Source organism: Bradyrhizobium guangxiense, assembly GCF_004114915.1.
In the GTDB taxonomy this organism is placed as follows: domain Bacteria; phylum Pseudomonadota; class Alphaproteobacteria; order Rhizobiales; family Xanthobacteraceae; genus Bradyrhizobium; species Bradyrhizobium guangxiense.
In genome coordinates this window covers 461,372-576,714 of record NZ_CP022220.1, presented here as the reverse complement: position 1 = coordinate 576,714, position 115,343 = coordinate 461,372, and the positions used below count along the sequence as shown (strand labels likewise).

The following is a 115,343-nucleotide window of genomic DNA, read 5'->3' as shown; positions in this document are numbered from 1 at the left end:
GGACCTGCAGCGTTCGCGTCCGTCAAACAAGACGGCCCGCAACGGAGGAATACCACAGAGTCACCTGCTCTCCTTCTTCAGATGAACTGAAGGGCCACCGCCGCCAGAGGTGCGATAAATGGCTTGCGCCCAGTCGAAGGGCGAGAAGATCTCTCCGCTCGCGTTTGCCAGCACCTTCCGCACCACCATTGGGTCGTTAGGGCGCGCGACCTGCCCCATTCGGACGTAGTTCCTAGGATTGACAAAGTCCGTGTAACTGGGCATTTGCCGCGGCGGCCCGGTGCTACTTGAGTTAGCTCAGAACGGATCGGGTCGCCTCACGGTGAGGATGACCTTCACTCATGAAGCGCGCCCGATGTGCGACACGTGCCGGGCGTGGAATGCGGAGTTTCTAAACGCTTGCGGGCTCCCTGGCGAGTTCGTCAATGACTTGCCTGGTTGCCTGATAGGCAAGCTCGACAATCTCATCAATCTCGCCTTCCGAGACGACAAGAGGCGGAGCAAAACCCAGAATATCGCCATGCGGCATTGCCCGAGCAATAAGTCCCCGCTCGCGAGCAGCCTTCGAGATGCGGGCGCCGACTTTGAGCTGGGCGTCGAACCGTCGCTTCGTGTGACGGTCCGCGACAAACTCGATAGCGCCGAGCAAGCCGACGCCGCGAACTTCGCCAGCGATCTCCAATTGAGCGAACCTTTCCTTAAGCCGCTTTTGAAAGTGCGCGCCGACCACCCTGGCGCGATTGCTGAGCTGCTCCTTTTCAACGATATCGAGCACTGCGTTGGCGGCGGCGGCAGCGATCGGATGACCCGAGTAGGTGTAACCGTGTGAGAATGCGCCAACGCGATCGGCGGCCCCCTCCATAACAGAGTAAACCTTCTCCCCCACGATGGCTGCCGAGAGCGGCATGTAGCCCGAGGTGAGCCCCTTGGCGACCGTTACGAGATCCGGCTCCATCCCGTATAGAGTACTGCCAAAGTCGGCCCCGGTTCGCCCGAATCCACAGATCACCTCATCGGCGATGAGAAGAACGTCATACCGCCTGAGTACGGCCTGAATCTCCCGCCAATACCCGCTGGGCGGCGGTGTGATGCCTCCGGTACCAAGGACAGGCTCGGCAATAAACGCGCCGACCGTTTCCGCGCCCTCCCGCACAATTAGCTCTTCGAGTTCGGCCGCACGCCGACGAGAAAAGGCCTCCTCCGATTCCCCGTGCTCAGCGCCCCAATAATGGTGGGGAGTGCCTGTGTGCAGAATACCCGGAAACGGAAGGTCCATTTGATCGTGATAGAACGACATTCCCGTCATTGATCCAGAAATGACCGAGCACCCGTGATAACCGCGCTCGCGAGAGATGATCTTCTTCTTCTTCGGCTGACCACGCAGATTGTTGTAATACCAGACGAGCTTGGCCTGAGTTTCGTTGGCATCCGATCCGGAAAGTCCGTAGAAGACTTTGCTGGCGTTTCCCGGTGCCATTTGCACGAGGCGATGCGAAAGCTTTGCGAGCTCTTCGGTCGTGTGAGCAGCGTACGTGTGGTAATATGCGAGCTGATAGGCCTGCCTTGCGATGGCCTCGGCAACTTCGGTACGCCCATAGCCGATATTGACACAGTAGAGACCGGCAAAGCCATCGATGTATGTTCGGCCCTCCGCATCCCGAATGGATATCCCTTTACCACCTGTGACGATTGTGGGATCGCCAAGCTTGCCGCTCGCGAAATCCTTCAGCTGCGTGAAGGGATGCAGAACACTGGAACGATCTCGCTCAGCGATGGTCTTGATATCAATCATATAGTTCTCCTATGCCGCCAAATCGCCGAAACAGACGTATTTGTGTTCCATGTACTCTGCTAAACCGTGCTTCGACCCTTCTCGTCCGAGTCCGGACTGCTTCCAGCCTCCGAACGGAATGGGCGGTCCAGTAAAGGAAGCTGTATTGATTCCGAGCATGCCGCACTCGATCTGCTCAGAAAGGCGGAGCGCCCGGCGAAGGTTGTTTGTGTAGATGTATCCAGCCAGCCCCATTTCGCTGGCGTTCGCCCTGGATACAACCTCCGCCTCAGAATCGAACGGGAGCACGGCAGCAACCGGCCCGAAGGTTTCTTCATGCGTGATCAGCATGTGGTCGGTGACATCGCTGAGCAACGTCGGAGGAACGAAGTTTGCACCCAAACTTGCGCCCTTGTCGGCGCAAAACACCCGCGCCCCCTTTTTTGCGGCGTCGTCGATGTGGGCCCTGCATTTGTTGGCAACCGACAGCTTTGTCATCGGCCCTATATCAGTTGTCGTTTCCAGGCCGTGCCCGACTCTGAGCTGAGAAATAGGGGTGGCAAACGCCTCGACGAAGGCGCGGTAGATCTTTCTATGCACGTAGATGCGATTGGCGGCGAGACAGTCCTGGCCCGAAGTGGTGAACTTTGCGTCCATCGCTCCCTTAACCGCCTTGTCGACATCGACGTCGTCAAAGATGATGCACGGAGCGTGGCCCCCCAGCTCAAGCGACACTTTCTTCACGGTTTGTGCCGCCTCTGCCAGAAGCAGGCGCCCAACTTCGGTAGAACCAGTAAACGAAAGAGCTCGCACCCTCGTATCGCGCAACAGTGGTTTCGAAAGCTCGATTGAATCACCGACAAGCACCTGAAATACGCCACGCGGAATACCAGCTTCTTCGGCCAACCTAGCCAGGGCAAGGGCCGACAATGGCGTCTCGGGAGCCGGCTTCACGACGATCGGGCAGCCCGCGGCAAGAGCAGCTCCCGCCTTTCTCGTGATCATCGCGATTGGAAAATTCCATGGCGTGATCGCCGCCGCAACACCGATTGGCTGCATTCGCACATGAAGCAGGCTTCCCGCTTTGTGACTCGGAATGGTCTCGCCATAGGTGCGCTCGCCTTCAGCGGCAAACCATTCCAGAAAGCCCGCGCCATATGTGATCTCGTAGCGTGCCTCCGCCAGAGGCTTTCCTTGCTCGCTGGTCATAAGAACGGCGAGATCCTCTGAATGGCCGCGGATCAGGGACGCCCAAGATTTGAGGATCACTCCTCGCTCGGTGGGCAGCAGACGCCTCCATGCAACAAACGACTTCTCTGCTGCTCCGATTGCCAGCTCCATGTCGGCCGCCGAGCAACGGGCAGCTTCCGCGATTTCCTCCCCCGTCGCGGGGTCGACAACCGCGTCCTTCTGCCCGCCGTCCGTCCACTTGCCGTCGATGAACGCTGCCCCCGCTAAAAAGTCTCGTCGTCTGAGAGTTCGAAGGTGCCGCATAGCGAGGCCACCCCACTCCGGGCGTCTGTGCCGAAAGCCTTGAACACCCATTTTGAAACTCCCGCGCCGTCACTTATTGAAATTGCTGGAGTAATCAGGATACTAGTGACGCAAACAGATTTGCGTCGCATTTTCGGTGCGCGGGATGAATTCCTGCAAAGCATTGATGCCTTGCGACGAAACGCAGCTTAGGGCTGGAGACAACCGCTATGCGTTACGATCGGATAGATGCACGCATCCTGGAGATCGTGCAAAAAAACAATCGCCTCACGTCCGAGGTCATTGGCGAAATGGCGGGGCTTTCCCCCACGGCGTGTCAGAGAAGGTTGAAGAGGCTCCGTTCGGAAGGAATCATTGAGTCGGATGTGTCCATCGTCTCGGCAAGAGCAGTGGGAAGGCCGATTCAGATGCTTGTCCTCGTGAATCTCGAGCGGGAGCGCTCCGATATCATCGACAAATTCAAGAAGGCCATCAAAACGTCGAGTGAAGTCGTAAATGGCTTCTATGTCACGGGCGATGCAGACTTCGTTCTGTACATAACGGCTCGCACGATGGAGGACTACGAGCTTTTCACCAGACGCTTCTTTTACGAGAACCCCGATATTAAGGGGTTCAAAACCATGGTCATCATGGACCGCGTAAAATCGGGGTTTGCAGTTCCAATCGAAATGCCACCGGACAGATAAGCGATCTTTGATCGCGACGTCCCGACGGTCCAGCTGTTTTGAGCACTCGTGAAAGAATGAGAACCATACCGAAAGCTCTGACAATTCTGACTTCTCACAATCCTCTTCAACCCAAAACAGGCCTAACGAACTCGCCCCAGTGGGCTTGGTCGAATTACGTGCCAGAATGGTGCTTGAAAGCAAAAAAAGGAGGGGCCACTCCAAGGGTGGCCCCTTCAAGTTAGGGAGGAAACGCCCCTAGGGGGCCTGGGAGATCAGGCCGCAGCCTGTTCGATCGGTGAAAATGGTAGGCCGAGACTCTCTGCCACTGCCTTGTAGGTCAACCGGCCCCGATAGACGTTCAGGCCAGCGCGCAAGTGCGGATTTTCAAGCACGGCCGCAAAGCCCTTGTTTGCCAAAGCCAAGCCAAAAGGCAAAGTTGCGTTGTTGAGGGCCTGACTTGAGGTAAGCGGGACTGCACCGGGCATGTTGGCAACGCAATAGTGGATCACGCCGTCGACTTCGTAGGTTGGATCAGCATGGGTGGTGGCACGCGACGTCTCAAAGCAACCGCCTTGATCGATCGCGACGTCAACGACCACAGAGCCTTGCTTCATCGAGCTCAGCATCTTGCGCGACACCAGCTTCGGTGCACTGGCTCCTGGGACGAGCACGGCGCCAATAACGACGTCTGCGGCAGAGACTTCCTCTTCAACGCTGTCGATGGTCGAGTACCTGGTGCGGACGCGGCCCTCGAATAGCTCGTCCAGTTCGCGAAGGCGGTTGATCGAACGGTCGATGACGGTGACTTCCGCACCCAAACCGGCTGCCATTCGGGCGGCATGCGTACCGACGACACCGCCACCGATGACAACGATACGAGCGGGCTGAACGCCAGGCACGCCGCCGATCAATAACCCCCGCCCGCCGCTGTACCGTTTTAGGGCCGCGCCGGCAGCCTCGATCGTGAGCCGGCCCGCGACTTCGCTCATTGGCGCAAGCAACGGCAAGCCCCCGTTCGAGTCGGTGACGGTTTCATAGGCGATCGCTGTGCAACCCGATTTCAGCAGTCCTTTTGCCTGCTCCGGATCGGGCGCCAGATGCAGATAGGTGAAGAGGATCTGATTCTCTCGGAGCTGGACCCATTCGGACGGCTGCGGCTCCTTGACCTTGACTACCATCTCGCTCGATGCAAACACCTCCCGAGCAGCCGCGGCGATTGTTGCACCGGCCTTCCGGTATTCCTCGTCGCTTGCCCCGATGCCAGCGCCGGCATTGGCCTCCACCAATACTTGGTGGCCGGCAGCCACATATTCCCGGACAGCTCCAGGGGTCAGGCCCACGCGATATTCGTGTGTTTTGATTTCCTTGGGAACACCGACTTGCATCTTGCAATCTCCGCTTTTGCTGAACCACTTCTAATCGGAACCACGCGGTGAAATTGAGAAGGGACCGGCGAACGACGCAGAAATTCAGCAACCTCGGCGTTCTTGCGCACAATTCCAGCAGAGTGCGCGAGATGGTGATGGTTTGCTATTCCTGGCGCCGCAATCGGCACAGTGGCAGCCGACACATCGATCCAAAGGAAGTTTCGCACAGCGATTTTCACGTATTTAACGGCCTTCGGTTCCTCCACGGGGCTCTGGGCGAAACATCCCCTCTGTCCCGCTCCACGCAAAAGCTGCATGAATCCCGGCGGATATTTATGGCGGAACAGTTGCCCAGCAACGCGCGCATGCCGCCAGGGCTCGCCGATCGAATGGCAACGATACGCTCAGAGATTGTGAGCATCATGGAGCGGCTGTCAATGATCGCTCGAAAGCGGCCTTTCCGATTGTGACGATCGCGTCCACCTTCGGTCTTGGTGATGACGAGCGCAGGCGCGAGCCCGGGATATTGCGATGGACTACGGCTCGGCGCAATCAGCACCGCGACCGGGCCACCTATCTGCGGACGCCTAGTGTTGAAAACCGGTGTCCTCGTGCAAGAAGGCGAGTGCTGCGAGCGAGAGTGGCCCATTGTTCTCCTTTGAGAGACCTTAACGCACTAGCGGCAGGCCTGGAATCGCTGAGGCCGCAGCGGATTGCGCGTCAGAGTTCGAATAGCTCGCGCGGCAACTTCGTGAATGGTTCACCTGCAACGTCGGTATGCGGAAGGTTTCGCTGATCACATAACCACGTCTTCATCGATCCAGTTTTCAAGCATGAGGTGAAATGTCGTATTCGGCTTGAGGACCGTGTTATCGCCGTCCTTCAAGCTAGCTGTAGGTTCCGTCCAATCTATCGCGACGGCGTAGCCGCACCGAGACTCCTTCACCAAGCCATCGCGTTTTCAAGTTGGAGTTGAAAGCTATGGCGACGTCGCTGCAGGTCCTGCCGGGTTTGGCGGCGGCAAGTGCAGCTTCCAACCTGGCAACGTTCCCTTCATGCAACCGGCGTATGTGATCCGACGGCTTACCGATCGCGACATCGTGCGCATCAGCGGAGAGGTCTAGCCATGACGCCCGCCGCTGAACTCGAAATTGCTCTGCGAGCCCGTCTGGAAGACGTCTTCGGTCCAGCGAATGTGACACGTGGAGATGCGTGCGCAGCGCAAAGAAGAGGCCCGCAAAATCCGTGCTGGGCTTGCCGTTAGCGCTGCGCACCAATGTTGCAATGACCTCGGCGGATTCATTGGCCTCGCGCGCGCCTGAGCGGATAACGTCTCTCGCTTTGAGCATGCCGGCGTCGGAAATAGCGGTAGCTTCCCGCATCATCGCGAATTCCGAGTCCGATTTCACGCCGCGGATCCGGGTCACGGCGTTAGTGCAGTAGACGATGTTCGCGCCTGTCGAGCGAGATTTGAACTTCTTAACTGTCAGCGGGCAAGAGCCGTTCTTCCAGACCGGTCCATTTGCGGCCGACGCCATCGTCCAAGATGAAGTCGATGGTCTCCTCCCGTTCGGGGTAGCGATGAGCGCCTCCGAATAACCAGTGACACGACTGCGATCGACAAACATCTGATGGATCGCCGCCGGCCAGACCATTCTGCGCGTCAGGAAGGTCGGCTACTCATCCGTTAAAGTCACGACCAGCCCCCGCGGAACATAGCCCGACCTCGAAGTGTATCCGGAGAGATATATGATGTTAGCCGGAGCCGTGACCACCGCTTCGACCTTCGCCGCTCTATCTCCGACTTGACGGCGGATAATCTCCGCAGATACCCGCCGCGGGCGAATGCTTGCGAAGCCTTAGGCATTGCCATGTGCAAACTCCTTCTGGAAAGAGTGGGTCGTTCTCTCGCGTGGATCGAGGGCGGGCCGGCGGATCTTTTCGTGTCATTTGTGGCGGGATCGTACATCGGCGCCGCTACGAATTCAGCATCTCCAAGCAGTACCTGATCGCGAGCTCAGCTGTCGGAACGAGCAGATCGTCCGAGGCTCCGAAAGTTGGCGTGTGCACGCCGGACTCGTTGCCTTGCTCCTTGCTGCCAAACCAGAAGTAGATCGAGGGCACGCACGCGGAGTAGAATCCGAAATCGTCGCTGCCGCCGCCTGCGCTCGACGACTTCAGGTCGGAAAACTTGTCTTTGCCCACGGTCTCGACCACCAGCCGCCGAAACCTGTCAACCATCACGTCGTTGTTAATGACCGGCGGTTCACCGAATTTGTGGGAGAACTCCGCTTTCCCGCGGTGCATCGTCGCGACCCCTTCAGCTATTTCTCGCACGCGCTGAACCAGGAGCTCTCTCCGCTCACAACGGCTTGTTCTGATAGTTCCGGTCATCGTAACTGACGGGCAAATGATATTTGTGGCTTCGCCACCTGCAATCGTCCCGATTGTGACGATCGCCCCGTCATCGAAGGGCATTTCCCGCGACACGACCTTTTGGACCTCATTGATGAATGCCCCGGCCATCGCAATTGCATCCACGCCCGCATGCGGCCTCGCGCCGTGGGCCATGGTCCCGATAAGTGTGATCGCGAACTGATCGGCGGATTGTGTCACAGCGCCTGGGCGTGCGCCGAACATCCCCGCGGGCAAATCAGTTTTGACGTGGAACCCAACAGCAGCGTGGAAGCCGCTAAGCAGGCCCTGCTCAGCCACTGATCGTCCGCCGAGTGGCTCCGCCTCCTCGGCGGGCTGGAAAAACACGCGAAGCTTGCCAGAAAAGCTCTCTCGCATCCGATGAAACGCAAGTGCGGTACCCATAGCGATCGACGCATGCAGGTCATGACCGCACGCATGCATATGACCTGGGACCCGGGACTGATAGGACAAGTCGTCCCGGGTTTCCTGGATCGGCAAGGCATCGATGTCGCCCCGTATGGCGACGGAGCGCTGCGGCCCGGAGGCTAAACCGTGGATGTCGACGTAAAGGCCGGTTTTGTGAAAGGTCTTCGCATCGAACAGCCCAAACCGTTCAAGCGTTTCGCGGATCCGCTGTTGAGTTTTCCACTCGTTGTTGGAAAGCTCCGGCTCGCGATGCATAGCATGCCGCATTTCGATCACCACGTCCTTTTCGGAACTGGAAAGCAGATTGTTTGCGCTTGTGTTTGTAGTCCTCTTCATCTTCGCGGCCTTCCAGTTGACGCTTGAGTCAATGTAGCAGGTCGGGTAGGCGGGGAGCAGCGACTAGCGTGGCTATCGCGCAGCAATGCTGCAAGGTTGTCGTCCGATGCGCACAATCTGAGAGCATCTGATCCTGGCGGGCGCCGGATCGCAGGGCCTCGGAAGAGGCCCTGCACAACCAAAACAAGCTAACGGCGCGCCTGTCGATCGGGACTACCATCACGGCCCCGGAGCCGTCAGCTTCTCAGCTCTTTGGTCATCCTCTATCCGAGGCCTGCGCCCTGCTCCCTGAATGCTCTCCAGTCGATCGGCCGCTCCAGCGCTGCTCGTTCGCGCCTCTGCCGAAGGAAATGGTGGGTCTTTGGGCAAATATGGCGCCGGCCTTCAAAATAATTGCGGCTGCAAATGACAATATCATTGCGACACGTCGCAGCTCCGTACCCCAGCTCCAGGCTTTCACGCAAGGCGAGGCATCGGCCGGTATTGTGGACAGCCGAGCACATGAGGCGCGGAAATCCGGGACGCCATTGGAACGGTCGTCGCGTGCGAGGGCATCTACGCGGTGACCTCGTTTACCCTCATCGTGCGGGATGTCGCAATAGGAGGTGCGCTAGCCTACATCGATCCGCTGCTTTCCGCTCAGGGTATGCTGGCTGTACCAAAAGCGCTCCGCTACGGCCCACGACTGACGTGGCGCTCGGCGAGCTGGCTGCGGAGATTCTCATGAATTCGTAGCGAGCAGAACGAGTCAGCCAGTATAACTGTTGGCGGGCATGGTTAAGATCTTTCGCTTCAGGTCCTCGATGATCCGGTCGACTAGCGCAGTATCGGGCCGGACCGGCCTCCCTCCCTGCAGATCTTTGCCGGCGTCCACTCGCATAGCGCCGGTGGCTGGAGGGCATGTGGCGCTGATCGTCGTGTGCCGCCCGTTGCCACTGCCACGCATATGCACGCTCGCCTCCAAGGAGGGTTCAATCGTTCGTGCGCTGATCCGCGCTTCTAGTCTAACTCAGCGGCGGGCGAAGCGATAGGGCACCGAATATGGTGTTGTTCGATCTCGACGTGATAGTCGAGCCCGACCCGCCATTCGGCATGGACCCACGGCTGGCCCGGAAGCGGTTTGAGAATTGGCGCATCAATTTCCTCGAAAGCTGGCGCCGTATGCGGCCATACTGACGCAGTACCCGTTCGTCATTGAGCTTGCCCAGCCACTAGGCGATCGCGCGGTTGAGTTCGGCCAGGCTGTAAAAAGTTCGGTTGCGCAACCGCCGCAGCAGCCAACGCTCGATGATTCCCACCGCAGGCCTCGACCTTTGCCTTATCTCTCGGGCGAGGCGGCCGTGCCGGAATGCTGCGCCATATCGCTGTAGCTGCGGTCGACTATGGGGTCACAGAGGCAGGCCTCGATCACCGCGATCTTGGCGTTGTGGGCACCAGCAGTTGCGTCGCGTCACCAAAAAAGCTGTAGGCCGCGTCGTTTCCCGCGATCCAGTCGCCGAGCTGCTCGGTCCACGTCGCTAGCGGGAATGACAAGCTGGATGCGCCCATGACCGCAACGAAGCGCGCGATCATTTCGGAACTCCGCGCGCCATCAAATCGGTACGGTGCGCGCGATGACCTCGGAATCGACAGACCACGGCGGTGAGCGCCTTCTCGGCCATCCGGCGCGGCTCCAGGAAACCCGGGAAGTAGGAGCCCTTGCGCAGCTTGGGATGCGAAGCTCGACCGTGCCGGCCAGGTCTCCCAGGTCCGGTCGAAGCTCACCGTTGCGCTGGGCCAGACGCTCGGGGTTCTTCTCGCCGTAGGCTGCACCGACCTGGCCTTCGACTTCCAGCTCCATCAGCCGCTGGGCAGCAAAGCCGATCATCTCGCGCAAGAGATGGCCGGAGTTCGAGACCCTGACGGCTCGCTTCCGTCTTTCCGTTCCACGCATCACTCGAGGGCGCAGGCGCGCATATGACGCGGGTTACGCTCGGGAAGAGCCGGGTGCGGGAAGTCTGCCCGCCCGGATCTGTGAGGGCGAAGCCGAATGGCTGAGTTACTCGACCACGACCCCGGTACAGGACCACGATGTCAAAAACCGGAAGTTTGCTCATTCGGCGGATTGCGGGTGCGACAATGGAAATTTAGCCCACTCGAGTAGGATCACAGCGATTTCTCGCACGCCGAGCGCAGGCGCTCAAGCACTTAGCGACGTCTGCATCGATGCTCGCAACGGCTGCGCCAGCTCCCCCGTCTGCAAAGGTGGCGGTGCTGACTTATGAGTCGACGCATTGCAGTGAGGATTTGCTCGGCATCGACGACGTCGCGCAGCGCGCACGAATTGGGATTGGCGGCAAGGGTGCTCATAGTGGAGACCATTCGGACGACATAAGAGGACCATTGTCGCCGCGTATCGAAGTGTATGCTGGCGGAGGCTCCGCAGCCGCCGGTGGCGACGATTCCGACACCAAAGGCACGAACGATATTGCATCTGCCGAAGCCGGCAGCACCAGTTGTTGAACGCGCCCGGCGTCGCCAGTCATGTACCTGCTGTGTCCGGCAGCCATGGCGGCGGGCGATATCGATTGCAATCGCACCCGGCTCAAGGCTTTCCGCGGCGATCTGACCCTTCAGGCGTGCGGACGTCCGCTGCCAGGCGCTGGTGAGGCGTTGCCGGCGCGCTGTATGTCTTGCGTACACGAGCACTGTCGCGCTGCTTGGCTAACAGTTTGAACGAGGGTTGGAAGAAGTTTACGAACAGCCGCGCTGATCGACAGAGTGCGGCCAGCAGCTCGGCCGCTTCCAGGCGAGTTCGTCGACATCACCGGATTCCATCGCAAACATGCGATGCGTCTACTTCGAGGCCAGGAAGACGTAAGCGCAGGCCGACGGGCGCGACGTCGGATCTATAATGAGGCGGAACACAACGCGCTCTTGCTGCTTTGGGAGGCGTCAGACCGGATCTGCGGGAAGCGGCTGAAGGCGTTAATGCCTGCGCTGATTGAAGCGATGGAACGGCACGGCCACCTCGACCTTGCTCCCGAGATCCGCGACAAACTTTTGGCAATGAGTGCTGCGACGATCGACCGCGCGTTGGCACGGGTCCGAGAAGGATTAGGTCGCAAGCGCCGACGGCACGCGACGCACTCGTTGCGTCGCAGTATTCCAATACGGACGTCGGCAGATTGGAACGATCCGGCGCCGGGGTTCGTCGAGGCTGACCTTGTAGCGCATAGCGGTCTATCGGCGCGCGGCAGCTTCATCCAGACCCTCGTGCTCACCGACATTGCTACCGGCTGGACGGAGTGCGCTCCTCTGATCGTGCGCGAACAAACACTGTTGAGCACGGTGTTGACGGAATTGCGCAAACAATTGCCTTTTGCGCTGGTCGGCCTCGATACGGACAATGATACGGTGTTCATGAATGAGACGCTGAAAGCCTACTGCGATGCGGCCAACATCGTCTTCACGCGTTGCCGGCCCTACCGGAAGAACGACCAGGCGTTCGTCGAGCAGAAGAACGGTGCCGTCGTGCGCAGGATGGTCGGCTATCGTCGGCTCGAGGGCCTGGAAGCGGCCAAGCTGCTGGCTGAACTCTATCGATCGGCGCGGCTGTTCGTGAACTTCTTCCAACCCTCATTCAAACTGATGGCCAAGCAGCGCGACGGTGCTCGTGTGCGTAAGACATACAGCGCACCGGCAACGCCACACCAGCGCTTGGCCGCCGACGCCCGCACGCCCGATGCGATTCGTCACCATCTCCAAGAAATCTATGCCGCTCTCGACCCGGTCGCGTTGTTGCGCGACATCCGCGGCGCGCAGGAACGCCTCGCGGCGCTCGCTGATACGCAGCCAATCGCCCATCCTGCTGCGGCATCGCAACCGATCGATCTCTTCCTGGCAAGCCTACGAACCGCCTGGAAAGACGGAGCTATGCGACCGACGGATCGGCCAATCGTGAAAGCGAAAAGAGGCCGGCGGCGTCCCGACCCGCTCATCCGGCAACGCTAGATTTGCGAAAATGGTTTGAAGCCGAGCCTTGGCGGACTGGTAGCGAACTGCTCTCCGGTTGCAGGCGGAATATCCTGGAGCCTATCCGAACAAGCTTCTTCGAACGCTTCAGCGTAGGCTTAAATCCTGGCGCAGCGAGCAAGCGAACGCGTTGTTGTTCGTTCCTACGGAGGAAACGCTGCTGGGGCATGAGGTCACAACAACCCAATGATGTGGCAGACGCCAGCGGAGGAGGCCGGGCGCTCCGAAACCCCGGCCATCTCCGCACCCGGCCTCCTCCTCAACCCAAGCCGGGAGCAAAATAAATGAGGCAACCGATCGCACCCGGGAGCATCAATACATGAGGCAATACGCGCTCTCATCCTGATTGTCGCGCTATAAGTGCGGCGCGGCGATCAAAGTGAGAGTGCAGCGTCAATCCAGATGAGAATGCCGCCACTGGACGGGAACGTCGGGAGGGCGTAGCCCGACCGGAGTTTCCGTCCAGCGGCGGCGGCCTTTTCGAGGCCTCAGGTGGTCGCGGTCGGCCGGTATGCCGGTGGTTTTTCCGATTCGGAGGAATCACTTTTGTGCCCGGCCGCCACATAACCGTCCATCAATTGAGATGGGATGGTTGCCGCCCTCCCCAGACGGCATCGTAATGTGCCAAGAACGCAGTGTTTGAACCCCGAAGCGAAGAGGACGGCAAATTGATGGATACGGTGATCGGAGTGGATCTAGCCAAGAATGTGTTTCAGCTCCACGGGGCGTCAATGGCGGGACACTTGAAATTTCGAAAGAAACTGTCGCGGCTTCAGTTTCGGAAGTTCATGGCGGGCCACCCATCGGCAGTGGTGGTGATGGAAGCCTGTGGCAGCGCCCACTATTGGGCACGGGAGATGGTCAAGCTCGGCCATGAAGTGAAACTGATCGCTCCGCAATATGTGAAGCCTTTTGTGAAACGCCAAAAGAACGACGCGGCTGATGCCGAAGCAATCGTGATCGCGGCACAGCGCCCCGAGATGCGCTTCGTCGAGCCGAAATCGGAAGAACAGCAGGCCAGGGCAGTGCTCTTTCGGGCTCGGAAGCGCCTTGTTCATCAGCGCACCGATCTGGTGAATGCGCTGCGTTCTGTTCTCTACGAATTCGGCCATATCATCCCGCAAGGAATCGAACAACTTAAACGCATTGACGCAATCCTCGAAGATCCGAACAGCGATCTACCAGAACTGGTCCGCGAGGAATGTCGGAGTCTCATTGATCAGATCGCCTACAAGACGGAGCGGATCGATGCCAAGGCAGAGCAGCTCAAGAAGTTGGCGACGCGGACGGTCACGGCGCAGCGGCTGCAGACAATGCCGGGGGTCGGCCCGCTGACCGCACTCGCGATCGAGGCTTTCGCGCCCGACATGGCGGCCTTTCGACGTGGCCGAGACTTCGCGGCTTGGCTCGGCTTGGTCCCACGGCAACATTCCTCAGGGGGAAAGGAAAGGCTCGGACGCGTTTCGAAGGAAGGACAGGCGGACATTCGCCAGTTGCTCATCGTTGGGGCGATGTCGCGGCTGAACTGGCTCGGGCGCAAGTCGATCCCTAGCGGATCCTGGCTGGCGCAGATGCTGGCGAGGAAGCCGCGCATGCTTGTGGCGATCGCCTTGGCGAACAAGATGGCTCGGACGATTTGGGCCATGCTCACCCGGAAGGAGGATTATCGGAACCCAGCGCAGGCAGTGACGGCATGACTGCATGCAGCACGAAATAGCCTGACGTTGGCGAAGGGGGTGTGAGAAGGCGACGACCCGAATGGGCGCAACGATCGAACAGATCTGGATCAGGAAACCAGCTAGAGCCAAAGAGCCGACGTGCTCGGAGATGAGAATTGGACCTGGTCCGCGGATCACCATACCGGCCAGCGGCTTCTGAAAATGCCGTAAAGGAAGGCCTGACAGAAGACCGCACTCGATCACACGCCAAAGGGTCAGAAACTTCTTGCATTGCGGGCGGCAACCACAGAAGGCTCTACATGAAGCTCAGGAAGACCCATCCGACGCCTGTCGCCGCGGCGAAGGCGTCGATCAGCGTGGCAACGGCCTACCGCATCGAGAAGGATCCAGTACTACCTTCGCAGAAGAAGGAGCCGCGCGCACGACGGCGTCCCGATCCAATCGCCGACATTTTCGACTCTGAAGTCGTGCCGCTGCTGCGGGCAGCGCCCGGCATCCGGCCCGTGGCCATTTTCGAGGAGATGATGCTGCGCCATTCCGAGTTGGGCGAGGGCGTGCGCCGGACGCTGGAGCGGCGCATCCGAGGCTGGCGTGCCATCCACGGTGAGGAGCAGGAGGTCATCTTCCGCCAGGCGCACGAACCCGGCAGGCTCGGTCTGTCGGACTTCACCGAGGTGGCCTCGTTCGGCATCACCATCGCCGGTCAGCCGCTCGACCACCGACTCTATCATTTCCGGCTCGCCTATTCCGGCTTCGAGCACGCCCATGTCGTGCTCGGCGGCGAGAGCTTCGTGGCGCTGGCGGAAGGCCTACAGAACGCACTCTGGTCCCTCGGTGGGGTGCCGCGCGAGCACCGCTCGGACAGCCTGTCCGCCGCCTTCCGCAACCTGGACAAGGACGCGCGCGAGGACCTGACCCGCCGCTATAACGAGCTGTGCAGCCATTACGGCATGACACCGTCACGCAACAATGCCGGCATCGCCCACGAGAACGGCTCGATCGAGGGGCCGCACGGCCATCTCAAGCGGGCGATCGAGGATGCACTGTTGCTGCGTGGCACCGTCGACTTCGATGATCTCGCCTCCTATCGCCGCTTCGTCGACGAGATCGTCGGCCGCCGCAATGCCCGCAACGCCAAGCGCATCGATGCCGAGCGCGCCCAGCTTCGGGAGCTACCTGAGCGGCGCACCACCGACTATGAGGAACTCAGCGTGCGCGTCACTTCCTCAGGCGGCTTCACGCTGCGCAAGGTCTTCTATACGGTGCCCTCGCGCCTGATCGGCCATCGCTTGCGCGTGCGCCTCTACGACGATCGGCTCGATGTCTTCATCGGCGGCACGCATCTCATGACGCTGCCGCGCGGGCGTGCTTCCCCGTCCGGCAAGCATGACCAGGTCGTCAACTACCGGCACGTCATCCATTCGCTCAGAAGGAAGCCGATGGCATTGCTCAATCTGGTCTATCGCGATCGGCTCTTCCCGCGCGAGGCCTACCGGCGGACTTTCGATCTCCTCGTCGAGCGTCTGCCCGAGCGCCAGGCCTGCCGCATCATGGTCGAGCTTCTTGGCCTCGCCCACGAGCGCGGCTGCGAGAGCGAACTGGCCGAGGAGCTGTCCATCTGCCTCGACAATCACCGGCTCCCCGACATGGCCGCGCTGCGTGCCCGCTTCGCGCCCGATCCCGCGCGCCTACCCAACGTAGTCGTCCGCCTGGCGCCGCTTCAGGCCTACGAAGCGCTCATCGGCGCCAGCCTGGGAGACGCAGCATGAAGAGCGCCTCGATTGACCCCGCCAAGCTCAGCCTGCTCCTTAACGAGCTGCGACTGCCCGCCAGCAAGGTGATCTGGCCACAGTTCGCCGAGCAGGCCGACAAGGAGGGCTGGCCCGCCGCGCGCTTCCTCACTGTGCTCGCCGAGCACGAACTGGCCGAGCGCGATCGCCGCCGCATCGAGCGGCACCTCACAGAGGGCCGCCTTCTGCCCGGAAAGACCCTCGAGAGCTTCGAGTTCGACGCCGTGCCGATGGTCTCCAAAGCTCAGGTCATGGCCATCGTCGCCGGCGACACCTGGTTGGAGAAAGGCGCAAACCTGCTCCTGTTCGGCCCGCCCGGCACCGGCAAGAGCCATCTCGCCTCGGCGATCGGTCTCGCCCTCATCGAGAACGGCTACAGGGTGCTGTTCACCCGCACCACAGATCTCGTCCAGAAGCTGCAGCAGGCCCGCCGCGACCTCGTCCTCGAGAGCGTGCTGGCCAAGCTCGACAAGTTCGACCTGCTCATCCTCGATGATCTCGCATACGTCACCAAGGACCAGGCCGAGACCAGTGTGCTCTTCGAGCTGATCAGCGCCCGTTACGAACGGCGCTCCATGCTGATCACAGCCAACCAACCCTTTGGCGAGTGGGGGAAGATCTTCCCGGACCCCGCTATGACGCTCGCCGCGGTCGACCGGCTCGTTCATCACGCCACCATCTTCGAGATGAATGTCGAAAGCTACCGACGCCGCGAGGCCGCTGAGCGCAAAAAGGGACCTGGACGCCCAGCGTCATACGCCACACCCGCCAATATCGCCCCTGATTGACGCGCCGCGACAATCAACCTGACAAAGCACTTGCGCGCGTCAATCAAACCCGCGGATCATCACATCCGCCGCGACACCAGATTCTCATCCAGATTGTCGCGCACCTCTCTCCCAGATCGCCGCGCTACAGTCGAGAGCTATCGCAGGCGCACCGCGCTCGACGGAAAACGCGGTCCGGGACGGCCGACCTCGCACGCGACACCCAAAGCCATCGCTGATTGGGGCTATCGCGGTATCATCTATTGCGAAGGCTATCAGGCCTACAAGACCATGACCCGGGAGACGCGTGCGGGCGCCCTGTCTGGGCCGCTCGCCTTCTGCTGATCGCATCTACGGCGCTAGTTTGTGAAGATCGCGCGTGAGGCTGCTCCGGCGCCAGCTCCAGTTTGCCGCGAGGCCCTTAAGCGCATCGCCCAGCTCAACGCGGTCGAGAAGGCACTTCGGGGCCACTCTGCTGCCGAGCGCTGCGCGGGTCGACAAGCTCATGCCAGACCTCTGGCAGCAGCCTTGAAGCAGTGGTTTGAGGCAACTCTTGATCATCTTGCGGGGAAGAGCGACACGGCGAAGGCTCTGCGCTATTCGCTGCGCCATTGGGACGGCCTGACGCTCTACCTTGATGACGGGCGCATCGAGATGGACACGAATGCGGTCGAGCGTGCGATGCGGCCAATCAAACTCGATGCCAAGAATGCCCTGTTCGCTGGGTGCGACGAGGGTGCCGATAATTGGGCATTGCTGGCCTCGCTCATTGAAACGTGTAGGCTCAATGTCGTCAGCGCCTAGCCCTGGCTCTCCGGCGTGCTCGCAAAACTCATCAATGGCTGGCCTGCGGCGCGACTGGACAAACTGCCTCCCTGGGCATCGACCTACAGGATGCATGCGCACGATCCGAGGCTGGCAGCATGAGCCTGAACACGACCGCCGTCCGGATCAGGATAACCCTCAAGGACGTGAATGACCTTGCCCCACAGGCTTAATCCAGATTGAAGTTCGCGCTGGCCCAAACAAGGACCAGAGCATGAAGCGTAGCCGCTTTTCGGCAGAGCAGATCATCGGGATTTTGAAGGAGCATGAGGCCGGGGTTTCGGTTGCCGATCTGTGCCGCAAGCGCGGCGTCAGCGACCCCAGCATCTACAAATGGAAGGCCACTGGAGTGTCGGAGGCCAAGCGGCTGAAGACGCTGGAGGACGAGAACACACGGCTGAAGCGGTTGGTGGCTGATGCCGTGCTGGACAATGCGGCGCCCAAGGATCTCGTGGGAAAGAATGTATGGTCCGCCCCGGTCCGTGCAAGGGTTCGTAACAGCAAAAATGACGCTTCCAATTGCATAAATGTATCCGGCCTCTCGCGAGTGGACTGCTGTTGCAGCCAGGCCATGACGAGATCCGCGCACGCCGTTCGCGATAAATGGTTCGGGCACGAAGCCCGCTTTTTGCCCGCGGGCAAGCGGAAAGCTGTCGCGTATCTCATGGTTGCCCACGGGATGAGCGAACGGCGGGCGTATAAAGCCATCGGCTGCTGCCGCATGACCATCAGATATCTGACAACCCGGGCGGACGCGTCCGGGGCTAGCAGATGGACTGTGATGGGATCTCAGACGGCTTGACGATCCACTCTGGGGTCTGCATCTTCGGTATCATGGACAAGAGCGATGCTGTGTAAGAGTGCTTCGGCGCTTTGAACAACTGTTCCGTCTCGCTGCTTTCGCAAATTTGCCCATTCTGTAGTACTGTAACTCTGTCGCAAATCTGACGCACGACAGGGAGATCGTGACTGATAAATAACATCGTCAGCGATAGATTCTCTTGAAGGTCTTTCAGAAGATTTAGGATCTGCGCCTGGATCGAGACATCGAGTGCCGAGGTAGGTTCATCGCAGATGAGGAACCGCGGGCGACTTGCCAAGGTTCGTGCGATTGAAATACGTTGTCGCTGACCGCCTGAGAAGGCGTGCGGATAACGGCGGGCGACGGTGGGCTCCAGACCAACGGCCTTCAGCAGCTCTAACATTATCGGTTCGGCCTCTCGCTTATCCTTTACTAGTCCAAAGTGAATCATTGGCTCCATGATAATCTCGCCCACGCGCATCTGTGGATTCAGAGACGAGTACGGGTCTTGAAACACCATTTGAGTTTGACGCCGAATATCTTGACGATCTTCAAGGCTGGCTGCATAAACATCTTTTCCGCCATAAATCAGTTGGCCGCTGCTCGGGCGGGCAAGCCCAGCAACGACTCTTGCGATCGTGCTTTTTCCAGAGCCGGATTCGCCAACAAGGCCCATGACTTCTCCGGGGCGGATACTCAGGTTCACATCGTGCAGGGCCTTAAAGGCTCGCCGAGCGGAACCACCGAACATGCCTGTCGCCCCATATACGCGCTCCACACCCCGGAGTTCTACAAGTGCCTCCGGCTGGCTTGAACTTTGCGGCATGTCTCTTTCCAGCAGCCACTGCATGGCCGCATCGATATTTCGAGCGGCGCCAGACACGGGAAAGCGATGCAGCTTAATGTCGCCGCGCGGCACAACCGAAATCAATGCTTGGCTGTACTCGTGGCATGGATTTCCAAGAACAGCCGCAGTGTCGTTTAGTTCGACGATTTCGCCTGCCCTCATCACCGCGACGCGATCAGTGACCTGGGAAATCACGCCCATGTTGTGGGTGATGAGCATCACACCCACTTGACGTTCACGAGCCAAGTTCTTGATTAGCTTCAAGATCTGTGCCTGAACGGTCACGTCGAGCGCAGTTGTTGGTTCGTCCGCGACAATGAGTTCGGGTTGTGAGCAGAGAGCAAGCGCGATAACTGCGCGCTGTCGCATGCCACCCGAGAATTCATGTGGCCAGTTCTTCACGCGCCGGGCTGGCTCTGGAATCCCTACCGCCTCCAACTGACGCACCGCCTCGATCCTTGCGTCGCTGCGTGATAAGGCGAGATGAGTTCGGATCGTGTCGACCAGTTGTCTCTCAATTGTGAAAAGTGGATTTAAGCTGGTCAGTGGATCTTGGAAAATAGTCGAGACGCGTTTGCCGCGTAACGCCCGCATCGCCTTAACGTCGCGCGCATCGATGATATCTCCGGAAAGCCGAACTTCGCCCGCACTAATATGGCCGGGAGCCTGTAGTAAGCCCGTGATGGCAGCTCCAACGGTCGATTTGCCCGCGCCCGATTCGCCGACGATGCCGAGTATTTCGCCTGGCGCGATGTCTAGGCTGACGTTGCATACGGCTTGCAAGGCGCCATGCCGGCTAGGAAAGTCGACGCTAAGTCCCCGAATGGAAAGAACGCAAGGCTGGGCAGTTGTTGTCATCAGATGCCCCTTGGGTTGATTACATCCCGGAACCAGTCGCCCAAGACGTTAATGGCCAGCGCGAGTGTAAGAAGGGTGGCGGCAGGAAACAGCAGGATCCACCACTGCCCAGCAAAAAGAAAGTCTTGCCCACTGCGGATCAATGTTCCAAGAGATGGTTGGGTGGGGGGCAGACCTGCGCCCAAGTAGGACAGCGTGGCTTCGGTAATAATTGAAAGCGCAAGTGAGATTGTCGCGATCACGAGGATCGGTCGACGCACGTTTGGCAATATGTGCCGTACCAGCACTGTGCCCGTCGGAAGGCCTATCATTAGGGCTGCCTGCACATACTCTCGCTGTTTCTCCCCCATCACGGCGCCGCGCACCGTGCGGGCATATGTGACCCATCCGGAAATTCCAATCGCCAATATTACCATGTAGACAGCAAGGGCTTCGCGCGCGCTCGGTGGCAGTAGCGACCGCGTTAAGCCGGAAATAAGGAGCGCAATAAAAATGGCGGGGATGGACAACTGGATGTCTGCGATACGCATGATCGCTGCGTCAATGTGTCCCCCGAAATAACCGGATATCAGGCCTAAGCTGACGCCGATCGACATTGAAACCAAAACAGAGGCAAGGCCCACTAGGAGTGAAACCCGTGTTCCATAAAGGGTCGCTGAAAGCACGTCACGTCCCTGATCGTCTGTGCCGAAAGCGTAGAAGCGGTTCGTGAACTCATTGATGCTCCAGGCCGGTGTATTTGACGAAAGCAGATCGAACGTGCTGGCGTCGAGAGTGTTCTGTGGTGCCCATAAAGGAGCTCCCAGGGCCGCGACAATGAGAGTTAGCAGTGCGAGCGTAGACAGAACTGCTCTGGGGGAACGGATGTAAGAGTGCCCGATATCAGAGTTAAACAATGCGGAAAGCTTGTGAATGGTCATCTGACTACTCCTCCCGTCCGCAGGCGAGGATCTAGAAGGTAGTAGACGCAATCCACGACCATGTTGATGGTAACGAAAATGATCGACACGATGAGAAGGTATGCGGCCATGATTGGGACGTCGGAAAATCTAATGGAATTAATAAAGAGCAGCCCAACGCCTGGCCATTGGAATACTGTCTCAGTAACGACGGCGAATGCGATGATGGATCCCAACTGCAAACCTGCAACCGTGACGACCGGAATCATCGTGTTCTTCAAAGCGTAAGAAAAATAGATGAGCCGGTCTGGCAGCCCTCGCGCGCGTGCGAACCGGATATGATCGGAATGCATGACCTCAAGCATTTCAGTGCGGACTAAACGCAAGATCAGCGTGAGTTGATAGGTGGCCAGTGAAATCGCGGGAAGGATGATAGCCTGCCAGCCGGTCTTAGTCAGTACCCCGGTGGTCCACCAGCCGATCTTCACCGTGTCGCCCCGTCCGAAGGACGGCAACCAGCCAAGTTTGACCGCGAACACGTAGATGAGGCCGATGCCGATTAAGAAGTTAGGCAGGGATACTGCGATCAGCGAGACCGTCAAGCTGAAGCCCGATAATATGGAGCGCGGCCGCAATGCTGTCACGACGCCAAGGGCGACTCCCGCTATCATTGCAAATATAAACGATAATATAGCTAGTTCCAGAGTCGCAGGCAGCCGCTCCAGGATCAAATCCAACACCGGCCTTCCAACGCGAGTGGAAATGCCGAAGTCCCCATGGAGTGCCGAACTGATAAAACGAAAGAACTGGATGTAAAAGGGGCGGTCGAACCCGAGTTCCGCCGCTAGCCGCGCGCGGTCCTGCGCGGTCGCCTCCGGTCCGACCATATTCTGGAGCGGATCGCCGATAAAATGAAAGGCGGCGAACGACAGAAACGCCGTCATCAGCATCACCGGCAACACGGACAGCAATCTGCGCAGAAAGAAACCTGTCACTTGTCCACCTTGATGGTTTTCACGGAGATCTGATTACCAACGTTTGGCGTAACGTGAATCTTCTTCTGCGTTGCACGCGCCAACACCTGCGCGTGAATCGGTAGATAGAAACACTCGTCCTGAACGGTCTTCCAAATTTCGGCGATTATGGTTTTACGTCTTTGAGGATCGGCTTCCGACCGGAGTAATTCAATTTTGGCATCAATCTCCGGGTTTTTGTAATTCGCTGCAGCCCAGGCGCCCCGAGAGTGGACGAGATTATCGAAGATTAATTGAGAATCGTATGAGCCCCACGTCATCAGGTAAAAGTCGGTCTTCCTATTGAGAACTAGAGGCCAGACGACTGCGCTGGGTTGGACATCGAGATGCACGGTGACACCGATCTTGGCGAGCATTGCCACCACGGCCTGACAGATGCGCTCGTCGTTCACCATGCCGTCATTTGGACAGTTTAGAGTGACCGAAAATCCGTTGGGGTAACCTGCCTCGGCCATAAGCTGCTTGGCTTGGTCAATATTGAGCTTTGGGAACTTACCCAATTCTTCCGTATAGCCGTCGGCGATCGGCGAAATGATTGTACCGAGCGGAACCGACTCCCCTCGCATGATTGCCGACTTGATCGCTAGACGATCAATGGACATGTTCATTGCGTGGCGCACCCGCTTGTCGGCGAAAGGATTTCCCTTTGCTTCCCCGCTGGCAAGTGTGTTCGCGCTTGTATTGACGCCTAAAAAAACCGTGCGAATCTCTGGGCCGCGAACCACCCGAAGGCTTTCATTCTGCTCCAACCGTGAAATGTCTTGGGGGGGGACGTCTTGGAGAAAATTAACTTCTCCGCTGATCAATGCGGATACACGCGTCGCGGCCGACTGGATAGGGGTATAGATGATCCGATCGATATCGATTGGGAACTGGCCGATACCCCAGTATTTATCGTAAGCTTCCAACTCCGAACGGCGATCCGATTCTCGGCTTACAAGGCGATAGGCGCCAGTGCCGTTCTCATGGCGAGCAGCATAGTTTTCTTTCCCGCCTTTAAAATCCTGCGGAACAACGGAGTCGTTCTTCTCGGCCCATGCTCTATTCATTATGAAGATGCTTGCCAAGTTTTCGGGCAGAAGAGGGCTGGGTCCCTTTGTCTTGACCTGCACGGTGTAGTCGTCCTTCGCGATGGCTTCCTCAACCGCGGCGGCAGCCAGATAGGTCCGCACATTCGAGGTTGGTGCCATAGCTCGCTGGATTGAAAATGCGGCGTCGTCGGCCTTAAATGGTGCGCCGTCGTGGAACGTAACGTTCCGGCGAAGCTTGAACTCCCAAACGTCGGGGTGATCAGGCAACATCCGCCATTCGGTCGCTAGTACTCCAATGAGCTTTCCGTCGTCGGAGCGCTCCACAAGGCCTTCGTACATCTGCCGATTGAACGCAAAGGTCACGTTCTCATTATAGGCGTGAGGGTCTAGAGTCTGAACGTCCAAGCTCCGAGCCCATTTCAGCGTTTCCGCGCCCCCGGGTGAGACGGTCATTAGTAGTGCCGCCACGCTTGCTATGGCGGCAAAACGCCGCTTGAGACGGGCTGGTCTGTGAATGAAACAGCGCGCAGTGGATTTCGGCATTTGGGACATTCCTCTCTTGATCGCAGGGTAAACTGCGCCGCTAGATGTGGGCTATCACATCGGACAGGCTTCGGCCGTTTTTTGCTGCAGTTTGCCGGCCGAGGGCTGCCGTGGGCTGCGAATTCAGGGCGTCCTCTGCAGCAATTACGCGTATTCCCAGCGATTGCGCAGGATTGCGACAGTCGGCTGAATATTCCCTGCTCCTGGTCTAGGTCTCGTTATAGGTCCTGTGACCGTTGGGTTAGGAACGTCCGATCCCACTGAACTGCGGGCCTTTTATCACATTATCTCATCATGTGCCGACAGCCGGTTTACGTCTGGCGTGAGTTTCCGGTTTGGGATCGAGCTTTGAGCAAGCGAGTGTCTGATGGCCGGCCCTTTGGGGATACCGTCCGCGGCCGGCTTCCGCTTCTGAACGGGAACGTCTTAGCAAGCTGTTTGGCGCACTAGTCACGTGAATCGTAGGCGCTGTTCAGCGGCCACCTACCGGATGAAGGGGCGATCTCCGACTCTGCGGTTCGGTTTCCCGGGTGGTTGCGTGTACTCCGCACGATCCCTCCCAAATATGCCTGCCGCGCCTGTGAGGGCCCGATCGTCCAGGCCTCGGCACCAGCGCGGCTCGTCGAGGGCGGCATGGCGACGACGGCGCTGATCGCGCATATCGCCGCGGCCAAATATGCCTGGCAATCGACGCTCTACCGCCAGACGCAGATCCTGGCGGGCCAAGGTGTTGTCGTCGATCGTCAGACGCTGGCGCGCTGGATGGGCAGCGCGGCGTGGCTGGGCAGGGGCCTCTACGACCTGCAACTGAAGACCATGCACGGCTTTGAGCGGTTGTTCTGCGATGAGACGCCGATGCCGGTGCTCGACCCGGTACGCGGCCGCACGAGGATCTGCCAGTTCTGGGCGCATGCGACGGACGATCGGGCGTGGAAGGGTCCGGCGCCGCCGGCGGTCGCCTACGTGTTCGCAGACGGTCGCGGCAAGAAGGAGATCGTGGCGCAGTTGGCCGGCTTCGAAGGCGTGCTGCAAGTCGACGGCTATGCCGCCTACGCCTCGCTGGTGGGCGATGCGAAGGTGCCGGGCAGATCCAGCTGGCGTATTGTCTCGTTCACGCGCGCCGCAACTTCGTGAGGGTGCACAAGACGACGAACTCACCCTTCGCCGCGGAGGTCATCGAGCGCATCGCAGCCGTCTACGCGATCGAGGAGAGGATCCGCGGTCTCGGCGCCGGGGAACGCCGCGCGGCGCGACAGGCCGAGACGAAGCCGCTCATGGAGGCGTTGAAGGCTCGACTGATCGCGGTGAAGGACGGGATCTCCCGCCGCTCGACGCTCATCAAGGCGATCGATTATATGCTCGAACGCTGGCAGGGCCTGACGGCATTCCTGGACGACGGGCGGCTCGAGGCGGACACCAACACGGTCGAACGATCAATCAGGCCGATTGCGATCGGAAAAAAGAACTCGTTGTTCAGTGGTGACGAAGGCGGAGGCGAGACTTGGTCGATACTTTCTTCGCTTCTTAACACGGCCAAATTGAATGGCCTCGACCCCGAGGCCTATCTCGTCGACGTTCTCGAGCGCATGGTGAGCGGCGCCGCGAAGGCCAACCAGCTGCACGAACTTCTGGCCTGGAACTGGAAGGCCGCACGCGAAGCCGAAAAGCGAGCCGTGGCATGACGAAGCCGAAGCAACGGCGGGGAACGCGAAAAGCACGCAAGACGACGATGGCGAACTATGCCATGTCATTCGAGCGGCTCGGGCAATGGATGAGCGAGCGCGCCAGGTCGCCGACGCTTCGGCATCCGCGGGCGACGTCGCTCTCCATGCTCGACGGCGCAGTGGCCGCTGTCGTCGCCGGGCCGGTCTCGATGGCCTCCGAGGAATGGGTGTGCCCGCTCCTTGGCGTAGATCCCGACGCCTTCAATCACGACACCGAGGAGTTCTCGGCGATCGCTGCCACGCTGATGCGCCACAACGCGATCAGCGAGACGCTGTCGACGAGACCGGAGAGCTTCGAGCCGCTGTTCCTGCGATCGCCGGACGGCGACGTCGACCCGCAGCCCTGGTGCATGGGCTTCCACGCCGTCATGAAGCTTCGGCTTCTCGTCTGGTCGCGGCTTCTCTCCCCGAACGGAACCGAACACCTTATGCTGCGGCCGATCCTGGTCCATTGCATCGATGACGCCGGTCGACCCTTGCTACCCCCGGCCCGCCATACGCTGGCAACGCTGCCCGTCGCTCAAAACGCCTGGCGCGACATTCCAATAGCCGTTGAGGCCCTGCGGCAGTTCTGGATGCCTATGCGCTTCCAGCGGCGCGCGTAGGCCGTCCACGCCAGGTCCGTGGTCTGCTCGTACCGCTTACGGTTGTTCAGTGATACCGTGGACGGAGCCGAGGCCAGCGCCGTCGTCTATAGCCTGATGCTGACCTGCCGCGCCTCACGTGTCGTGCCGTTAGCGTGGTTGCGCCACGTCCTCACCGAATCGCCTCAGCGCGCCGGCGACGCCGATATTGCAGACCTGCTGCCCTTCAACTTCCACAAAGCCGCCACCGCCTGAACGGCCCCGCATCGCCCGATTCAAGGCAGTCCATCAAAACCGCCGGCGTGCGGAGAAAATCGCGCTTACAGATGATCCGCTATCGCTCCAGCCGCCCGCCGGACGCAATTCTGCGTGGCCGATTGCGCGATTTCGCCAACGAGCGGCGGCGCTTCAGCTACCGCTGACCTGAGGCCGGCAAACTGGACCAATTTTGGCTAGAGTCTTGCGCTGCCGAATCCCCTCGGCTGGGAGGAGCGGACGACGATGAAGGCCTCGAAGTTTTCGGACGCCCAGAAGGCGTTTATCCTGAAGCAGGGCAACGACGGGGTCCCGGTTGCGGAGATCTGCCGCAAATCCGGGATCAGCCAGGCGACCTATTTCAACTGGAAGAAAAAGTACGACGGACTGCTGCCGACCGAGATGCGCCGGTTGAAGCAGCTCGAGGACGAGAACGCCAAGCTGAAGAAGCTGGTGGCGGACCTATCGCTCGACAAGGAGATGCTGCAGGACGTGATCCGCCGAAAGCTGTGAAGCCTGGTCGGAAGCGCAAGCTCGTCGATGAGGTTTGCGGGGAGTGGCAGGTCTCGATCCGCAAGGCTTGTAAGGCCCTCGAGTTCGATCGATCGACCTATCACTACAAATCTCGTCGCTCCGGCCAGGCGGCCCTCGAAGCTCGGATCAAGGAGATCTGCCATGTTCGCATCCGCTACGGCTATCGCCGCGTCCATGTGCTGTTGCGCCGCGAGGGATGGCGTCACGGCCAGAACAAGACCCGTCGCATCTATCGCGAATTGGGCCTGCAATTGCGCAACAAATCGCCCAAGCGCCGGGTCAAGGCCAAGTTGCGCGACGACCGACGGCCCGCGACGCGGGTCAACGAGATCTGGGCGATGGACTTCGTTCATGACCAGCTGGCCACCGGCGGCAATCTCCGGGTGCTCACGATCGTCGATATCTTCTCCCGCTTCTCGCCCGCACTGGAGCCGCGGCTCACCTTCCGCGGCACCGATGTCGTGGAGGTACTGGAAAGGGTTTGCAATGAAGTGGGACTCCCGGCGACGATCCGGGTCGATCAAGGCAGCGAGTTCGTGTCGCGCGATCTTGACCTCTGGGCCTACCAGCGCGGCGTCACGCTGGACTTCTCACGACCCGGCAAGCCGACCGACAACGCCTTCATCGAAGCCTTCAACGGCCGCTTCCGGGCCGAATGCCTCAACACCCATTGGTTCCTGTCCCTTGCGGATGCCCGGCAAAAGGTGGAGACTTGGCGAAGATACTATAACGAAGAACGGCCCCACGGGGCGATCGGCAATCGGCCGCCGATTTTGCTGCAAAATCACGTCGGCGACACCAGCCCGCCAACGTGATCAGAGGCGCAAAACTCTAGTTCCGGGTGGTCCAAAGTTCGGTCTCGCTGCACAAAACTCCGAGACTCTAACTGCCGCTGGATGAACATTCAGTGGCAGGTCACTCCGCTTACACATTCACGGTCGCACCTGATGGCGGAGAGCATTTGGATGAGAGGCTGTCGCGAGCTCGTCAAACCGGGGCTCCGCGGCCCGAAATCAAGTCTACGTATTGTTGCATTTGTTCTAAGTGACCGAAGTCGGCATTTTTCGCATCCAGGTGGTCTCTAAGTTGTTCAATGCGCATCACTTTGTTATCGCCCCTGTAGAAGATATTTCTAAACAAAGGAGTAGCGGTGACACTTTCGATGTAAGTACGGCTTCCTGCACTTGTATCACCTTTTGCGAACTGAAAGTTCAGCATCAAGCTCAAAATTAAATGTGGAGCCGTATACCAGTCCCAAGTTAGGCTACCCAAGGAGTAAGCGATGACCGCAACTCGGTTGGGATCACGTGTAGTGCGGTAGTACTCGATCGGCTGAACTACGTGAGGATGATGGCCCAAAATTATGTCGGCGCCTTCCTCCACAAGCGCATGAGCGAGCTCAATTTGCTTTCGTCTTGGAAAAAACTCGAATTCGAAGCCCCAATGGATTGAGGCGATGATGACATCGGCATTCTGATGTTTACAGCTCCTTATTTGCGATTTGAGTAGCTCAAGATCGGCCACGACACGTTTGGACATGAGCGGTGACGCGTGCACACAATAATGTTCACCGTCGGGTAGGGGTCGCCCATTGAGACCGAATGTGACCGACACGAACCCGAACCTGATGCCCCTCTTCGTGAAAACCGTGCCCCGGCCGTACTCCTCGGCGCATCGAGGGGCGCCGATTTCAATGATCCCATTCGCTCTGCAGAGCTCTTGAGTGGTTCGAAGACCCTGAACGCCCAAGTCCAATGAGTGATTGTTCGCGAGGTTAAGAATCGTGAAACGTCTACCCTGGTGTTCTGTTAATGCGGAATATTGGGCCGATGAGCAACACATCATCGAAGAGCGGCCGTCGCCTATAGCCTCGCTCACGACATGATCGTCTGCCACCACAGATTCATAATTCGCGAAAGAGATATCGGCATTGAAGACAGCGGCTTCGATGCTCTCGAACAAAAGATCCTTAGAGTGTTCTAGCCCGCGCGCCTGGATCAGATCCCCCAGTGCACTCAGAGTCGCAGTCTGCTGCTTTCGAAATGCAGTCGGTAATTCCACAATAGACTTGTCGTTCAAGAACAACGCATCAGAAACATCCCGTGATGTTCTCGTAATTGGGCGCGCGCTTTTATAGAACCAGTACGCGCGGTCAATTCCATCCATTTCTGCCGAATCTGTTGCAGCGCTTTCGAGCGGAAAATCCCACCAGCCAAATCGCTTGGCGTTTTCCGCCAGGTCCAACGTTTCCGGAGTTGTGCGCCAGACATCAACAGGCGTGTTGGGAAGTTTACGCGGCACGGCTTGCATCTCCTCGTCGCATGGCTTTTGATCTACGGTTTATAGTCTGCGCAGCACGCAAACCAGGCTCTTTCGCATCCGAAGTCTCCGCAATGCACAAGCGCCACAGGTGTTAACGTTGACGCGCGTGTCATACGCTTCAACGCAGCTCTTCGAGATTCCCTCTCAGGGGTAAGACGTTAGGATCTCGTTTTGCATCTCTTGCTCAGCGGAAAAGAGACAGAAAACAAACCGCTCGGCTTACTGAGGGAATCTCAAGAAGGGAAATCTCAGCTGTTTCGGGCGAATAACTTGCCTGAGAGTTCCGATACAATCTCCTCCGTCGTCACTTTCCGGACAGCGCCATATTGCATACGAAGAGAGTAATTGTGTCTCTCTTCAGTATAGGCGGCGCAGCAGTCGGTGACGCAAATCATATGGAAGCTGCGATCTACACCGTCGCGCAGCGCCATATCGATGCATTGATCCGTTAAAACGCCAACAACAATTACCTCCTCAATGCCCATGTTACGAAGAACCCGCTCCAGGATGGTCGAACTGAATACCCCAGAAGCTGTCTTTGGTAAGACGATGTCGTCTTCGCCAGGCGCTATCTCGGGAATTACCTGAGCTCCCCATGACCCCTTTGGGATGACTAGCTTACGGTGGCAAAGCGAACGATCGCGCCCATCCTTGGTGAGGCTTTCGATTACCGTGTACATCACTTCCACGCCGCACGACCTCGCGGCTTGCAGTAGCCGCTGGACGTTCGGCACGATCTGATGTTTCACGCGGTCCACGTACTCCGGATATTTGCGCTGTTCTTCCTCAGAAATCTCGTGGTTCTGCAGGTCGACAACTAGCAATGCTGTTTTTTGAGGGTCAATGGGGCCGTCATAATTCTTCATGTATCGCTCCTGGGTTTGATCTACCCTTCCGATCAATCTAGCAAGGATCGTTCCATCGGGCCTGGGCCTATCATGTGACGGCGACTCGCGCTTCTTGAGACCGACCTTCGGTCGGCCTATGAGCCAAGTTTCGTTGGAAAGCCTTGATCAAGAGCGGGCTGCCTGTTGCTCGTTCACAAGAGTGTTTTCTTATCGCGGGTTCATCCATAACTGGCCCTGTTCGCTCGCGACCAGAAGCGCCAGCTCTTCCGCATTAGTCCGGCCCACGACCTCAGAATTGCTGCGCTTTTGCAGGCAAGAATTCGGCGGACCGGAAATGAGCGCTCAGCCGCGGTGATTGCCGCCTTTGTGTCGCCGGCGCTACGGCGAGCAACATCGGCGGTTGGCCCGTCTCTGTGCGTGCCCGCTTCCTACGGGCCAACAAGAAGAGCCGCCCGGCACGAAAATCGCGGCGATGGAAATGGTAGAGATGCTCGTGTACTGGAGTAGCGCCAATCGCTTGCGGGCTGTTGTGACTGTTCGATTGGAGCGTCATTTGTCGGTCCCCGCGAGGTCGTCTCCGATATATTCCATGCGCTTAGGATACTAGTATCGTACAGAGATTTGCGTCGCATTTTCTTGCCGACTTGAAGAATTCCTGCAGCCCTTGTGGGATTTGCGAGGGATGGCGCCTGGAAGGTGAAGCAGATGATGTAATACGATCCGATCGATGTGTCATCGGCAAGCGAGAAAATCATCAATTCGTCGGTTGAGTTGATCAGTAGGTTTTATGTGACCGGTGATAGTTCGTGCTCCACATTGCTGCTCGCGCCATATCGCGCCACGCGGGTTAGAAGACGAGAAGAGTTGCCGAGTAGGTGGAGGCAATTGGGCGGGGTTATCCCGCCGCCTTATCAGGTGTATTCGCAAAACGAGCGGCTTCCGCCACGAGATCTGCGAAAACGCGTCCGCCAGTCGTGAGATGATCGTGCATAGCCTGAGCAGCCGCCATGGCATCTCCTCGGGTGATCGCTGCCACAATTGAGCAATGATCTTGATAGGACTGTTGAATGCGACCTGGTTTTTGGAATGGGTACCGACGATAGAGACGCAGGCGAGCGCGGGTCTCTTTTATCGACTGTTCCAAATATGAGTTTTGCGCACCCTCGTAGATAGTTTCATGGAGCTCTTTATTAATTGCATCGTACAGCTGCGCATTGTGAAGCGCGCTTTCGCTGCGAGAGTGTATGTCGCGGAGGCGCGCCTGTAGGTCCGTCGGCATTCGCGCCGCGGCCAGCCTTGCAGACATTCCCTCAAGCTCCGTCATAACTTCGAACATAGCGACAATTTGCTCCGCACTCAGAACCGAGACGGTCGCACCCCTCCGCTGCTTCAGATCTACCAAGCCACGCGATGCCAGCTGTATCAGGGCTTCCCGGACAGGGGTCTTCGAAACGTTAAACCTGTCGGAGAGTTGCTTTTCATCAAGCTTGGATCCTGGCTGCAAAGCACCGGAATCAATTTCGGTCTTGATCCAGTTGGCGATTTCGCTAGTTCGGTTGAATTTGAGCACGGTCCTGCCCGCGGGTATGGGAGTTCATACCACGATCCGCGAGTAGATAGCGAAAAGTTTCGCAATTGTATCGCGACGAGAGGCGGACCGGTTCGTCAACCGGTAGCTCAAAGGCTCGAACCTTTAGCCCAACAATACTCGAAGGAGCACGCGATTTGCCGGCCCGGCGCTCAACCTAGGCGCTACTTCCCCTACCTATGGTGAGACGATCGACGAACATACGGGCCCGAGATCAGATGCTGCCGAATTTACCTCGCCAAGGGCCCATGCCGGTCGAACTCAGAATGAGCCAGCAGAGATTAGACCGATCGCGCCGGAATAGTCTCGCTGATCCAACGCCCTAAACCTACAAGGTGCTGATCGGTATGCTGCTGGCCAATAACCTGAATTCCGAGAGGCATTCCCCTCACCGCAAGAAGCGGAAGCGTGATAGTTGGCGCCCCTAAGACGGAGGTAACAGCATTGTAACTCGGCAGGCCTGTTGTATGTGAGATGCCCGAGTCAAGTCCTTGATTGTCTAATTTTGGAGCTGGTCCAACGGAGGACGGAGCAACGATAGCGTCGGCGATATGAGCAATTGCGGCGTGGGCTGCTCTTGCCTTATCGCGCTGGGCGAGTAGTTGACGATAGTCATCTATGCTCATCTTTCTCGCGAGTTCCAGACGAGAGGTCAAGCTGTCACTCAGCCCTCCGCCAAACCTTTCTACAAGGTTCTCCAGTGACCAGCGCATCTCGTAGGCACAAACGTCACGAGTAATTTCAAGACTTTCGTCGATGGCACGTTCGAACGAGTCGACCAGCGAGTGGTTGGTTCTGTCGATGGTGTGGACGCCGGCGTGGCGAAGCTGAGTGAGGAACCGTTCAAATGCGTCTCTGGAATCGTCGTCCAATTCTGCCGCACCTTGGGCCTCCATCACAATCACTCGTAGTGGCCGGGTTGCCGGATGAAGAGTTGTCTCACCGTAAAGGCCGGGATAGCCGGGATCGCCGCCTGATCTCTTTGCGACTTCAATCGACACATGCCACATGTCACGAAGGTCGCCAGCATGGATCCCCACGTGGCTTTGGCTAAGTGCCAGACGCTCCCCACGATGGATGGCGCCCATTGTCGGCTTGATCGCATAGTTCGCGCAAAAGCTCGCTGGTCGAATCCCCGAGCCAGCCACTTGCGTTCCGATTGCCGCAGGTATCATCCGCGCGCCGACGGCCGCTGCCGATCCGCTCGACGATCCGCCGGGGGTATGGCGATGGCTGAACGGGTTGGTAGTCGGTCCAGGGTAGGACATGCCGAGTTCCGTCGTCACTGTCTTACCGAGCACGATGGCGCCCGCGGCTCTCAATGCCTGGACGCAAGCCGTATCTTGATGAGTGTGATTGTCTCTGAACAAGGGAGATCCCATACGCGTGGGCATATCCTTTGTCATAAAGAGGTCTTTGATCCCGACCGGCATGCCATCGATGGTCGAAAGCTCTCGTCCCGCGAGGTAACGCGCTGTGGATCGATCAGCCACGGACCTCGCCTCTCGCACGTTCATTTCGACCCAAGCTCGCACGGTGGGCTCGCGAGCGTCGATCGTTTCGAGACAGCGCTCAAGGTATTTGCGCGGGCTATCTCGTCCTTCTCTGAAGGCGGGTACCGCATCATGAAATGTCAGCGCTTGAAATTCAGCGGGATGGTATGCGCACAAGTGTGCAATCTCCAGTTAGCCTAGGGAGGCCGATTATCTATTGGCGTTATCCGAGCCAAGCGTGGGAAAGTCCGCTAGTGTCGTCCGGAGCTCCTTCTTCAAGACTTTTCCCATAGCATTCCGTGGAAAATCATCGACTACGATGACCTTCTTGGGGGTTTTGTAACTTGCCATGTTTCGCTTGACCTGCTGAATCACCTCGCTTTCGCTCGGTGGGTCGCTCTTATCGCTAGCAATTACGAAGGCAACGACGCACTCTCCGAAATCCGCGTGAGTTGCTCCGACAACGGCTGACTCCTTAACGGAAGTCAGTTCATCGATTACAGCCTCAACTTCTGCGGGATAGACGTTGTATCCGCCGCTGATGATGAGATCCTTGGCGCGGCCTGTAATCGAGACGTATCCCTTCTCGTCGACGAGACCCATGTCGCCGGTACGGAAGAACCCGTCTGCTGTGAGCTCGGCTTTGGTTTGCTCAGCATTGTTCCAGTAACCGGAGAAAAGCCCCGGTCCTCGCGCTTGAATGATACCTACTTGTCCGACAGGCAGAGCTTCATCTCGCTCGCCTGCAATACGCAAATCAACACCGGGAATCGGTAGCCCTACCGAACCTGGTCGACGATCACCTTCCAGGGGGTTCGAGCAGAGAATCATTGCCTCGGTCAAACCATAACGCTCCAGGATACGGTGCCCTGTCCGAGTTTCAAAATCGCGATGCATCGGAGCCGATAGTGGTGCCGAACCGGATATGAACAGTCGCATGTTTCGGCAAAGAGAGCTGGCCAGCGAAGGGCAGGTCAATAGACGATGATAGTAAGTTGGCACTCCCATAAAAAAGGTTGAGCGAGGAATTGCGTCGAGCACTGGACTTACATCGAATTTATTTTGCAGGAGAATTCGCGCTCCGCCTGCCAGCGCGACGTTGAATGAGATGAATAGACCATGGCTGTGGAAGATCGGCAGCGCATGTAGCAGAACATCCGAAGACGAGAAGCCCCACAATCGACTCAGCGTTTGAGCGGTGTACGAGAGCGCAGCATGGCTGATCAGAGCACCCTTGGGCCGGCCGGTTGTGCCTGAGGTGTAGAGGAGAGCTGCGGGAGCCGCACCATTGAGTTCGACGGTGCTAAACGAGGTCTCTCCTGCTTTGACAAGTGATGCGAATGTTCCTTCACCCCGGATGCCAAACGTTAAGACCTTGGTTGACCGAGGCACCGTCATGTCGGGAAGAGCTTCCGTATTTGGTCCTCTGAGAAGGAAGGAAGGCTGCGCGTCCTTTAGAAGGTAGGCCAACTCAGCTGAGCGATAAGCTGTGTTGATGGGCAAATAGCAGAGCCCAGCACGGAGGCAGGCAAGATAGAGCGCGAAAGCATGTGCGGACTTCTCGACCTGGACGGCCACGCGATCACCGACCGCACATCCGAGCCGCCGGAAGACGCTGGCATAGCTACCACAGAGCTTGTGCAGCCACTGAGCGGATAGCGTTTCGCCGCTCTCAAGCTCTAGGAGCACGTCTGTCGGGTTTGCCTCGGCCCTCCCCTCAACCAGGACATAGAAATTGCGGTTGGACATGACTTACGCCTCTCCTCGCCGCGCTGCCGGCAGGGCCAGTTTCCGAGATATTCTATTGAATGTAAAAAAAATATCTGTCAACGTAAAAAGAATACGGAGGGGCTGAGGGCATAGGGCCGAAGCTTCTGTGCTTCATCGTTGACAACCGCGCCTCACCTACCCGTCCCTGCAGCGCAGGTTTCGCCAGTCGAGGGAATCGAATGAATAAATTTGGAAGTGAGGTCGCAGCAGGGAAACAAAGGAATGAAGAAGCATCTGAGCTCGGGAACTTGCCGACCTTGCATGTGTCAAAAGGGATCGCGAGAATTCAATTGAACCGGTCTCGGCAGCACAATCGGTTCGAGCCAACAGACATCGAGACTTTCTCTGAAATCGTCGCGACTTTGGCTCGGCAGTCGAGCGTGCGAGTACTAATGATAACGGCTCAAGGTCCAAGTTTTAGTTCAGGATTTGACCTGGATACATTGTCGAGTGATCGTGCGGCGGCATGTACAGCCCTGTTCGCCGCGATGTGCGATCTTGTCGAAGAATGCCCCTTTCCTACTATATGCGGCCTGAATGGAAACATTTACGGAGGCGCTACTGACCTCGCGCTTGCATGTGATTTTCGTATCGGAACGCGGGGATGTCTCTTGCAAATGTCTCCTTCTCGCCTCGGTATTCAGTACTACTATTCTGGTTTACGACGTTACGTGGAGCGGCTTGGCCTGTCGCAAACGAAACGCCTTTTTCTAACAGGCGAGCAAGTTGACAGCATCACGTTGTTACAGATGGGTTATCTTACCGAGGTGTGTACTTCGGATGCGCTTGAAGCGCGATTAGAGCATTTTGCCGGGATGCTCGCCCAGCGTTCGCCGGCTTCTCTCCGGGGCCTGAAGACGTCGCTCAATTCAATTCGTCGAGGCACTGCTGACCCGGTCGAGATCAATGCGAAGTTTTTCGAAAGCCTAACATCACCTGATGCCCGAGAGGGCCTAAAAGCGTGGTGTGAGCGCCGGCCTCCTTCATTTGCAGACGTGTGAGGCCAAGGCTCTTCGCACAGCAAAAATAAACTGCCTAAGCCTTGCCTCGTCCTCCGATCGGTTGGCTTTTGCGCGGCGGCGATCAGGGTGAGACTCCGCATTGTCTCGCCCTAATTGTTACCAAATGCTGAGCCGTTGCCTCACGTAAATTGCTCCCTTGGATCGGGAGCGAGCGGGGGCGAAGATGGGGTGGCTAAGCATGGCAACGCGGAAGGAACTGACGGCGGCAGCAGGCGCGCGCTATCGGCGTTCGGATCGCGCGAAGAAGACGCGGATATTGGACGAGTTCGTCGACATCACCGGATTCCATCGCAAGCAGGCGATGCGACTACTTCGAGGTGAGGAAGACGCGCGCCCAAGCCGAAGGGCGCGACGTCGAATGTATAATGAGGTAGAACACAACGCGCTCGTGCTCCTTTGGGAGGCGTCAGACCGGATCTGCGGGAAGCGGCTGAAGGCGTTAATGCCTGCGTTGATTGAGGCGATGGAACGGCATGGCCACCTCGACCTTACCCCCGAGATCCGCGACAAACTTTTGGCAATGAGCGCTGCGACGATCGACCGCGCATTGGTGGGGGTCCGAGAAGGATTAGGTCGCAAGCGTCGGCGGCTGTCAAGCGACGTCCGGATTTGACCCCGCAACGACATGAGGAAGCGACCCCCTTGTTGTTTGCAGGACTGAAGCAAGCCGCTCGCGAAGCGCGCCCTTCATAGCGCTGTAGCGAGCGAGCGGCTTGCGTCACGACTTCTTCTCCGATTTGGCTTCTGGTACAGCGGGCTTCTGCAGAAGTCCGCTGCGGCGCTTCTCCTTCAAGCGATAGCTGTCGCCGCGGATCGTGATTACGTGACTGTGGTGCAGCAGACGATCAAGGATCGCGGTGGCGACCACGGGGTCGCTGAAGACCGAGCCCCACTCGCCGACGCTGCGGTTGCTGGTCAGCAGGATCGCGCCTCTCTCGTAACGACGGCTAACGAGCTGGAAGAACAGATGCGCGGCATCGGGTTCAAAGGGCAGATACCCGAGCTCGTCGATGATCAGGAGCTTTGGCTTGGCAAATTGCGCGAGTCGCTCCTCGAGCCGGCCTTCGCTGTGACCTTTGGCAAGCTGCGCAACGACAGTCGTGGCTGCGACGAACTGAACGGAATGCCCAGCCAGGATCGCTTCGCGCCCAAGCGCGACCGCAAGGTGCGTCTTGCCAACGCCAGGTGGCCCAAGGAGCAGCACGTTCTCGCCATTGGCGATCCAGCGGGCGCTCGCAAGCTCGCGTATCTGCTTCGGATCCAGCGAGGGCTGGGCCGAGAAGTCGAAGCCCGACAGATCGCGAACGAACGGGAAGCGAGCAAGTTTGAGCGTCATCTCGATGCGCCGCTCATCCTTGCGGGCGATCTCGCGCTCGCACAGCAGCACCAGAGTCTCGCGTAGGCTCAGCTCTTGTCGACCGGCCTCATCCAACAACCCATCCAGTTGGTCGCGGACAGCCGTCAGCTTCAGGCGCGTCAGCATATCGCTCAGGCGGTCGGGGACAATGGCTCGCATCAGAAGCCCCCTCCCACAATCGCTTCGTACTCGCCGAGTGGCCGCAGCAGCGTCGGCGACGGCGGCGCGACAGGCGATAACGCGAGCTCGCCAGCACGGCTCGGTTTAAAGCCAGTCAGGCCCTCAAAGTGTTTAGGGTCAACGACGCGACGGCGCCGACCGACACAGATCGGATGAGCGGCCACCTCATGGATCCCGTGGTGGATGCGCACCACGCCATCGGCGATCGTCGCTCTCACCGTCTCGCCGATCAGCCGCCATGGCACAGAGTAGGCGTTGCCATCGATCTCGACCGCGCAGTCGGCCTGCACGCGCCGGATCAGTTCACGTGCGGCCTGGAAGGGCGGCCTCCCAGCGATGGGCTTCAGCGCGTGCGCCTCAGCGCGCCTGAAGCGCTCAATTGGTGCTTCGCCAGTCGTGCCATGCTGGCGTAGGTCGGCGATCTCCCGCGTCCAAGCTTCAAGATGCGCCTCAAAGGCTTCCCAGCTCGGGAAGGTGCGGCCGGCGACCGCGTTCCGTTTGACGTAGCCGACGCCATTCTCGGTCTTACCCTTGGTGCGGGCTCGATATGGCGCGCAGGCCCGTGGCCGGACCCCCCAGTGCTTGGCAAACGCGGTCAGCTTGTCATTGAACACGACGGTGCGCATCGCGGCATCGTGCTCCACGACCAACGCACGCGCATTATCGAACAGTACCTCCTCGGGCACGCCACCGAACTTCACGAAGGAGCTTTCCAGGCCATCGAACCAGCTCTCTTGCCGTTCGTTGCGGAATGCTCTGACATGGTGCCGGCGCGAGTAGCCCAACGTGGCGACGAACAGGTAGGCGCGAACCTTGCTGCCACCGATCTCGACCAGCCGCTCGCCAAAATCGATCTGCAGCTGTTTGCCGGGCGGTGTCTCGAACCGCACCGTCGCGCGCGCCTCGGCCGCAAGCTCCTGGCGATAGCGCTGTACCGCCCGCTCGACCGTGCGCAGGCTGACGATGATGCCTTTCTCGGCTGCCAGCTCCTGGCGAATCACATCGGCATTGCCGTGGTGCTGCCGCAGGCGCTCCTTGAGCCAGGTCTCCTGGCCATCGAGCGCCTTTTTGCGCTGCGGCTGCCGATAGGGTGTCCAGCCGCCGGCCGCCACGTAGTCCTTCACCGTGTTGCGACTAATCCCGAGCTCCCGGGCAATCCGTTTGCTACCCCACCCCAGCTCGTTGAGCCGGAGTATCGCCGAAACCTCGTCCGGCTCCAGCATGGCCTCCCTCCGCGGATCTTTGAACCGCAGAGGACCTGAACTGAGTCGCTGCATAAAAACCCCCGTTCTGACCGTGTCGCGAGGGGGGCAATTCCTCGTGTCGTCAGGGGGTCAATTTTCCATGTCGCCCGACAGCGGCACGCGACGCATTCCCTGCGTCGCAGGGCTCCAATAAGGACGTCGGCAGATTGGAATGATCCGGCGCCCCGATTCGTCGAGGCCGACCTTGTCGCGCATAGCGGTCCATCTGCGCGCGGCAGCTTCATCCAGACCCTCGTGCTCACCGGCATTGCTACCGGCTGGACGGAGTGCGCTCCTCTGATCGTGCGCGAACAAACGCTGTTGAGCACGGTGCTGACGGAATTGCGCAAACAATTGCCTTTTGCGCTGCTCGGCTTCGATACTGACAATGATACCGTGTTCATGAACGAGACGCTGAAAGCCTACTGCGAGGCGGCCAACATCGTCTTCACGCGTTGCCGGCCCTACCGAAAAAATGACCAGGCGTTCGTCGAGCAGAAGAACGGCGCCGTCGTGCGCAGGATAGTCGGCTATCGTCGGTTCGAGGGCGCCTGGAAGCGGCCAAGCTGCTGGCTGAACTCTATCGATCGGCGCGGCTGTTCGTGAACTTCTTCCAACCCTCGTTCAAATTGATAGCCAAGCAGCGCGACGGTGCCCGTGTACGCAAGACATACAGCGCGCCGGCTACACCACACCAGCGCCTGGCAGCGGACGCCCGCACGCCTGACGCTGTCCGCCATCATCTCCAAGAAATCTATGCCGCCCTCGATCCAGTCGCGTTGTTGCGCGACATCCGCGACGTGCAGGAGCGCCTCGCGGTCCTCGGGGACACCCAACCAATCGGCCATCCTGCTGCGGCATCGCAATCGATCGATCGCTTCCTGGCAAGCCTGCGCACGGCCTGGAAGGACGGAGCTATGCGACCGACGGATCGGCCACTCGTGAAGGCGGAGAGAGGCCGACGTCGTCCCGACCCGCACATCCGAGCAACGCCAGAGTTGCGAAAATGGTTTGAAACCGAGCCTTGGCGGACTGGCAGCGAACTGCTCTCGCGCTTGCAGGAGGAATATCCTGGAGCCTATCCGAACAAGCTTCTTCGAACGCTTCAACGTCGGCTGAAATCCTGGCGCAGCGAGCAAGCGAACGCGCTGCTGTTCGCTCCTAGCGAGAAAATGCCGCCAGGGTACGAGGTCACAACACTCCAATGACGTGCGAGGTACCAGCGGAGGAGGCCGGGCGCTCCGAAACCCCGGCCATCTCCGCACCCGGTCTCCTCCTCAACTCAAGCCAGGAGCAAAATAAATGAGGCAACCGATCGCACCCGGGAGCATCAGTACATGAGGCAATACGCGCTCTCATCCTGATTGGCGCGCTATAGGCTTTGTCAGTCCTAGATCAAGTGGCTCCGAAGGCGTCGCATGGATGAACAATCTGGCGTGTCTGTTGAGCGGCTCGTGCATTCTAAACAGAAACACGTGACTGAGCTGCTGCCGGTTTGATGGACACCCGGTCAAGCTAATCCCACCTTACGCCCGAACTCAACCGGGCTGAGATAGCCGATGGTCGAGTGCCTGCGCGTCGTGTTGTAAAATCGTTCGATGTAGTCGAACACATCGGCGCGTGCCTCGTCTCTGGTTCGATAAATCTTGTTGGCCGTACGCTCGGTCTTGCGCGAGGAGAAGAAGCTTTCCATCGCCGCGTTGTCCCAGACGTTGCCGGAGCGGCTCATGCTGCAAACGATGCCGTTGTCGGCCATCAGGCGCTGGAACTGCTCGCTTGTGTACTGGGCGGATTCAAGCGGTCGTCGCAACACCTGAACGAAGGAGGTTGCGATGGGATTCGAAAGCGACGATCACACCGTTCTGGACGGGCGCCGTTGCCGTCACGGGGACGACCGCCGGTAGCGGGGCGATCTGCACTCCAGCGATTTTGGTTGGGGATCGCGCAGGGGATGACCAGCGAGGATGCTGCATTGGCGGCTGGTATGTCGCAGCCTGTCGGAACCAGATTGTTCCGACGCGGGCGGCATGGCACCAGCGATGTTCAGTACTTCGACCAAGCCGCCGTCCGGGCGGTACCTCTCGTTTGCGGAACGTGAGGAGATTGCACTTCTTCGCGTTCAGGGCCTTTCGAGCCGCGAGATCGGGCGCCGACTTAGCCGATCCGTCTCGACTATCTCCCGTGAGCTACGACGCAATGCCGCGACGAGCAGCGGCGGCCTGGAGTATCGTGCGTCGACAGCCCAATGGCACGCCGAGCGATCGGCCCGTCGACCCAAACCGAGCAAGCTTGCGCTCAACACAACCTTGCGCACTTATGGGGAGCAGCGCTGGCTGGCGTCGTCACGACCCTGAGTGGCGCTGCCGTTCCTGGTCCCGCCGTTCCGTGGAAGGGCCGCCCGCCCGCGCAAGGATCGGCGATGGGCCAGGGCTTGGAGCCCAGAGCAGATTGCCCGACGCTTGCCGATCGACTTCCCGGACGACAAGACGATGCGCATCAGCCACGAAGCCATCTATCAAGCCCTCTTCGTTCAGGGGCGGGGAGCGCTACGCCGCGAACTGTCGGCCTGCTTGCGAACGGGGCGCGTGTTGCGGGTACCCAGGGCGCGCGTACGCAGGCGAGACAGGAGCTCTGTCTCGCCGGAGATCATGATCAGTCAACGCCCCGCCGAAGCGGCCGATCGCGCGGTGCCGGGTCACTGGGAGGGAGACCTCATCCTTGGTCTTGGCAGCTCGGCGATCGGCACGCTGGTTGAGCGTACGACGCGCTTCACGATGTTGCTGCATCTTCCCCGGCTTGCGGGGCATGGCGAAGCTCCGCGCATGAAGAATGGGCCTACTCTCGCAGGGCACGGAGCTGAAGCGGTGCGCGACGCGATTACGCGCACCATCATCAGCTTGCCCGAAGAGCTGCGTCGTTCGCTGACCTGGGATCAGGGAGCTGAAATGGCTCAGCACGATCGTCTTAAGATCGACGCGGGTGTCCAAATCTACTTCTGCGATCCGCACAGCCCATGGCAGCGTGGCACCAACGAGAACACAAATGGGCTGCTGCGTCAGTACTTCCCGAAAGGCACCGACCTTATCGTCCACGGCGCCGACGAGATCGCCGCTGTGGCCGCGGCCCTCAATGCTCGACCGAGAAAAACCCTGGGTTGGAAAACGCCGGCAGAGGCCCTTGACGAGTTGCTATCGTGAGTGAACACAATTGGTATTGCGACGACCGCTTGAATCCGCCTTGGCTGCCCCGGTCGGAGTGATGCAACAGCGCATCCGGCTTGCCGCGTCGCCAGACGACCATCAACAATGCGTCCGTCACGAGCTGTGCGGTCATGGCGGCACTCATCGACCAGCCCACCACGCGGCGCGAGAACAGGTCGATCACCGCTGCGACATAGAGCCAGCCTTCGGCCGTCCAGAGATAGATGAAGTCGGCGATCCATTTCTGGTTGGGACGCTCGGCGGCGAACTGCCGGTCAAGGAGGTTCGCCGGTACGGTCTCGAGCTGTCGATCGCCGCTGTCCTTCGGCAAGCGCCGACGTCGCGGCCGCGCCCGCAAGCCTTGCAGCCGCATCAGCCGCTCAATCCGGTGCAGGCCACAATCCGCCCCTTCGGCGAGCAGGTCGCGCCACACTCGGCGTGCGCCATAGGTGCGGTCGCTGGCGGCGAAGCTGGCCTTGACCTTGCCGCCGAGCTCCTCGTCGCTGCGGGATCTGGCGCTGGGCGAACGATTCAGCCAAGCATGGAAGCCCGACCGCGACACCCCCAGCGCATCGCATAGCCATGCCACCGGCCAGATCGTCCGGTGCTTCGCAACGAAGGGGAACTTCATGTCGCTTCCTTCGCGAAGTAGGCTGCGGCCTTCCTAAGAAACAGCCGGATTGGCGTCGCCCGGGATGGCCTGCAACACGAAGCCTAGCGATTTCGCCCGGCGCTGTAGGTTGGCGAGGACGCGGCTACGATATTGCTGCTCATATTGGTCGGCGCCAGGATCCTTGTAGCTCATGCCGTGCCGGAGTGTGTTGTAGAATAAAACCGCAATCTTGCGAGCCGTCGCCGTCACCGCCTTCGATTTACCCGCACGTGCTGACAACCGGCGATAGAATGCTCCCAGCGCTGTCTCGCTCCGCCCCACGGTTGTGGCTGCCAAACGCAACAACGCAGCTGCGCGACTTGAAGATCTCCGTGTGCGCGAAGACAGCACCTTGCCGCCGGAGATCTTGTTGCCGGGTGCGAGGCAGAGCCAGGAAGTGAAGTGTTTGGCGCTCGGCCATGCCGTTAGATCGATACCGCACTCGCCAATGAGCTTCAATGCGAGCGACGGACCCAACCCGTGGATCTCAGTCAAATCGACGCCCCGCACTCTGTACAGTGCGGTCCTGACATCGAAGGTGGGGGTGTTGACCTGCTTGGTCTTTACGCGCGGCTTGGCTAGGTTTCCGACCGGTCTTGCTCCTTTGGTGTTCAATGCACTGATCAGGACTTCGAGCTTGCGATCACAGTCGAGCATCTTTGCCTGATAAACGTCGTAGAGCTCCAGTGATTGAGCTAACGCGAAAACATGTTCGTGGCGGTCATTGCCTACGAGCGCTGCGCGGATCGTCTCGATCGATGAGTGGCAGCGCACGTCCCGATAGGTTGCCGGGACGTCGGGATTGCGTTCGCCTGCAACAATGGCTCGGATAATCCGCATGCCGGTCGCGCCGGTGATATCCGACACAACATGATGGAGCTGCAGGTTCATCTCCATCAGAGCCTTTTGCATATGTTGGATATGGGCGGCAGCATATTCCACGAGCCGCTCGCGCTGGCGTAGATAGGCTCGCAACGTTGCGATCTCGGCATCGGTCGGAAGCTGCCCCGTAACAGGCCATAGGAGTGGAGCTGGCGTAACCAAGCGGCATCGCTGAGATCGGTTTTACGGCCAGGTACATTCTTGGCGTACCGCGCGTTGACCAGAATGACCTCAAACCCGCGCTGTTCTAGATCTCGTAGACTGGGATCCAATAGACCCCAGTGGATTCCATCGCGACACTGGTCACGCCGCACATCTTGAACCAGTCCGCCAGTTCATGCAGGTCTTGCGTGAATGTGCCGAATGCACGCACTGGCTTGTCGGTGCAGGCCGGGTTTACCGCGGCCATGTGCATCTTTGATCCGATATCGATAGCGGCCGGCCGAGGTTGACCAGCTTTAGGTCCGGGCCGCGGTCGGTTGTCCTGTTAGGCATCGCAACTCCTCCGTCCGATGATGGGCTGGAGGGTCAGGGCTATGCCAATTTGTCATCTTCCTAATCGGGATCGCCGTCGAAACGGCGTCACCACTCTCAAGTCCGCATGCGCCCATGGACCACGTTTTTTAACGGGGACAGTGCCTCCAATAAGCTGACGGCCGCTACCCTCCGAGCTAAAGGATAGCACAAGGCTGTTTCTATCCCGCGCAGGCGCGCCACGACGCTGGACAGTTATTTAGGATATCCCGCTCGGCCTTCAGCTTGGCGACCTCACGGCGCAGCCGCTCGATCTCCTGCTGCTCCGGCTTCATCTGCCCGTGACCGGGAAAGGCCTGCACCGGGTCGGAGCCGAACTTGCTGATTCCAATGATCTCGCCGGGGTGTACCGATTTGATCTCGCCCAGGATTGAACGAACCCGCTACGCGGCAGTAGGGGGCAAACCTGCTGAACTGAGGTGTCCTGTCTGAGAGGATGTTGGTCTTCGCACCACCCCTCTCAAGACAGGAGACCCAGATGGCTACGATGAGCCCTCTTCGGCAGCGCATGATCGAGGACATGACGGTCCGCAATCTGTCGCCGTCGACTCAACAATCCTATATCTATGCGATCGCAAAGTTTAGCCGCCATTTCGGCTATGCCCGGACCGGTTGAGTTTCGAGCAGGTCCGCGCCTACCAACTACATCTCATCGGCCAAAAGCGCTCGTGGTCCCACATCAATCAGGTGGCCTGCGCGCTGCGGTTCTTCTACGGCGTCACACTCGGGCAGACGGAGGCATTCGAGCGGATCATTGGTGGCCAGAAGCCCGACAAGCTCCCGCTCGTGCTTAGTGCCGAAGAGATCGAGCGCTTCCTGGACGCGGTTACAGGGGTGCGCAATCGCGTCGTGCTGGCGACGGCTTATGCGGCTGGCTTACGGGTTAGTGAAGTCGTCCGCCTGAAGGTGAGCTCGATCGACAGCAAGCGAATGTTGATCCACATCGAGAACGGTAAGGGCGGCAGGGATCGTTACGCGATGCTTTCTCCGCGACTGCTGGAGATTCTGCGTACGTACTGGATGCGAGCCCGACCGGGGCTGTGGCTATTTCCAGGCCAAGACCCAAGTGAACATGTCAGCGTCCGCTGCGTCCAGGCGGCCTGCCGCGCCGCCCGCCGCCGCGCTCGGCTTGCCAAGCCGATTACTGTCCATACGCTCCGGCACTCGTTTGCGACCCATCTCCTGGAAAGCGGGATCGACATTCGCATCATTCAAGTTCTGCTCGGACATGCCGACCTGGGATCGACCGCGCGCTACGCTCAGGTTGCGACCAACCTGCTCGCCCGCACGACCAGCCCATTCGATGGACTCTCCGTCAGGGTGATCCCACCCGACTGAGCTGCGCATATGCGCCCCGTGCTCGAGGTGGCGGACATCCTCCGCCGCCACGGCGGCGCCTTCCGTGCCGCGCAGGGTCCTCGGCTGTCCTCCGATCAGCGCCGTGTGATGGCGGCCATCGAGGCGTGTCGCACAGCGACGCTCGGCGGCCACGTCGAGCGGTGCGACGACTGCGGCCTGGTCCGCGTCGCCTATAACAGCTGTCGCGATCGGCACTGTCCAAAGTGCCAAGCGCTCGCGCGCGCCCAATGGCTCGCCGAGCGCCAGGCCGACCTGCTGCCGGTCCCCTATTTCCATGTCGTCTTCACCGTGCCGGCGCCGGTGGCCGCCATCGCGCTGCAGAACAAGACGGCGGTCTACGACATCCTGCTCAAGGCAGCAGCCGAGACGATCCGTCTCATCAGCGCCGACCCGAAGCATCTCGGTGCCGAGACCGGGATGATCGCCATTCTCCATACCTGGGGCCAGACCCTGACGCATCATCCGCATGCCCATTGCCTCGTGCCAGGCGGCGGGATCGCCCCTGATGGAAGCTGGGTTCATTGTCGCCCCGGCTTCTTCCTTCCCGTTCGCGTCCTGTCACGATTGTATCGTCGGCTGTTCCTGGAGCGCCTGCAGGCGGCGTTCAATGGCACCAAGCTCCAGTTCTTCGGCCATCTCGCGCACCTCGTCGAGCCAGCGGCATTCGCCCGCCATCTAACCGCCCTCCGCAAGGTCGAGTGGGTCGTCTACGCCAAGCGTCCCTTCGGCGGACCAGAACAGGTTCTGGCCTATCTCGGGCGCTACACCCATCGCGTTGCAATCGCCAACGGCCGGCTCCTTACCTGTGACCAGGGCCACGTCCGCTTCCGGTGGAAGGATTATCGCGCTGGCAACAGATCCAAAGTGATGACGCTCGACACTGAGGAGTTCCTTCGTCGCTTTCTGCTCCACGTATTGCCGAAGGGGTTTCGCCGCATCCGTCATTTTGGCTTCCTGGCGAACGCCTGCCGCGTCGCCAAACTCGCGCGCATCCGAGCGGCGCTAAAGGCGCCAGAGCCGCCTCCGCCTGCCGAAGCTGTCGACTATCGTGAGCGCTGCGCCATCCTCATTGGTCACCGCCTCGACTTGTGCCCCATCTGCGGAGGCCGCATGGTCGAGATTGGGCCTGTGCCGCGTGCGCAAACGCCGCGACGCGCAGCACCTCGCTGCGATACATCATGACCGACTACCTCGACTTGTTCGCTCCCACTGCAGGCATCGCCATGCCGACGTTCTCCGTCGGAACGATCAAGCACGCTCACAACGCGCGGCGAACGGGCGATAGTCAGCCGCTTGGGCTTGACGCGCCGTTCGACGCTATCGACGCCGGCATCCTCTGCTGCCAATATCAACGGCAATCTGCGGCCACACTCGCTCGCGGGCCCGACATCGGGTCAATCGCGCCTACCGGCGCCTAGATCGAGCCCCCATAGGTCCTCGCTCACAAGACGCGGCTTCGTTCAATCCAGCTTCAAATAGGTCCCGCGCTGGACTTGCGGCGAGATCTGCGACGCGGGACCTATTTGAACCCTCCAGTATTCCGAGATGATCTCGCCCACCATTCCGATTTGATGTCGCCCGGGGCGCGAGGCGTTCTGGCTGTCTGGTTTCTGGCATCGGCGAAGCCGCGTGGTCAATCTTGAATCGCGGCTCGACGGGCGGGGTTTTCTGTTGTTCCTGCTGTGGGCATGTGGGCAACGCTCTTGCGTTGTCCAAGCGTAGCGGCATGTCCACAGCGCCACAGGCTCAGGCCTTTCGGTCAGGTTTGCGGGTTCGCCGCATGCTTTCGCCGTTCAGATCGATCCGGTGGGCGTTATGGACCAGGCGGTCGAGGACGGCGTCGGCGTAGGTGGGATCACCAAACACAACAGAGTGCCCCTATTTTGGAACGGGTCGTGTCTCACGTCACGATCACTGACCCGCATCATTTTCTTTTTGGGCACCGGCTTGAGGTGCTGAAGGAGCGGTCGGGGGCGGTCCCGCCTACGTCGTTGTCGCGCTGCCGGACGGCCGGCCGCGGGCAGTTCGGATCGCGTCGACGGATCTTGTCGAGACGCCGATCACGCCTCGCCCGAACGCCGCCGATCTGCCGCGCATCAGTGCCCGTACGCTGATCCCATTGATGCAACATTTGAGCGCGAGTCTGAGCCTTCTCGACGAGAAGGTGATTCGCGATGACCCACCGACCGCTTCCAGGTCGCGTTGCGTATCGCCCCCTGCCGATATTGGCAAATCCACCCCGCCGTCCGACGGCCGACATTCCGCGCCTGTGGCCGAATCTGTCGACCGCGACGCAAACCCAGATCGCTCAAATCCTCGCCACGCTGCTGCGGCGAATGCAAGCGGTTCCCGGCACGGCCGGAAGGAGACTGGGTCGTGCTGATCAGCTCGACCGTCGCTGACGAGCGGCTCACGACCGCACACCGAGCCAAGTTGGCCTACGTCTACGTGCGGCAGTCATCCGTGAACCAGGTGCGCCAGCACCAGGAGAGCACCGAGCTGCAGTACCGCCTCGTCGATCGGGCCATCGGTCTGGGCTGGCCGCCGGAGCGCGTCCAGGTCATTGACGAGGATCTGGGCAAGTCCGGAGCTGGCGCTGTGGATCGTCATGGTTTCCAGAAGCTCATTGCCGAGATCGGCCTTGGCAACGCCGGCCTTGTGGTGAGCCTCGACGCTTCTCGCTTGGCCCGTCGTCTGGCAGACCGCCACAACCAGCGAGCATCACGTACAACGGCGCGTTCATACCTACCGCAACTACATTGACATTGATCGGTTGCGGCGACGGATCGTCGAGTTGAATGCTGAACATAAAATGGATGCCGAGATCGCGGCAATCCTCAATCAGGAAGGCTTTGTCGCGGCCCGAGGCTGCGCTTTCAAAGGCGAGAACGTCCGGCTGTTGCGCACCCGCTGGGGCATTCCCACGGTCAAAATCAACGGCGTAGACAAGAATCCGATGCGCTGGCCCGACGGCAGCTTCTCGATTCAGGGCGCAGCGGCTGAGCTTGGAGTAACCCCGCAGACGGTATTCGACTATCTCGCGCGCGGAATGCTGGCAGGTCGTCAGTTAACCAAAGGCCAGCCATGGCAGATCGAGCTCTCAGACGAACAAATCAGTCAGCTTCGCAATCGAGTACAACACACCAAGCGTTCGAAGGAGGAGGCATCATGAAGTCATCGGCTCCCCGATCAGCGCGTGCCATTGATCGATCGGGAGCTGGCTGGTGACGATGGTGGAGCCGCGGCCGTAGCGGTCCTCGAGGATCTCCAGGAGGTCGTGGCGGGCCGCGGCGTCAAGCGGCTCGAGGCCCCAGTCGTCGTATGTGGACGGCCTCTGATGGCAAGCACAATTTGGCACTTCGAACGACTTGGACGGCTGCGATCGTATGTCCGGCGTTTTGCGCGGATCATATCTCCGCTGGCCCTGATGAAGTCCGACAACCAAGGGGTCACATCAAGGATGCGAGCTTTGAGGCTCACACGACTGGTCGGGTTTTCCTGGTTTTCGGTGGCGACCGTTGTCTTTCATCATGCCTTTCTTGCACTTACCAAGCTTATAACTCTTCGATGCGGCTGTCCGACACTCAAAGTTTGGCGAACATCTCGGTGCGGAAGCATTCTCCGGTTTTCATCATTGCCCAGATGATCCGAGCAAGCTTGTTGGCGAGGGCGACGGTCACAAGCCGCGCCGGCTTTTTTAGCCAAAAGCCCGACAATCCAGTCGCGCAAGCCGCCGCGGCGTTTTTCCACAACGTTTAGAAGCGATGTTGCTCCGAGAACGAGTAACTTCCTTATATATCGATTACCCGCCTTGGTGATGGTTCCGAGAGTTGGTTTACCCCCGCTTGAAATTTGCCTGGGCGTCAGACCCAGCCAGGCAGCAAAATCCCGTCCCGAATTGAATACGCTTGGGTCTGGTACACTGGCTGTAATTACCGAGGCAACAAGCTTGCCAACGCCGGAAATTTCTCCGAGCGAACGGCTCGTCTCGCTGAGCGCGTGAGCCTTGGCGATCTCCCTCTCCAAATCATCGAGTGCGCCTCCGAGCGCATCAATTTGCTGACCGAGAACCCTCGCGGCCAGGACAGCGGCGTCGGGAAGAGTCGCATCGCCTTCTGCGAGGCCTAAAGGCTCGTCGACGCGGCCGGTGCCCTTGGCGACGACAAGACCGAATTCGGCCAAATGGCCGCGTAGAGCGTTCACGCTCATCGTTCGCTGTTTGACCAGCAGCTCGCGCGTCTTGTGCCACATCAGGGTCGCTTGCTGATCAGCGCTCTTGATCGGCACAAAACGCATGGCAGGGCGCGAGACCGCTTCACAGATGGCTTCCGCATCGACGGCATCGTTCTTACCTCGCTTGACATAGGGTTTTGTGTAGGCCGGCGGCATCAGAGACACATCGTGTCCCATGGCCTTCAGTTCGCGCGCCCTATAGTGGGCTGAGCCGCAAGCCTCCATGCCAACGCGGCACGGCTCGATCCTCGAGAAGAACTCGCGCATCGTCCGGCGCGTCAGCTTGCGCTTTACGGCTGGGGCATCCTCACTAGACAGCGCATTAATCTGAAAATAGTTCTTGGCGAGATCAACGCCTATTCTAATAAACTTCATCTCGGACGGTCCCCCTTCTTTGTGGCGCTCTGGCGACCACGCCTTGGCACTATGATGCCGTTGAGGTGAGGCCGTCCACACCATCAAAGATGAGGAGATCGACGCGGCCAAGCGCGCGCAGCAGGCGGGAGTGGCGGCCGTCGCCGCGCGCCAAAGCGAGATCGCTAAACAGCCGTGGGACGCGCTGATAAAGCACGGAGCGATTGTCGCGGCAGGCCTTGTTGCCGAGCGCTGAGGCGAGCCAGCTCTTACCGACGCCGGAGGGCCCGCAGATCAAAAGGTGGCGTGGTCGTCGATCCATTGCCCTTCGACCAGCATCGTCAGCAGGCTGCGGTCGAGGCCGCGCGGGGTGCGATAGTCGATGTCCTCGACGCAGGCCTCCTGGCGCAGCTTGGCGTATTGCAGCCGCTTCGACAGCCGCTTGTCGCGTCGCAGCGACGCTTCGCGTTCGAGCAGGAGCGCGAGCCATTCGGCGTGGCCGAGGCTTGCGGCCTCGCCGCCGGCTTCGATGTCGGCGAAGGCGCCTTCGCCATGCCATGCAGGCCGAGCGTGTAGAGTTGATCGAGGGGCGGATGCGTGAGCAAGGCGTGATCTCCTAGTTGTAGTAGCGCGGCCCGCGGTTGTTGGGATGGAGGATCGGCGCGTCGTCCGCGGGCCGCTTGGGTGAAGGCCGCCGATCGAGATTGTTGGCGAGGATCGATTTGACTGAGCCGTAGGTGCGCGCCGATGTGCGAAAGCCCTGCTCGGGGTGCGTGCGTTCATCGAGGATCAGGTCGCACAGCGCGGCGGTGGCCGGCCCGATCGCGGCGGCCTCCTTGCGGATGCGCTCGATGGTCCAGCCGGCGTAGCGCCGATGACTGGACGCCATGTGTTCCGGCACGGTGGTGTGCTTGTGGTTGCCGCTCATGCGCTGATGCGCGGCGATCCGCTCGCCCTTGTGGAATATCTCCACGGTGCGGGCGGTGAAGCGCACCTCGACCTCGGCGCGGACGAAGCGATGCGGGACGCTGTAGTAATGCGCCTCGACCTCGACGTGGTAGTCGATGCTGGCCCGGCAGATCCGCCACTCGGCGAACACGTAAGGGCTCTCCGGCAAGACCCTGAGTGCCGGCCGGTCGATCTCCTCCAGCAGCTTGCGGCGGGGCACGCCGAGCCGCCGGATCGGTCGCTCCTCGTTGAGCCGGGTCATTAACTCGGCGATCGCCGCGTTGACCTCGGCGAGGCTGTGGAAGGTCCGATGGCGCAGCCGTCCGAGCAGCCAGCGCTCGACCATGAGGACCGCCTGCTCGACCTTGGCCTTGTCCCGTGGCCGCCGTGGGCCTGGCCGGCAGAATGGCGGTGCCGTATTGCGCCGCCATGTCGGCGTAGCTGCGGTTGATCTGCGGATCGTACAGGCAGGCCTTGATCACGGCGACCTTGGTGTTGTCCGGCACCAGCAGTGCCGGCACGCCGCCGATCGCCTCGAAGGCGCCGACGTGGCCATCGATCCAGTCGGCGAGCCCCTGCGTCCAGGTCGCCTGCGCGCAGGTGAAGCTCGATGCGCCGAGCACCGCGACGAAGATCTGCGCGGTGCGCCGCTCGCCGGTAAACCGGTCGATCACCACCGGCACGCCGTCGCCCGCATAATCGACGAACAGCTTGTCGCCGGCTGCATGCGACTGGCGCATCGTCGCCGACAGCCGGCCTTCCCAGGCCCGGTAGAGCTCGCAGAACCGCGAATAGCGATACCCGCCGGGTTCGCCCGCGATGTACTCCTCCCACAGGATCGACAGCGTCACGTGCGTGCGCCGGAGCTCGCGGTGCACCGCCGCCCAGTCCGGCTCCGCCTGCCGGCGATGGCCACGCCGGGTGCCGAGACCGGCTCCCGCGCTGGCGAACAACCGGGCTTCCAGCACAGCGTCGGTGATGCCGTCGGGCAATGGCCAGGTCAGCCCCGCCGCTTCAAACCGGCGGATCGTCAACCGCACCGTCGAAGGCACCGTCCCCAACCGCCGCGCAATCTCGCGGGTCGGCATCCCAGCCGACTTCAATCTGATCACATCGCGCACATGGCGCATCGCAAGCCTCTCCGTCGGCATCCAGGTCCCCCTTCGCAACGAAAGGCGGGACCGTATCGGAGCCAGAAGAGGCCTCGTCACCCCGGGTTCGCTCTTGCGATACCCCGGGCGACATCATCCCGGAATGGTGGGCGACATCAAGCGGAATCAGCAGCCGAACTCCTTGACCCATTTGCGCAGAACGTTCTCATGAACGTCCAGGTCGCGGCCGGCTTGTGCCACCGACACCCCGCGTTTCCGGACCAGCTTGACCGCCTAGATCTTGAACTTGCGACTAAACTTCCGTCTCTTCATCGCCCACCTCCGGCTTCATGAAACACCTAATCTCGGTGTCCATCAAACCGGCAGCAGCTCAGACTGAGGGAGCGTGCCACGCGCCGTCGGCGGCTTGGCAATGATGATTGTTTGGTGCAATTCACGCTTGATAGCGCCGTCAGGCAACAGCTTTGGCCAATGTCAACGGCGCGTCAGTCCTGCGAGCGCCGGCTCGGATGTACAGGTTGTCTTCCAATTGTCGCTGAAGTCAACCCACGCTGAGCTTGTCCATATGCTTAAATTGAACTCCGCGCGGCAAGGAGTCTCAAGAGTGCGCGATCACGTTCACCTTCTAATTCGGAAATCGATCTGCCATCCGCCTCTGCATGGACGCCAGCGACCAGACGGGTACAGACATCGGGAGTAAGCTGTGGCTGACCTAGCGTGGCCCATCGGCGTTCCTGGCTAGGCCCGAGATGTCGCAGGTAATGCTCAATTCCCCCAGGACCCCCACCAAGGTGGTAGGCCATATGTGCACCGACCACTGACCAGCGCAGCCCAGGTCCATGCACGAGCGCCGCGTCGACAGCGGCGACATCAGCAATATTCTCGGCGACTAAGTTGACCGCTTCACGCCAGAGTGCTGAAGCAAGCCGGTTGGCGATGTGCCCTACTACGTCGCGGGCTAAAAGAACTGGCTCGCGGCCGAGCCCGCGAAAGAACGACACAGCCGTCGTCCGAAGATCAGCATCGGCCCCATAAATCTCCACTAGCGGCATGATGTGTGGAGGATTGAAGGGATGAGCAGTAATGAATCGCGAGGTTCGTTTTAGGCTGGTGGCAAGCTGTGACCAAGTTAGAGAGGATGTACTGCTTGCGAGTACCGTATCGGGATGGGCTGCCGCCTCAACGCGGCCGTAGAGCTCTCCTTTTAACTCGAGCACTTCGGGTGCGTTTTCCTGAACCCAAAAGGCGTCGGAAACCGCCTGTTCCGGTGTCTCGACAAGGCGAAAGGAACCAAGGCCTGATTCAAGTTCCGAGGGACGAAAAACCTGCTTCTGACATCGAGAAATCGCTTCTTGCAACAGGGACTGCGATTTTGGCGCTGGATCCCAGCCGACGACGTCATAACCATAGGCAGTGAATAGCGCCGACCAGCTTTGGCCTATAAGCCCGCAGCCGAGAACCGCGATTGTGCCATTCATGTTGCGAGCCCCAGATCGATCGGCGTACTGCCGAGTAGCCCCAAACTATCTTCAAGCAGTTTAGCACCGGCCAATAACTGCCCGTCGGCTCGAGGGGGAGCGACCATTTGCAAGCCTACCGGAAGGCCGGAACTCGTGAAACCGCAGGGCAGAGACATCGCGGGGCAACAGACGAGGGTGATTGCAAAAGCGATGGCAACCCAATCCACGTAATTCTCAAATTGTCTGCCGTCGCACTCCATGACGTGGCTGTTGGCCACGGGGAAAGGCTCTACGATTGTTGCCGGCGTCAAGAGAAGATCGTACTTCTCGAAAAACTTAAGTACGCGCACCACCATGGCAACTCGCTGCTCCTCGGCGCGTTCGAGTTGCTCGATAGAAAGCTTCAGCCCTTCTTCGATGTTCCAAACGACGTCCGGCTTGAGCAGATCGCGATGGCTTCGAAGTAGAGCAGCTTTGCTAATAGCGAAATCGAATGCGCGGAGAACGTGGAAGCACTCTTGAGCTTCTCGAAGATCGGGGTGAGCTTCTTCGACGATTACACCAAGTTCGACGAAGCGCGCTGCAGCGCCGCGGGTAATTTCCACAATTTGAGGATCCACGGGTGTAATGCCCAGATCGGCCGAATAGGCAACCCGTCTTGGTCTCTTTGCCGTGCGCGTGGTCGTCAGGAACGATTCTGCGGGTGCCGGCAAGGACAGTGGATCGGCAGGATGCTCACCACTCATTGCGTCCAACAGGAGCGCAACGTCCTCGACATTGCGCGCCATTGGTCCGTGTATGCCGAGGTTGCGGTCGATTTTAGATTTGGGAGTTCGGGCCACTCGGCCCAAGCTCGGCCGAAGACCCACTACACCGCAAAAGCTCGCCGGATTTCGGAGTGAGCCCCCCATGTCAGAGCCATGCGCAACCCAAGCCATGCCGGCGGCGATCGCAACCGCGGCACCTCCGGACGAGCCAGCAGCAGAGCGAGCTGGATTCCACGGATTGAGCGTTGCTCCGAAGAGTTCATTGACCGTGTTGGCCCCCGCTCCGAACTCGGGGGTGTTCGATCTTGCATAAACAACACCACCATTCTGCTCGATGCGCTCGACCAAGATGTCCGACGTCTCAGCTATTTTGTTCCTGAAGATCGGGGAGCCCTGTGTGTTGCGAGTGCCGGCAACGTCAATCAGATCTTTGATGGGAACGGGAAGACCGGCCAGCAGCCCACGTGCGCCGGTAGGTCGCTCCATCAGCGTACGAGCATGTGTGCGCGCGCGATCAAAACAAAGGATGGGCAGCGCGTTAAGCTTGCCGTCGACTTGCCCGATCCGCTGCTCCAGCGCGTCCAGCAGCTCCGGGGGGCTTACTTCGCCATTCCGCAATTTTTCGACAACACTGCAGGCGGTCTGCCTGATCAATTCATGCACTTCAGAACCCCGTCTCTTGCCGTCGTCCCCTTAGTTGGCGATCGAGAGCAATGATCGCAAAAGTGTAGGCATTTTCGAAAGGCCGCTTCGACGACGCATAGAAAAGTCTCCAACTGGACGGCGAGCAGAACGCTGGGCGGCGCTTGACGCGCACGGCCCCGTCTGCCTACGAAAAATTATCTCTTAGCTTTTCCTCAGCCCCGCCTCGCCTGCCGTAGAGAACGTAGGACCACTTTGGGAGTAAATCCGCGAAGAATCCCGGCGTACGCGCATTTATCCTGCCAAATTCTGCGATGAGCGCAGGACTGCGGCCTCTAAGTGTAGTTGCGTGTGTGGAAGATGACCGCCAAACTATCAGGGCTTGTCGTCCTTGCGCTCTTTGGCGGTTCTCGCCTACAGAACCGCCCAGAACAGTGATGTCGGTTGCGCCGTGTCGAAAGTGGACGTGAGCTGAATAGGTGCAGCTCGATCGCTGGTCGGTTAACAGTGTGACGTCGCGAGACTTTCGAACAACTTGCCTTTACGCAGCAAAGGGACTCGTAACGTCGCTCATCTTCTCTACCGAATCGTATGCGAATGAGCACGCACCGTATCTTCCAAAATTTTCTCAATCTGCTGATCAACGCGAACCACGCTGATGGCTTTAGCGACGCCTTGGCGGTCACCGGACGCGCACTTGAGCTGCCATGTTTGGCTTATCTGGCCTGGCCGAAGAGACGGGGTGAGAACGCCCTCGTGATTTCCACGTATCCCGCCAATTGGGTTGCGCATTATGTGCGCAGTCACTATGAGCGCCTCGACCCCATTATCGAGCGTGCGCTGGAGACCACGGAGCCCTTTAGCTGGGACCACAGGGAACCTCATAGATTGATTTCTCGGGCGCAGCGAAGCTTGCTCGACGAAGCTGCTCAGTGTGGGATCCGATTGGGATTCACCGTTCCAATCCACAACGGCGCCTCCATGGCCGCCTTGACGTTTGCCACCGACCAGAATGACCGAGCATTTCAATTGAGCATAGAGCGCCGCTCGGAGGTCCTCCAGTTCATGGCCATTTCTTTCGACCGGCGCGTGCGGCAAAAGCTTTCTCATGAACTGATGATCGCTAACGTTGAACTCTCACGTCGCGAAATGGAGTGCCTCGACTGGGTCGCAAAGGGCAAGACCACATGGGAGATTGGGCAGATCCTGCAGATATCGCCAAATACCGTGAAGTCCTATTTGAATAATGCAAAGAACAAGCTGGGCGTGAGGACATTGGCCGAAGCGACTTCACGACTTGGCGCTGCTAAGGCAGTTAGGCAAGATTAGGGCCGCGCCGCCCCTCTAGTTGTACGTGGTGCCATTTGCACCCGGCTCTCCCATATAGTCGAAATCCGGACAGGAGGGGTCATGATTCAACTGATTGCCGAACCATTTCACGGCGCGTTCTCCCAAACGCTAGCGGCCATGCACAGGCTGCGGCATCGCGTCTTCAAGCAAAGATTAGATTGGAGCGTTCACAGTTCCGGCGAGATGGAGACCGACGAGTTTGACGCGCTAGGTCCGGTATATCTCGTCCAAACGTCGGTCGAGGGACTGGTGCAGGGGTCGGTTCGCCTTTTGCCGACAACCGGCCCGACGATGATCCGCGACACCTTTTCTGTGCTCCTGGGAAAGTGCCCTGCCCCATCGGATCCTCATGTGTGGGAGAGCAGCCGCTTTGCAGTTGATCTTCCTTCAGATGCTCCGAAGGCGGCACACGGGCTTGCGAGGGCAACTTACGAACTCTTCGCGGGCATGATTGAGTTTGGTCTGTCTCGACAGCTCACGAGCATCGTCACAGTCACCGACGTCCGGATGGAGCGAATTCTGAGGCGCGCAGGATGGCCGCTTCGCCGGATTGCATCGCCTTGTGAAATTGGAAACACGCTTGCTGTCGCCGGCCACCTGGAAATCACGCTCAATGCTTTGGACAGGATACGTGCGGCCGGTGGACTCGCCGGCCCAGTTCTCTGGACTCCAGTCCTGTCGCACGCCGCCTGACTGCCGGCTCGCTGCCCGCAGAACTCATCCGACTTAAATCGCCGCACCTTGATTTGTAAATGCCTCCAATCGACCACCTTGCCTGTCAGACACAGCGACCAATATCCAATCCAATAAGTTTACAACATCTGCGCGTTGCTGTGACAGTCAATGAAGCGGGCAGCATTCGGAGCGCAGCCAGGGTGCTGGGTGTCGAACACTCGGCCATCAGTCGGGCGATCGGACGATTGGAATGCCTGGTTGGTACCCGCTTGTTCGAGCGATCGAGATACGGGATGAATCCAACAGCCTCTGGTACGACATTCCTGAGGACGGCAAAGCTTATCATCGAGCAGGTCGATTCATTATCGAAGGCGACAGTCTTGACCCTGTCCAAGCGGGCGGATCACCTGGCTATCGGCTTCTGCCCATTCGTCTCCGCAGGACGAATAACACCTGCGATCGCCGAGTTTCAAAGCCGTTATCCGGAAATCAAGGTCGCCGTCCTTGAACGCGTCATGCCGGAACTCCTGATCGCGCTTCAGACGGGCTCGCTCGATATCGCCATCGCGCCAGACGGTCTATCTTCCATGCTGCTCACGGCGGCCTTTCCCCTATGGCGTGAAGGTATTCTCATCGCACTCGCCAAGAATGATGAGTTAGCTCAGAACGAGTCGGTCTCCTGCGCCGATCTGCACAGTCGAACCGTTCTCGTCAGCCGCGATGATCCCGCAAGAGAAGTCGAAGACCTTCTGGTCTGCAAACTGGCGGCTCATGGAAACGGGGCCTTAATCGAAGCCTGCGACGTGAGCCGCAGCAAGCTGACCAGTCTCGTCAGCATTGGCCGCGGCGTCACGCCGTTATTGGCATCCGAAGCTCACGCCGGATTCCCAGGGGTGGTGTATCGCGAACTGCACGACGCAAGGGGACCCAGTCGGATCACAATGTCAGCTCATGTCAGAACCGGCGATGAAAGATCTGTTGTCGCCCACTTCCTAGCCCTTCTGAGAGAATGTTATTCTTCAGGAGGGGAAGAGCGGGCTTGACGTTTTGATTTCGCAAAAGCCCGGTCTGTCGCCATGAAGCGCGCCAACATCGGGCCAATGAGCTTGGCAGGTTCGACGGCCTGTCCGGTTTGCTTCGCCAGCACATCGGCATAGACGTGCAAATCCCGGTGAACATGGGCCGCGAGTTCGACCGTCATTTTGACAGGCCGATCGTCCACAAGCGCTGCAATCTTCAATTTAGGCATGCGGCTAGCCTCTATAAGGTTCAAGAATGAGATCACGGTTGACCAGGACGCGGACCGGGTAACCCGGGCGTATCGTCAAGGTCGGCTGGATATTGAGGCTACGGCGGACCACTTGTTGGCCGGCCTGGTTCAGCGAATCTGATGCACCGCGCCTGAGGGCACCAATGATTGCGCTGTTGCTATTGCTCGCATCGGAACCTGCACCCGCTTCCGAGCCAACAGCCAGGAAGGTCGACAGCGCCGCCGCCTTGAACAGCTCACCCCAATGGTTGTCAACCTGATCTTCAAGGCCGGCATAGCCTTGCGTGTCTGTCCCCGGTTGGCGCTCCAAGACGACCGAGCGGCCGTTCGGCATGATCAACCGGGTCCAAACGAGCAGCACGCGGCTCTGGCCGAAGCTCACCTGACTGTCATAGATGCCAGTCAGTCTGGCGCCCTGGGGGATGAGGAGAAAGCGCCCGGTGGGCGTATCATAAACATTCTCGCTTACCTGAGCTGTGATCATTCCAGGCAGATCGGAGCGAATGCCGGTGATCAGGGCCCCGGCGATAACCGATCCGGCCTGCACCACGTAAGGTGATGGCGCCTTCACGAGGCGGTCTGGACTGGTCGTTCGTCGATCGGTGGCCGCATTTACGAAGGCGAGCTTCCGGTCCTGAGCGTTTTGCAGTGACCCATCCTCGCTGCTGGGGATCAGGGAGGGAGCATTGGCGCCACCTGCTTGGGCTCCGCTCGACGCTGCCGTGTCCCTCACATTGGTAGAGGCGAACAGTCGGCTTACACGAGCCGCCTCTTGTTCCTGGTCACGGCGTTGCTGTTCCTGGTCGGCCGCAGCGCCTGGCGCGGCGATCTGGCCTTTGGCGGCCAGGATTGGTCTGCCGAGATCGCCGGGAAGAGGTGGACCAAGCTGGGGGACAGGAGGGGTGACCTTCGAGTAGTCCGGCGGCAACGCTGTGACGCTCTCAGCAACATTGTGACGCTCAGCCAGATAGAGCTCCTCGGAAGCGGCCTCACGCGGCCGTTGTTTCTGGAGCGCCCACGTCGCCGCCGCGGCGACCAGCGCCAGGCAGAGCGCGGATCCGGTCAGCAGCACCTTGCGAGACAAGCGGGTGACGCTCGGGTATTCGGGCCGGAGCCGAAACCCATCCTCGAGCTCACCTGTCTCCTGTTCGCCGTCCGGGGAGGTCTCATCTTCGCGGTGTTCTTCCGTCATGACGAAAACCTCCCGTCGGTGCGGACGATCCTAACCTTTTGTTGATGTTCTCCACCAAGCCGCAGTTCGGCAGCCGCAAACAGGCGGTCGACGATCAGGACGCTGCCAAAGGTGCGATAATTGACGATTTCGCTCTTACCGTCAGGCCCGAGCACAAACAGCGGCGGCATTTCGCCTTGGACGATACCTTGCGAGAACTCGATGTAGACTTTTCGGCCGTCGTCGTAGGCTGCAAGGGGGCGCCACGGCGGATTGTCCCCCTCGATCGCATACCGAAAGCGCCGTTGTGCAAGCTCTGGGAGCAGCGGAACAGGAGTCAATTGCTGCCGCTTGATCCGATCTTGCGGATAGTACCACGCGACCGATGGCATGTAGGGCTTCTCGCGCGAGCGGAGCTCGAGGAGATAGGTGCGCCGATCAGTATTGATCACGAGGTTGGTTTCGATGGAGGCGCGCGTCGGCTTGACCAGCACGTGCACCCTGCGCTCCTCGCCGCTGCCGCTTTCGGTGTCGCCGATGACCCATCGCACGGTGTCGCCGGCTGCGAGCGGGCCGGAGCCGGTCAACTGCTCCCCCTCCTCAAGAGCAATGTCGGTGATCTGTCCCGGCGCGGCATAGACCTGATAGAGCGCGCCCGGGCTATAGCTGTAGATCTGTGCGGCGTTGAAATAGCCTCTCCGCCTCGGCTCGACGCGCGCCGCACTGTTGGCGATTTCGATCCGGTTGACCGGCTCGACATCCTCCTTGGTGCCCGGCTTGCCGCCAAGCGACGGCTTCCAGGATGGAGGCACATGCAGGGGACGCGGACGATCATCCGCCGGCGCTGCCGCCACAGGCAGCGGCGGCACATCTGTGTCATAGCTGATTTCGGGTGGAATGAAGGTCGAGCAGCCGCTGAGCATGCAGCCAAGCATGACGGCTGCGGAAGTGATGCCCCTCTTCATTGGCGCTGTCCTGAACTCGCAAGGATATACTTTCACTGCCCCAACTCCTTGGACCAATTGATCGAATTCACATAGATTCCGAGAGGATTTTTGCGCAGCCGATCGGCATCACGCGGCGTTCGGATGACGATGCTCAGGATGGCTGTCCATCGCTCGGTCGAGGCGAGCGAGCCGTTCTCGTAAGCGCGCTGAATCCATGCGACACGAAAGCTGTCGGGCGAGGCCCGTATGACGCTGGAGACTTCCACCGAGATCTGCGCCTTGCCGAGCCCGGCGAATGGGTCGTTTGCCCTGGCATATTCATTGAGTGCGACGGCCCCGCGATCGGTCGTGAAGTCGTAGGCCCGGAGCCAATTCTGCCGCAGCACGATGGCATCGGATGGCAGGGCGCGCACATCTTCGATGAACCGCGCCAGGTGCCAGGCAATTTGTGGATCCGTCGGGTCGTAGTCGGAACTTGCAGGCGAGACCCGCTGAGCTTGACCGAGCCGGTCGACCTCGACGATCCACGGCGTTATCGTTCCTTGTGTCGATTGCCAGATCAGCCCGCCGGCAAGGCTGCAAGACAGAGCAAGGCAGCCGAACGCCATCAAGCGCCAGTTCTTCGCCTGCAGGCGGGCCGAGCCGATGCGCTCGTCCCAGACTTGACCTGCCTTCTGATAAGGGGTGAGTGCCGCCGGCGCGCGGCCATAATGCGTTGCTGATCTCTTAAACATTGAACTTCCCCTGAGTATCCCTGATCCATCGTAGCGAGCCGGCAGCAGACGGCGTTTTGCTCATGTCGGCTGCTCGATGCGGATCACGCGCGCGAACACGCACAAGCACCGTACGATGTGGCAGCTTCTGCACCGCCGGCGGCGAATGCTGCGACTGAGTCCCCTTACTTCCGGGAGCTGCGCCGGATTGCGCGGCAAAAGAACCGAGCCCAATCCTGCCTTCGCACCCGCGACACCGAGAAGAAGGGGCCGTTGGCGCAGCGACGTGTCGGACGGGATCTGGCCATGGATCGCTTGCCAGATCAGAGCTGGCGTCAGCGTCAAGGACAGAATGCGAGAGGCTTGAATGACGCATTGACGACCCAGCCGACGCACTGCAGAGGACCCACGAGAACAGCTGATCATCGGAACAGGCCGAGCGGAGTTCGACGGCCATGCGCCGTTCTCGGAAATCCCTCTCATCGGCGCTCTTCCTGGGAGAGATCGACCGAGCTGCCGCTGCCACCGGGATCGCCGGATTTGACTGCATGAACTGCCGCCGATACCCCCCGATCAAGGCCCTGACCTTGCTTGATGCGCTGAGCCCAAGTGGGGCTACCGCTCGCGGTCTGAGCTGAAGTGCTCGTCGATTGACCGCCTCCGCCAACCGTCGAGGCCATCCTGCGAAGTGGACTTGCTGCTGCAGAGGCGGCCGCATTTGCGACGCCCGTGAGGCCGCCACTGCGATATGCCGCTGCGGTGCCCGTGACAGCGCTTGCGCCCATCCTGCCGGCGCCCACGAGCGCTCCGCCGGCGAGCCCTGCCGCACCTGCAGCAAGCCCGGCTGTCGCCACCGCGGCGCCGCCTGCGGCAAGTGCTGTACCGACCGCAGATCCTGCGCCGAGTTGCGGCCCACCGGAGACCAGCCCGCTTGCGATGCTCGGTCCGAAGATCCCCAACGCCAACAGCGAGAGCGCCGCAAGAACCAATGTCATGGCATCTTCGATGGTCGGTTGGGCGCCGTTGAAGCCCGACGTAAATTGCGAAAACAGTGTTGAGCCGATGCCGACAATCACAGCCAGCACCAGCACCTTGATGCCTGATGAGACCACGTTGCCGAGGACGCGCTCTGCCGCAAAGGCGGTCTTGCCGAACAGGCCGAAGGGAATCAGCACAAATCCGGCCAATGTAGTGAGTTTGAACTCGATCAGTGTCACGAAAAGCTGAACGGCCAGAATGAAGAAGGCAAGAAGCACGATTGCCCAGGCAAACAACAGAACCACGATCTGGACGAAGTTCTCGAAAAAGCTGATGTAGCCAATCAGGCTGGAGATCGAGTCCAGGAGCGGACGGCCTGCATCGAGGCCCACCTGCGCGATCTTGCCCGGCCGCACGAAATCGCCGGCCGACAAGCTGGTGCCGGAGGCCTTCAGCCCAAGGCCCGCAAAGCTCTCGAAGACGATACGGGCGAGACTGTTCCAATTTCCGATCAGGTAAGCAAAAACCCCGACGAAGAGCGTCTTCTTGACCAGCCGCGCGATGATGTCGTCGTCCGCGCCCCAGCTCCAGAACAACGCTGCAAGCGTGATGTCGATCGCAGCGAGGGTCGTTGCGAGGTAACCGACCTCCCCGCCCACGAGACCAAAGCCGCTGTCGATGTAGCGTGTAAAAGTCTCCAGGAATTGGTCGATGATGCCCGTGCCGGTCATTGGTCGCCCCCTACCGCAGGACGGGCTAGATAGCCTTGAGGCAATCGGCTCTGATCCTTTGCTTCCAAAGCCTCTTCCGCCGAAGAGCCAACTGACGAACCCTTCGAGTCCGTCTTCTGCCCAAGGAAGCTCCGGCGGCTTTCTGCCCAGACCTTCCGGCAAGTCTCATAGGCATCAGTTTGCGTGGATGTCACGGCACGGCAACGGATCAGGTCAGCCTCGTGCACACTCGGTATTTGGGCGGTCATCGGCTGGGGTTCGAGCTCACCCGCATGATTCTGCAGCGTGAGCGTGCATGCGATGATCGCCACTATGCCGCCAAAGACGGTGATTGCGATCGACACCGCCTTGATAGTTTTCGGATCCCTCATCAGTGAAACATCTGTACGTTGGAGGATTGATAGCCGGGCCCAGGAGTCAGAAAGCGCTGCAGCTGTTCGCGGCCCTGGTCTTGGGCCGCTGCGCGTTGGGCTGCTTCGAGAGCCTGTGCCCGGCCGTGGGCCGCGACGGTCGCGGTGAGATCGGCGAGCTGTTGGGCCTGAAGAGCGAGGAGCTGATTACCGGCCTGGGTTGCCTGGAGCGCGCCGCTGGCGCTCTGGCTCGAGCTCACCAGGGCGGACAGCTGAATGCGATTGGTGTCGAGGTTGCCCACAACGCCGGCTTGGAGGCGAAGAGCGTCCTGAAGCGCTCCGACGGAGTTCTGCCAGCGCGCCTGCGCTCCCGCAAACAGCGCGGCATCGGACTGGCTGCTTGTTGCCGGCGCATAGCTTGTGGCAAAGGCGTGGTCGATCTGTTGGACGTCGTAGGCGATGTGCTGCGCCTGACCAAGGAGCTGCTGGGTGCGCTGGATGGAGGTCTGAAGCTGCAGAAGCGAAGAATAGGGCAGGCTCGCCAGGTTTTTTGCCTGGTTGATCAGCATCTGCGCTTCGTTTTGCAGCGAGGTGATCTGGTTGCTGATCTGCTGCAGCTCGCGAGCGGCGGTCAACACGTTCTGAACGTAATTGTTGGGATCGAACACAATCCACTGGGCACGCGCTGTGCCGCTAGAAAAAGCCGATGCAACAAGGATCGTGATGGCGAAACGCAAGCGTCGAAGGCTCATCGTGATGACTCCAGATTTTTCAGATTCGGGATGAGGTCGATAGCCCAGCTTGCTCCGCGGTGCTCAAGCCAGACCGCTAGAAACCCCTCGGCGCCGTGCTCGGCGACCAGGTGCTCGATTGCGAGTTGATCGGACTTGGCTGATGCGGCTGTAAAGGCGAGTGCGACCTCGCCGAGGCCAAGCTCGAACATGCGGTTGCCTCGGCGAGACTGGCAATAATAGTCGCGCTTCGGCGTTGCCCTGCTCAGGAGTTCGATTTGGCGATCATTGAGCCCGAACCGGCGATAGATGGCTGTGATCTGCGGCTCGATCGCGCGCTCGTTTGGCAAGAGCAGCCGCGTCGGGCAGCTCTCGATGATTGCGGGGGCGATTGCCGAGCCGTCGATGTCGGAAAGGGACTGGGTGGCAAACACCACCGAGGCGTTCTTTTTTCGGAGCGTCTTCAGCCACTCCCGCAACTGTCCTGCGAAATCGGCATCATCGAGCGCTAGCCACCCCTCGTCGACGATGATCAATGTAGGCCTGCCGTCGAGCCGGTCACCGATCCGGTGAAAAAGATAAGCGAGTACGGCCGGCGCAGCCCCCGTTCCGATCAGTCCTTCGGTCTCAAATGCCTGGACTGAGGCTTCCCCAAGCCGCTCGAATTCTGCATCCAGCAGCCGCCCATAGGGCCCACCCAGACAATAGGGCTGGAGAGCGCGCTTGAGGACGTTCGACTGCAGAAGGACAGAAAGCCCGGTTAGCGTCCGCTCGGGTACCGGTGCCGAGGCAAGCGAGGTCAGGGCCGACCACAGATGGTCCTTGCCTTCTGGAGAAAGATCGACCTTCTCTCGTGTAAGAAGAGCGGCCACCCAGTCAGTCGCCCAGGCCCGTTCGGCGGGATTGTCGATCCAGGCCAGCGGCTGCAATGCGATCGGTGCGCCATCATCGGCCGACAACGCGCCACCAAGGTCGTGCCAATCGCCGCCCATGGCGATCGCGGCCGCCCGGATCGAGCCGCCAAAATCGAACGCGAACACCTGCGAGCCGGGATAGCGGCGGAACTGAAGGGCCATCAACGCGAGCAGAACCGATTTGCCGGCGCCGGTCGGTCCCACAACAAGAGTATGCCCGACGTCGCCAACGTGAAGGGAGAAGCGGAATGGCGTCGAGCCTTCCGTCTTGCCAAAGAGCAGCGGCGGCGCGTTGAAGTGCTGGTCCCTCGCCTCGCCTGCCCAGACGGCAGAGAGAGGAATCATGTGCGCGAGATTCAAGGTGGAGATCGGAGGCTGCCGAACATTGGCGTAGACATGGCCGGGGAGGCTGCCGAGCCACGCCTCGACGGCATTGACCGTCTCGACCATGCAGGTGAAATCGCGACCCTGAATGACCTTTTCCACTTGGCGTAGCTTTTCGTCGGCCGCCCTTGCATTCAGATCCCAAACGATGACAGTGGCGGTGACAAAGGCCTCTCCGATCTCGTCGGATCCAAGTTCCTGGAGCGCGGCGTCCGCGTCCATCGCCTTGTTGTGCGCATCGGTATCCAGCAGCGAGGATGCTTCGTTCGTCATCACCTCCTTCAGGATCGCGGCAATAGACTTCCGCTTGGCGAACCACTGCCGGCGAATTCGGGTTAGCAGCCTTGTGGCTTCTAGCTTGTCGAGCATGATGGCTCGGCTCGACCAGCGATAGGAGAAGGCAAGCCGATTGAGGTCATCAAGAATCCCAGGGGTCGTGGCGGTCGGGAAGCCGACGATCGTGAGCACCCGCAAATGCGCCGCTCCCAGCATCGGCTCCAGCCCTCCCGAGAGCGGCTGATCCGCCAGCAGAGCGTCCAGGTACATCGGGATCTCCGGGACGCGGACACGATGGCGCTTTGTCGAGATCGTCGCGTGAAGATAGGTCAGTGTTTCGCTGTCATCGAGCCAGCGGCATTCGGGCATGAAGCCTTCGATCAACTGCAGGAGGCGCGCCGTCCGATCAACGAAGCCAGCCAGCACCTGCCGCGCATCGGCATCTTCGTTGCGAGCGCAGCCCTCATAGAGAAGCCGCTCGGCCCTTGCGGCATCTTCCGGCGGCGGAAGATAAAGGAGCGTAAGATAGTAGCTCGACTCGTAGTGGACGCCCTCCTCCTCGAACTGGGCCTTGCGCTCGGCGTCAACGAGCGCGGAGGCGACGTCCGGGAACATGCTCGGCGGGTATGCTCCCGCGGAGTGACGCTGGGCTTCGACGAAGACCGCCCAGCCCGAGCCAAGGCGGCGCAGCGCATTGTTGAGCCGGCCGGCGACTGCGACGAGCTCCGCCGGTACCGCGCTGTCGAGATCGGGCCCGCGAAATTTGGCCGTGCGTTGGAACGAGCCATCCTTGTTCAGGACAATGCCCTCATCGACCAACGCGGCCCAGGGAAGGAAGTCCGCAAGGCGGGTGTTCGACTTGCGATATTCGGCAAGATTCAACATGGGAAAGGTTCCTAAAGATCGAAATGAGCGGGAATTCGCAGGTGGCGGTGTACGACCTCGACGAAAGCGGGATCGCGCTTTGCGGCCCATACAGCTGCGGCGTGGCCGAGCGCCCAGAGCAGCAGGCCCGCGATCCACAGGCGCAATCCCAATCCAAGTGCCGCTGCGAGCGTGCCATTGACGATCGCAACAGCTCTCGGCGCTCCGCCCATCAGGATCGGTTCGGTCAATGCGCGATGCACCGGCACGAGGAAGCCTGCGACGCCCTCCTGCATCAGATCACCACGCCGCCGCCAAACGAGAAGAACGACAGGAAGAAACTCGAAGCCGCAAAGGCAATCGACAGGCCGAAGACGATCTGGATCAGCCGGCGAAAGCCGCCGGACGAATCGCCGAAGGCCAGCGTCAAGCCTGTGACCACGATGATGATGACCGCGATGATCTTGGCGACAGGCCCCTCGACCGATTGCAGAATCTGGTTGAGCGGCTGCTCCCAGGGCATGTTGGAGCCGGCGGCCATGACGGGGGTAGCGGTCGTGGTCATGGCAATCAAGGCCAGGGTGAAAGCTTGCGAAGTCTGGAGGCGATGGTTCACTTGAGATCTCCTGCTGGTGAAAGACTGTAGTCGCCGCCCGCACTGATGCCCTCGACGCGGGCGAGCTCGGCAAGGCGGCGATCGGCGCCGCGCCCCGAAAGGACGGCGATGACATTGATGGTCTCGGCAATGAGCGCGCGCGGGACGGTGACGACCGCCTCCTGGATGAGCTGCTCCAGGCGACGTAGCGCCCCGAGCGCAGAACCTGCGTGGATCGTGCCGATGCCGCCGGGATGCCCCGTGCCCCAGGCCTTGAGGAGATCGAGCGCCTCCGCGCCTCGGACCTCACCGATTGGAATTCGATCCGGCCGCAGCCGAAGTGAAGAGCGCACGAGGTCAGACAGCGAGACCACGCCGTCCTTGGTTCGCAGAGACACGAGGTTTGCTGCCAGGCATTGCAGCTCCCTGGTATCTTCGATCAGAACGACCCGGTCGGAGGTCTTGGCAACCTCCACCAGCAGCGCATTGGTCAGCGTGGTCTTGCCTGTCGACGTGCCGCCCGCGACGAGGATGTTCTGTCGCCCGGCAACGGCGTCCCGCAGCATCGCGGCTTGACCGGCGCGCATGATCCCGGCGGCGACGTAATCGTCGAGCGTAAAGACAGCGACCGCTGGCTTTCGGATCGCAAAGGTCGGCCGAGCCACGACCGGCGGCAACAATCCCTCGAACCGCTCTCCGGTTTCCGGCAGCTCGGCCGAGATCCGGGGAGCAGCTCCATGGACCTCTGCACCGACATGATGCGCGACCAGCCGAATGATGCGCTCCCCGTCCGCAGGTGACAGCTGCTGGCCGGTATCCTCCAAACCGCCGGACAGGCGGTCGATCCAGAGCCGCCCATCGGGATTGAGCATCACTTCGATGACGGCATCGTCTTCGAGATAGCGCGCGACCGCAGGCCCGAGCGCGCTGCGCAGCATGCGCGCGCCGCGCGAGATCGCCTCCGCTTGAGCCGACTGGATTATCACGAGAGCCCCATTCGCTTGAGAGCGCCCCCCACGAGCGCCTCAGATGGGGACGATTAGAAAAACCACGATGGAAGATGACGCAACAACGTGGCTCGTCGGATCGTAGGCTAGCGTAGAAAGAGAAACATTGGCGCAAAGCCTCAACAACCGATGTCAGTTGCTGTCTCCGTCCGCCGGCTGCCGAACGATATCTTCGGGAATCTCGCGCAGAAAACTCTGCCCCTTTTGCAGGCGACGGCCGAGCGTCTCGACAAAACCCTCGAAGCGCTCACGCCCCTTGGCTTGGGCGGCAGCCTGGGCGTCGGAGGGAAGCGGGGGCGTGACTGTCAACCAGAACCGCACGAACAGAGCCAGAGTTTCAGCGGTAAGTCCGAGGTCGCGTTCGAGGCGTTGCATTTGGCGCGATATCCTGTCGAGACGACGCGAAAAGGCGGCTTCCCGCCGGTCCGAGCCATCTGGGGACAGGAACGAGCTGACTGCCGCCTCGACGATTGCAGAGCGTGAGATGTTTTTTCGATCGGCAAGTTCCGTGATCTGTGCCAACAGCTCTGGAGGGAAGTAGACGTTCATGCGGTTGCGCATGATCTTCTCACAATTCAATGCCATCATTCGGGTCGAGTGCGGCTTTCCGCGCAACGCCGCGCATCTTCTGCCGCAGCAGGCGCGACTGGCGCGCGGCATCTTCGTCGTCTTCCAGCACGGCGAATTCCTCGGCCGGCGCGACCTCCGTCGTTTCCTTAACGATGGCGAGGTGATCCGGAAGCTCGGGCTCTCGCCGCAGTCCGCCATTGGCCGTGTCAGCGTCGCCACCGCCAATGTCCGCGGGCGTCTTATCGGGAATAGCGGCCTTCAGCCCTGACCAGCTGTCGGCGCGAGAAGACCTTCGGATCTTGACGGGATCTGGCGGGGGAAGTACGCGCTCGGCAAATCGCTCATCCTCGTAGTAGCGCACTTTTCTCGCACGGATTGGAGGAGTGCCTGCCACCATCACGATCTCCTCTGACGGCGGCAGCTGCATGACCTCTCCCGGGGTCAGAAGCGGCCGCGCGGTATCTTGGCGAGAGACCATGAGATGGCCGAGCCATGGGTTGAGCCGATGGCCGGCGTAGTTCTTCATGGAGCGTATTTCGGTTGCCGTGCCTAGCGCATCGGAGACGCGCCTTGCGGTGCGCTCATCATTGGTCGCAAAGCTTACCCGGACATGACAGTTGTCTAGGATCGCGTTATTCGGGCCGTAGGCCTTCTCGATCTGGTTGAGCGACTGGGCAATGAGGAACGCCTTGATGCCGTAGCCGGCCATGAAAGCCAGTGCCGACTCGAAAAAATCAAGTCGTCCCAAAGCTGGAAATTCATCCAGCATCAGCAACACGCGGTGACGGCGATCCTTATCCTGAAGGTCCTCGGTGATCCGCCGCCCGATTTGGTTGAGGATCAAGCGGACTAGTGGCTTGGTTCGCGAAATATCCGAGGGCGGCACGACCAGGTAGAGCGTGGTGGGGCAGTTGTCTGCGATAAGGTCGGCGATCCGCCAATCGCAGCGGCTTGTCACTTCGGCGACGACGGGATCCCGATAAAGTCCGAGGAAGGACATCGCTGTCGAAAGCACACCCGAGCGTTCATTCTCGGATTTGTTCAGCAGCTCTCTTGCCGTAGAGGCGACGACCGGATGCGGCCCCTGGTCCTTGAGGTGTGCTGTCGTCATCATCGCGTTCAGCGTCGTTTCGATCGGCCGCTTGGGATCCGATAGAAAAGCGGCGACGCCGGCGAGCGTCTTATTGGGCTCGGCATAGAGGACGTGAAGGATTGCCCCGACGAGCAGGGAATGACTGGTTTTCTCCCAATGGTTCCGCTTGTCGAGCGAGCCCTCGGGGTCTACGAGCACATCTGCGACGTTCTGGACGTCCCTGACCTCCCACTCCCCGCGCCGGACCTCCAGAAGCGGATTATAGGCTGATGATCTGGCATTGGTCGGATCGAACAGCAGCACACGGCCGTGCTTCGACCGAAACCCGGCTGTGAGCTGCCAGTTCTCACCCTTGATGTCGTGCACGATGGCCGAGTGCGGCCATGTCAGCAGCGAGGGGACGACGAGCCCGACGCCCTTGCCGGACCTCGTTGGAGCAAAGCAGAGGACGTGCTCGGGCCCATCGTGACGCAGGTCGTTCTTCTCCAGTCGGCCAAGCACAACCCCGTCCGCGCTCAGCAAACCTCCCGCCCTCACCTCCTCAAGCTTGGCCCATCGGGCCGAGCCATAGGTGGCAACGTCCTTGGCCTCCCGGGCGCGCCAGACAGACATGGCGATGGCCACGGCGATGGAGAGAAAGCTTCCAGAGGCGGCGATGTAGGCGCCCTCGGTGAATACGTCAGGTGCATAGGCGTCGAACACGAACCACCACCAGAAGAACTCGGGCGGGTAATAGACCGCAAATCCATACATCTTGAACCAGGGCAGACCGAGCTCGGGTTGGAAGGCCAAGCGCCAGGCCGTCCACTCCGTCGCGCTCCAGATCGTGAGCAGGACGATCGCGCCGACAGCCACGAGCTGCCCCCACAAGATCTTGGTTCCGGACATCGACAAGGCTCTCCTTCGCTGAATGACGCTCTGGCCAAGGAAATCAAAGACCGAGGTCGCGCTTGCGGCCGAAACTCCACTCGATCCCACCGCCATCCCTAACGCTTCCCGTCACATGCTGGCCGAGGCGTTTTTCCAGTTCGCGCGTCCAGGGGACGAGTTGAAAGCCAAGCCCATTGTCGATCAATGCAAAGCGGCCCGACGTGAGGGACAGGCTCTTTCGGTATGTTCCTGCGACCTGCTCACCGACTGCGGCTTGCGCGTGAGGCAAGCCGGTCTCGGCCGCGATTTCGGCACCGGCCGCCTCTAGCTCCCGGCGCCGCAGCGTATTGAGGAGATCGCGTTGCAGGATGATGCGCCCTCCCGCTCGGTGTGCGAGCCCTGCTTCTGCAAGATGTTCGGCTCGCGCCTGCATCGCTTGCCGAGCCTCCCGCCCGAAGCCGCCCAAGGCGAGCGGCATCGAATCGCGCTCGACCAGTCGGTGGTCGAGCCAGGTTGCTCCCGGCGCACCTATTTGCGCGGGAAGATCGAAATCCGAGCGATTGGCGAGCACGCGCGTCGGCCGCTGCTCGTCCATCCCACCGAACTGCCTGACTTCGACAATGCCGCCAATGGGGGGCGCCTGTTCGAATGCCTCAAGACCACGAAAGCGGACGTGATGGAGCCGTCCGTCGGTCGCATCAATGAGCGCATAGGCTTCGCCGGTGAGCTCGTCGTGTAGCCCGGTTGCCAATAATCGCCCGATAATCGGTGCGGTCGTTCTTTCCCCCGTAACGGCGAATTCCGAGAGACTTCGTTCCTGTCCCCGCTCTGTCATCGCTTGATGCATGGTCTTGATGATATCGCCCCGAATTGCAAGGTCTCTGAGATGGGGTTCTGCGTCCAAACCCACCATCCACTCACCGGGTACCGCCGATGAGGCAAGGCCCATCTTTTGCAGATGCTGAAGGCGCCCGATCATAAGGCGGCGGATTTCGGGGTCAGATATCCCTTCCCGATCGGGCCGCAGGTCGAGATAGCCGGTCTCGTCGGCAGCCAGACGGATCTCGCGGTCGAGCCGTGTCCATCTTTCGGCGAAGACTTCGCGTTCGAGAGCCCTGCGGATCTCGTGCTCGGCTTTGGGCCCGAGCTCGATGGATGCCAGCTCTTCCGCGCGAGAGCGTAGTCCCTGGCTGATATAGTCGCGGGAGATCACGAGGTCCTCAACGTTGTCGCTGACCCCGCGAACAAGCAGGTGAATGTGTGGATTGTCCGTGTTCCAGTGATCGACGGCGACCCAGTCGAGCCGTGTGCCGAGGTCCGCCTTCATCTGCCTGGCGAGATCGCGCGTGAACGCTTTCAGATCGCTCATCTCGCCCCCGTCCTCGGGTGCGATGATGAATCGAAAATGATGCCGATCGCCCTTGCAACGCTCGGCGAAGGCGCTGCCATCAACCTCTTCGCGTTCGGCGTCAAACAGCGAGGCTCTCTCGCCGCTGCGGGTCACGCCATCGCGCCGGAGGTACGAGATATGCGCCGCGAGTGATGCCGAGCCGAATGCCAATCCCTTATGCCGCGCGACCCGCGCCTTCACGGTCACGCGGCGCGCAGCGCTAAACAGACGGTTGCGGGCAAACTGGAGCCGGCCGCGGCCGAACGTCGAGCGCCCGACGCGTCCTCCGCGGCTCATCGAGGAGGCGGAGGTGTGGCCCGCCTTCTGCGCCGCTTGCAGTACCTGATTGAAGAAGCTCTTGGCCTTGGGCGCGCGCGTGCTGCGGATGCGGCCGGGCCGGATGTGAAGTTCGCTGTCCTTGGTATTCACGGTCGTTCTTTCCTCGTAAATCTTAGTCAGTACCGAAAGATGCATTGAATTTGCTTGTGAATGTTCAAAGCGCGGCACGCGCCACGACCGATCGGCACGCCAGAACCCAAGCCATGGCAATGGCTTGGCGTTCGACGGGCGAGCCGCTTTTATCTTGCCCTAGCCCGTCGTTCTTTGTTACTCGCTCTTCCTTCCTCTAGTTGACGAACATTTCGTCTGCTGGTCCACGGATCAGCAGACAAATCTCCTGCCTTTTCGCCTGCAAAGGAGGGAGATTTACGGCAAAGAGCAGTTGGGATTCATTGTGGTGGATCCTCCAACAGCGCCTGCAGAAACACGTCGGCTGGTGGCCGATTCATTGGGAAAAAAACAGCCGCGACGTGGCAGTTAGTTTGCGAAGCGCACACTGTTTGCGAGCGCTTGCGATAGCGATCGTTACCCGAAGGGCCGAGACACCCATAGGGTGGCTCGGTGAGGAGCGAAGCGACGAGTAGAGCGCGGGCCGAAGGCATCGCCCATATGCCGTATGCAGATGCCGGACGCTTACGGTCGTTCACCTCCGCCCCTCTCACTTCTCGCCGATCGCTCGCTGACATGTGTTCCGCTCCGCAACCGCGCTTCTGATCATTGCATGGTGCGAGAATCGGTCCGCGCCACGAATAGACCAGTCGAGCTTGGAACGATCCGCAGAATATCTCGCGAGGAGATAGCGTTCATGATGTCTGCCGAAGGCACAATCCTTATCGACCGGTCGTCCGTTCTCGGCATGTCAGTTGGCTTATGAGTTGACTGCGGAATGAGCAGCGACGATGCTGATGACGTGACGCCAGCCTTCCAGGTCGGTTGCTGATCGACGTCCAGCACGGACCCAAGCCTCTTCACATAGGCTTGGGTTTCGACAGGCAATGGACGCCCGGCAAGATGCTCCTGATAGCGCAGCGGTCCTGCGTGATAGGCAGCAAATACGCCGTTCGGTCCGAAGCGGTCGAGCATTTCACGCAGATACGCCGTTCCTGCCAGGATGTTGTCACGGGGGTCGAACGGATCGCTGCCGAGGGCGTGCCGGCGGCGCAATTCGGCCCAGGTGTCGGGCATGAGCTGCATCAGCCCCATGGCGCCTTTGGGCGATCTGGCACGAACGTCTCCAGTGCTTTCGACAGCCATCACCTCGACAATCCAGGAGACTGGAATGGAAAAACGCTGTGAAGCTTCGATGATGAAGGTTTCGAATGGCTGGGCCCCTTCGTGCTCCGCCCCTGTTGCTGTCTCCTCGGCGACCGAAGCACTGCAAAGCGCGAGCACGAGCAACAGGAAGGGTGCAGCGAACAGGCGCGCGCCAAACTGTGCCAGGTACGTCCTCCTGCGCGCCTCTTCCCGATGGAGAAAGCCTTTGTGCGCGCCATTCAGCAGCGGGAGGTGTTCCTCCCTAACATCGCCTTTGCATGGAGGAGCCGGAATGGAGAAAGGGCCTTGCGGTCCATCGAACAAGCGCATGGTGAAATGAATATGACGAACACACCTCATCACTCCTCCGAGGTCCACACCGGGTCCGCACGGCCGATCACGGCTGCGGCTGGAAGAAAGCCAAAATACCGGCCGTCGAAGGACTCATCCGATTGCCAGTTCATGAGAAAGAGCTCGGCCGGCCCGACGACGCGGCAGCCCTGCCAGTCTGGCAGCGGACGGCCGCGGCCGTCACGCTCACGCGCCTCACCCATAGCAATGTTGTCCACCGAGATGGCGAGGCCTGTTCTGCAAACCGTCTGCCCGGGGAGCGCGAGGATACGTTTGAGCATAGGAAGGCCGAGCGGCAAATAGCCCTTCAGGTCGAGGAAGCTCGCCAGCGGTTCAGGCGGCTGAACCGCAACCAGCTCCGTGACATACAAAGTCTCTGCGGAACGCAGGCGGTAAAGGCCGATGGGCACGCTCGGCGATGCATTCCAGATGAAGGCCGGCGTTCGCCCTTCCACGATGGTTACGGCGATCGCTGCGGCAGCCCCGCACATCGCAAGCAGCGTCATCATCCGCCCTCTCATCGGATGATCCTCCGCCGGCGAAGCCAGGCCTGATGGCGAGCTTTCGTGTAGGGACGTGGGCTTTCATTGACGGAAAGACGGTTGTGGACATGCTGCCAATGATCTGGGGCGACATCAGCCGGATCGATACCAAGTGCCTCGACGGCATCGATCATCTGCAGCACGCGCTCGACCTTCGGCCAGCCAGAAAGGCGAAGCAGAATGTCGCCTCCTGGCTTCACATAGGGCACGGTCGAGCAGCGCTGACCCGCGGCGACGGCACGCAGGATATCAATGCGCGAAATCACCGTCCCGAAATCATTCGACGTCCAACGAACGAACGCAAAGATGCTGCCTGGAGCAAATGCCAGGACGCGACGATGGCGATCGAGCTTCCGTTCCTCGACATTGCGGCCAAATCGAACCCGGTTCTCGATCCGCTTCTCCAGCCACAGCACTTCCACCTCGGTGAGATCGCTCATGCTGTCTCTCCCGGAAGCTCGAAAAGCCAACGGCTAGTGATGAGGACGGACGATTGCGGGATTTGAACCTGAAGGCAGCTCGACCGTCCGTGCCACTGCCGCTCTTCCACAATGTGGGCAACAGCGAGTTCCGTTAGAAGAAATCCGAAGGATTTCTGGTTAGTAAAGTTAGGGGGCCAGGAAAGCGCGCGTTCACAAGCCTTTAGGTTCGCTTTCGGTCCCCGATAGCACGATGATCTGGTCCCTGATGGCACGAGGGTTGCGGTCCCCGATAGCACGAGCTGATTCACAGGTTGTCCCCTGAAATTGGTCCCGAACGACGCGCCGACAGGCGCGCCGTAACGGGAAGGTTTGGGATCGAGGCGAAGTTCAGCCGCTCGCGGCCGTTTGGATCGCGCGTGAGGACGAGCCGATAGCCCGGCAATGTCTGCCGCTGGACAATCTGTCGAACGTCGTAGGCAAAATGCTTGAGCGGCGAGAGGCTGCCGGACTTGGCATGAAGATGGGCAAGGTCGAAGCTCCAGCCGCCGCGCTGCCGGCCGCCGTGCTTGCGCACCAGCCGGTAAAGCCAGCGCTCAAGGCCACCTGTCAGGTCGAAATAGGCGCGGTCGATCGTCAGAACGAGAGCGTCATCGATCACGCCGGCATAGAACCAATCTGGCAGGATCAGTTCGATCCCAAATGGTCTGCCATATGCATCAGCGGCTTCCTTCCACTCGTTAATCCAGGAGAAGCGGTGCCGCCGCCGTTCTGCGGGTTGACGGATCGAGGTCAGCACGGTCGTTGACTGAAGTCTGTCAAGACCTGCCTTCAGCCGGTCGTAGTCGCGTGCGCTGGTGCCGCGGCCGACGAACGTCAGAATCTCATATGGCGTTGCGGCTATCAGGCGTGATGTTTTCAGACCGGCATCGCGAGCTTCGACGATCTGGGAGGCAGCCCAAATCAGGACGTCGGCGTCCCAGATCGTTGCCATGCCGTGCTCCGGGACAGCTTCGACGCGGATTGAGGTTGTTCCGGCGCAGAAATCGATGGGCACGATCCTTTTGGTCTTAGCCAGCGAAAAGAATGGATAAGCCATCAGATCCTGCGCATCGCGTGGAGCAAGATCTCCCGGCAGGGCGCGGAAAAGCTCAAGCTGATGGCGGTCGGCTTGCTGAATGCGTCGCATGATGATTGCCTTCAGAGCGACCATCAGCGGTGTTCCTGGCCGGCATAACGACGTAGTTGCGAATGCTTTTTGGCCGGCAGCACCGTGTCTTTGCCAGGGTCAGAAGTGGACGTTTTGGCGCCGAGATCGGCCCACGCTTTCAGGTCGTCCAAGGCGTAGACGACGCGGCCGCCGATCTTCCGGTAGGTCGGCCCCGTACCGTAAGTGCGATGTTTTTCCAGCGTGCGGCCAGACAGGCCGAGGTAGCGTGCAGCCTCGGGAGTGCGCAGGAAACGCGGAGGAAGTCCGGCGGTCGGATCGGGCATTTGAGAGCTCCAAGATGGCGGCGCACCACCCATGAGGGCGCCGGCGTGGGTGTGGTCATCTTGGAGAAGCAGGGCTTCGGAGGGGGATGCCGAAGATCGGGGGTGCATGTTTCGACACCCCCGCGATGAGGCTATTTGTTCCTGCGCCCGGAGCGCAGAAGCCTGCAATAGCCGCCCCGCATCAAGGAGAAGCCGTCGTGTACCAGACGGATGATGAGGCTACGGGAATCGTGGGTCTTCCAGGCTTGCTTTGGGACGCTTTTCTTTCCAAGCAGTGCCAACGCGATCACACGATAGCTGCTACCGGCATGACGTGCGTCGAGCGCACGCGCGACTTGCCTTAGGCGATCCCGGCGCTGTTTGGAAAGTTCGTGGAAAGCGGGGCCTGCCGCGCGTCCGTTGAGCGCGCGCCACAATCTGCGAGCTGCATGCGCTCGCGGCGGCAAGTTCTCATCGAAGGGAAGTTTGGCGGCATAGCGATGACCAATGGAAGGTTCATCCTTCAACCAGACACGGTGGTTCACGGTCCCGATGCGCAGCACGGCGTGCCACCCATCAGCGGCGCGACGCATTTCGGCCGTCGAGACGTTGAATAGAGGTAGATCTGGCGCACTCGGGTCAGCGCCTGACGTCGTTACCGCAACCGGGACGACATCCGGCAGCGCCTCGGGCGCCCAAAAGATTGTCTGTTGATCAAAGGACCGCTGCGGGTCATGGGCGAAAGCAGATGCCCCACTTCCTCCTGAATTCCTCGGTGACTTCACCCGTCGGGCTCTTGGCGATCACAGCCTGGTAGTCACGTTGGTATTCAGGATTGCGACGCACGAACTCCCAAGCGATATCAGTGGGGTCAGCATTATTCAGGTAGTCGTAGGAGTCCGGGGAGCGCCAATCGACTTGGGCCATAACATCCGCCTCATTGCAAAGAGCTAACAACGATGACGGCGCAATAGCTGCGAACAGGCCTTTGGGAAAAGATGCCAGCTTGTCACCACGTGGTGCACGTGAGTCACCACGCCCGAGTGCCGAGAAAAAGGTGTCGTCAGAACCAAAGCCGTCTAGAAAACTATTCTAGGTTGATCTAGGTCCGCGCAACAGACGTCCCTGTTCGGTCAACCACTTCGCGCGCTGAACATGTGTCTGGTATGCAGTACGCGCACGCTCCGGCTCGCGATCGGAGTCGATGTGCAACACGATCCGAGCGACCTCGGACCAATCGGCCCCCTCGCTCTCCGCCTGCAGAAGGCGCATGTAGGTTACGACATGCTGTTCGTCGTAGGAGGTCATGGCGTCCCCAGCGGGAGGGGCATCGGCCACTTCGGGATTTAAGTTGAACTTGGTCATGGGCTGACAACAAACATCGAATAATTGCAAGGTTCCTGGACGCGCGATTGACGAGCGGTCTCATTTTAGTCGTATTCCGGGGTCGGTGCAGATACATACTATAGGAGATAAACCTCATAGTATGTAAGACGCAACTTGCGCGAATGGACATGCGCAAGTTGGTCGGCCGGAATTTCGCAAAGCTGCGGAAGCAAAAGCGCTTTACGCAGGAGAAGTTCGCCGACCTGTCCGGCTTTACTCAACAATACATCAGCGACTTGGAACGCGGCCGCCGCAATCCAACCGTCGTAAGCCTGTTCCAGCTCGCCAGTGCGTTGGGCGTCACTCCGGTTGATCTCATCGCGCCGGACGAGGAGGCGCGAAACGAAGGAAAACTGGCCAAGCGGAAGTAACTGTTTCCGAAAAAGCCAAAGCACCTGCCCCAAGTGAGGGTAGGACGCTTCCCACAGGTGCGACGATGGTTCGGACAGCACTGTTCGCACGTCGACGGCTCCAACGGCCTACAAAAGTCTTACCGTTTCAGCTGCGCCAGCAACCTCCTTGGGAGACACGGGATGTTCTGGTGATGGCGTGCTGAACGGTCTCTCTATCGAGAGCCTACTTAAATAGTCGGGCCATATCCAGTGGTTTAATGGGCCACCAAATGGCTGCCTGCGCAAATGAAAGCTCGCGCACTCGTAGCCTGGAATATACGCCGGATACGCGTCGATCGCGGTATTCCGCAGGAGCAATTGGCTTATGACGCGGGAATAGATCGTTCGTATATGAGTGGTCTTGAGCGGAAGTTGAAAAATCCTACGATTGATTTGCTTGACCGGTTGGCTGACACCCTCGGTGTCCAACTCAACGAGTTATTCCTTCCATTACCAAAGGGCGCTACGATCCATAAAACATTGCCTAAAGGGCGCAAATCGACCCGACTTGACCGCAAGAAGAAATAACACCCTCTGTTTCGACAATCGCGGGATATACGCCTACGTCGCTTGTGTAACGCGTGGGCCGTCTTTGGAGCGAGATGGCCCTGATCGTAACAGGCCGGTGCGAAGGGGTTTGCCGATCTCAGTGGCGCCGACCTGTGGCTAGTGCTGAATCCATCGCAAAATTAAGATTCGCATTCCGAGCCCATGGAATTCGCGCCGATGTGCGGAAAGCCCGCCCGGCGAACCGGGCGGGGCTTGGCGGAGGATCTCACTCGCCGTTCTTGCGCGGCCGGGACCAGAGCAGGTTGTAGCCCTCGCCACCTTCGTCGTCGAACAGGCTCGCGTAGATCGGCGCGTTGAAGGAGGGATCGTCAAGCTTGATCGAGAGGTAGTCGCGGCCCTCTTCGGAGCGCTTCGACCAGGCTGCGCCGATCTCGGCCCGACCCACATAGATGCGGTGGCTGGGCGCGTTCTCGTTGGAGCGGTTGGTCTCGGCGACGATGCGGACGCCCCTAGCCTGCAAGCTCAGCGTGACGATCTCGCCCTGGAAATCATTGCCGACCTTCTTGAAAGTTCCGATATTAGCCATCTTGCTTCTCCGTTGTGTTTCGAGCCCGCGACCACCGCGGCCTCGATGGCGATCTCAAGGGCGAGGACGATCGGCGACGCACCCGCTCGCGGGCTGAAGCGCAGCGGAGGACGCCGTTGAAGAGACTTTCTTGTCTCGCGAGGAATGGGCGTGAGCCCAGGGGAAGAAAGTCGCAGCAACGGCGTTGCGGCTCAGCCGATCGAGGCGCAGCCGGTCTTCGGCCAGATCGAGCCATCAAAGAGGCCTCGTGCGTCCGCGTGCTGAACCTCAAACCCGGGGAGAAGCTTGGCGAATTTCGGTTCCTCTGCACAAGAGGTCGGAACGGTTCGGGAAGGAAGAGAAACAATCTGCGGGAATGGGCGGCATCGTCCCCGCAAAGCCGGTCAAGCGGTGCGCTTCGTCCCGGCGCCGGAGCTATGTGGGGCGAGACGTGATAATCGGTGCTGCTTGTTCGTAGCACTTCATAGGCAAGCCGTTAAGCTGCTCACACGACATCATGCCTCGTCGGCTACCAATCTTAGAAATCTGTATGACGATGAGGAACGTCCTAACGGTCCGGCTTTGCGCATCGCGGCCGCAATAACTGGGTGAGTCGGTAGTTCACCGCCTCGGCCGTCCAGTCGAGTACGTCTATCCTAGCAGCGTCATCCATGTGAACGCTGCCTCACCGTTGCAGATTAAGGCCATTCAGGTGATGACCCAGGCCAGTGCTGCGTGCACGTACCGCAGGACATCTGCGAGAACTGATCAGTACGGCCCCCGGACGCCGAGAACCAGATATCGCGGCCCTCAGCTCATCGTCGAGCCACTGCACATGTCAGATATGTTTTATCCCGCCTCACGGGCATTTGTTCTCGGTGCGGCAATCCGGCGCGAAGTAGGACTTCGTCACTGCAATTCTTCGGCGGGCATGGGTATAATGTGTGATTCTAAGGGATCGGTAGGACCGCGAAAAGGTCCGCCGAAAGGCAGACCTTCGTGTGTCCAGATAATTCGCTTCGCTCATTGAACGGCCCTGTCCTGGCTCCGGGCAAGCCGAAAGAGCGGTCGACGACCGAGGAAGCTGAGCCAACCTCGCCTGACCTTGAAGCTCGCCTCCACTCTGCCAAGGCCGATCGCATTACCGCCCCTCTGCGGCACCGCACGTTCCGCCGCATCTGGACCGCCAGCCTGGTGTCAAATCTCGGTAGTTTGGTACAGGGAGTCGGGGTGGCCTGGGCTATGACCGAAATGTCATCGTCAGCGGACAAGGTCGCGCTGGTCCAAACCGCTCTCGGATTGCCGGTGATGCTCATTGCGATTCCGGCCGGCGCAATTGCTGACCTGCATGACCGGCGCATCGTGGCATTGATTTCACTCGGTATTGCACTGACCGCCAGCGCTACGCTGGCGGTACTCGCTTTGCTGGGATTGCTTACGCCGGACCTCTTGCTTGGTCTCTGCTTTGCAGCAGGCTGTGGCACCGCGATGTTGGGACCCGCGTGGCAGGCGGCAGTGGGCGAGCAAGTGCCTCCACAAGCCCTGCCCGCCGCAGTTGCGTTGAATGGCATCAGCTACAACATCGCGCGGAGCGTAGGTCCGGCAGTCGGGGGTATCATTGTGGCCTCCGCCGGGACCGTAGCCGCGTTCACATTCAACACGATCTCGTTCGTGCCACTTATCGCCGCGCTCTATCTATGGAAGCGCGCAAGTGAGCGGTCGCGTCTCCCACCGGAACGGCTCGGCCATGCCATCCTGTTGGGCGTCCGGTACATCACGAACTCGCCACCTATTATGATCGTGTTGGTCCGAACGATCATATTCGGGTTGGTCAGCGGAGCTATCCTGGCGCTGTTGCCAGTGGTCGTACGTGATCGCCTTCTCGGTGGCGCGCCAACTTACGGCGTGATGCTGGGCGCCTTTGGCCTGGGAGCCATTTTGGGAGCGATCAATATCTCGCTGGTGCGCGAGCGCTTAAGTAGCGAAGCCGCCATGAGATGCTGCACGCTGTCCATGGCAGCGGGTATTGCAACTCTGGCACTAAGCCACAATCCGTTGATGGCTGCGTTCGGATTGGTTCTGGCTGGTACAGGGTGGACGTTGTCTTGGACGCTCTTGAACATCGGCGTACAGCTTTCTGCACCCCGCTGGGTTGCCGCGAGGTCTCTGGCGGCGTACCAGGCCGCCGCATCCGGCGGTCTTGCCATAGGCAGCTGGGGGTGGGGACATCTCACCGACATCGCCGGCGTTGAAACAGCGCTGCTTGTCGCAGCCTCGCTGATGCTGGCATCTCCTCTGGTCGGCCTACGATTGCGGATGCCTTCTGTTGGTGAGGGTGCCGAAGAGGGAAGCCTCCTCGAAGATCCGCAGGTGCGGTTGCCGGTCAGGGGGCGCGACGGACCTGTGGTGATCGAGATCGAATATCGGGTGGAGCAGAAAAACGCTCCGGACTTTCGGGAGGCCATGCAAGAGCTTCGGCTCGTCAGGCAGCGCAATGGCGCCTACGGTTGGTCGATCGCACAAAACATGGCAGACCCAGAAGCGTGGATCGAGCGCTATCACTTCCACACCTGGCACGACTACCTGCGCCAGCGCAACCGCTCCACCATGGCCGAGCAAGCTCTGGAAGGCGCTGTGATAAAAGACTACCACGTTGGTCCCGGCAAAGTGCGTGTCCGCCGCACGATCGAGGGTTTTGCTCGGGGATAGCTTGACGCCCGCAGTTGCGGACAACCGGCGGATGCGACCGCAGTGTCGCGTATTAGCGAGATGCTTCTCCGATGGAGATATTACCCCGCCCGGCGAACCGGGCGGGGCTTGGCGGAGGATCTCACTCGCCGTTCTTGCGCGGCCGGGACCAGAGCAGGTTGTAGCCCTCGCCACCTTCGTCGTCGAACAGGCTCGCGTAGATCGGCGCGTTGAAGGAGGGATCGTCAAGCTTGATCGAGAGGTAGTCGCGGCCCTCTTCGGAGCGCTTCGACCAGGCTGCGCCGATCTCGGCCCGACCCACATAGATGCGGTGGCTGGGCGCGTTCTCGTTGGAGCGGTTGGTCTCGGCGACGATGCGGACGCCCCTAGCCTGCAAGCTCAGCGTGACGATCTCGCCCTGGAAATCATTGCCGACCTTCTTGAAAGTTCCGATATTAGCCATCTTGCTTCTCCGTTGTGTTTCGAGCCCGCGACCACCGCGGCCTCGATGGCGATCTCAAGGGCGAGGACGATCGGCGACGCACCCGCTCGCGGGCTGAAGCGCAGCGGAGGACGCCGTTGAAGAGACTTTCTTGTCTCGCGAGGAATGGGCGTGAGCCCAGGGGAAGAAAGTCGCAGCAACGGCGTTGCGGCTCAGCCGATCGAGGCGCAGCCGGTCTTCGGCCAGATCGAGCCATCAAAGAGGCCTCGTGCGTCCGCGTGCTGAACCTCAAACCCGGGAGAAGCTTGGCGAATTTCGGTTCCTCTGCACAAGAGGTCGGAACGGTTCGGGAAGGAAGAGAAACAATCTGCGGGAATGGGCGGCATCGTCCCGGCAAAGCGGTCAAGCGGTGCGGCGGGTCCAGCCGTGGCAGCTATGTGTGCCGGATCGGAAATCTCCAGCACGTGTTCGAAGGTTTCTGAGAGGACCGTCCGCCTCCTCTGCTCTGGTGAGCATCATCCATCGTCGAGGGTGCTTATTCTGCGACCTGTTCGACGACAAAAGCGCGGAAAGTTCATCCCTCGTTTGCCGCGGCCGTGAGAACGGGGCGGGACGGCTCTCCGCCCGTCCTTTCCGGCTCGATCGGGCGGGTCTTCGAGATGAGCGTCAAGCGCGTGAATGTTGACGAGCCGATGCAAACCGCGCCCAGCCATGCGAAGACCTCGCGCCAAGCCAGCGACGGCGCTCCGATCTGTGAGAGCGCGAACACCACGTGATAGCCGGCAACGGCCGCGGGAACGACGAACACGGCCGCAATTGCAAGTCGCAGGGCCACGTGGCGGCTAAGGGTAATGGCCAGCTGGCCGGCTGCGAGTGTGAGCACAGCGCAAACTGTGCCGACGAGCAGTGCGCCGACAATGCCCGCACCGCTGTTGAACGCCATCAATCCGATATTGATCGCAACAAAAAGCGCAGCGCATAGACCGCTAGCACAACGATCAGCCAGCAAATAGGCCGATACCAGCAATATTGAGAAGAAGCCCGAGGGCGAGCATGGTGGTGGCTCCAAGGCACGCGTGTGAGCGCTCGCGCCTTCCACCACCACCGCAGCCCAGCCGCCGACGTATAAACAAAACGAGGCGGAGTTACGGCGGGTGCGGCCTCGCCACTCGTCGGTTGACGGCAAGACGGCGCTCACGCGCCGCCAAACTTCCAGACCGGAATGCCAAGCCGCTTTGCCTTATCGGCAAGGTTGTCCTGAATGCCCGTGCCGGGGAAATGCAGGACGCCGATCGGCAGCAGTTCGAGCATCGCGTCATTGCGCTTGAAGGGCGCTGCCTTGGCGTGTTTGGTCCAATCCGGTTTGAATGCGATCTGTGGCACTTGCTGGTTGCCCATTTGGAGCCGATCAGCTCGGCGCCTTTCGGTGAAGCGCTGTGCAGCAGAACCATGTCGGGATGCTTGGCGTGCACCTTGTCGAGCCGATCCCAGACGAGGCTATAGTCGTTGAAGTCGAGCCCACCGGTCAGGGCGATCTTCGGACCCGGCGGCACCATGATCTCGGTTTCCGAGCGGCGCTTGGCTGCGATGAAGTCGCGGGAATCGATTATCGCCGCGGTGAGCGTGCGATGGCTGACCAGTGATCCCGACCGTGGGCGCCAAGCAGACCCCGTGTGGACTTCGAAGCGCTCGATCGCCTGGTCGCGGAAGAGTTCGAGACAGTTGCGGCGCTCGATCAGCGAGATGCCCTCGGCGGTTAGGCGCTCAAGCTCGACCGAGCGCACTTCCGAGCCGTTCTGCTCGCGCTGGCTCTTCTGCTGCGCCTGTTCGTTGACGTCGAGCTGGCGCTCGATGCGTTCGACGGCGCGATGGAACAGGTTGACCGTCGGCCAGAGGAGATCATCGAGGTCGGGCTCCAGCCGGGTATCGCTCAATGACGCAACCAGCGCGTCAAACATGTCTGCAACAGCGCCGGTAATGATCCTGGTCTCCGGTAGCGGCCTTGGATCGGGCTGATCGTCGAAGGGACGGTATAGGCGCGACTCAGCCTCTCATTCATGCCATATCGCGCGATCTCCGCCTCGACCCTGGGGATTAGAATCAGATCGTCGTGAGTGTCGGGGATGAGCGATATTGACTGGAAATGCATAAGAACTCTCTGCGGGTTGTTCGGCGACTGATTTCAGTATCAGACGACCATTTCCCGACCGTTTTCATCATTCACGAGTTGATACACGACCGCTACAGACGATCAATGACCAGCCCTGGTAGGAATGTCCCGCAGCCAATGAGGTCCCGTCGTGCGGGCCCATTCTGGGCTACCAACTTCGGCAGGTTGATGCTTGCATTGGATTGGCATCTTGTTTCGCAGCTGCCAGCTGCCGGCGGTACTGTGCAAGCGCGCGGGCGCGATGTTTTGTAGTCGCATAGTTGGCGCAAACAATGGCACTCAGATTTGCCGTGAGGCCCTCATGCGGACAATCGTACTGGACGATCGCGGCCACGCTTGGGACGCATGTTCTTCAGCTCTGCGTAAATGTTTTCTACACTACCCAGTGACCGAATTCGATTTCCTGAGTTATCTCATCAATAATATGGGTTTCGTGACAGTTGCTCTGTTCCGCCCCGGGTCGGCACAGATACGAATCCGGTTTGAGACTGCCACCCCAGTCAGCGTTGCTGCGGCGATCAATCTTGTCAGCGACCTTGGGGTGGAGCGAATGGTCATTTCAAATTCGGTAGACCTCGCCGACAAGTTGTTTTCAACTCGTTCGCAAGCGGTCACATATATAAATCAGCGGCTAGGCGAGCCTTGCCAGCGAGCGGCGACAAACATTCGATACAGGCAGATGCCGATTGAGACTTTGGTAGGCTGCCAAGGTCCACTATCCATGCTTTTGTCCTACTGGGACTGTTCGGACCGAACCGCCGATCTGACAGCTCTGAAGAAGGCGTTGTGCTCCCCAGCCGCGGTCAGGTTCGCCGCAATTGAGGCCGTGGCTGGTCGCCTCACCATTATCGATCTCGGAGCCGGCTTCGAAATCTTCAGCAAGACCTGGCGGGAGAATGCGCCCGGCATTCCGGTTGATGAACAACCGGATTATGAATATGGGCGATGGGTGCATCGTATGTACGAGTCCGTCCTAGAAACGCACCAACCTCGCCTAGATGAGGTCGATGCCAAGATTCTTCGCCCCCATTTGAACGACAAAGTTCAGCTGTCGTACCAACGCCTGATTGTTCCTTTCAAATACGGAAGGCGAGGAGTCACTCGTCTGATCGGCGCGTCGCTAGTGAGACAATCAATCAAACTCTCCAGCGAGTCGTAGGTGACGTGCCCATTAGGCCGCCTCACATCAGGAGGTCCGCCGGGAGTCGACCAGTGATGATCATCGATGCAGTTAAACAGCTGTCAGACCTGATGAAGCAGCCCATTCATATCAAGTCTCCCCGCAACTGTTTGGTGATCACATGCCAACAGCGCGCGATTCAGCAGTTCTTACCTTCGGCTTGAGCCATAACAGCCTGGAAATCCGCAAGCATCTCGTGGCTCGGCATCCAAACGAGACGCATCGCAGTACCCCGAGCGGCGGGGCGATAAGTTGATCCTGGACAGATCAATCCTTGTATAATCGGCATGACCTGCCACTCATCCGGCAGCGGTTAGAGGCTCAGGGTTTTGTACGCTGAGCGGCGCGTGTGTAGCAGCGGACGATCGGCGGAGCTGGTCGGGTTTGCGTAACCGGTCGTCCTTGCGGTGAGTTGGACGGCATAGGCCGCTGGGTGAGGTATTTAGCGACGAGTGAGGGCGCCGGATATCGTAGTCAGCGACCCAGCGGACGATCTTGGCGCGGGTGTCGTCAAGATCGAAAACGGGGTCTTGTTCAGGAGTTCGTCACGCATCGAGCCGTTGGAGCTTTCGATGAAGCCGTTCTGCATCGGCTTTTTGGGCGCAATGAAGTACCAGTCGATGATTGTGTCCTTTGCACCAGGCAGCATGGCATTGGAGGTGAAACTCGGTGCCATGGTCGGACACGATCATCCGTAGCTTGCCCCGTCGCTCGACGAACGTCAGCTCGCGGGCGACGCGCTGGCCCGAGACCGACGTATCCGGAACAGCCCCCCGGCACTTTTTGGTCACGTCATCGACGATGTTGAGAATGCGGAAGTGCCGTCCATGCCGAACTGGTCATGAACGAAGTCCAGCGACCAGCGTGCATTGGGCCTGGCCTGCACCAGAATCGGGGCCGGGTCCCCACGGCCTTGCGGCGAGCTCACCGCTTGCGGACGCGAGTGCTTCTTCCCGATAATGCCGGTAGATCCGGCTGATCCCCCATGGCTCTGCTTCCCGTCGTAAGAGGACGAACACCCGGCGGTAGCCGAACGACCGCCGCCGCCCGGTGGCGAGATCGCGCAACCGGCCGCGCAGCTCCGCATCCAGCGGGCGGCTGGACTGATAGCGGATCATCTTCCGGTCCGCGCTGATGATTGAGCAGGCGCTCCGCACCGACAGGCTCATGACAGCCTGCAGACGGCAGCGCGCGTGGCGGGGGGGCCCCCTCCCCTTCTTTGAAAGGAGCTCGCGAAGGGCAGCCGCATCGAATCTGCTCGGCCAGAAGCTTCTTCAGCTTCGCATTCTCCTCCTCCAGCGTCTTCAGTCGCTTGACCTCGATCCGCCGCCAAGAAACACGGTCCGTCTGGCGAGGCCTAACACGCCTCAATGTTGCATCGCGATCAGTTTGATTTGGTAATTAAAGCTGTCGGCGACGGCCTTGTGTATTTACGAGGCGGTCTTCGCGCCCCACTCACCATGAGATCGTTTTCTTACGCCCCGATTTAGATTTTCGGCTCGGCGTCCGCGTTGGCGGCCAGTTCGCGCAGCGCGCGCCGGTACTCGACCGGCATCACCTTGCGGAATTTAGGCAGCCATTCCTTCCAGTTGGCAAGGATATCGGCGGCGCGCTTGGAGCCGGTCGCCTTGGCGTGGCGCGAGATCAGGACGTGAAGCCGCTCGACGTCGGAGTCGAGCAGGTTCTTGAAGACGTCGACCCGGCCATGCGCCTCGAGGTCACCGGAGTGGTTGTAGGTGCCGGCGTTGATCAGCTCTTCCGACAGCACCGGCTCGAGCTCGACCATCGACAGATTGCACAGCTTGTCGAAGTCACCGGTCTCGTCCAGCACATAGGCGATGCCGCCGGACATGCCGGCCGCGAAGTTGCGCCCGGTCTTGCCGAGCACGACCACGATGCCGCCGGTCATGTATTCGCAGCAATGGTCGCCCGCGCCCTCGACCACCGCCACCGCGCCGGAATTGCGCACGGCAAAGCGTTCGCCGGCGATGCCGCGGAGATAGCACTCGCCCTGAATGGCGCCGTACATCACGGTGTTGCCGACGATGATGCTCTCTTCCGGCACGATGCCGCTGTTGGCCGGCGGCCTGACGATGATCTTGCCGCCCGAGAGCCCCTTGCCGACATAGTCGTTGGCTTCACCTTCGAGCTCGAAGGTGACGCCCTGCGCCAGCCACGCGCCGAAGGCCTGGCCGGCAGTGCCCTTGAGGCTGACATGGATGGTGTCGTGGGCAGCCGGCATGGCCGTAGATCTTGGCGACCACGCCGACACATCGCGCCGGCAGAGCGGTTGGTGCTGTTGATTTCGGCCTCGATCTTCACCGGCGCGCCGCGGTCGAGCGCGGCGTCGCCTTCTCGATCAGCGTGCGGTCGAGCACAGCCTCCAGATGATGGTTCTGGCGCTCGGAGTGATAGATCTTCTGGCCCTTCTCTTCCTTCTGCTTGACGAAGAGCTTGGAGAAGTCGAGGCCCTTGGCCTTCCAATGCGCGACCAGCTGGTCTGGTCGAGCAGCTGAACCTGGCCGACCATCTCGTTGAAGGTGCGGAAGCCGAGCGAGGCCATGATCTCGCGCACTTCCTCGGCGACGAAGAAGAAGTAGTTGATGACGTGCTCGGGCTGGCCGGTGAAGCGCTTGCGCAGGAACCGGAGTCCTGGGTGGCGACGCCGACCGGGCAGGTGTTGAGATGGCACTTGCGCATCATGATGCAGCCGGCCGCGATCAACGGCGCGGTGGCAAAGCCGAACTCGTCGGCCCCAGCAGCGCGCCGATCACGACGTCACGCCGGTGCGGAAGCCGCCGTCGACCTGGACCACGATGCGGCTGCGCAGCCGCTCGCGGACCAGCGTCTGATGGGTCTCGGCAAGGCCGATCTCCCACGGCGAGCCGGCGTGCTTGATCGAGGTCAGCGGCGAAGCGCCGGTGCCGCCCTCGAAGCCCGCGATGGTGACATGGTCGGCGCGCGCCTTGGCGACGCCCGCGGCGACCGTGCCGACGCCGATCTCGGAGACCAGCTTGACCGAGACGTCGCCCGTCGGGTTGACGTTCTTGAGGTCGTAGATGAGCTGCGCCAGATCCTCGATCGAGTAGATGTCGTGATGCGGCGGCGGCGAGATCAGGCCGACGCCCGGCGTCGAGTGCCGTACCTTGGCGATGGTTGCATCGACCTTGTGGCCGGGCAGCTGGCCGCCTCGCCGGGCTTGGCACCCTGCGCCATCTTGATCTGCATCATGTCGGAGTTGACGAGGTACTCCGTGGTGACGCCGAAGCGGCCGGAGGCGACCTGCTTGATGCCGAGCGCATGGAATCGCCGTTCGGCATCGGCTTGAAGCGGTCGGCTTCCTCGCCGCCTTCACCGGTGTTCGACTTGCCGCCGATCCGGTTCATGGCGATGCAAGCGTGGTGTGCGCCTCGCGCGAGATCGAGCCGAAGCTCATCGCGCCGGTGGCGAAACTGCTGACGATGTCCTTGGCCGACTCGACCTGGTCGAGCGGGATCGGCTTGCGCTTTTCTTCCTCCGCGCTTGATCCGGAACAGGCCGCGAAGCGTCAAAAGGCGCTCCGATTGTTCGTTGAGGATCTTGGCGAAGGCGCGATAGCGTTCCTGCGAATTGCCGCGCGCGGCATGCTGCAGCAGGCCGACCGACTCGGCGGTCCAGGCATGGTCCTCGCCGCGGCTGCGATAGGCATATTCGCCGCCGACATCGAGCGCGGTCTTGTAGACCTGAGCCTCGCCGAACGCGTCGGCATGGCGGCGCACCCTCTTCCGCGATCTCGCCAGCCGACACCCTCGACGCGGGTATGCGTGCCGGCGAAGAACTTGCGACGAAATCGCCTTGGGACCGACCGCGTCGAAGATCTGCGCGCCGCAATAGGACTGGTAGGTCGAGATGCCCATCTTGGACATCACCTTGAGCAGCCCCTTGCCGATCGACTTGATGTAGCGCTTGACGATCTCGTAGTCGTCGAGCGAGCCGGGCAGGCGGTCCTTCATCGCGATGATGGTTTCGAACGCGAGGTAAGGATTGATCGCTCGGCGCCATAGCCGGCAAGGCAGCGAAGTGTGCACTTCGCGCGGCTCGCCGGATTCGACGACGAGGCCAACCGAGGTGCGCAGGCCCGTGCGGATCAAATGATGATGCACGGAGGCGCAGGCCAGCAGCGAGGGGATCGGCACCCGGTCGGTGCCGACCATGCGGTCGGACAGGATGATGATGTTGACACCTTCGCGCACGGCGACTTCCGCGCGTGCGCAGAGCTCGTCCAGCACCTGGTCCATACCCGCCGCCCGAGGCCGGCGTGGAAGGTGGTGTCCAGCGTGCGCGACTTGAAGTGCGACTCGCCACTCGGGATCGAGCGGATCTTTTCCAGGTCCGCATCGGTCAGGATCGGCTGACGCGCTTCGAGGCGCTTGGTGGTGGCCATGCCCTGCAGGTCGAACAGGTTCGGCAGTGGCCCGATGATCGAGACGAGGCTCATCACCAGCTCCTCGCGGATGGGGTCGATCGGCGGTTGGTGACCTGTGCGAAGTTCTGCTTGAAATAGGTGAACAGCGGCTTGGCCTTGTCCGACAGCGCCGAGATCGGCGTGTCGTTGCCCATGAGCCCGCGGCTTCCTCCCCCGTGGCCGCCATTGGCGTCATCAGGATGGCGATGTCTTCCTGGCTGTAGCCGAACGCCTGCTGGCGATCGAGCAGCGACAGGTTGGAGCGCACGCCCGTGGTCGGGACCTTCGGCAGCTCTTCCAGCACGATCTGGGTCGCTCCAGCCACTCCTTGTAGGGATGGCTCTTGGCGAGCTCGGCCTTGATCTCGTCGTCGGGAATCAGGCGGCCCTGTTCGAGGTCGACCAGCAGCATCTTGCCGGGCTGCAGGCGCCACTTGGTGATGATCTGGTCCTCGGGGATGGTCAGCACGCCCATTTCGGACGCCATCACGATGCGGTCGTCCTTGGTCACGAGATAGCGCGCGGCCGAATCCGTTGCGGTCGAGCGTGGCGCCGATCTGGCGGCCGTCGGTGAAGGCGATCGCGGCCGGGCCGTCCCACGGCTCCATCAGCGCGGCATGATATTCGTAGAAGGCGCGGCGCTTCTCATCCATCAAGGGATTGCCGGCCCACGCCTCCGGAATCATCATCATGACGGCGTGCGGCAGCGAGTAGCCGCCCTGCACCAGGAATTCGAGCGCGTTGTCGAAGCAGGCGGTGTCCGACTCCCTCGTAGGAGATCGGCCAGAGCCGGCTGATGTCCTTGCCGTACAGCTCGGAGCTCACCGAAGCCTGGCGCGCCGCCATCCAGTTGGTGTTGCCGCGCAACGTGTTGATCTCGCCGTTATGCGCGATCATGCGATAGGGGTGCGCCAGCGACCAGGCCGGGAAGGTGTTGGTCGAGAAGCGCTGATGCACCAGCGCCAGCGCGCTCTCGAAATCCTTCTCGTGCAGATCAGGGTAGTACTTGCCGAGCTGGTCGGCGAGGAACATGCCCTTGTAGATCACGGTGCGGCAGGACATCGAGCAGGGGTAATAGCCTGCAAGGCCGCGGTCGCGGCGCTGGTAGATCGCCTGCGAGATCGACTTGCGCAGGATGTAGAGCCGGCGCTCGAACTCGTCCTCGGTCTTGGCAACGCCATTGCGGCCGATGAACACCTGCATGCAGGCAGGCTCGGTCGGCTTCACGGTGACGCCGAGCGAGGAATTGTCGGTCGGCACGTCGCGCCAGCCGAGCAGGGTCAGGCCCTCCGCCTTGATCTGGTCGGCGATGATGCTCTTGATGACGTTGCGCCAGGCGGTGTCGCGCGGCATGAACAGCGCGCCGATGGCGTATTCACCCGGCGCGGGTAGCTCGAACTTGTTCTCCTTGGCCTTGCGGCTGAAGAAGGCGTGCGGGATCTGCACCAGGATGCCGGCGCCGTCACCGGCGCGCGGGTCGGCGCCGACGGCGCCGCGATGCTCGAGATTGCAGAGGATGCTCAGCGCATCCGAGACGATCTCATGCGACTTCTGGCCCTTGATGTTGGCGATGAAGCCGACGCCACAGGAATCCTTCTCCAGGCTCGGATCGTACAGGCCTTCGGCTTTGGGGCGGGAATTGTGTTCCTGAATCGGATCGGTCGTTTTCGAGGCGACCGTCGCCGACAGCTCTTCTGCCACGATGTTTCCGCGCTCGAATTGCGACCCGTTCATTGTATTCCTCTTTCGACATTGGGTGCACTCCAACTAGCCAGTTCGCATGCGGGTTCTTGCCGCCGTAACAGCACGTGGAGTTTGTCGACGTCCTTCTAGAGATCGAGCGCCTGCAGGCAATGTGCCACCGCCATTAGGTTCGCCTACGGCGAAAGCTTGTACGCTGGGTGCCTCGAAAATGCGCTCTTGAATGGATCGAGTTTCTTTGTTTGCACGAGCCTGGTGAGCCTGGTGAGCAGTAACGCGACGAATGAGATCGATTGCGCAAGTGCTGAGGCCGCCTTGGCGTCAGCCTCGACTGCGAAGACCGCGCCGACCGAAGCCAGCCCAATCCAGAGCATGCACGTGACAAAAAATGCACGAGATAGTCATGCATAGTTGCATGATGTAACAGGTTTAAACTGGGAATCTCCCGGATGACGATGCCAAGCGGTTCACTACTGCGCGCAGGTGCCGGCGCGTGCGTGCCGGTACAGACCCAGCAAATTCGCTCGGTGAACGCCAAGGCATCGCGCGCCCAATACCACGCCGCATCGTCTCGTTGAGACCGCGTTGCGGATCACATTATCGGAATCGACATTCACCTCGATAAGCAGGTGAATTCGATCCTGGTCAGCGGATCGACAAGATCGCCCTCGCTGGAGTTACCGAGCGTGAATCGGTTGGGCGTCTGAATGCCCATCATTGTACTCTCTGAGTTCGACTGAATTCGTGGGCGGCGCTTCCGCGCTTGCTCGTAAGGCATTTCAGCCCCATCACATGCCGCATGGACGAACGTCGCCATGGTGTTCTCAATACCGAATTGCTGCGCACTCTGGTCGAGCAAGCGTTAGGTGGTTTCCCCTTGCAGCCATTTTGTAGAGGCAATAGCCCTTGCTAGCCTGCTCGTCGTCCATTCTCGGCCAACCGGCCGGCATCGAAATGCCCGCGACGTTAGCACTTGTCTGGATGCGGTGGATTGTCTTGAGCCGCGAGGTACTTGGCCCTTACATTTGGCCCGCATTTGCCGGAAAGATTGCCTCGGGTTGGCCTCCAGCGGCCGCCATGATAGCCCGTCGCGCCGAGCGAGATCATCGACAGCCCCGCTTCCTTAAGCGGCGGTTTGCGATGATCCGCATAAAGCTCTCCAGGCAGCAAGTGCACTTGAGCCCGTGCATACAGATTACGCAGATGCGCAGCTTGGTCTTAAGAGCTCAGGCAGTACGGCGGCTACGAGCTGTCAAAGCCCGAGGCTCGCTGCAGCGGGACGGCATAAGTTGTGAAAACTTCGCCGCGTGATGCTCTGGCGCCTGGACTGAATGTCGAAACGCGCCGACGTTGTTCGAAGGACTTTGCAAGAAGTTGACCATCGTAGCTTGGCACTCTCCTCTACATGCATGCCCGGGAGCTCGCGAGGGTACAATCTCATGGTCGAAGCATTCTTCTCCCGCGCCTCATTGTCGCGGGAAGCGGTCAGATGTGGCGCTCATCACGAGAATGCCCAACGCTCAAAAACATCATCGCCGACCGCCACACGGCCGCCCCGTTTCCGTCGGAACGCAAACGCGCCTACTGTCTGGAACGTGCCAAACTGTTGGCGAACGCGACGGTACCTTTAGTGACACGGTCCGCAATGCGGCGCATAGGCGATCTGCTGAACAGCACGACGTGCTGCTCAGCAATCGGCCCGAGTTCCTCCGCCGCATTGAAGGAATGCTCCCGACGCGATGCTTCCGGTTCCGAGAAAGCGATCGAGGGCCAGCTCTAGCGAGTGCGGCGCCGGTTTGCGCGATCGGACTACAGCGCCCCGAGCCGCTGTCGATAGGCCGCGGTGCATCTCGCGAAAAACACGGTTCCGATCCGGAAGAACTGCGCGCGAACTGGCACGGCACCACACCGAAGCTCGGGTTATCGAAAGGTAGATCCAGGCCGCGAAATCAAAGGGCCGCGGCGTCGGTCTCTCCGGTGCGGATGCGGACCGCGTGGACGAGATTGATGACGAAGATCTTGCCGTCGCCGATCTGCCCGGTTTTCGCAGCGGACGTGATGGCCTCGATGGTCTTGTCGACCTGATCAGAAGCGACAGCGACCTCGATCTTGATCTTGGGCAGGAAGTTCACGGCATATTCGGCGCCGCGATAGATTTCCGTATGGCCCTTCTGACGGCCATATCCCTTGACTTCTGTCACCGTGAGACCGTGAACACCAATGTCGGTCAGGGCGTCACGGACGTCTTCCAGCTTGAATGGCTTGATAATTGCCATAACCATTTTCATGGGTTCTATCCCCGCTTGGGCCCGGCCCGGAAGTGGCCGGGCGTTTCTCGACTTGTTCGCCACGACGGTAAAGTTTCACTACCCGAGCACCCAGGCTCTTGAGATCAAATCCCGTGCCAGATCGCCGCTTTGCCTAACGGATTATGAAAACGGGCGGGTCAGCGAACTTGCGCGATCGCGAGATCAGCTCCTGCTTGGCCGAGCCAAATTCCAGCGGGTCCTTAGTCAGCGGGCAGACGAGGATCTGCAGCAATTTTTGATCGAACACTATTTCAGGGCGTTCGGCGGACGCTGACATCGGCGTCTCCGGCATTGCCTCTAACAACGCCCCGGCGCATGCCGGCAAAAAAGTGGACGCCGCGTCGTCTCAGCGTTCATTGCTACTGCGTTTGCCCAGACGATGCGGAGACAGAAAAGGCGCAATGGTGCAAGGTCGCCGACCAGCTCCGCCAAAATTGCCCAAGCTTGCGCGCTTGCTGGCGAGGCTTGGACCGATGTGCTGGCCTATGTGACCTTCTCGCCGCAGCCCCGGACCAAGCAGCACTCCACCACCCAATCGAGGACCTTAACGACGAGATTAAGCGGTGCACCGAGGTGGTCGGCATCTTCCTGAACGAAGACGCCATCGTACGCCTGATCGGCGCGATCCCGCTCGAGCAAAATAATGATGAATGGGCCGTCCAACGCGGCTGTTGCATGACTCTGTAAACCGCTGCCAATGAATGATGCAGCCTTCAGCCTTCAGCCCTCCGGCAATCGCCAGCTGATCTGCCCGGCTCCTGCCTACGATCGCGGTGATCGCCGCCAGCGACACCACGCAACGGGATACGATTGCCGCGGTCGGGATACCCTGTCATTCTCGTAGCGCCGGAGCCCAAGGAAAGGATGCAGATGATACATGGGCCTTAGCCCCATCGACAAGCCCACCACCCGCTATCGTTTTCGCCTGTGGGTGGTCACGAGCATCGAGTCCCCTGTCCGTTCGCGGCAGGCTGAGCTTAGGAGAGCCGCCGAGCTCAAGCGCCGCAACGGCATGGGCAGCAGGACTTTAGGCCGTTCCAAGGTCACGAGAACGAAGCCTGCGGCAGATCGGCCGTTTGTCCATCTCTCTTGTTGAGTCCGAGTCATGGAGGAGGGGATCAATCGGTGCGGAGGCCCGCTTGGGCGCAAGCTGTATTTTTCAAGAGTCTCGGGAATTCTCGATGGCGGGGTTGATCCTGCGGGCATTAGGAACCGGCAGATTGGTCGTCTGCTGGCACTCGGGTAGGTTATCTTTTTTAGAGAACACCCCAGGCTCGGTAACGCCCTCGTCCAGTGGTCTCGCGCAGACCAAGCTCATTTACGAGACTCAATGCTGCACGCGGTGTGATATCCAGCTCTTCTGCGATCATGCCGGCAGAAACGACTGGCCGGCTGAAGACGTAATCGATAAGCGCCGGCAATTTCGACGTCGATCGATGGCCGGCCACCCTTCGAAGCATCAGAGTGCGTTCGTTCAGCCACCTGTCGTGCGTCTTCAGGCCAATCTCACCAGCGGCCGTGATGGCCTCAAGCTCCGCGACGAGACGGGTTGCAAGGTCGCGCGAGCGGCGTCGCTCACGCGGGATCGTCTTCAGCCCCTCATGCAGGCAAGCCAGGTGTGAGCGTGCTTTTCTCCGATGACCTAGCAGCGCAGACGTAAGCAGCTGGCCAAGCCAGGGTCGGTGCTGAAGGGGCTCGAGACTGCGCCAGCTGTCCGCGGCAATGGCCGCCGCGAGCGTCGGAGGCAGGCTCCTGCTTTGCTGAAGGCCGCGTCTCCAGACGGCAAGACGCTTTTCTTCGTCCCAATCGGGGTCGTAGACCAGTGGATCCCGCTCGGTCATTCGACGGAGATCGCTGGTTAAGATCTGGTCGGTCTTGGCGATCGCGGCGTCGATTTCTGCGAAAGCCTGCGCGAGTCCGTCATTGCTCTGAGTTACAGAAGAGTAGTCGTGGGTTCTCGGCACATGGCTGTCCTGCTCCGCCTCATGATGCGTAGTTCCGATGTTCGGCGGTTCGCAGTCCTCCTCTTCTATTCCATTTGTGCCGGCTAACCCGCGCAGATCGGTGATCCCGACGGACGAGAGAGCCCAGTCGGGGCCCTCGCGGTGAATGCGCCGGCGGGCGCGGAGTACATCGCGAGCTCGGCTCAGCTCGTGAGTTGGCGCACGAACATCCATGCCAGCGTCATGAAGAACGAGATCTTCGAGGTGGACGAGTTCGCCTTCCAGCCATAGAGTGGCGCATGCGTCGGTGAAGTGCGTCCGACTAATCCAACCGTCTCGGATTGGGCTTTTCGCAAGGCGCTCATCTAGACGGGCTAAAGCATCTTCCGCGGCTGCGAGCGGAAGTGCAATCGCCGACCAGGGCAACGGTTCTGGTATTTTGTAGCTACTAGACAACGCCTTGATAACTTTGATGAGAATCGGCGACACGGAAGCTATCATGTCGCTAATTTCCGTCATAGCGACATAGCTTCAACTGCTATGATGAGCGTGCAAGCGTTAGTGCCGATCGGTCTTTAAACCGATGTCGGAGTCCTAGCCTCTATTCTCCTTCCTCGGCCGTCCGCCTGTAGAGCTGTAGAGCAACCCGGTTGGCATCATTACTACCGGCGGGGGCAGTTGCTGGGCGGCTCATCTACAAGCGGCGATGGCCCCCCACTGGGCCCCGCATGAGTCTGGCGCATGATTAGGCAGTCTGTAGCGGCGGTGCGAAGGTCATATCGAGAACTACCCCTCGCGGAGATAGCAGCCAGATTTGGCGAGTAGGCGTGGCAACGGTCGTCTTGAAGAGTTCAGTTCCGACCAGCTAACGGCGTATCGGCGGATGGTCAAAGAACGGTTACGAGACTTCTTCAAGAAGGGTTCGAACGATTAGCCAACCGTAGTTCGATTTGGAGCTTCGCGGGCCTTCACTCGCTCTGGCCAGTCGTGAGAACGCCTGTATCAAAGGCCTAGATTGAGCTAGGCTGTGTTGTCAGCTGACAACGTTTTGCTGCGAAGTGTTGGTGTCGGATTCACCATTAAAATGCATTAACCATGTTTCGCCGGACGCGCGGGCTACAAGTGCTCGAATGGGCGACCCGTCGGAATTCTGCAGATCACCTAGGAGGTGTTGTCAGCTGACAACGCCGACTCGCCTGCTTTCTCATCGCGCCTCTTTTGCCCTCCCCCACATCGCACAAGATGTTGTCAGCTGACAACAGTACGGGGGCCGACCGCAGACTACGAGACAAAGGCTCTTGAGCCGGTTCCGAGCGGGGATCGTCTCGAGCGGGATGGATCCATCCGAGCGGTAAATTGCCGGATCAACAATGTAGTTTCCTCAAGCGCCTTACCCGACCAGTCCATCTGTGTCGGTTTGGGGTGCAGTCTAGTCCCCGCTGGGACTGTCGAGGCTCGACCAAAAGTTGGAGGCCCCTTCGGGGGCAGTGGCGTGGTATGCGAGTACTTCAATCGCGCGGGTTGCATGGTCCACCGGGTTGATTCCTGACATTTTGGACCGGGCTGATGCCTGACAATATTCGATCATTGTTCTCCTGTCTGCGGCGTTTCCTGCGCGATGCGGAGCCGCGCGCGCGGCGGAGCAAAGCGCAGGAAACGCCGCTCGCAATTGATCAGCCCGAGATCGCGACCGCAGAAGCGCACGAGGTGGCCGCTAGTGTCGTGCTCACAGAGGCCGACGAGCTCACCTGCGAGCGCCTCGCCAACGAAAACGTGCTCGCCGCGCCATTTGATATCGCCGGTGGGACGCACCCGGCGAACCTCGTGATCGGCGTCGTACCAAGGGTCATCGAGACGGCGTGGCAAGGTGCGCGAGGGCGACTGCCAGAGTTTGACGGGCGGCATCTGGTCGAGCGCCTCATGTGGCCGCTCCTGGTTGAAGTGGTGGCGGAAGGCATCGAAGCGGCGTTGCTGCTCGGCGACCGTTGCCGCGGGCGGCTTCGTGGTCTGGGCCTTCAGCGTGCGGTGCATGCGCTCGTGCCGGCCGTTGTCCTGCGGGCTCGCCGGGGGGATGTAGCGCGGTTCGATACCGAGCTTGAGCCACCATACCGAGAGCGCCGAAAGGCCGCCCGCCCCCGTCGATCCAAACGGTGCACCATTGTCGGAGCGGATCGCGGCGGGAAGGCCGATGTCCTTGAAAACACGTTCCAGGGCGCTCCTGACGCCCGCCCCCGTCGGATCGACGATGCGCACTTCGATAAGATAGCGGCTCGCCGCATCGGTGATGGTCAGCGGATCGCAGCGGTTGCCGTCGCGGGTTCGGAACCAGCCCTTGAAGTCGATCGCCCATTCTTCGTTGGGTGCGCTTGCCGGCGCCGCCACCTCGCCTTGCGCAATCGCCCGGCGTCGGCGCCGACGCGCCTCGACCAGGCCCTCACGCTTCAGGATGTCGCCGATCGTCGAGGCTGCCGGCCAGTCGACCTCCGGCCGCTCATGCTCAAGCCATGCCTTGATCTTCTTCGGGCCGAAATGCGGAAACCGCTGCCGCGTCGCGACGATGCGATCGGCCAGCCGCCCCGCCGTCGCATGCGGGCAACTCGCCGCCGCGTGGCTGCGCTCCTCGAACCAGCGCCGCTCCCCGCTCTCCCGACGCCGCTTCCAGACGTAGAACGTCTCTCGGCTGACGCCGTGCCGCGCGCACAGCTCCGTCACCGAAAATGCCCCCGTCTCGTACTCTCGAAACAACGCGACACGCTCCTCCACAGGACTGCTCTCCCTGAAAGGCATCGCCTGATCCTCCTTCGAATCAGACGAGCCTTGCCTGTCAGGAATCAACCCGGTCTAATCTGTCAGCACTCAGCCCGGTCTGTACCCATCCAGCCCCCCGCCCGGCATGCAAGCAGCGGGTGGCGCATTCCTCGCTCGTGCCGCACCATTGCCCGCTTGATGGATTGGACAGCGCAACGCGAACGCTAGCGCCATTCGCCGTCTCCAGGCGTCATCCGTTTCCCTTGCCGCTAGTTGTCCCGCATGTTGTCAGCTGACAACAGTGCCGTGGCAACCGTGGAGCGTGGGGTCCGTTCCCCTGCCGCTCGTTTCGCTAGGCTCAGAAGCCCCGAGCGACCAAGGAGGAGTCCGGGGTGGCCCAGGTAGCCCTGAACCAACGGCGAGCATCAGAAAACCCGCCAACTAATTCACCGCTCGGACCTCTTCCGGAGTTAAGGCGGTGAGGAGGTCATCCGTGGTCATGGCGGGTGGTTTGGCCTCGGGCCGCGTGCGGACGGTACCATGTTATAGCGGGTCCTAGGCGCGTGGCCGCTCGCGTAGCGAAGCCTGCAATGCGCTCGGTCTTTCCCGTTTCTTTGTGGCCGGGCCTAGTGACCGCCATTCTCTCCCTTGGCGAAGGCTTGGCGCGATAACAAAGCCGTTGTCGCTCATGCCGGATGTTGAGGCCGCAAAAGTAGGTGATGACATCGTGTTGAGAAAGGCACCGCACCTTTCCTCGTCACGGCGGATTTGGGAAAAAGCCAGGCACGAAGCTTCGCGTCGCGACGCGGATGAACTCATGGTTGGCGCCGCGGCTGTCCCCTTTTGGGAATCATGAGTGATGCGATAGCCGGTACTGAGAATCTGGCGAAGCCTCTAACGTCGGTACGGAAGCCCCGCCGGGCTGAGCGGCGCTCCGGCCCGCCAGTTCCAGATCCGTATGCGGCTTAATCCAAAGCGGGGCAGGATGCGGCCAACGCCGGCCGGTGACACCTTGATCGCTGGCGCTGCCGCGCACAATGCCTCGACGGCTAAGGTGGCTGTGGGTGGCGGGGGGTCGGCGATGAATGGGTCTGGAGGAGCGAGCGCGCAAAGTTAATCCTTTCATTCTTGCGCCGACTCGGGAATCGTGTTGAGTCTGCAGACGGTAATCCGCCGTCTGAGCTGCAAAAACCGTTTTGGATTGGAAAGATGAGAGTTTTTGAGACAGAGGAGGGGTGGCCGGAGACAGCGAGCGCGCGCATTTCCTGCCATGCCACTCTACTCTCTGGTCAACTCCGCTCGTTGGGCGCCGCCCTTTTTCCACCAGCGGCTGCCAAGACTCTTCGCCCGTTCTCCTCCGGAGAGGTGGCCAAGATCGTTCGCGTGTCAGACGGCTATTTGCGGCAACTTTCCCTCGACGGCCTGGGACCTGCCCCCGCGATCGGTCATGGCGGGCGGCGGTCGTATACCTTAGCTCAAGTGAATGAGCTGCGGGCCTATCTGGCTGCAGCCCGCCCGCGGGAGGCAGTTGATTTTCTCCCACGGCGGCGCCCCGGCGAAAAGCTTCAAATCATCACGGTCGCTAATTTCAAGGGCGGCTCGGCCAAAACAACGACCGCCCTGTATCTGGCCCAATATCTCGCCCTTTCCGGCTTTCGAGTTCTGGCCATCGACCTCGATCCGCAAGCCTCTTTGTCGGCCATGTTCGGCTATCAGCCGGAATTCGACATTGGGCAAAGCGAAACCATTTACGGCGCCATCCGCTATGACGACCAGCGCCGCCCCATGCGTGAAGTTGTGCGGCCGACCTATTTCGAGGGTATAGGCCTAGTGCCTGGCAATCTCGAACTCATGGAGTTTGAGCATCACACGCCGCGCGCCATGGTCGAGCGCCGCGAACGTGGACATGATCTTTTTTTTCGCCGCCTAGCGAGCGCAATCGATCAGGTAAGCGACGACTATGATGTCGTGGTGATCGACTGCCCACCTCAGCTCGGCTACCTGACGATGGGCGCTTTGAATGCGGCGACGGCGATGCTGGTGACAATCCACCCGCAGATGGTCGATGTCGCATCGATGAGCCAATTCCTTCTGATGACGTCGGATTTGATGTCCGTCATCGAGGAGGCGGGCGGCCGCCTCGATCACGATTTCATCCGCTATGTGATCACGCGCCATGATCCGAATGACGTGCCTGAGGCTCAGATCGTTGCGCTGCTGCGCAATCTGTTCCGCGAAAACGTGCTGCAAGCGACAGCCTGGAAATCCACTGCGATCTCCAATGCTGGCCTGACAAAACAATCGCTCTATGAGCTTGACCGCGGATCCGTCGGACGCGGCGCCTATGACAGGGCGGTTGAATCTGTCGATGCTATCAATGCGGAGATCGTGCAGCTGCTGAAGAAGGTGTGGGGACGATGAGCAAGCGCACGGATGCTATCAGGGGGCTTTTTACTGCCGCACCTCAGACGAGTCCGTTGTCAGCTGACAACACAGCACCAGCGCCGCTGGCGCGGGTGTCGTCAGGTGCTGTGCGCTCGCTGAAGGAATCTTTCTCAGAAGTTGAGAAGGAGAATCAGGAGCTTCGGGACAAGCTCACATCTGGCGCGACGATCGTAGAGATCGATCCCGGTCTGATAGATCCCTCGCCCGTGTCTGATCGTTTTCGCGACGACGACACGGCTTCTTACGAACTTCTCAAGCAATCGATTTCGCAGATCGGCCAGGAGGTTCCTGTCCTCGTCCGCAAGCATCCGACAATGCCGGGACGATATCAGAGCGCTTATGGTCATCGCCGGGTGCGTGCCGCGCGCGAGCTGGGTATTGCCGTCAAAGCGATCCTAAAACCGCTCTCCGACGAAGCCCTCGTCGTGGCACAAGGCCTTGAGAACGCGCCGCGGGAGGATTTGAGCTTCATCGAGCGCGCGATGTTCGCAATGCGCATCGAAGATGCCGGGCACAAGCGCGCAGTCGTTCAAGACGCGCTCGCAGTCGATAGGGCCGAAGCGTCAAAACTGATTGCGGTTGCGAGATCCATTCCGCCCGACATTATCGATGCTATTGGCAAGGCCCCAAAGGTTGGCCGCGGGCGATGGCAGAGCTTTGCTGATCTCTTGGCGGATGCGTCGGTGATCGACCGCGTAAGGGCGGCGATCGGGGACGACAAGTTCGCCGGCCGTGAGTCAGACGACAGATTTCTGACGGTGTTCTCGGCCGCGAATAAACCTGCTGCAACTCGCCAATTCGCGCGATCGTCTGCTGTGCTCGCCTCAGATGGACAGCGCATCGCTCAGGTCCGTCAGGGCGATCGAGAACTCAAGTTGACCATCGACAAGAAGGTCCCGGCGTTGTTCGCGGACTTTCTTATCACCCAGCTTCCGAACCTGTTCGAGACGTTTTGCAAATCGGACAGATCCGAGGAGACCACCGGGGCTTAGCCGCCTCATGAACAACCGCGAACCAGGAGCAGCACGGCAAAAGAAAAAAGGCCCCCGCAACGTCACCGTCCCGGAAGCCTCTCTTCGTAGTTTGGCGACTAAAGAGAATCACTTCCGCGCACCATAGTCAAGAGTCTTGTGAGAGACGGCGCCGTTTCGGCGAGCAGATTTTCTTTGCCCGCATAAGGCAAAGACATGCAATCACGTGCCCCAACGACGCCCTTTGGGCGGCGCTCGTTGAAGCTTGCCCATGTGGCAACACAAGTCGCAGTATCGACCAGGCCATCGGAAAAGATCGTCCATAAATGGAAGATCTTTCAGGCCATCTGCATCGCAAGGCCGCGCCTCGGTATCTCTGAGCGTGCGCTGACGGTGCTGGATGCTCTGCTCAGCTTTCATCCCGAGACTACGCTCACGGGTGAGGGTGACCTCATCGTGTTTCCGTCAAACAATCAGCTGACGCTGCGAGCTCACGGCATGCCGGTGTCCACGTTGCGGCGTCATCTCGCTGTGCTTGTCGACGCCGGGCTCATCGTTCGCAGGGATAGTCCGAACGGCAAGCGCTACGCTCGCAAAGGCAGCGGCGGTGACATCGAGCGCGCCTTTGGCTTTGACTTGTCGCCACTCGTCGTTCGCGCCGAAGAGTTCGAGAGGCTGGCTGAGGAAATCAAAGCGGAGGCTCGTGCTATCAAACATGCGCGCGAGCGCATCACACTCTGCCGTCGTGACATCGCCAAGATGATTGCAACGGGCATCGAGGAAAACGTGCCGACCCACAGGGAATGGAAGGGGCCGGCTGATTGGGACGAGGTGCATCGGGCATTCCGTTCGATCGTCGAGACGATTCCACGCCGGGCGACCTGCCAAGAACTTGAGGCGATCGCCGACGAACTATCGCAGCTTGCCGACGACGTCCTCAATCTGCTGGAAACTCACGTCCAAGCAGCAAATATGAGCGCCAATGAGTCCCATACTGAGCGTCACTTACAGAATTCAAACCCAAACACTCTTACTGAACTTGAACCTAGCCTCCAAGAAGGCAGGGCGGCGAGTACCGAGCCGCAACCACAACCGGCGCGATTTGCGGAAGGCTCCTATCCTTTGGGTATGGTCTTGAGCGCATGTCCAGACATCGTCGACTACGCCAAGGGAGGGATTTCAAACTGGCGCGATTTCATTGCGACTGCGGCGGTCGTTCGATCCATGCTTGGCATCAGTCCCAGCGCGTGGGAGGAGGCGCAGAGCGTCATGGGGGAGACTCAGGCTGCAATTGTGGTCGGCTGCATCCTGCAGCGAGGGGAGGTCATCCGTTCAGCCGGCGGATATCTGCGGGGGCTGACGCGAAAAGCCGAGGCCGGCGAATTCTCGCTCGGGCCAATCCTAATGGCGCAGATCAACTCACGACTGCACGAAAAACGAAGGGCCTAACGGCTAGTCTAGGTAAGTGTCTCTTGGGCCCAGCGGCTCGGGCCGTCGCAGGTTTGATGTTGAGGTTCAATTTGAAGAGGTCTTGGCTAACGGACTGGGCGCGAAGGCGACAGCACCTCAAGAAACGTCAGGCCAACATTGCGTACGGGCTAATGAGCGGTGACACCCACAGATTAGATCGTATGCGCCGTCGTTTTGCAACGACCTCAAGGCGCCTGATTCGTTCGCCGCAGCGCAGCAATTATCCGCCGCCAATTAAGCCCTTCGAATCTGTCTTGGCCTTGCATCGCTGTCTTTACGTCATGGCGCGCAGCCACGGCTGGCGCCATGGCGTCGACCACCGCCGGTACGAACTGCGGAACGTCCGCTTTTGTTGCCGGCGCCAGGTAAACACCTGTTGCGGTATCAGCCCGTGTCGTCGGGCATCTCGTCGCCGCCAGCGCCCACGAGTTTTGGCCGAGTGATATGCCTCGATAATGCTGCGCCGCGCTCGAGCATAGCTCTATAAGCCGCGCGACCATGCGTCCGCGAGTCTAAACGAAATGCTCAGGTCCGAGAATTATAAGGCTAACGTTTCTCATCTGCGACCTGCCGTGTGGGTAAACAAAAACCTGATCTGACGATCAGCCAAGGCACGAAGGCAATGCGCAACGGAACCAATCGTGCCGGCCGTTTAGACGGTCCACGCCTAAAAAAGGGTAACCCCGGCATTGCTGCCAGGGTTTGTGCTGTTGGATTTTGCTCAGCGAGATCCCGGATCGGCGGTACACCGCTTGCGCGCTGCACCGCGTCCGGGACGACTCGTCGTTAGAAGTCCATGCCGCCCATGCCGCCGGCGGGGGGCATCGCGGGGCCGGCAGCGGCCTTCTTCGGCAGCTCGGCGACCATGGCTTCGGTGGTGATCAGGAGCGCTGCAACGGAGGCTGCGTTCTGGATCGCGGTGCGGACCACCTTGGTCGGGTCGATGATGCCTTTGGAGACCAGGTTGCCGTATTCGCCGGTCTGGCTGTCGAAGCCGTAGGCGTACTGGTCCTTCTCCAGGATCTTGCCGATGATCACCGAGCCGTCTTCACCGGCGTTGATCGCGATCTGGCGAGCGGGGCCGACAGCGCCTTGCGCACGATCTCGACGCCGGTCTTCTGGTCGTCGTTCTTGGTGCGCAGGCCCTTGAGCTGCTCGGAAGCACGGAGCAGGGCGACGCCGCCGCCCGGAACGATGCCTTCTCACGGCCGCGCGGGTCGCATGCATCGCGTCATCAACGCGATCCTTGCGCTCCTTCACCTCGACCTCGGTCGCGCCGCCGACGCGGATCACCGCGACGCCGCCGCGAGCTTGGCAAGACGCTCCTGGAGCTTCTCACGGTCGTAGTCCGAGGTGGTCTCCTCGATCTGCGCCTTGATCTGGGCCACACGCGCCTCGATGTCGGCCTTCTTGCCGGCGCCGTTGACGATCGTGGTGTTCTCCTTGTCGATCATCACCTTCTTGGCGCGACCGAGCATGTTGAGCGTGACGTTCTCGAGCTTGATGCCGAGATCTTCCGAGATCGCCTGGCCGCCGGTCAGGATCGCGATGTCCTGCAGCATGGCCTTGCGGCGATCGCCGAAGCCCGGAGCCTTGACGGCCGCGACCTTCAGGCCGCCGCGCAGACGGTTCACGACAGGGTCGCGAGCGCCTCGCCTTCGACGTCCTCGGCGACGATGACCAGCGGCTTGCCGGTCTGCACCACGGCCTCGAGCAGCGGCAGCAGCTCATTCAGCGAGGAGAGCTTCTTCTCGTTGATGAGGATGTAGGCGTCGTCCATCTCAACGCGCATCTTGTCGGCGTTGGTGACGAAGTAGGGCGAGATGTAGCCGCGGTCGAACTGCATGCCCTCGACGACGTCGAGCTCGGTCTCGAGCGACTTGGCTTCCTCGACGGTGATGACACCCTCGTTGCCGACCTTCTTCATGGCGTCGGAGAGGAACTTGCCGATCTCCTGGTCGCCGTTCGCCGAGATGGTGCCGACCTGGGCGATCTCGTCGTTCGAGGTGACCTTCTTGGAGTTCTTCTGGAGGTCCGCAACGACGGCTTCGACCGCGAGGTCGATACCGCGCTTGAGATCCATCGGGTTCATGCCGGCGGCGACGGACTTGGCGCCTTCCTTCACGATCGCCTGGGCGAGCACGGTGGCGGTGGTGGTGCCGTCGCCGGCCGCGTCAGCGGACTTGGAGGCGACTTCGCGCACCATCTGGGCGCCCATGTTCTCGAACTTGTCGTCGAGCTCGATCTCCTTGGCGACGGTGACGCCGTCCTTGGTGATGCGGGGAGCGCCGAACGACTTGTCGAGTACGACGTTGCGGCCCTTCGGACCGAGCGTGACCTTCACCGCGTTGGCGAGAACGTCGACGCCGCGCAGCATCTTGTCGCGCGCCTCAACCGAGAATTTGACTTCTTTGGCTGCCATCTGGATTTTTCCTTGAGGATTTTGACTGGAGGGAGGAGGGGCTCTTAGCCGCCTTCTTCTTGGACTCGGGGACGTCGAGAACGCCCATGATGTCGCTCTCCTTCATGATCAGCAGGTCTTCGCCGTCGATCTTGACTTCGGTGCCGGACCACTTGCCGAACAGCACGCGGTCGCCGATCTTCAGGTCGATCGGGATCAGCTTGCCAGCTTCGTCGCGGCCACCGGGGCCGACGGCGACGACTTCGCCCTGCGAGGGCTTTTCCTTGGCAGTGTCGGGAATGATGATGCCGCCAGCGGTCTTCTCTTCTGCGTCGATGCGCTTGACCACGACGCGGTCGTGAAGCGGACGGAATTTCATGCAGTCCTCCTAATATTTGCACGAGTTGAGACTTCAACCTTGTGAGCAATCGATGCCTACGAGTGCTAGCGCAGACGCAGCTGAAATAGGACGGGGCTTCTACAGGAGCAAGAGCTTCCAGCAAAAAATCACACTCAGAAGTCGTCTCTGCCAGAATCATTTATCGTAGCTAACTGGCCCGGCCGCTATTAGCGCAGTGTGAGGTTGCCCTGCTCGGCCGAGGTCTGCACGATTTCGCGGCGGATGCTCTTGGCCTGGAAGAACGCTCAGACATTGGTGCGCTCGAGAGTCTTAGTAGTTGCTAAAGCCATTCTTGGTCTCATTGACTGCTCGGATACGGCTCCGGCCGAAACGAACCCTAGCGCTGATGAACGCGCGACGTAACAGGAGTTCGCCGGGCTTGCTTCAGTGGACGGAATTCTCATCGAGTTAGCCGCGACATCCGCAACAGCCAAGGAGTGTGAACAGGTTCGGGATGCCGTCTCGTTCTAGGCAAGCCGATCTTGAAAAATAGCGCCTTTTTTCATCTCGCTCCATCGCTAACCTTGGCAGTTGACCGGAGCTGGATGAAAGCGGCCAGGGGCCGGCGGCGACCTCTTCAAGGAGCTGAACGAAACGCCCGCGCGGGAGAACTGAATCAAGACGAGATCAGCGCTCACGCAAAGTTCAATCGCGCTTCGTCCGCCCTTCTTCCGCGGTGATGCTGATGATCGTATACGCATGCTTCTCGCGTCTTATATTGCGACGAGATGGGCTTCCGGGGAGGCAACGAGATGCAACGCCCCCGGTTTCACCGCATCTTCTTCAGACCGCTCGCGAAGAGTGGGGGCGGCACACGACTGGATCGGGGGATACGCCGAGTCCGCCCCCGCATCACCTTGAGAGGATTGGTGACGCGAGTTTGAAGGTAGCAAACAAGGCGATAGCGTAGCTACTGCAACTATCTCACACCAGGATGGCTCGCATGAGGGTTGAATCGGCCGTGGCGATAGGTTGTATGCTGTTGGGTCCTCGGGTGTCCCGGCTGTGCGGAGAGAAGAAATGCCGATTGTCACGACAGCGAGCGCAAGTGACGGACAAAGAACATTGCAGACAAGACGAAAGATGTGGTTCGGAGCCTAACATCCATCAGCAACAATGCTTCGATTTTCGCCGTTAGTCGCCCCGCTCAACGCGGTCTTCAATCTCGATAGTGCGTCAGACTGACCTCTTTTTGCGCTCTGATCTTCCCCCGAGAAAGCGGACGGGTTTAAGCGGCTTTTAGCTCCATCTCGATCGGAGGGATATATCCGATGGCGGAATAGAGCCTGGTTCGATTGGAGAAGCCCGCGATGAAGGCGAAGATGTCGCGCCGGGCTTCGGCACGGGTCTGGTACTGACGATGATGAACGAGCTCGGTCTTGAGGGTGTGGAAGAACCTCTCCATCGGGGCATTGTCGTAGCAGTCGATGCGTCAGGCCCGCGGCGGTAAGGGCCGCGCGATACTCGTGTGAAGCGTACTGCACTCCGCGATCGGAATGATGGACCAATCCGGCGTCCGGCCGCTGCTGGCGAAGCGCCATCGTCAGTGCGGAGGAGACGAGTTCGACCCGCATGTGATCCGGCATCGCCCAACCGACGATCTTGCGGCTGAAGAGGTCCATGACGGCTGCCAGGTACAGCCAGTCCTCCGCCGTGGGACGTAGGTGATATCGGCCAGCCAGACCCGGTTTGGGGCCGCGGCGGTGAAGTCGCGCGCGATCAGGTTTGGTGCGATCGGCAGATTGTGGCGACTGTCGGTGGTGCGGACGCGACATGGCGGCGCCATGATCGCCCGAATGCCATGCCGTCGCATCAGCCGTTCGATCCGGCCACGGCTGGCCCACGTCCCCGCGTCCGCAGGGCGGCGTGGACTCGAGAACTGCCGCTGGCTGCTCTCGCGATGGACCTGCCGGATCTCGGCATCGGCGTCGCCTGCGTGGTGGGCCGCCACGCCGCCGATGCCGGCTCCTGCCGGAATTTGTCTATCCAGCGGCGCAGCACCGCGCAGACCGAGCTCCTTGGCGACCGATCCGATCGATCGACCACTCGATACCGCCAGTTCAACGGCCTAGCGTTTGTAGTCCTCTGTGAACCATCGAAGTTGACGTTCTGGCATTCGATACCTCCGGGCTCTCTGAGCTACTACAGGTGTCCACTTATTCGGAGGAGGTGCAGAAGTCCTATCTCACGAGCGTCAGAAAGGCGCCGATGCATCAGCCGCTCAGAGCAGCCGTCATGGATTTTGAGGTGGTGCATGATCGCGTGCTGCGCGATCACATTGGCGTTCGAGGTCATATGTCCCTGCAACTTCCTGGCCGCAGAAACGATCTCCGGGGGGCTGCTAAATAGCCCAGTCGCCAGCGAGTGATCGCCAGTTCCTTGGAGAAAGCGTTGACCAGGATCGTCCGTGAACGTACGCCGGGCTGCGCCATGACAATCGATTCATGGCGCTCACGAGTGAATACGAAGCTGGAATAGCATTCGTCGGAAAAGATCCATAACTGGTAGTTGATGCGAGGCCTCCGATAGCTCGAAGGGTACTTCGATCATAGACTGCACCAGTAGGATTGTTGGGCGAGTTGACGATAATGGATTTCGTGCGCGGTGTACCAGCGGCGCGGATTGCGTCAATATCGGAATTATATCGGGGCGGGCGGGCATCAACGAACACGGGTTTTGCGCCAGCGAGAAGAACCTGGGACGGGAATGTCGGCCGGCAGGGACGAATGGCGATGGCCTCGTCACCCGGATCCAGCAGAGCCAACGCAACATTGAGCAGCCCTTGTTTTGCATCCGCTTCGAGACTCTAACTGCCGCTGGATGAACATTCAGTGGCAGGTCAGCAGTTATAACGATATCGTTCAAATGCCAGCCGATGCCGGTTTCCGATGACAGCTTTTCGGCAACGGCGCTGCGAAGCGGCGTCAGGCCGATGGCATCCGTATAGCGGTTTATCTTGGCCTTGATGGCGGCAATTGCCCCCTCGCGGGCCGATGATGGTGGATCGATGATCACTTCCCCCGCCGCCAGATCGATGATCGGACGGCGCCATCGGCAGCTAACTTAGCTGCGTCACGAGCGGCGGCAGTGCCCGAACCTAAAAGCAAAGACAGTGGTTGCGCCAGCAGGCGCTCCTCCTGAGCTGATTGTGGTCTTTCACGATCGAACCACTCGGCCGCATTTCGCGATCTGCTCAGTCATAGGTCGCGCTTCGATTACGGCGAACTCCGCAGCAGATGAAGCCTCATAGCCACTCGAGATAGGCGCTCCCTCCTCAATCCAGGCAATGCGTCCTTTCGATTGAAAAGGGCAGCAGAACGTCCTCCCGCCGGAGTATCGGAAACCGCAACGCCAAACCAATGTGCTCGAAACCGCTACTGAGGCGGTGTTCACCAACAGCGCGCGAGCGACTCCGTCGTGGCCAATCGGCGTGGCACATCGGTGGAATGTGGAACCTGCGCGCCGGATGATCGTGTCAGCGAGCCGATCACGCCCTTCCACGCTAAAGGAGAGGACGCACTGACCGTGCTGCATTTCTGCGGTCGATTGTACAGCGCATTGATCACGTGCATTGGCAAGAACAGACTGTGATTCGGGTCGCATGCGGAATTCCTTGCAAGTGACGTGTGAGCAGTCGGGCGCACGTCGGTCAAATATTTGATGCACCGACGCCACCATATCAATTGATAAGTGTGGTAGTTGATCGCACAACCTGTAAGGCATTGGCTTCAGTGGAATGCGCTCTGCAATTCAAAGATCTTCGGTGCTGTCGATGGCGTAACGCCTGAGATCGTCGCATGCATGGCTGCGAGCTGCAACTTTCGAACAGACAAGCAAGAAGCTTTTCTGTGCGGGCCTTGTAGCTCCGGACTCGATGATATCGTGCAGGGCCGCAACGATTGTCGACCTCGGGGTAGCGCCCAGAATTGCACCTGGTTCATCGTCTTAAATGGTCGTGGTCTATTGGCGAGAGGGTTGCCGCGGTTTGTTTCGTGCGGAAACCCGGAAATCGAGCCACGATCCGACAGGAGAAACGATCGACCCTTTCATTAACGGAGCTGCTGCGGCGACATCCGTTGCCTGGCCGATCATCAGATACTTTAAGCGGGACTATCGACAAGGGCGATTGAACCGCAACAATCGATCGAGAACGAGATATCGGGTGGATGAAGACCTATCCTGGGTCAAGATATCGCTCTTCCGCGCGAGCGAGTTCGTCGTACCTTAATAACTCGAAGATCTCTTCAAGGGTCGCGATAGCTGGCTCAATGCTGGCAACGCCTTCCTCAGCGATAATGCGGCCGCAGACGTGCCGCATTGCCGCAGTCGCAGCTCGCATGGAGTGATTGGCCCAGATCACGGTAGAGATGCCGGCATCACGGTATGACGAGACCGGCGTTCGATAGTATTTTGTTGGAACGATTACGACAGGTCGGTGGTTCTGCCAGGAACTCGCGAACGAGAGTATCTCGTCCGCCGTGCTCTTACGCGAGTGAATGAGGATCGCGTCGGCTCCCGCAGCGGCGTAAGCACTAGCGCGTACCAGTGCTTCGTCCATTCCATGGCCGGCGATCAGGGCTTCGATCCGAGCCACGAGGACCAAGTCTTCCGCCACTGTATCCTTCACTGCCCGCAGACGGCCGGAGAATTCATCGATATCTGCGAGCGGATGCCGATCGCCAATGAACGAGTTCATTTTCGGAAAGCAGCTGTCCTCAAGCGCGACGCCGGCAGCGCCGCGCTGACGGAGTTTCCGTGCCAGCAGGCGTGCATTGTTGAAGTTCCCGAAGCCGCCATCACCGTCAACGAGCACAGGCAGTTCGGTCGAGTCGACGATCCGCTCGACCACGTCGACGAGTTGGCTCCATGATGCTTCGTTGGCATCTCGGTAGCCAAGAGAGGAGGCGATTGCGAGGCCCGACGCCCACAGACCTTTGAATCCCGCGCGCTTGGCGATTGCGCCGGAGAGCGCATCGTGAGCTTCCATGAGGAAGGAGAGGTCGCGGTTGGAGCAGATCTGAGCGCGCAGCATTTCTGCAAGTGAGGCGCATGGTTTAGGGCGGTTGCCGAGAACTGACTGTGATTGCATCGCGACTCCTTTGTTGGGACATGTGACCGGCGGACATTCTCGGGATGTTCTGCCAGTTCTCGATCGAGGTAAGCCGATCGCGCTCGTGTGGCTCAAGCGATAGCTGACATGCATTATCTAGATAAATGCTTAGACGTGGCAGTTGACCGAACGACCAAATTATTGGCGAGCGCTGTGGGATACTTCGGGGAGTTCGGTTAAGCCCTAACATCGCACCTGCCCTGATTAACTCGCCGATCTGCCGCTCGAGCGCTGCCCGCTTGCATACTCCCTTAACAGCCACTTGGTGGTTCTATAGCGGCCGACGTAAAGCTTGTAGTTGCGGAGCCGCGCCCGCCTCTTGGCGGATTGCCGGCCGGTGCTGCCGTCCTCGTACAGTGGCTCCATGCTTATGTCGAAGTCGAGGTATGGCATCACCGTAAGCTCGAGGAAGCGAGCGCCTTCGAAGTCTTTGCCGCTATGGGCTGGTTTGTAGCTGGCACGAATCAGCATCGAGCGCAGCAGCATGTGATCCTCGCCATAGATCTGGGTGAAGATCTTGCGCTTCGGCCAGACGATCGACCGGGCGATGATTTCATTCTTGCGTTCCACATAGGCGCAGGCCAAATCGCCGGCGCCATAGGCGCGCGCCGGGTGCTCCGTGGCATTGCCGTAGCCGCCATACTTGCCGAGCTTTTCGACCGGTCCTGACATGCAGCTGGACGGGCCGACAATATAGACATGCTCGATCTCGTCCGGTGTTCGCGCTAGCTTCAGTTCGAGGCCCTGCTGATCGGCCGCGAACAGGTTGGCGAGTTGGGTGATCTCGTCCGCGCCGACGAAGTCGGCAAGGTACTTCTGCAGGTAGGTTCCGACCTTCATCTGAGTGTGGAGGTCTCGCTCACCATTTTCCACGCTCTCGGTGAAGGCAATCTTGCTTTTGTCCTTCCTGGAAACATGCAGAAAATGGTCTTTGGGAATCTGGTCGGCCCACCAGACGCCGGACGCAAAGAATGGTTTTTGATATTCGCCCCGGTCGAAGCGGGCCTGCTCGCGGCAGCGCCAGTTCGGGTCCGGTCCCTTGCGCGGGATCAGTTTACGGTTGAGGGTATTGGAAAGCCCGATCTTTTTCGACCCCCGCGTCTCTGCGATGGTTAGCGCCGCCTTGCTGGCACCGTCGACGAACGGCACGAATGTCCCGGGGGCGGGCATTTCGACGATCTGGTACATCAGGCGATGCCCGGTGCCGGCGAGCTGCGCCAGATCGGCCTCTGTGATTTTATTGTCGCTCATGCGTCATTTTCACGCGTCTGAATACTCGCCCTTAGCTTTGGCGGTGAGGCGGAGCCAAACAAAAGCGCCTCTAAAGCCTTCTCAGTGCTGTACTTGGCCAGGGCCTGAATTAACGGCCGCACATAATACTGTCTCTCTTCTTCCTGTATGAGCTTCGAATCGCTCAGCGAGGTCAGTGCCAGTTCGATCAACTCGATCGCCCGTTCCTTGTTGCCGCTCTCGTAATAGTACTCAGCGATCGCCCCATAAGACCGGAACTTATAGCCATCGGCTTGCGGTGGATTCAGCCATAAAATGTGTTCAGCCAAATCCCTGCCCATTGCAAAGCGCTCGGCAAGGGGGAGGTGCGAGGCATCATTTGCCGGATCGAAGAGTTGGGTTAGAGCCACCGTCATCAATTCCTCGGACCCTTTATCGATCGCGTCACGAACCAATTGGCGCATGACGGGCAAGCCGGCCCGTAAGTCGCGAATTTTGTGAAGCAACAGATTGACATGAATCTCACGAAGGTCGATTTCGTCCGGCATCAAGACGAGCCCCTCTTGGACCGCCGAGAGCGCCGTCGTCCAATCCTTTGCCCACAGCGCCGCCCGAAGTTTAGCGTAGATTGGCGAGGTGGGCGTTAGCTCGCGGGCTACCCGTTGGTTCTGCTCAATCCGCTTCGCGTCGGCGGCTTTAGCTTCTTCGCTGGTTCGCCAGACCCCTTGAAGAACCTTCGGCAAAACATCATTGAGTTGCATTGGATGTCCTATGAACGCGATGTGGCCGTCGCGATCGACGACGAAAGAGATGGGAATCCCGGAGCAAAACTGGGGTCTCCCCAAAGCTGCTTCATCTCGCCTGTGAAGTCGAACGCAATCCGATAGTTCAGTTTCGGAGACGTTTCGGTCAACCACGCCTCCAACTTGGTTCTGGCCTCGTCCGCCGTTGGTGCTTCTTCGCCACATGCGACTCCGATGACCTCAACTCCGCAATCTTTATATTTCTCCTGCAGTTGAACGAGATAGGGCATCGCCGCCGTCATACATCGTCCGCACCTACTTGCCCAAAATTCGACAATGTAGACTTTCCCGCACTCGAAGTTCGCAAGGGGCTGGCCACGCAGCCAACTCCCCACCTTGATGGGAGGAGCCAAAGATTCCATGCGCAGCGCCACGTTGCTGTCCGACATATTATCAAACCCTACGCGACTTATTTTGACCGCTTGTCTCTAAGAAACGGGTGGAGAGCATCGATCGCGTGCGTGCACTCAGCACTCTTAGTACTGCGTGTTTGCAATGAGTGTGCCAGCGGTCGGAGCGCGTTAGGCCTATGATCGCACTTTTGAAAACCCCCCGGCGCCCAATTCGGGCAGTGTTCTGAACCAGACGCGTTTGGCGCCAATGTCACAAACTAGACACAGATCGCGCCTTGCGCCGCCTACAAACACTGGTGTGGCGGTTGTGAGCCGACTTACAAGTATAGCTGGTGAGCTAGACGGATGGTCCGACAAAGACGAACAGTGTGTCCGCCAGCATGGCTTGCTTCGATAGCTCCGACCAGCGCGCGACTTCGTTGTGTTGCACGTCTTAGGTTTAAAGGCATGCAGAAGGGAGCTACGCACGGCATGAGAAAAGCGGGGTAACGAGGCCAGTGCCGAAGCATGCCAGAAGCTCTCAAGGAGAGCGATATGCCGCGAAGGAGATTGCAAACATATCCCATTTCGTCAGCCCGACGAGATCGACGACCCAGTGACCAATGTCCTGCGCGCCGCGGCAACTTCTGGGCAAGCTATCACGAAATTATCTTGCCACGGTAAAAGGAGTTGAAGCCGACGAAAGCGCCGTGTCCTGTGGCATGGTTATGGTCCGTCGCGAACGATCAGGCCGGCAGCGGCCCGATCGAAGTAGCGCGGCCGAATGTCGCAACCGCGGGGCGGCTCGAGATGGCGAGCTGATTCCTGCGTGAGGTTTGTCTGGCGCCGAACCGGCGTCCGGCGAAGCGGCGATCGACGTCTTAGTGGAAAATTACCGCGCCAAGTAGGGCCAGGTGATCAGATTGTCTATCAATAATCGTGCCGCGCTGCTAACCTTCTACGGCTCTCTAGCCGAACATGGGATTCACTTGCGCACGACCACCCGCAACTTCCGAAACGACGAGATGATGAAGCTTCGCGCGCCCGTGGAGAAGGCCCCAGACCTGCGCGAGATGATTGGCTTTGCCGCCAACGGCTGATGAAGCTGGAGGTCGCCGTACAGACCGGAGCGGCCTACGGCGAGCAGAGTGCCAGCGGTTGAACTACGCATTCCCAAACTGCGCAAGGAAGCTACTTCCCGGGTTCCTGGAGCCGCGCCGCATGGCTAAGAAAGCGCTGAGCGCAGTGACGAGGAGGCCTACGTGCAGGGCGTCTCGAACCGCTCGGTGGATCATCTCGTGCAGGCCATGGGCATGACCGGGATCTCCAAAAGCCGGGTCAGCCGGCTCTGCGGTGACATCGAAGACAAGGTGTGAAGGCTTTCCTCGCCTGCCCGATCGAAGGCGACTGGCCGTATTTGCGGACCGACGCCACCCACCTGAAGGTGCACCAGAATAGCCGCATCGTCTCGCTCGCGGTGTTCCTCGCGGCCGGTGTCAACGGCGACGGCCGGCGCGAGATCCTCGGCATGGACATGGGCCCGTCCGAAGCCGAGGCGTTCTGAACGACTTTTCTGCGCAAGCTCGCCCACCGCGGCCTACGTGGCGTAAAGCTGGTTGTGTCCGATGCCCATGAGGGCATCAAGGCCGCCGTCAGCAAGGCGCTCAACGCGACCCGGCAGCGCTGCCGCGCGTCCCCTTCATGCGCAACGTCTTCGCGCATGCGGCAAGAGCCGGCCGGCGCGTCGTGTCCGCCTTCATCGCCACCGCGTTCGCCCAACACAATGTTGAAGCGGCCAGGGCGCAGTGGCGCAA

The 115,343-nt window shown here is 60.1% G+C and carries 85 protein-coding genes and 33 pseudogenes (1 of these 118 cut by a window edge); 36 read left to right on the top strand and 82 right to left on the bottom strand.

Translation table 11 applies throughout. The annotated features are described in order from the left end of the window. Window positions 1-391: 391 nt before the first annotated feature. Window positions 392-1,792, bottom strand: coding sequence for an aminotransferase (locus X268_RS37245; protein ID WP_128929856.1), 1,401 nt, complete (start codon window positions 1,790-1,792; stop codon window positions 392-394). 9 nt (window positions 1,793-1,801) lie between these two features. Continuing rightward, entirely contained in the window at window positions 1,802-3,316 is a 1,515-nt protein-coding gene (locus X268_RS37240; RefSeq protein WP_128929855.1) for an NAD-dependent succinate-semialdehyde dehydrogenase, read from the bottom strand. 158 nt (window positions 3,317-3,474) lie between these two features. Here X268_RS37240 and X268_RS37235 point away from each other — a divergent pair, with 158 nt between their 5' ends. Then, entirely contained in the window at window positions 3,475-3,951 is a 477-nt protein-coding gene (locus X268_RS37235) for an Lrp/AsnC family transcriptional regulator (RefSeq protein ID WP_128929854.1), read from the top strand. A 254-nt stretch (window positions 3,952-4,205) separates the two neighbouring features. Here X268_RS37235 and ald read toward each other — a convergent pair whose 3' ends face one another. The 7 genes and pseudogenes from ald to X268_RS37205 form a co-directional block, all read right to left on the bottom strand. Beyond that, the gene (gene ald / locus X268_RS37230) at window positions 4,206-5,318 is read right to left on the bottom strand and encodes an alanine dehydrogenase (RefSeq protein WP_128929853.1); all 1,113 of its coding nucleotides are present in this window, start codon (window positions 5,316-5,318) and stop codon (window positions 4,206-4,208) included. An 869-nt stretch (window positions 5,319-6,187) separates the two neighbouring features. Beyond that, entirely contained in the window at window positions 6,188-6,955 is a 768-nt protein-coding gene (locus X268_RS37225; protein ID WP_232995624.1) for a M24 family metallopeptidase, read from the bottom strand. A 322-nt stretch (window positions 6,956-7,277) separates the two neighbouring features. Then, window positions 7,278-8,480, bottom strand: coding sequence for a M20 family metallopeptidase (locus tag X268_RS37220; RefSeq protein ID WP_128929852.1), 1,203 nt, complete (start codon window positions 8,478-8,480; stop codon window positions 7,278-7,280). Between the two features lie 831 nt (window positions 8,481-9,311). Next, window positions 9,312-10,040 (bottom strand): annotated as a pseudogene (locus X268_RS40380) (Mu transposase domain-containing protein); the annotation flags it as partial. 71 nt (window positions 10,041-10,111) lie between these two features. Beyond that, a pseudogene (locus tag X268_RS37215) lies at window positions 10,112-10,413 on the bottom strand (transposase); the annotation flags it as partial. 254 nt (window positions 10,414-10,667) lie between these two features. Next, window positions 10,668-11,162 (bottom strand): transposase, encoded by a 495-nt coding sequence (locus tag X268_RS40990; RefSeq protein WP_206733559.1) that lies wholly within the window; start codon window positions 11,160-11,162, stop codon window positions 10,668-10,670. Next, window positions 11,092-11,268, bottom strand: a pseudogene (locus X268_RS37205) (ISNCY family transposase); the annotation flags it as partial. The gene X268_RS40990 and the pseudogene X268_RS37205, both read right to left, overlap by 71 nt. On the opposite strand from X268_RS37205, the pseudogene X268_RS37200 reads away from it, so the two are divergent. From X268_RS37200 to X268_RS37170, 7 genes and pseudogenes are all read left to right on the top strand, one after another. Continuing rightward, window positions 11,229-12,684, top strand: a pseudogene (locus X268_RS37200) (ISNCY family transposase). The pseudogenes X268_RS37205 and X268_RS37200 sit on opposite strands and share 40 nt — an antisense overlap. 481 nt (window positions 12,685-13,165) lie before the next feature. Then, window positions 13,166-14,191 carry an IS110 family RNA-guided transposase gene (locus X268_RS37195; protein ID WP_164934317.1) on the top strand — a complete coding sequence of 342 codons (1,026 nt, stop codon included), beginning with the start codon at window positions 13,166-13,168 and terminating at the stop codon, window positions 14,189-14,191. A 281-nt stretch (window positions 14,192-14,472) separates the two neighbouring features. Continuing rightward, on the top strand, window positions 14,473-15,942 hold the full coding sequence (istA, locus tag X268_RS37190; RefSeq protein WP_128929850.1) for an IS21 family transposase: 1,470 nt from the start codon (window positions 14,473-14,475) through the stop codon (window positions 15,940-15,942). Continuing rightward, complete coding sequence (gene istB / locus X268_RS37185; protein WP_128929849.1) at window positions 15,939-16,751, top strand: IS21-like element helper ATPase IstB; 813 nt, start codon at window positions 15,939-15,941, stop codon at window positions 16,749-16,751. Before istA (X268_RS37190) ends, istB (X268_RS37185) begins: the two co-directional genes overlap by 4 nt. Window positions 16,752-16,973: 222 nt before the next feature. Continuing rightward, window positions 16,974-17,657: pseudogene (locus tag X268_RS37180) on the top strand (IS66 family transposase); the annotation flags it as partial. Window positions 17,658-17,769: 112 nt separating this feature from the next. Next, window positions 17,770-18,021: pseudogene (locus X268_RS37175) on the top strand (transposase); the annotation flags it as partial. Window positions 18,022-18,180: 159 nt separating this feature from the next. Continuing rightward, a pseudogene (locus X268_RS37170) lies at window positions 18,181-18,309 on the top strand (IS3 family transposase); the annotation flags it as partial. A gap of 10 nt (window positions 18,310-18,319) precedes the next feature. Here the strand turns inward: X268_RS37170 and X268_RS37165 are convergent. From X268_RS37165 to X268_RS37150, 4 genes are read right to left on the bottom strand one after another with little or no spacing between them, the layout of a single operon-like run. Then, entirely contained in the window at window positions 18,320-20,062 is a 1,743-nt protein-coding gene (locus tag X268_RS37165; RefSeq protein WP_128929848.1) for a dipeptide ABC transporter ATP-binding protein, read from the bottom strand. Then, the gene (locus X268_RS37160; protein WP_128929847.1) at window positions 20,062-20,982 is read right to left on the bottom strand and encodes an ABC transporter permease; all 921 of its coding nucleotides are present in this window, start codon (window positions 20,980-20,982) and stop codon (window positions 20,062-20,064) included. Before X268_RS37160 ends, X268_RS37165 begins: the two co-directional genes overlap by 1 nt. Beyond that, window positions 20,979-21,956, bottom strand: a complete 978-nt coding sequence (locus tag X268_RS37155; RefSeq protein WP_128929846.1) for an ABC transporter permease — start codon at window positions 21,954-21,956, stop codon at window positions 20,979-20,981. Before X268_RS37155 ends, X268_RS37160 begins: the two co-directional genes overlap by 4 nt. Further along, window positions 21,953-23,569 carry an ABC transporter substrate-binding protein gene (locus X268_RS37150; protein WP_164934301.1) on the bottom strand — a complete coding sequence of 539 codons (1,617 nt, stop codon included), beginning with the start codon at window positions 23,567-23,569 and terminating at the stop codon, window positions 21,953-21,955. Before X268_RS37150 ends, X268_RS37155 begins: the two co-directional genes overlap by 4 nt. Window positions 23,570-24,202: 633 nt before the next feature. Between X268_RS37150 and X268_RS40645 the strand changes: the two genes are divergently transcribed. The 5 genes and pseudogenes from X268_RS40645 (at window position 24,203) to X268_RS37125 (ending at window position 27,481) form a co-directional block, all read left to right on the top strand. Further along, window positions 24,203-24,703, top strand: a complete 501-nt coding sequence (locus X268_RS40645; RefSeq protein ID WP_128929844.1) for an IS66 family transposase — start codon at window positions 24,203-24,205, stop codon at window positions 24,701-24,703. Then, window positions 24,700-25,251 carry an IS66 family transposase gene (locus X268_RS40640; RefSeq protein WP_338076893.1) on the top strand — a complete coding sequence of 184 codons (552 nt, stop codon included), beginning with the start codon at window positions 24,700-24,702 and terminating at the stop codon, window positions 25,249-25,251. Before X268_RS40645 ends, X268_RS40640 begins: the two co-directional genes overlap by 4 nt. Next, window positions 25,248-25,898 (top strand): UPF0149 family protein, encoded by a 651-nt coding sequence (locus X268_RS37135; RefSeq protein ID WP_237867281.1) that lies wholly within the window; start codon window positions 25,248-25,250, stop codon window positions 25,896-25,898. The genes X268_RS40640 and X268_RS37135 overlap by 4 nt, the downstream gene beginning before the upstream one ends. Window positions 25,899-25,940: 42 nt before the next feature. Further along, window positions 25,941-26,132 (top strand): annotated as a pseudogene (locus X268_RS37130) (transposase domain-containing protein); the annotation flags it as partial. A gap of 246 nt (window positions 26,133-26,378) precedes the next feature. Continuing rightward, window positions 26,379-27,481, top strand: a protein-coding gene (locus X268_RS37125) for an IS3 family transposase (RefSeq protein WP_128929842.1) whose coding sequence is annotated in 2 segments (ribosomal slippage) — window positions 26,379-26,640 and window positions 26,640-27,481 — 1,104 coding nt in all. Because the reading frame shifts where the segments join, the coding sequence is not laid out codon by codon here. A 172-nt stretch (window positions 27,482-27,653) separates the two neighbouring features. Here X268_RS37125 and X268_RS37120 read toward each other — a convergent pair. The 5 genes from X268_RS37120 to X268_RS37100 form a co-directional block, all read right to left on the bottom strand. Next, entirely contained in the window at window positions 27,654-28,976 is a 1,323-nt protein-coding gene (locus X268_RS37120; RefSeq protein WP_128929841.1) for a CapA family protein, read from the bottom strand. 260 nt (window positions 28,977-29,236) lie between these two features. Beyond that, window positions 29,237-29,854 carry a cysteine hydrolase family protein gene (locus tag X268_RS37115; RefSeq protein ID WP_128929840.1) on the bottom strand — a complete coding sequence of 206 codons (618 nt, stop codon included), beginning with the start codon at window positions 29,852-29,854 and terminating at the stop codon, window positions 29,237-29,239. A gap of 877 nt (window positions 29,855-30,731) precedes the next feature. Further along, window positions 30,732-31,406 (bottom strand): GntR family transcriptional regulator, encoded by a 675-nt coding sequence (locus tag X268_RS37110; RefSeq protein WP_128929839.1) that lies wholly within the window; start codon window positions 31,404-31,406, stop codon window positions 30,732-30,734. A gap of 299 nt (window positions 31,407-31,705) precedes the next feature. After that, complete coding sequence (locus X268_RS37105; RefSeq protein WP_128929838.1) at window positions 31,706-33,094, bottom strand: amidase; 1,389 nt, start codon at window positions 33,092-33,094, stop codon at window positions 31,706-31,708. Window positions 33,095-33,127: 33 nt separating this feature from the next. After that, window positions 33,128-34,666: an AMP-binding protein gene (locus tag X268_RS37100; protein ID WP_128929837.1), complete on the bottom strand. Its 1,539-nt coding sequence runs from the start codon at window positions 34,664-34,666 to the stop codon at window positions 33,128-33,130. A 200-nt stretch (window positions 34,667-34,866) separates the two neighbouring features. Between X268_RS37100 and X268_RS37095 the strand changes: the two genes are divergently transcribed. Together X268_RS37095 and X268_RS37090 are read left to right on the top strand one after the other, a co-directional pair. Beyond that, complete coding sequence (locus X268_RS37095) at window positions 34,867-35,688, top strand: enoyl-CoA hydratase/isomerase family protein (RefSeq protein ID WP_128929836.1); 822 nt, start codon at window positions 34,867-34,869, stop codon at window positions 35,686-35,688. Between the two features lie 184 nt (window positions 35,689-35,872). Beyond that, window positions 35,873-36,298, top strand: a pseudogene (locus X268_RS37090) (ISNCY family transposase); the annotation flags it as partial. 129 nt (window positions 36,299-36,427) lie between these two features. On the opposite strand, the gene istB (X268_RS37085) reads toward X268_RS37090, so the two are convergent. Then, on the bottom strand, window positions 36,428-37,225 hold the full coding sequence (gene istB / locus X268_RS37085; protein ID WP_128929835.1) for an IS21-like element helper ATPase IstB: 798 nt from the start codon (window positions 37,223-37,225) through the stop codon (window positions 36,428-36,430). Beyond that, on the bottom strand, window positions 37,225-38,523 hold the full coding sequence (istA, locus tag X268_RS37080; RefSeq protein WP_164938224.1) for an IS21 family transposase: 1,299 nt from the start codon (window positions 38,521-38,523) through the stop codon (window positions 37,225-37,227). Before istA (X268_RS37080) ends, istB (X268_RS37085) begins: the two co-directional genes overlap by 1 nt. Before the next feature lie 75 nt (window positions 38,524-38,598). Between istA (X268_RS37080) and X268_RS37075 the strand changes: the two are divergent. Further along, window positions 38,599-39,698 (top strand): annotated as a pseudogene (locus tag X268_RS37075) (ISNCY family transposase); the annotation flags it as partial. Between the two features lie 302 nt (window positions 39,699-40,000). On the opposite strand, the pseudogene X268_RS37070 reads toward X268_RS37075, so the two are convergent. Beyond that, window positions 40,001-40,285 (bottom strand): annotated as a pseudogene (locus X268_RS37070) (integrase core domain-containing protein); the annotation flags it as partial. A gap of 42 nt (window positions 40,286-40,327) precedes the next feature. On the opposite strand from X268_RS37070, the pseudogene X268_RS37065 reads away from it, so the two are divergent. Beyond that, window positions 40,328-41,687, top strand: a pseudogene (locus X268_RS37065) (IS30 family transposase). Window positions 41,688-41,727: 40 nt separating this feature from the next. Here the strand turns inward: X268_RS37065 and X268_RS37060 are convergent. Then, a pseudogene (locus X268_RS37060) lies at window positions 41,728-42,354 on the bottom strand (IS3 family transposase); the annotation flags it as partial. After that, window positions 42,355-43,719 (bottom strand): annotated as a pseudogene (locus X268_RS37055) (IS110 family RNA-guided transposase). Window positions 43,720-44,236: 517 nt separating this feature from the next. Here X268_RS37055 and X268_RS37050 point away from each other — a divergent pair. The 3 genes and pseudogenes from X268_RS37050 to X268_RS37040 all read left to right on the top strand — a co-directional run bounded on the left by X268_RS37050 (window position 44,237) and on the right by X268_RS37040 (window position 46,535). Then, window positions 44,237-45,096 (top strand): annotated as a pseudogene (locus X268_RS37050) (tyrosine-type recombinase/integrase). 9 nt (window positions 45,097-45,105) lie between these two features. Then, window positions 45,106-46,299 carry an IS91 family transposase gene (locus X268_RS37045; RefSeq protein ID WP_128929833.1) on the top strand — a complete coding sequence of 398 codons (1,194 nt, stop codon included), beginning with the start codon at window positions 45,106-45,108 and terminating at the stop codon, window positions 46,297-46,299. After that, on the top strand, window positions 46,296-46,535 hold the full coding sequence (locus X268_RS37040) for a hypothetical protein (protein ID WP_128929832.1): 240 nt from the start codon (window positions 46,296-46,298) through the stop codon (window positions 46,533-46,535). The genes X268_RS37045 and X268_RS37040 overlap by 4 nt, the downstream gene beginning before the upstream one ends. Window positions 46,536-46,863: 328 nt before the next feature. On the opposite strand, the pseudogene X268_RS37035 reads toward X268_RS37040, so the two are convergent. Further along, window positions 46,864-46,983: pseudogene (locus X268_RS37035) on the bottom strand (ATP-binding protein); the annotation flags it as partial. Window positions 46,984-47,493: 510 nt separating this feature from the next. Between X268_RS37035 and X268_RS37025 the strand changes: the two are divergent. Continuing rightward, window positions 47,494-47,880 carry a recombinase family protein gene (locus X268_RS37025; RefSeq protein ID WP_128929831.1) on the top strand — a complete coding sequence of 129 codons (387 nt, stop codon included), beginning with the start codon at window positions 47,494-47,496 and terminating at the stop codon, window positions 47,878-47,880. Between the two features lie 49 nt (window positions 47,881-47,929). Next, window positions 47,930-48,289 carry a hypothetical protein gene (locus X268_RS37020; protein ID WP_128929830.1) on the top strand — a complete coding sequence of 120 codons (360 nt, stop codon included), beginning with the start codon at window positions 47,930-47,932 and terminating at the stop codon, window positions 48,287-48,289. 6 nt (window positions 48,290-48,295) lie between these two features. Here the strand turns inward: X268_RS37020 and X268_RS37015 are convergent. The 7 genes and pseudogenes from X268_RS37015 to X268_RS36985 form a co-directional block, all read right to left on the bottom strand. Then, window positions 48,296-48,436 (bottom strand): annotated as a pseudogene (locus X268_RS37015) (ATP-binding protein); the annotation flags it as partial. 265 nt (window positions 48,437-48,701) lie between these two features. Further along, window positions 48,702-49,725 (bottom strand): annotated as a pseudogene (locus X268_RS37010) (IS110 family RNA-guided transposase). Between the two features lie 82 nt (window positions 49,726-49,807). Beyond that, window positions 49,808-50,309: pseudogene (locus X268_RS37005) on the bottom strand (ATP-binding protein); the annotation flags it as partial. Between the two features lie 11 nt (window positions 50,310-50,320). Further along, a pseudogene (istA, locus tag X268_RS37000) lies at window positions 50,321-51,782 on the bottom strand (IS21 family transposase). A gap of 159 nt (window positions 51,783-51,941) precedes the next feature. Continuing rightward, window positions 51,942-52,076: pseudogene (locus X268_RS36995) on the bottom strand (transposase); the annotation flags it as partial. Between the two features lie 257 nt (window positions 52,077-52,333). Next, entirely contained in the window at window positions 52,334-53,242 is a 909-nt protein-coding gene (locus X268_RS36990; RefSeq protein WP_128929829.1) for a 3-hydroxyacyl-CoA dehydrogenase NAD-binding domain-containing protein, read from the bottom strand. Next, window positions 53,239-54,654, bottom strand: coding sequence for an amidase (locus X268_RS36985; RefSeq protein ID WP_128929828.1), 1,416 nt, complete (start codon window positions 54,652-54,654; stop codon window positions 53,239-53,241). The genes X268_RS36990 and X268_RS36985 overlap by 4 nt, the downstream gene beginning before the upstream one ends. A gap of 576 nt (window positions 54,655-55,230) precedes the next feature. Here X268_RS36985 and X268_RS36980 point away from each other — a divergent pair. The 4 genes and pseudogenes from X268_RS36980 (at window position 55,231) to X268_RS36970 (ending at window position 57,701) form a co-directional block, all read left to right on the top strand. Beyond that, on the top strand, window positions 55,231-55,962 hold the full coding sequence (locus X268_RS36980) for a LuxR family transcriptional regulator (protein ID WP_128929827.1): 732 nt from the start codon (window positions 55,231-55,233) through the stop codon (window positions 55,960-55,962). Between the two features lie 81 nt (window positions 55,963-56,043). Then, entirely contained in the window at window positions 56,044-56,676 is a 633-nt protein-coding gene (locus X268_RS36975; protein ID WP_128929826.1) for an acyl-homoserine-lactone synthase, read from the top strand. Window positions 56,677-56,735: 59 nt separating this feature from the next. Then, a pseudogene (locus X268_RS40985) lies at window positions 56,736-56,912 on the top strand (helix-turn-helix domain-containing protein); the annotation flags it as partial. A gap of 39 nt (window positions 56,913-56,951) precedes the next feature. After that, window positions 56,952-57,701 carry a LysR family substrate-binding domain-containing protein gene (locus X268_RS36970; RefSeq protein WP_232995622.1) on the top strand — a complete coding sequence of 250 codons (750 nt, stop codon included), beginning with the start codon at window positions 56,952-56,954 and terminating at the stop codon, window positions 57,699-57,701. Here the strand turns inward: X268_RS36970 and X268_RS36965 are convergent. From X268_RS36965 to X268_RS36860, 22 genes are all read right to left on the bottom strand, one after another. Then, the gene (locus X268_RS36965; RefSeq protein WP_128929824.1) at window positions 57,671-57,907 is read right to left on the bottom strand and encodes a DUF2274 domain-containing protein; all 237 of its coding nucleotides are present in this window, start codon (window positions 57,905-57,907) and stop codon (window positions 57,671-57,673) included. The genes X268_RS36970 and X268_RS36965 overlap by 31 nt on opposite strands. A 4-nt stretch (window positions 57,908-57,911) precedes the next feature. Then, window positions 57,912-59,120, bottom strand: a complete 1,209-nt coding sequence (locus tag X268_RS36960; RefSeq protein ID WP_128929823.1) for a TraB/TrbI/VirB10 family type IV secretion system protein — start codon at window positions 59,118-59,120, stop codon at window positions 57,912-57,914. Beyond that, complete coding sequence (trbG, locus tag X268_RS36955; protein ID WP_128929822.1) at window positions 59,117-60,064, bottom strand: P-type conjugative transfer protein TrbG; 948 nt, start codon at window positions 60,062-60,064, stop codon at window positions 59,117-59,119. The genes X268_RS36960 and trbG overlap by 4 nt, the downstream gene beginning before the upstream one ends. A 32-nt stretch (window positions 60,065-60,096) precedes the next feature. Further along, window positions 60,097-60,780, bottom strand: a complete 684-nt coding sequence (trbF, locus tag X268_RS36950; protein ID WP_128929821.1) for a conjugal transfer protein TrbF — start codon at window positions 60,778-60,780, stop codon at window positions 60,097-60,099. A 458-nt stretch (window positions 60,781-61,238) separates the two neighbouring features. After that, window positions 61,239-62,468: a P-type conjugative transfer protein TrbL gene (gene trbL, locus X268_RS36945; RefSeq protein ID WP_128929820.1), complete on the bottom strand. Its 1,230-nt coding sequence runs from the start codon at window positions 62,466-62,468 to the stop codon at window positions 61,239-61,241. Beyond that, window positions 62,465-62,839, bottom strand: a complete 375-nt coding sequence (gene trbK-alt, locus X268_RS36940; RefSeq protein WP_128929819.1) for a putative entry exclusion protein TrbK-alt — start codon at window positions 62,837-62,839, stop codon at window positions 62,465-62,467. The genes trbL and trbK-alt overlap by 4 nt, the downstream gene beginning before the upstream one ends. Then, window positions 62,839-63,570 (bottom strand): P-type conjugative transfer protein TrbJ, encoded by a 732-nt coding sequence (trbJ, locus tag X268_RS36935; protein ID WP_128929818.1) that lies wholly within the window; start codon window positions 63,568-63,570, stop codon window positions 62,839-62,841. The genes trbK-alt and trbJ overlap by 1 nt, the downstream gene beginning before the upstream one ends. Beyond that, window positions 63,567-66,008 carry a conjugal transfer protein TrbE gene (gene trbE / locus X268_RS36930; protein ID WP_128929817.1) on the bottom strand — a complete coding sequence of 814 codons (2,442 nt, stop codon included), beginning with the start codon at window positions 66,006-66,008 and terminating at the stop codon, window positions 63,567-63,569. Before trbE ends, trbJ begins: the two co-directional genes overlap by 4 nt. Before the next feature lie 11 nt (window positions 66,009-66,019). After that, entirely contained in the window at window positions 66,020-66,283 is a 264-nt protein-coding gene (locus X268_RS36925; protein ID WP_128929816.1) for a VirB3 family type IV secretion system protein, read from the bottom strand. Next, entirely contained in the window at window positions 66,283-66,552 is a 270-nt protein-coding gene (locus X268_RS36920) for a TrbC/VirB2 family type IV secretion system protein (RefSeq protein ID WP_232995658.1), read from the bottom strand. Before X268_RS36920 ends, X268_RS36925 begins: the two co-directional genes overlap by 1 nt. A gap of 47 nt (window positions 66,553-66,599) precedes the next feature. After that, window positions 66,600-67,520, bottom strand: coding sequence for a P-type conjugative transfer ATPase TrbB (trbB, locus tag X268_RS36915; protein WP_128930183.1), 921 nt, complete (start codon window positions 67,518-67,520; stop codon window positions 66,600-66,602). Window positions 67,521-67,721: 201 nt separating this feature from the next. After that, window positions 67,722-68,150 carry a ribbon-helix-helix domain-containing protein gene (locus X268_RS36910; RefSeq protein WP_128929814.1) on the bottom strand — a complete coding sequence of 143 codons (429 nt, stop codon included), beginning with the start codon at window positions 68,148-68,150 and terminating at the stop codon, window positions 67,722-67,724. Window positions 68,151-68,157: 7 nt separating this feature from the next. After that, the gene (locus tag X268_RS36905) at window positions 68,158-70,140 is read right to left on the bottom strand and encodes a conjugal transfer protein TraG (RefSeq protein ID WP_128929813.1); all 1,983 of its coding nucleotides are present in this window, start codon (window positions 70,138-70,140) and stop codon (window positions 68,158-68,160) included. A 43-nt stretch (window positions 70,141-70,183) separates the two neighbouring features. Beyond that, window positions 70,184-71,941: a relaxase/mobilization nuclease domain-containing protein gene (locus X268_RS36900; protein WP_128929812.1), complete on the bottom strand. Its 1,758-nt coding sequence runs from the start codon at window positions 71,939-71,941 to the stop codon at window positions 70,184-70,186. 624 nt (window positions 71,942-72,565) lie between these two features. Then, a complete protein-coding gene (locus tag X268_RS36895; RefSeq protein WP_232995621.1) occupies window positions 72,566-73,465 on the bottom strand; it encodes a lytic transglycosylase domain-containing protein in 900 nt (299 codons plus the stop codon). Then, complete coding sequence (locus X268_RS36890) at window positions 73,465-73,977, bottom strand: S26 family signal peptidase (protein ID WP_128929811.1); 513 nt, start codon at window positions 73,975-73,977, stop codon at window positions 73,465-73,467. The genes X268_RS36895 and X268_RS36890 overlap by 1 nt, the downstream gene beginning before the upstream one ends. Further along, window positions 73,974-74,438: a DUF2840 domain-containing protein gene (locus X268_RS36885; protein WP_128929810.1), complete on the bottom strand. Its 465-nt coding sequence runs from the start codon at window positions 74,436-74,438 to the stop codon at window positions 73,974-73,976. The genes X268_RS36890 and X268_RS36885 overlap by 4 nt, the downstream gene beginning before the upstream one ends. Window positions 74,439-74,724: 286 nt before the next feature. After that, complete coding sequence (locus tag X268_RS36880) at window positions 74,725-75,606, bottom strand: replication initiator protein A (protein WP_128930181.1); 882 nt, start codon at window positions 75,604-75,606, stop codon at window positions 74,725-74,727. 23 nt (window positions 75,607-75,629) lie between these two features. Next, window positions 75,630-75,911 carry a helix-turn-helix transcriptional regulator gene (locus tag X268_RS36875; protein WP_128929809.1) on the bottom strand — a complete coding sequence of 94 codons (282 nt, stop codon included), beginning with the start codon at window positions 75,909-75,911 and terminating at the stop codon, window positions 75,630-75,632. Window positions 75,912-76,042: 131 nt separating this feature from the next. Further along, window positions 76,043-76,483, bottom strand: a complete 441-nt coding sequence (locus X268_RS36870; RefSeq protein WP_188637459.1) for a DUF2285 domain-containing protein — start codon at window positions 76,481-76,483, stop codon at window positions 76,043-76,045. A gap of 139 nt (window positions 76,484-76,622) precedes the next feature. Further along, a complete protein-coding gene (locus X268_RS36865) occupies window positions 76,623-76,817 on the bottom strand; it encodes a transcriptional regulator domain-containing protein (RefSeq protein WP_128929807.1) in 195 nt (64 codons plus the stop codon). 165 nt (window positions 76,818-76,982) lie between these two features. Continuing rightward, window positions 76,983-77,255 (bottom strand): DUF2285 domain-containing protein, encoded by a 273-nt coding sequence (locus tag X268_RS36860; protein ID WP_128929806.1) that lies wholly within the window; start codon window positions 77,253-77,255, stop codon window positions 76,983-76,985. A 143-nt stretch (window positions 77,256-77,398) separates the two neighbouring features. Here X268_RS36860 and X268_RS36855 point away from each other — a divergent pair, with 143 nt between their 5' ends. Both X268_RS36855 and X268_RS36850 read left to right on the top strand, forming a co-directional pair. After that, window positions 77,399-77,647, top strand: coding sequence for a helix-turn-helix domain-containing protein (locus X268_RS36855; RefSeq protein ID WP_128929805.1), 249 nt, complete (start codon window positions 77,399-77,401; stop codon window positions 77,645-77,647). A gap of 267 nt (window positions 77,648-77,914) precedes the next feature. Next, window positions 77,915-78,196 carry a helix-turn-helix domain-containing protein gene (locus tag X268_RS36850; RefSeq protein ID WP_128929804.1) on the top strand — a complete coding sequence of 94 codons (282 nt, stop codon included), beginning with the start codon at window positions 77,915-77,917 and terminating at the stop codon, window positions 78,194-78,196. A gap of 247 nt (window positions 78,197-78,443) precedes the next feature. Here X268_RS36850 and X268_RS36845 read toward each other — a convergent pair whose 3' ends face one another. Then, window positions 78,444-78,764 (bottom strand): DUF736 domain-containing protein, encoded by a 321-nt coding sequence (locus X268_RS36845; protein ID WP_128929802.1) that lies wholly within the window; start codon window positions 78,762-78,764, stop codon window positions 78,444-78,446. 1,119 nt (window positions 78,765-79,883) lie between these two features. Between X268_RS36845 and X268_RS36835 the strand changes: the two genes are divergently transcribed. Continuing rightward, complete coding sequence (locus tag X268_RS36835; protein WP_232995657.1) at window positions 79,884-81,452, top strand: MFS transporter; 1,569 nt, start codon at window positions 79,884-79,886, stop codon at window positions 81,450-81,452. Window positions 81,453-81,573: 121 nt separating this feature from the next. On the opposite strand, the gene X268_RS36830 is transcribed toward X268_RS36835, so the two are convergent. The 3 genes and pseudogenes from X268_RS36830 to X268_RS36815 all read right to left on the bottom strand — a co-directional run. After that, window positions 81,574-81,894 carry a DUF736 domain-containing protein gene (locus tag X268_RS36830; protein ID WP_128929802.1) on the bottom strand — a complete coding sequence of 107 codons (321 nt, stop codon included), beginning with the start codon at window positions 81,892-81,894 and terminating at the stop codon, window positions 81,574-81,576. 553 nt (window positions 81,895-82,447) lie between these two features. Next, the gene (locus X268_RS36820; RefSeq protein WP_313753974.1) at window positions 82,448-83,071 is read right to left on the bottom strand and encodes a hypothetical protein; all 624 of its coding nucleotides are present in this window, start codon (window positions 83,069-83,071) and stop codon (window positions 82,448-82,450) included. After that, window positions 83,068-83,906 (bottom strand): annotated as a pseudogene (locus tag X268_RS36815) (DUF2493 domain-containing protein); the annotation flags it as partial. The gene X268_RS36820 and the pseudogene X268_RS36815, both read right to left, overlap by 4 nt. A 438-nt stretch (window positions 83,907-84,344) precedes the next feature. Here X268_RS36815 and X268_RS36810 point away from each other — a divergent pair. Both X268_RS36810 and X268_RS40635 read left to right on the top strand, forming a co-directional pair. Continuing rightward, complete coding sequence (locus tag X268_RS36810; protein WP_128929800.1) at window positions 84,345-85,202, top strand: hypothetical protein; 858 nt, start codon at window positions 84,345-84,347, stop codon at window positions 85,200-85,202. 53 nt (window positions 85,203-85,255) lie between these two features. After that, a complete protein-coding gene (locus tag X268_RS40635) occupies window positions 85,256-85,387 on the top strand; it encodes a hypothetical protein (protein WP_256438973.1) in 132 nt (43 codons plus the stop codon). A 135-nt stretch (window positions 85,388-85,522) separates the two neighbouring features. On the opposite strand, the pseudogene X268_RS40980 reads toward X268_RS40635, so the two are convergent. The 14 genes and pseudogenes from X268_RS40980 to X268_RS36785 all read right to left on the bottom strand — a co-directional run bounded on the left by X268_RS40980 (window position 85,523) and on the right by X268_RS36785 (window position 93,953). Beyond that, a pseudogene (locus X268_RS40980) lies at window positions 85,523-85,812 on the bottom strand (integrase core domain-containing protein). Further along, window positions 85,769-86,014, bottom strand: coding sequence for a hypothetical protein (locus X268_RS40975; protein ID WP_371746376.1), 246 nt, complete (start codon window positions 86,012-86,014; stop codon window positions 85,769-85,771). The pseudogene X268_RS40980 and the gene X268_RS40975 overlap by 44 nt, the downstream one beginning before the upstream one ends. Window positions 86,015-86,062: 48 nt before the next feature. After that, window positions 86,063-86,392, bottom strand: coding sequence for a hypothetical protein (locus X268_RS40970; protein WP_371746377.1), 330 nt, complete (start codon window positions 86,390-86,392; stop codon window positions 86,063-86,065). Window positions 86,393-86,709: 317 nt separating this feature from the next. Further along, entirely contained in the window at window positions 86,710-87,465 is a 756-nt protein-coding gene (locus tag X268_RS40365) for a GltB/FmdC/FwdC-like GXGXG domain-containing protein (RefSeq protein ID WP_245478038.1), read from the bottom strand. Window positions 87,466-87,582: 117 nt separating this feature from the next. Then, on the bottom strand, window positions 87,583-87,915 hold the full coding sequence (locus X268_RS40360) for a glutamate synthase-related protein (RefSeq protein WP_245478037.1): 333 nt from the start codon (window positions 87,913-87,915) through the stop codon (window positions 87,583-87,585). A 78-nt stretch (window positions 87,916-87,993) separates the two neighbouring features. Continuing rightward, a pseudogene (locus X268_RS40355) lies at window positions 87,994-88,514 on the bottom strand (glutamate synthase-related protein). After that, a complete protein-coding gene (locus X268_RS40965; protein ID WP_430648444.1) occupies window positions 88,451-89,500 on the bottom strand; it encodes a glutamate synthase central domain-containing protein in 1,050 nt (349 codons plus the stop codon). Before X268_RS40965 ends, X268_RS40355 begins: the two are co-directional and overlap by 64 nt. Window positions 89,501-89,577: 77 nt before the next feature. Beyond that, a pseudogene (locus X268_RS40960) lies at window positions 89,578-89,822 on the bottom strand (glutamate synthase central domain-containing protein); the annotation flags it as partial. Between the two features lie 40 nt (window positions 89,823-89,862). Then, window positions 89,863-90,177 (bottom strand): hypothetical protein, encoded by a 315-nt coding sequence (locus X268_RS40620; protein ID WP_283818309.1) that lies wholly within the window; start codon window positions 90,175-90,177, stop codon window positions 89,863-89,865. A gap of 76 nt (window positions 90,178-90,253) precedes the next feature. Beyond that, window positions 90,254-91,400 (bottom strand): annotated as a pseudogene (locus X268_RS40345) (glutamate synthase subunit alpha); the annotation flags it as partial. A gap of 133 nt (window positions 91,401-91,533) precedes the next feature. Continuing rightward, the gene (locus X268_RS40340; protein ID WP_232995620.1) at window positions 91,534-91,905 is read right to left on the bottom strand and encodes a nickel-dependent hydrogenase large subunit; all 372 of its coding nucleotides are present in this window, start codon (window positions 91,903-91,905) and stop codon (window positions 91,534-91,536) included. Between the two features lie 75 nt (window positions 91,906-91,980). Then, window positions 91,981-92,184, bottom strand: a complete 204-nt coding sequence (locus tag X268_RS40335) for a hypothetical protein (protein ID WP_232995619.1) — start codon at window positions 92,182-92,184, stop codon at window positions 91,981-91,983. A 1,132-nt stretch (window positions 92,185-93,316) separates the two neighbouring features. Next, window positions 93,317-93,655 carry a P-II family nitrogen regulator gene (gene glnK, locus X268_RS36790; RefSeq protein WP_128929799.1) on the bottom strand — a complete coding sequence of 113 codons (339 nt, stop codon included), beginning with the start codon at window positions 93,653-93,655 and terminating at the stop codon, window positions 93,317-93,319. A gap of 133 nt (window positions 93,656-93,788) precedes the next feature. After that, window positions 93,789-93,953 carry a Trm112 family protein gene (locus X268_RS36785; RefSeq protein WP_128929798.1) on the bottom strand — a complete coding sequence of 55 codons (165 nt, stop codon included), beginning with the start codon at window positions 93,951-93,953 and terminating at the stop codon, window positions 93,789-93,791. Window positions 93,954-93,991: 38 nt separating this feature from the next. Between X268_RS36785 and X268_RS36780 the strand changes: the two are divergent. Beyond that, window positions 93,992-94,342, top strand: a pseudogene (locus X268_RS36780) (transposase); the annotation flags it as partial. 590 nt (window positions 94,343-94,932) lie between these two features. Here X268_RS36780 and X268_RS36775 read toward each other — a convergent pair. After that, window positions 94,933-96,120 carry an RHE_PE00001 family protein gene (locus X268_RS36775; protein WP_128929796.1) on the bottom strand — a complete coding sequence of 396 codons (1,188 nt, stop codon included), beginning with the start codon at window positions 96,118-96,120 and terminating at the stop codon, window positions 94,933-94,935. A 1,083-nt stretch (window positions 96,121-97,203) separates the two neighbouring features. Next, window positions 97,204-98,406, bottom strand: coding sequence for an integrase core domain-containing protein (locus tag X268_RS36770; RefSeq protein ID WP_128929795.1), 1,203 nt, complete (start codon window positions 98,404-98,406; stop codon window positions 97,204-97,206). Between the two features lie 1,170 nt (window positions 98,407-99,576). On the opposite strand from X268_RS36770, the gene repA reads away from it, so the two are divergent. From repA to repC, 3 genes are all read left to right on the top strand, one after another. Continuing rightward, window positions 99,577-100,788, top strand: coding sequence for a plasmid partitioning protein RepA (gene repA, locus X268_RS36765; RefSeq protein ID WP_128929794.1), 1,212 nt, complete (start codon window positions 99,577-99,579; stop codon window positions 100,786-100,788). Beyond that, window positions 100,785-101,804: a plasmid partitioning protein RepB gene (gene repB / locus X268_RS36760; RefSeq protein ID WP_128929793.1), complete on the top strand. Its 1,020-nt coding sequence runs from the start codon at window positions 100,785-100,787 to the stop codon at window positions 101,802-101,804. The genes repA and repB overlap by 4 nt, the downstream gene beginning before the upstream one ends. A 195-nt stretch (window positions 101,805-101,999) precedes the next feature. Continuing rightward, a complete protein-coding gene (gene repC / locus X268_RS36755; protein WP_128929792.1) occupies window positions 102,000-103,232 on the top strand; it encodes a plasmid replication protein RepC in 1,233 nt (410 codons plus the stop codon). An 807-nt stretch (window positions 103,233-104,039) separates the two neighbouring features. Here the strand turns inward: repC and groL are convergent. The 9 genes and pseudogenes from groL to X268_RS40780 all read right to left on the bottom strand — a co-directional run bounded on the left by groL (window position 104,040) and on the right by X268_RS40780 (window position 113,586). Further along, window positions 104,040-105,675: pseudogene (gene groL / locus X268_RS36750) on the bottom strand (chaperonin GroEL). A gap of 46 nt (window positions 105,676-105,721) precedes the next feature. Next, window positions 105,722-106,033 (bottom strand): annotated as a pseudogene (locus X268_RS36745) (co-chaperone GroES); the annotation flags it as partial. A 1,249-nt stretch (window positions 106,034-107,282) separates the two neighbouring features. Beyond that, window positions 107,283-107,938: pseudogene (locus X268_RS40330) on the bottom strand (IS3 family transposase); the annotation flags it as partial. A 407-nt stretch (window positions 107,939-108,345) separates the two neighbouring features. Beyond that, window positions 108,346-108,549, bottom strand: coding sequence for an aminotransferase class I/II-fold pyridoxal phosphate-dependent enzyme (locus X268_RS40615; RefSeq protein ID WP_256438976.1), 204 nt, complete (start codon window positions 108,547-108,549; stop codon window positions 108,346-108,348). An 89-nt stretch (window positions 108,550-108,638) separates the two neighbouring features. Next, window positions 108,639-108,818 (bottom strand): annotated as a pseudogene (locus X268_RS40610) (DegT/DnrJ/EryC1/StrS family aminotransferase); the annotation flags it as partial. 1,410 nt (window positions 108,819-110,228) lie between these two features. Continuing rightward, window positions 110,229-111,086, bottom strand: a complete 858-nt coding sequence (aepX, locus tag X268_RS36725) for a phosphoenolpyruvate mutase (protein ID WP_128930179.1) — start codon at window positions 111,084-111,086, stop codon at window positions 110,229-110,231. Between the two features lie 282 nt (window positions 111,087-111,368). Next, window positions 111,369-112,415, bottom strand: a complete 1,047-nt coding sequence (locus tag X268_RS36720; protein ID WP_128929790.1) for a hypothetical protein — start codon at window positions 112,413-112,415, stop codon at window positions 111,369-111,371. Further along, window positions 112,412-113,155 (bottom strand): hypothetical protein, encoded by a 744-nt coding sequence (locus X268_RS40785; RefSeq protein WP_308421720.1) that lies wholly within the window; start codon window positions 113,153-113,155, stop codon window positions 112,412-112,414. The genes X268_RS36720 and X268_RS40785 overlap by 4 nt, the downstream gene beginning before the upstream one ends. An 8-nt stretch (window positions 113,156-113,163) precedes the next feature. Next, entirely contained in the window at window positions 113,164-113,586 is a 423-nt protein-coding gene (locus X268_RS40780) for a TlpA disulfide reductase family protein (protein WP_308421721.1), read from the bottom strand. A gap of 968 nt (window positions 113,587-114,554) precedes the next feature. Here X268_RS40780 and X268_RS36710 point away from each other — a divergent pair. Next, a pseudogene (locus tag X268_RS36710) lies at window positions 114,555-115,343 on the top strand (IS256 family transposase); it runs 360 nt beyond the window's last position.

Excerpts from the sequence above, each read along its gene's own strand:
- X268_RS37040 (WP_128929832.1), top strand. The coding sequence starts at position 46,296 with ATGACCGACTACCTCGACTTGTTCGCTCCCACTGCAGGCATCGCCATG.
- glnK (WP_128929799.1), bottom strand. The coding sequence starts at position 93,655 with ATGAAAATGGTTATGGCAATTATCAAGCCATTCAAGCTGGAAGACGTC.
- X268_RS36895 (WP_232995621.1), bottom strand. The coding sequence starts at position 73,465 with ATGAGGTGTGTTCGTCATATTCATTTCACCATGCGCTTGTTCGATGGA.
- X268_RS40780 (WP_308421721.1), bottom strand. The coding sequence starts at position 113,586 with ATGTCGGACAGCAACGTGGCGCTGCGCATGGAATCTTTGGCTCCTCCC.
- X268_RS36880 (WP_128930181.1), bottom strand. The coding sequence starts at position 75,606 with ATGCGACGCATTCAGCAAGCCGACCGCCATCAGCTTGAGCTTTTCCGC.
- X268_RS36875 (WP_128929809.1), bottom strand. The coding sequence starts at position 75,911 with ATGCCCGATCCGACCGCCGGACTTCCTCCGCGTTTCCTGCGCACTCCC.
- X268_RS36830 (WP_128929802.1), bottom strand. The coding sequence starts at position 81,894 with ATGGCTAATATCGGAACTTTCAAGAAGGTCGGCAATGATTTCCAGGGC.
- X268_RS40645 (WP_128929844.1), top strand. The coding sequence starts at position 24,203 with ATGGCGACGACGGCGCTGATCGCGCATATCGCCGCGGCCAAATATGCC.
- X268_RS40970 (WP_371746377.1), bottom strand. The coding sequence starts at position 86,392 with ATGAGCCTGTCGGTGCGGAGCGCCTGCTCAATCATCAGCGCGGACCGG.
- X268_RS37165 (WP_128929848.1), bottom strand. The coding sequence starts at position 20,062 with ATGACAACAACTGCCCAGCCTTGCGTTCTTTCCATTCGGGGACTTAGC.
- trbG (WP_128929822.1), bottom strand. The coding sequence starts at position 60,064 with ATGAAGAGGGGCATCACTTCCGCAGCCGTCATGCTTGGCTGCATGCTC.
- X268_RS36975 (WP_128929826.1), top strand. The coding sequence starts at position 56,044 with ATGATTCAACTGATTGCCGAACCATTTCACGGCGCGTTCTCCCAAACG.
- X268_RS36850 (WP_128929804.1), top strand. The coding sequence starts at position 77,915 with ATGAAAGCTCGCGCACTCGTAGCCTGGAATATACGCCGGATACGCGTC.
- X268_RS40965 (WP_430648444.1), bottom strand. The coding sequence starts at position 89,500 with ATGGACCAGGTGCTGGACGAGCTCTGCGCACGCGCGGAAGTCGCCGTG.
- X268_RS36890 (WP_128929811.1), bottom strand. The coding sequence starts at position 73,977 with ATGAGAGGGCGGATGATGACGCTGCTTGCGATGTGCGGGGCTGCCGCA.
- X268_RS36960 (WP_128929823.1), bottom strand. The coding sequence starts at position 59,120 with ATGACGGAAGAACACCGCGAAGATGAGACCTCCCCGGACGGCGAACAG.
- X268_RS40335 (WP_232995619.1), bottom strand. The coding sequence starts at position 92,184 with ATGGCGACGTTCGTCCATGCGGCATGTGATGGGGCTGAAATGCCTTAC.
- X268_RS37225 (WP_232995624.1), bottom strand. The coding sequence starts at position 6,955 with ATGGTCTGGCCGGCGGCGATCCATCAGATGTTTGTCGATCGCAGTCGT.
- X268_RS36860 (WP_128929806.1), bottom strand. The coding sequence starts at position 77,255 with ATGACCAAGTTCAACTTAAATCCCGAAGTGGCCGATGCCCCTCCCGCT.
- repC (WP_128929792.1), top strand. The coding sequence starts at position 102,000 with ATGCAATCACGTGCCCCAACGACGCCCTTTGGGCGGCGCTCGTTGAAG.
- X268_RS36775 (WP_128929796.1), bottom strand. The coding sequence starts at position 96,120 with ATGATAGCTTCCGTGTCGCCGATTCTCATCAAAGTTATCAAGGCGTTG.
- istB (WP_128929835.1), bottom strand. The coding sequence starts at position 37,225 with ATGCGAGCCATTGTCCCCGACCGCCTGAGCGATATGCTGACGCGCCTG.
- X268_RS37220 (WP_128929852.1), bottom strand. The coding sequence starts at position 8,480 with ATGAAGAGGACTACAAACACAAGCGCAAACAATCTGCTTTCCAGTTCC.
- X268_RS37115 (WP_128929840.1), bottom strand. The coding sequence starts at position 29,854 with ATGAAGAATTATGACGGCCCCATTGACCCTCAAAAAACAGCATTGCTA.
- ald (WP_128929853.1), bottom strand. The coding sequence starts at position 5,318 with ATGCAAGTCGGTGTTCCCAAGGAAATCAAAACACACGAATATCGCGTG.
- X268_RS37045 (WP_128929833.1), top strand. The coding sequence starts at position 45,106 with ATGCGCCCCGTGCTCGAGGTGGCGGACATCCTCCGCCGCCACGGCGGC.
- X268_RS36845 (WP_128929802.1), bottom strand. The coding sequence starts at position 78,764 with ATGGCTAATATCGGAACTTTCAAGAAGGTCGGCAATGATTTCCAGGGC.
- istA (WP_164938224.1), bottom strand. The coding sequence starts at position 38,523 with ATGCAGCGACTCAGTTCAGGTCCTCTGCGGTTCAAAGATCCGCGGAGG.
- trbK-alt (WP_128929819.1), bottom strand. The coding sequence starts at position 62,839 with ATGAGGGATCCGAAAACTATCAAGGCGGTGTCGATCGCAATCACCGTC.
- X268_RS36990 (WP_128929829.1), bottom strand. The coding sequence starts at position 53,242 with ATGAATGGCACAATCGCGGTTCTCGGCTGCGGGCTTATAGGCCAAAGC.
- trbJ (WP_128929818.1), bottom strand. The coding sequence starts at position 63,570 with ATGAGCCTTCGACGCTTGCGTTTCGCCATCACGATCCTTGTTGCATCG.
- istA (WP_128929850.1), top strand. The coding sequence starts at position 14,473 with ATGAAGCTCAGGAAGACCCATCCGACGCCTGTCGCCGCGGCGAAGGCG.
- X268_RS37150 (WP_164934301.1), bottom strand. The coding sequence starts at position 23,569 with ATGCCGAAATCCACTGCGCGCTGTTTCATTCACAGACCAGCCCGTCTC.
- X268_RS36980 (WP_128929827.1), top strand. The coding sequence starts at position 55,231 with ATGAGCACGCACCGTATCTTCCAAAATTTTCTCAATCTGCTGATCAAC.
- X268_RS36770 (WP_128929795.1), bottom strand. The coding sequence starts at position 98,406 with ATGCCTTTCAGGGAGAGCAGTCCTGTGGAGGAGCGTGTCGCGTTGTTT.
- repB (WP_128929793.1), top strand. The coding sequence starts at position 100,785 with ATGAGCAAGCGCACGGATGCTATCAGGGGGCTTTTTACTGCCGCACCT.
- X268_RS36785 (WP_128929798.1), bottom strand. The coding sequence starts at position 93,953 with ATGTCAGCGTCCGCCGAACGCCCTGAAATAGTGTTCGATCAAAAATTG.
- X268_RS37195 (WP_164934317.1), top strand. The coding sequence starts at position 13,166 with ATGGATACGGTGATCGGAGTGGATCTAGCCAAGAATGTGTTTCAGCTC.
- X268_RS36965 (WP_128929824.1), bottom strand. The coding sequence starts at position 57,907 with ATGCCTAAATTGAAGATTGCAGCGCTTGTGGACGATCGGCCTGTCAAA.
- X268_RS36885 (WP_128929810.1), bottom strand. The coding sequence starts at position 74,438 with ATGAGCGATCTCACCGAGGTGGAAGTGCTGTGGCTGGAGAAGCGGATC.
- X268_RS37135 (WP_237867281.1), top strand. The coding sequence starts at position 25,248 with ATGACGAAGCCGAAGCAACGGCGGGGAACGCGAAAAGCACGCAAGACG.
- X268_RS40365 (WP_245478038.1), bottom strand. The coding sequence starts at position 87,465 with ATGCCGGCTGCCCACGACACCATCCATGTCAGCCTCAAGGGCACTGCC.
- trbL (WP_128929820.1), bottom strand. The coding sequence starts at position 62,468 with ATGACCGGCACGGGCATCATCGACCAATTCCTGGAGACTTTTACACGC.
- repA (WP_128929794.1), top strand. The coding sequence starts at position 99,577 with ATGAGAGTTTTTGAGACAGAGGAGGGGTGGCCGGAGACAGCGAGCGCG.
- X268_RS37235 (WP_128929854.1), top strand. The coding sequence starts at position 3,475 with ATGCGTTACGATCGGATAGATGCACGCATCCTGGAGATCGTGCAAAAA.
- X268_RS37120 (WP_128929841.1), bottom strand. The coding sequence starts at position 28,976 with ATGCAAGCCGTGCCGCGTAAACTTCCCAACACGCCTGTTGATGTCTGG.
- X268_RS37095 (WP_128929836.1), top strand. The coding sequence starts at position 34,867 with ATGAATAAATTTGGAAGTGAGGTCGCAGCAGGGAAACAAAGGAATGAA.
- aepX (WP_128930179.1), bottom strand. The coding sequence starts at position 111,086 with ATGCTGCGCGCTCAGATCTGCTCCAACCGCGACCTCTCCTTCCTCATG.
- trbE (WP_128929817.1), bottom strand. The coding sequence starts at position 66,008 with ATGTTGAATCTTGCCGAATATCGCAAGTCGAACACCCGCCTTGCGGAC.
- X268_RS37100 (WP_128929837.1), bottom strand. The coding sequence starts at position 34,666 with ATGTCCAACCGCAATTTCTATGTCCTGGTTGAGGGGAGGGCCGAGGCA.
- X268_RS36870 (WP_188637459.1), bottom strand. The coding sequence starts at position 76,483 with ATGCGTCGCGCCGCTGATGGGTGGCACGCCGTGCTGCGCATCGGGACC.
- X268_RS37245 (WP_128929856.1), bottom strand. The coding sequence starts at position 1,792 with ATGATTGATATCAAGACCATCGCTGAGCGAGATCGTTCCAGTGTTCTG.
- X268_RS36905 (WP_128929813.1), bottom strand. The coding sequence starts at position 70,140 with ATGTCCGGAACCAAGATCTTGTGGGGGCAGCTCGTGGCTGTCGGCGCG.
- X268_RS37240 (WP_128929855.1), bottom strand. The coding sequence starts at position 3,316 with ATGGGTGTTCAAGGCTTTCGGCACAGACGCCCGGAGTGGGGTGGCCTC.
- trbF (WP_128929821.1), bottom strand. The coding sequence starts at position 60,780 with ATGTTTAAGAGATCAGCAACGCATTATGGCCGCGCGCCGGCGGCACTC.
- X268_RS36865 (WP_128929807.1), bottom strand. The coding sequence starts at position 76,817 with ATGGCCCAAGTCGATTGGCGCTCCCCGGACTCCTACGACTACCTGAAT.
- istB (WP_128929849.1), top strand. The coding sequence starts at position 15,939 with ATGAAGAGCGCCTCGATTGACCCCGCCAAGCTCAGCCTGCTCCTTAAC.
- X268_RS40785 (WP_308421720.1), bottom strand. The coding sequence starts at position 113,155 with ATGCAACTCAATGATGTTTTGCCGAAGGTTCTTCAAGGGGTCTGGCGA.
- X268_RS37160 (WP_128929847.1), bottom strand. The coding sequence starts at position 20,982 with ATGACCATTCACAAGCTTTCCGCATTGTTTAACTCTGATATCGGGCAC.
- X268_RS36920 (WP_232995658.1), bottom strand. The coding sequence starts at position 66,552 with ATGACCACGACCGCTACCCCCGTCATGGCCGCCGGCTCCAACATGCCC.
- X268_RS36925 (WP_128929816.1), bottom strand. The coding sequence starts at position 66,283 with ATGCAGGAGGGCGTCGCAGGCTTCCTCGTGCCGGTGCATCGCGCATTG.
- X268_RS36720 (WP_128929790.1), bottom strand. The coding sequence starts at position 112,415 with ATGAGCGACAATAAAATCACAGAGGCCGATCTGGCGCAGCTCGCCGGC.
- X268_RS36970 (WP_232995622.1), top strand. The coding sequence starts at position 56,952 with ATGAATCCAACAGCCTCTGGTACGACATTCCTGAGGACGGCAAAGCTT.
- X268_RS36910 (WP_128929814.1), bottom strand. The coding sequence starts at position 68,150 with ATGCGCAACCGCATGAACGTCTACTTCCCTCCAGAGCTGTTGGCACAG.
- trbB (WP_128930183.1), bottom strand. The coding sequence starts at position 67,520 with ATGCTGCGCAGCGCGCTCGGGCCTGCGGTCGCGCGCTATCTCGAAGAC.
- X268_RS36855 (WP_128929805.1), top strand. The coding sequence starts at position 77,399 with ATGGACATGCGCAAGTTGGTCGGCCGGAATTTCGCAAAGCTGCGGAAG.
- X268_RS37020 (WP_128929830.1), top strand. The coding sequence starts at position 47,930 with ATGGATGCCGAGATCGCGGCAATCCTCAATCAGGAAGGCTTTGTCGCG.
- X268_RS36810 (WP_128929800.1), top strand. The coding sequence starts at position 84,345 with ATGCGGACAATCGTACTGGACGATCGCGGCCACGCTTGGGACGCATGT.